The organism is Pseudomonas sp. Con_6 (assembly GCF_059379395.1).
Genome location: NZ_CM182011.1, coordinates 565,495 through 680,172 on the forward strand (window position 1 = coordinate 565,495; position 114,678 = coordinate 680,172).

At 64.3% G+C, this 114,678-nt stretch carries 96 protein-coding genes, 1 tRNA gene and 3 pseudogenes (2 of these 100 cut by a window edge); 43 read left to right on the forward strand and 57 right to left on the reverse strand.

The genetic code is table 11. The annotated features are described in order from the left end of the window. Both AC5QPF_RS02555 and AC5QPF_RS02560 read left to right on the forward strand, forming a co-directional pair. Positions 1-153, forward strand: partial view of an RHS repeat-associated core domain-containing protein gene (locus AC5QPF_RS02555; RefSeq protein ID WP_494961889.1) — the 3' portion only. The gene continues 693 nt to the left of window position 1, outside the view; the window shows 153 of its 846 coding nt (coding positions 694-846); the start codon falls outside the window, past its left edge; it ends in the stop codon at positions 151-153. 98 nt (positions 154-251) lie between these two features. Further along, on the forward strand, positions 252-1,001 hold the full coding sequence (locus AC5QPF_RS02560; protein ID WP_494961890.1) for an RHS repeat-associated core domain-containing protein: 750 nt from the start codon (positions 252-254) through the stop codon (positions 999-1,001). An 86-nt stretch (positions 1,002-1,087) separates the two neighbouring features. Here the strand turns inward: AC5QPF_RS02560 and gbca are convergent, their stop codons facing one another. Beyond that, positions 1,088-2,380, reverse strand: coding sequence for a glycine betaine monooxygenase oxygenase subunit (gene gbca, locus AC5QPF_RS02565; RefSeq protein WP_494961891.1), 1,293 nt, complete (start codon positions 2,378-2,380; stop codon positions 1,088-1,090). Positions 2,381-2,662: 282 nt separating this feature from the next. Between gbca and gbcB the strand changes: the two genes are divergently transcribed. Continuing rightward, a complete protein-coding gene (gene gbcB, locus AC5QPF_RS02570; protein ID WP_494961892.1) occupies positions 2,663-3,766 on the forward strand; it encodes a glycine betaine monooxygenase reductase subunit in 1,104 nt (367 codons plus the stop codon). Between the two features lie 3 nt (positions 3,767-3,769). On the opposite strand, the gene AC5QPF_RS02575 is transcribed toward gbcB, so the two are convergent. The 3 genes and pseudogenes from AC5QPF_RS02575 to AC5QPF_RS02585 form a co-directional block, all read right to left on the reverse strand. After that, complete coding sequence (locus tag AC5QPF_RS02575; RefSeq protein WP_494961893.1) at positions 3,770-4,609, reverse strand: purine-cytosine permease family protein; 840 nt, start codon at positions 4,607-4,609, stop codon at positions 3,770-3,772. Positions 4,610-4,927: 318 nt separating this feature from the next. Further along, positions 4,928-5,800, reverse strand: coding sequence for a methyl-accepting chemotaxis protein (locus tag AC5QPF_RS02580; RefSeq protein ID WP_494964116.1), 873 nt, complete (start codon positions 5,798-5,800; stop codon positions 4,928-4,930). Between the two features lie 30 nt (positions 5,801-5,830). Further along, positions 5,831-6,553 (reverse strand): annotated as a pseudogene (locus tag AC5QPF_RS02585) (MCP four helix bundle domain-containing protein); the annotation flags it as partial. A gap of 270 nt (positions 6,554-6,823) precedes the next feature. Here AC5QPF_RS02585 and AC5QPF_RS02590 point away from each other — a divergent pair. The 4 genes and pseudogenes from AC5QPF_RS02590 to AC5QPF_RS02605 all read left to right on the forward strand — a co-directional run bounded on the left by AC5QPF_RS02590 (position 6,824) and on the right by AC5QPF_RS02605 (position 9,467). Beyond that, positions 6,824-7,051 (forward strand): hypothetical protein, encoded by a 228-nt coding sequence (locus AC5QPF_RS02590; RefSeq protein ID WP_494961894.1) that lies wholly within the window; start codon positions 6,824-6,826, stop codon positions 7,049-7,051. After that, positions 7,048-7,350: a cell division protein ZapA gene (locus tag AC5QPF_RS02595; RefSeq protein ID WP_494961895.1), complete on the forward strand. Its 303-nt coding sequence runs from the start codon at positions 7,048-7,050 to the stop codon at positions 7,348-7,350. Before AC5QPF_RS02590 ends, AC5QPF_RS02595 begins: the two co-directional genes overlap by 4 nt. A gap of 362 nt (positions 7,351-7,712) precedes the next feature. Then, positions 7,713-8,555: pseudogene (locus AC5QPF_RS02600) on the forward strand (cache domain-containing protein); the annotation flags it as partial. A gap of 207 nt (positions 8,556-8,762) precedes the next feature. Then, positions 8,763-9,467 (forward strand): methyl-accepting chemotaxis protein, encoded by a 705-nt coding sequence (locus tag AC5QPF_RS02605; protein ID WP_494964117.1) that lies wholly within the window; start codon positions 8,763-8,765, stop codon positions 9,465-9,467. A gap of 98 nt (positions 9,468-9,565) precedes the next feature. Here the strand turns inward: AC5QPF_RS02605 and AC5QPF_RS02610 are convergent, their stop codons facing one another. Continuing rightward, positions 9,566-10,606, reverse strand: a complete 1,041-nt coding sequence (locus AC5QPF_RS02610) for a beta-eliminating lyase-related protein (protein ID WP_494961896.1) — start codon at positions 10,604-10,606, stop codon at positions 9,566-9,568. A gap of 339 nt (positions 10,607-10,945) precedes the next feature. Between AC5QPF_RS02610 and AC5QPF_RS02615 the strand changes: the two genes are divergently transcribed. The 7 genes from AC5QPF_RS02615 (at position 10,946) to fdhA (ending at position 19,968) form a co-directional block, all read left to right on the forward strand. Continuing rightward, on the forward strand, positions 10,946-12,199 hold the full coding sequence (locus AC5QPF_RS02615) for a serine hydroxymethyltransferase (protein ID WP_009404114.1): 1,254 nt from the start codon (positions 10,946-10,948) through the stop codon (positions 12,197-12,199). 15 nt (positions 12,200-12,214) lie between these two features. Beyond that, on the forward strand, positions 12,215-13,465 hold the full coding sequence (locus AC5QPF_RS02620) for a sarcosine oxidase subunit beta family protein (protein WP_009404115.1): 1,251 nt from the start codon (positions 12,215-12,217) through the stop codon (positions 13,463-13,465). A gap of 14 nt (positions 13,466-13,479) precedes the next feature. Beyond that, positions 13,480-13,809 carry a sarcosine oxidase subunit delta family protein gene (locus AC5QPF_RS02625; RefSeq protein ID WP_494961897.1) on the forward strand — a complete coding sequence of 110 codons (330 nt, stop codon included), beginning with the start codon at positions 13,480-13,482 and terminating at the stop codon, positions 13,807-13,809. Further along, on the forward strand, positions 13,806-16,823 hold the full coding sequence (locus tag AC5QPF_RS02630; protein WP_494961898.1) for a sarcosine oxidase subunit alpha family protein: 3,018 nt from the start codon (positions 13,806-13,808) through the stop codon (positions 16,821-16,823). The genes AC5QPF_RS02625 and AC5QPF_RS02630 overlap by 4 nt, the downstream gene beginning before the upstream one ends. Before the next feature lie 152 nt (positions 16,824-16,975). After that, positions 16,976-17,608, forward strand: a complete 633-nt coding sequence (locus AC5QPF_RS02635) for a sarcosine oxidase subunit gamma family protein (protein ID WP_494961899.1) — start codon at positions 16,976-16,978, stop codon at positions 17,606-17,608. 11 nt (positions 17,609-17,619) lie between these two features. Further along, the gene (gene purU, locus AC5QPF_RS02640) at positions 17,620-18,477 is read left to right on the forward strand and encodes a formyltetrahydrofolate deformylase (protein ID WP_494961900.1); all 858 of its coding nucleotides are present in this window, start codon (positions 17,620-17,622) and stop codon (positions 18,475-18,477) included. A 291-nt stretch (positions 18,478-18,768) separates the two neighbouring features. After that, complete coding sequence (gene fdhA / locus AC5QPF_RS02645) at positions 18,769-19,968, forward strand: formaldehyde dehydrogenase, glutathione-independent (protein ID WP_042124075.1); 1,200 nt, start codon at positions 18,769-18,771, stop codon at positions 19,966-19,968. A 58-nt stretch (positions 19,969-20,026) separates the two neighbouring features. Here fdhA and AC5QPF_RS02650 read toward each other — a convergent pair whose 3' ends face one another. From AC5QPF_RS02650 to glnE, 8 genes are all read right to left on the reverse strand, one after another. Next, positions 20,027-21,469, reverse strand: a complete 1,443-nt coding sequence (locus AC5QPF_RS02650; protein WP_494961901.1) for a lipopolysaccharide kinase InaA family protein — start codon at positions 21,467-21,469, stop codon at positions 20,027-20,029. Then, the gene (locus tag AC5QPF_RS02655) at positions 21,469-22,221 is read right to left on the reverse strand and encodes a lipopolysaccharide kinase InaA family protein (RefSeq protein ID WP_494961902.1); all 753 of its coding nucleotides are present in this window, start codon (positions 22,219-22,221) and stop codon (positions 21,469-21,471) included. The genes AC5QPF_RS02650 and AC5QPF_RS02655 overlap by 1 nt, the downstream gene beginning before the upstream one ends. Further along, positions 22,218-22,952, reverse strand: a complete 735-nt coding sequence (locus tag AC5QPF_RS02660) for a lipopolysaccharide kinase InaA family protein (RefSeq protein ID WP_494961903.1) — start codon at positions 22,950-22,952, stop codon at positions 22,218-22,220. The genes AC5QPF_RS02655 and AC5QPF_RS02660 overlap by 4 nt, the downstream gene beginning before the upstream one ends. Then, positions 22,952-23,758: a lipopolysaccharide core heptose(I) kinase RfaP gene (gene rfaP, locus AC5QPF_RS02665; RefSeq protein ID WP_494961904.1), complete on the reverse strand. Its 807-nt coding sequence runs from the start codon at positions 23,756-23,758 to the stop codon at positions 22,952-22,954. The genes AC5QPF_RS02660 and rfaP overlap by 1 nt, the downstream gene beginning before the upstream one ends. Then, positions 23,755-24,876 carry a glycosyltransferase gene (locus tag AC5QPF_RS02670; protein ID WP_494961905.1) on the reverse strand — a complete coding sequence of 374 codons (1,122 nt, stop codon included), beginning with the start codon at positions 24,874-24,876 and terminating at the stop codon, positions 23,755-23,757. Before AC5QPF_RS02670 ends, rfaP begins: the two co-directional genes overlap by 4 nt. Continuing rightward, positions 24,876-25,937: a lipopolysaccharide heptosyltransferase I gene (waaC, locus tag AC5QPF_RS02675; protein WP_494961906.1), complete on the reverse strand. Its 1,062-nt coding sequence runs from the start codon at positions 25,935-25,937 to the stop codon at positions 24,876-24,878. Before waaC ends, AC5QPF_RS02670 begins: the two co-directional genes overlap by 1 nt. Next, positions 25,938-26,987, reverse strand: coding sequence for a lipopolysaccharide heptosyltransferase II (gene waaF / locus AC5QPF_RS02680; RefSeq protein ID WP_494961907.1), 1,050 nt, complete (start codon positions 26,985-26,987; stop codon positions 25,938-25,940). A 164-nt stretch (positions 26,988-27,151) separates the two neighbouring features. Continuing rightward, positions 27,152-30,085, reverse strand: coding sequence for a bifunctional [glutamate--ammonia ligase]-adenylyl-L-tyrosine phosphorylase/[glutamate--ammonia-ligase] adenylyltransferase (glnE, locus tag AC5QPF_RS02685; protein WP_494961908.1), 2,934 nt, complete (start codon positions 30,083-30,085; stop codon positions 27,152-27,154). A 383-nt stretch (positions 30,086-30,468) separates the two neighbouring features. Here glnE and aceE point away from each other — a divergent pair, with 383 nt between their 5' ends. The 5 genes from aceE (at position 30,469) to AC5QPF_RS02710 (ending at position 39,236) form a co-directional block, all read left to right on the forward strand. Beyond that, a complete protein-coding gene (gene aceE, locus AC5QPF_RS02690) occupies positions 30,469-33,114 on the forward strand; it encodes a pyruvate dehydrogenase (acetyl-transferring), homodimeric type (RefSeq protein WP_494961909.1) in 2,646 nt (881 codons plus the stop codon). 13 nt (positions 33,115-33,127) lie between these two features. After that, positions 33,128-34,783, forward strand: coding sequence for a dihydrolipoyllysine-residue acetyltransferase (aceF, locus tag AC5QPF_RS02695; RefSeq protein ID WP_494961910.1), 1,656 nt, complete (start codon positions 33,128-33,130; stop codon positions 34,781-34,783). 370 nt (positions 34,784-35,153) lie between these two features. Further along, complete coding sequence (locus tag AC5QPF_RS02700) at positions 35,154-37,844, forward strand: EAL domain-containing protein (protein WP_494961911.1); 2,691 nt, start codon at positions 35,154-35,156, stop codon at positions 37,842-37,844. Positions 37,845-37,931: 87 nt separating this feature from the next. Next, positions 37,932-38,600 (forward strand): peptide-methionine (S)-S-oxide reductase MsrA, encoded by a 669-nt coding sequence (gene msrA / locus AC5QPF_RS02705; RefSeq protein WP_494961912.1) that lies wholly within the window; start codon positions 37,932-37,934, stop codon positions 38,598-38,600. A 9-nt stretch (positions 38,601-38,609) separates the two neighbouring features. After that, positions 38,610-39,236, forward strand: coding sequence for a glutathione S-transferase N-terminal domain-containing protein (locus AC5QPF_RS02710; protein WP_494961913.1), 627 nt, complete (start codon positions 38,610-38,612; stop codon positions 39,234-39,236). 199 nt (positions 39,237-39,435) lie between these two features. Here AC5QPF_RS02710 and creD read toward each other — a convergent pair whose 3' ends face one another. The 4 genes from creD to rloA2 form a co-directional block, all read right to left on the reverse strand. Next, a complete protein-coding gene (creD, locus tag AC5QPF_RS02715) occupies positions 39,436-40,767 on the reverse strand; it encodes a cell envelope integrity protein CreD (RefSeq protein ID WP_494961914.1) in 1,332 nt (443 codons plus the stop codon). A gap of 87 nt (positions 40,768-40,854) precedes the next feature. Continuing rightward, complete coding sequence (creC, locus tag AC5QPF_RS02720) at positions 40,855-42,288, reverse strand: two-component system sensor histidine kinase CreC (RefSeq protein WP_494961915.1); 1,434 nt, start codon at positions 42,286-42,288, stop codon at positions 40,855-40,857. Next, positions 42,288-42,971, reverse strand: a complete 684-nt coding sequence (creB, locus tag AC5QPF_RS02725; RefSeq protein ID WP_494961916.1) for a two-component system response regulator CreB — start codon at positions 42,969-42,971, stop codon at positions 42,288-42,290. Before creB ends, creC begins: the two co-directional genes overlap by 1 nt. Before the next feature lie 87 nt (positions 42,972-43,058). Further along, the gene (rloA2, locus tag AC5QPF_RS02730; RefSeq protein WP_494961917.1) at positions 43,059-43,556 is read right to left on the reverse strand and encodes a retropepsin-like aspartic peptidase RloA2; all 498 of its coding nucleotides are present in this window, start codon (positions 43,554-43,556) and stop codon (positions 43,059-43,061) included. Between the two features lie 178 nt (positions 43,557-43,734). Between rloA2 and yihG the strand changes: the two genes are divergently transcribed. After that, positions 43,735-44,622, forward strand: a complete 888-nt coding sequence (gene yihG, locus AC5QPF_RS02735; RefSeq protein ID WP_494961918.1) for a 1-acylglycerol-3-phosphate O-acyltransferase, YihG family — start codon at positions 43,735-43,737, stop codon at positions 44,620-44,622. Here yihG and AC5QPF_RS02740 read toward each other — a convergent pair. The 8 genes from AC5QPF_RS02740 to AC5QPF_RS02775 all read right to left on the reverse strand — a co-directional run bounded on the left by AC5QPF_RS02740 (position 44,614) and on the right by AC5QPF_RS02775 (position 53,441). Beyond that, positions 44,614-45,201, reverse strand: a complete 588-nt coding sequence (locus tag AC5QPF_RS02740; RefSeq protein WP_494961919.1) for a DUF2780 domain-containing protein — start codon at positions 45,199-45,201, stop codon at positions 44,614-44,616. The two genes, yihG and AC5QPF_RS02740, sit on opposite strands and share 9 nt — an antisense overlap. A 105-nt stretch (positions 45,202-45,306) precedes the next feature. Next, on the reverse strand, positions 45,307-45,462 hold the full coding sequence (locus AC5QPF_RS02745; RefSeq protein ID WP_494961920.1) for a hypothetical protein: 156 nt from the start codon (positions 45,460-45,462) through the stop codon (positions 45,307-45,309). Further along, positions 45,459-46,565: a PepSY domain-containing protein gene (locus AC5QPF_RS02750; RefSeq protein WP_494961921.1), complete on the reverse strand. Its 1,107-nt coding sequence runs from the start codon at positions 46,563-46,565 to the stop codon at positions 45,459-45,461. Before AC5QPF_RS02750 ends, AC5QPF_RS02745 begins: the two co-directional genes overlap by 4 nt. A gap of 6 nt (positions 46,566-46,571) precedes the next feature. Beyond that, on the reverse strand, positions 46,572-48,998 hold the full coding sequence (locus tag AC5QPF_RS02755) for a TonB-dependent siderophore receptor (RefSeq protein WP_494961922.1): 2,427 nt from the start codon (positions 48,996-48,998) through the stop codon (positions 46,572-46,574). Positions 48,999-49,184: 186 nt separating this feature from the next. After that, positions 49,185-50,162: a FecR domain-containing protein gene (locus AC5QPF_RS02760; RefSeq protein ID WP_494961923.1), complete on the reverse strand. Its 978-nt coding sequence runs from the start codon at positions 50,160-50,162 to the stop codon at positions 49,185-49,187. Continuing rightward, positions 50,159-50,677 carry an RNA polymerase sigma factor gene (locus tag AC5QPF_RS02765; RefSeq protein WP_494961924.1) on the reverse strand — a complete coding sequence of 173 codons (519 nt, stop codon included), beginning with the start codon at positions 50,675-50,677 and terminating at the stop codon, positions 50,159-50,161. The genes AC5QPF_RS02760 and AC5QPF_RS02765 overlap by 4 nt, the downstream gene beginning before the upstream one ends. A gap of 119 nt (positions 50,678-50,796) precedes the next feature. Then, the gene (locus AC5QPF_RS02770) at positions 50,797-51,507 is read right to left on the reverse strand and encodes an exonuclease domain-containing protein (RefSeq protein WP_494961925.1); all 711 of its coding nucleotides are present in this window, start codon (positions 51,505-51,507) and stop codon (positions 50,797-50,799) included. Next, a complete protein-coding gene (locus tag AC5QPF_RS02775) occupies positions 51,504-53,441 on the reverse strand; it encodes a putative nucleotidyltransferase substrate binding domain-containing protein (protein ID WP_494961926.1) in 1,938 nt (645 codons plus the stop codon). Before AC5QPF_RS02775 ends, AC5QPF_RS02770 begins: the two co-directional genes overlap by 4 nt. A gap of 192 nt (positions 53,442-53,633) precedes the next feature. Here AC5QPF_RS02775 and AC5QPF_RS02780 point away from each other — a divergent pair, with 192 nt between their 5' ends. Beyond that, the gene (locus AC5QPF_RS02780) at positions 53,634-54,074 is read left to right on the forward strand and encodes a response regulator (protein ID WP_494961927.1); all 441 of its coding nucleotides are present in this window, start codon (positions 53,634-53,636) and stop codon (positions 54,072-54,074) included. An 86-nt stretch (positions 54,075-54,160) separates the two neighbouring features. On the opposite strand, the gene AC5QPF_RS02785 is transcribed toward AC5QPF_RS02780, so the two are convergent. Beyond that, positions 54,161-56,338 (reverse strand): malate synthase G, encoded by a 2,178-nt coding sequence (locus AC5QPF_RS02785; protein WP_494961928.1) that lies wholly within the window; start codon positions 56,336-56,338, stop codon positions 54,161-54,163. A 439-nt stretch (positions 56,339-56,777) separates the two neighbouring features. On the opposite strand from AC5QPF_RS02785, the gene AC5QPF_RS02790 reads away from it, so the two are divergent. After that, a complete protein-coding gene (locus tag AC5QPF_RS02790) occupies positions 56,778-57,296 on the forward strand; it encodes a glycine cleavage system transcriptional repressor (protein ID WP_330074321.1) in 519 nt (172 codons plus the stop codon). 226 nt (positions 57,297-57,522) lie between these two features. On the opposite strand, the gene rarD is transcribed toward AC5QPF_RS02790, so the two are convergent. The 5 genes from rarD to AC5QPF_RS02815 form a co-directional block, all read right to left on the reverse strand. Further along, on the reverse strand, positions 57,523-58,410 hold the full coding sequence (gene rarD, locus AC5QPF_RS02795) for an EamA family transporter RarD (protein ID WP_494961929.1): 888 nt from the start codon (positions 58,408-58,410) through the stop codon (positions 57,523-57,525). A gap of 60 nt (positions 58,411-58,470) precedes the next feature. Then, positions 58,471-59,445, reverse strand: a complete 975-nt coding sequence (locus AC5QPF_RS02800) for a serine/threonine protein kinase (protein ID WP_494961930.1) — start codon at positions 59,443-59,445, stop codon at positions 58,471-58,473. Positions 59,446-59,564: 119 nt separating this feature from the next. Continuing rightward, positions 59,565-61,469, reverse strand: a complete 1,905-nt coding sequence (locus AC5QPF_RS02805) for an alkaline phosphatase PhoX (protein ID WP_494961931.1) — start codon at positions 61,467-61,469, stop codon at positions 59,565-59,567. A 65-nt stretch (positions 61,470-61,534) separates the two neighbouring features. Next, positions 61,535-62,299: a TOBE domain-containing protein gene (locus tag AC5QPF_RS02810; protein WP_494961932.1), complete on the reverse strand. Its 765-nt coding sequence runs from the start codon at positions 62,297-62,299 to the stop codon at positions 61,535-61,537. A 58-nt stretch (positions 62,300-62,357) separates the two neighbouring features. Continuing rightward, a complete protein-coding gene (locus AC5QPF_RS02815) occupies positions 62,358-63,095 on the reverse strand; it encodes a phosphoribosyltransferase family protein (protein ID WP_494961933.1) in 738 nt (245 codons plus the stop codon). An 88-nt stretch (positions 63,096-63,183) separates the two neighbouring features. Between AC5QPF_RS02815 and bioB the strand changes: the two genes are divergently transcribed. From bioB to AC5QPF_RS02860, 9 genes are all read left to right on the forward strand, one after another. Beyond that, positions 63,184-64,239 carry a biotin synthase BioB gene (gene bioB / locus AC5QPF_RS02820; RefSeq protein WP_330074327.1) on the forward strand — a complete coding sequence of 352 codons (1,056 nt, stop codon included), beginning with the start codon at positions 63,184-63,186 and terminating at the stop codon, positions 64,237-64,239. A 7-nt stretch (positions 64,240-64,246) separates the two neighbouring features. Next, positions 64,247-65,419, forward strand: a complete 1,173-nt coding sequence (gene bioF / locus AC5QPF_RS02825; protein WP_494961934.1) for an 8-amino-7-oxononanoate synthase — start codon at positions 64,247-64,249, stop codon at positions 65,417-65,419. Beyond that, the gene (locus AC5QPF_RS02830) at positions 65,412-66,143 is read left to right on the forward strand and encodes an alpha/beta fold hydrolase (RefSeq protein WP_494961935.1); all 732 of its coding nucleotides are present in this window, start codon (positions 65,412-65,414) and stop codon (positions 66,141-66,143) included. The genes bioF and AC5QPF_RS02830 overlap by 8 nt, the downstream gene beginning before the upstream one ends. Beyond that, complete coding sequence (gene bioC / locus AC5QPF_RS02835) at positions 66,136-66,960, forward strand: malonyl-ACP O-methyltransferase BioC (RefSeq protein ID WP_494961936.1); 825 nt, start codon at positions 66,136-66,138, stop codon at positions 66,958-66,960. The genes AC5QPF_RS02830 and bioC overlap by 8 nt, the downstream gene beginning before the upstream one ends. A gap of 1 nt (position 66,961) precedes the next feature. Continuing rightward, on the forward strand, positions 66,962-67,642 hold the full coding sequence (gene bioD, locus AC5QPF_RS02840; protein WP_494961937.1) for a dethiobiotin synthase: 681 nt from the start codon (positions 66,962-66,964) through the stop codon (positions 67,640-67,642). A gap of 143 nt (positions 67,643-67,785) precedes the next feature. Beyond that, positions 67,786-68,082, forward strand: coding sequence for a pyrroloquinoline quinone biosynthesis protein PqqE (locus AC5QPF_RS02845; protein WP_458980188.1), 297 nt, complete (start codon positions 67,786-67,788; stop codon positions 68,080-68,082). Between the two features lie 270 nt (positions 68,083-68,352). Then, on the forward strand, positions 68,353-70,158 hold the full coding sequence (locus AC5QPF_RS02850; RefSeq protein ID WP_494961938.1) for a phenylacyl-CoA dehydrogenase: 1,806 nt from the start codon (positions 68,353-68,355) through the stop codon (positions 70,156-70,158). Positions 70,159-70,974: 816 nt separating this feature from the next. Further along, positions 70,975-72,258, forward strand: coding sequence for a diguanylate cyclase (locus AC5QPF_RS02855; protein WP_494961939.1), 1,284 nt, complete (start codon positions 70,975-70,977; stop codon positions 72,256-72,258). A gap of 122 nt (positions 72,259-72,380) precedes the next feature. Continuing rightward, a complete protein-coding gene (locus AC5QPF_RS02860) occupies positions 72,381-74,159 on the forward strand; it encodes an acyl-CoA dehydrogenase C-terminal domain-containing protein (RefSeq protein WP_494961940.1) in 1,779 nt (592 codons plus the stop codon). A 230-nt stretch (positions 74,160-74,389) separates the two neighbouring features. Here AC5QPF_RS02860 and AC5QPF_RS02865 read toward each other — a convergent pair whose 3' ends face one another. Then, positions 74,390-75,310, reverse strand: coding sequence for a LysR substrate-binding domain-containing protein (locus tag AC5QPF_RS02865; RefSeq protein WP_494961941.1), 921 nt, complete (start codon positions 75,308-75,310; stop codon positions 74,390-74,392). 103 nt (positions 75,311-75,413) lie between these two features. Between AC5QPF_RS02865 and AC5QPF_RS02870 the strand changes: the two genes are divergently transcribed. The 3 genes from AC5QPF_RS02870 (at position 75,414) to AC5QPF_RS02880 (ending at position 77,684) form a co-directional block, all read left to right on the forward strand. Continuing rightward, complete coding sequence (locus tag AC5QPF_RS02870; protein WP_494961942.1) at positions 75,414-76,112, forward strand: MOSC domain-containing protein; 699 nt, start codon at positions 75,414-75,416, stop codon at positions 76,110-76,112. Then, a complete protein-coding gene (locus AC5QPF_RS02875) occupies positions 76,109-77,377 on the forward strand; it encodes an aminotransferase class III-fold pyridoxal phosphate-dependent enzyme (protein WP_494961943.1) in 1,269 nt (422 codons plus the stop codon). Before AC5QPF_RS02870 ends, AC5QPF_RS02875 begins: the two co-directional genes overlap by 4 nt. Positions 77,378-77,525: 148 nt before the next feature. Beyond that, a complete protein-coding gene (locus AC5QPF_RS02880) occupies positions 77,526-77,684 on the forward strand; it encodes a YqaE/Pmp3 family membrane protein (RefSeq protein ID WP_042123980.1) in 159 nt (52 codons plus the stop codon). A 93-nt stretch (positions 77,685-77,777) separates the two neighbouring features. On the opposite strand, the gene AC5QPF_RS02885 is transcribed toward AC5QPF_RS02880, so the two are convergent. From AC5QPF_RS02885 to panB, 13 genes are all read right to left on the reverse strand, one after another. Continuing rightward, complete coding sequence (locus AC5QPF_RS02885) at positions 77,778-79,586, reverse strand: prolyl oligopeptidase family serine peptidase (protein ID WP_494961944.1); 1,809 nt, start codon at positions 79,584-79,586, stop codon at positions 77,778-77,780. Further along, complete coding sequence (pqqE, locus tag AC5QPF_RS02890) at positions 79,552-80,703, reverse strand: pyrroloquinoline quinone biosynthesis protein PqqE (RefSeq protein ID WP_494961945.1); 1,152 nt, start codon at positions 80,701-80,703, stop codon at positions 79,552-79,554. Before pqqE ends, AC5QPF_RS02885 begins: the two co-directional genes overlap by 35 nt. Next, complete coding sequence (gene pqqD / locus AC5QPF_RS02895) at positions 80,675-80,950, reverse strand: pyrroloquinoline quinone biosynthesis peptide chaperone PqqD (protein WP_494961946.1); 276 nt, start codon at positions 80,948-80,950, stop codon at positions 80,675-80,677. Before pqqD ends, pqqE begins: the two co-directional genes overlap by 29 nt. After that, the gene (gene pqqC, locus AC5QPF_RS02900) at positions 80,947-81,696 is read right to left on the reverse strand and encodes a pyrroloquinoline-quinone synthase PqqC (RefSeq protein WP_494961947.1); all 750 of its coding nucleotides are present in this window, start codon (positions 81,694-81,696) and stop codon (positions 80,947-80,949) included. The genes pqqD and pqqC overlap by 4 nt, the downstream gene beginning before the upstream one ends. 11 nt (positions 81,697-81,707) lie before the next feature. Then, positions 81,708-82,619, reverse strand: a complete 912-nt coding sequence (gene pqqB / locus AC5QPF_RS02905; protein ID WP_494961948.1) for a pyrroloquinoline quinone biosynthesis protein PqqB — start codon at positions 82,617-82,619, stop codon at positions 81,708-81,710. Positions 82,620-82,687: 68 nt separating this feature from the next. Beyond that, positions 82,688-82,759, reverse strand: coding sequence for a pyrroloquinoline quinone precursor peptide PqqA (pqqA, locus tag AC5QPF_RS02910; RefSeq protein ID WP_003243383.1), 72 nt, complete (start codon positions 82,757-82,759; stop codon positions 82,688-82,690). A 160-nt stretch (positions 82,760-82,919) separates the two neighbouring features. Continuing rightward, complete coding sequence (gene pqqF / locus AC5QPF_RS02915) at positions 82,920-85,049, reverse strand: pyrroloquinoline quinone biosynthesis protein PqqF (RefSeq protein WP_494961949.1); 2,130 nt, start codon at positions 85,047-85,049, stop codon at positions 82,920-82,922. Between the two features lie 42 nt (positions 85,050-85,091). Further along, positions 85,092-85,889 carry a nitrilase-related carbon-nitrogen hydrolase gene (locus AC5QPF_RS02920; RefSeq protein WP_494961950.1) on the reverse strand — a complete coding sequence of 266 codons (798 nt, stop codon included), beginning with the start codon at positions 85,887-85,889 and terminating at the stop codon, positions 85,092-85,094. A gap of 13 nt (positions 85,890-85,902) precedes the next feature. Beyond that, on the reverse strand, positions 85,903-87,585 hold the full coding sequence (locus AC5QPF_RS02925) for an FAD-dependent oxidoreductase (RefSeq protein ID WP_494961951.1): 1,683 nt from the start codon (positions 87,583-87,585) through the stop codon (positions 85,903-85,905). Between the two features lie 187 nt (positions 87,586-87,772). Further along, complete coding sequence (locus tag AC5QPF_RS02930) at positions 87,773-88,234, reverse strand: Lrp/AsnC ligand binding domain-containing protein (protein ID WP_494961952.1); 462 nt, start codon at positions 88,232-88,234, stop codon at positions 87,773-87,775. A gap of 58 nt (positions 88,235-88,292) precedes the next feature. After that, positions 88,293-88,913 carry a PM0109 family protein gene (locus AC5QPF_RS02935; protein ID WP_494961953.1) on the reverse strand — a complete coding sequence of 207 codons (621 nt, stop codon included), beginning with the start codon at positions 88,911-88,913 and terminating at the stop codon, positions 88,293-88,295. Further along, positions 88,910-89,608, reverse strand: coding sequence for an F-box domain-containing protein (locus tag AC5QPF_RS02940; RefSeq protein WP_494961954.1), 699 nt, complete (start codon positions 89,606-89,608; stop codon positions 88,910-88,912). Before AC5QPF_RS02940 ends, AC5QPF_RS02935 begins: the two co-directional genes overlap by 4 nt. A 36-nt stretch (positions 89,609-89,644) precedes the next feature. Next, positions 89,645-90,466: a 3-methyl-2-oxobutanoate hydroxymethyltransferase gene (panB, locus tag AC5QPF_RS02945; RefSeq protein WP_494961955.1), complete on the reverse strand. Its 822-nt coding sequence runs from the start codon at positions 90,464-90,466 to the stop codon at positions 89,645-89,647. Positions 90,467-90,547: 81 nt separating this feature from the next. Here panB and AC5QPF_RS02950 point away from each other — a divergent pair, with 81 nt between their 5' ends. After that, the gene (locus AC5QPF_RS02950; RefSeq protein WP_494961956.1) at positions 90,548-91,333 is read left to right on the forward strand and encodes a helix-turn-helix domain-containing protein; all 786 of its coding nucleotides are present in this window, start codon (positions 90,548-90,550) and stop codon (positions 91,331-91,333) included. Here AC5QPF_RS02950 and AC5QPF_RS02955 read toward each other — a convergent pair. The 4 genes and pseudogenes from AC5QPF_RS02955 to AC5QPF_RS02970 form a co-directional block, all read right to left on the reverse strand. Then, positions 91,330-92,301, reverse strand: coding sequence for a cyclase family protein (locus AC5QPF_RS02955; RefSeq protein WP_494961957.1), 972 nt, complete (start codon positions 92,299-92,301; stop codon positions 91,330-91,332). The two genes, AC5QPF_RS02950 and AC5QPF_RS02955, sit on opposite strands and share 4 nt — an antisense overlap. Before the next feature lie 176 nt (positions 92,302-92,477). Further along, positions 92,478-93,359 carry a LysR substrate-binding domain-containing protein gene (locus AC5QPF_RS02960; protein ID WP_494961958.1) on the reverse strand — a complete coding sequence of 294 codons (882 nt, stop codon included), beginning with the start codon at positions 93,357-93,359 and terminating at the stop codon, positions 92,478-92,480. A gap of 34 nt (positions 93,360-93,393) precedes the next feature. Next, entirely contained in the window at positions 93,394-94,257 is an 864-nt protein-coding gene (locus AC5QPF_RS02965) for a methyl-accepting chemotaxis protein (RefSeq protein ID WP_494964118.1), read from the reverse strand. A gap of 42 nt (positions 94,258-94,299) precedes the next feature. Further along, positions 94,300-95,019 (reverse strand): annotated as a pseudogene (locus tag AC5QPF_RS02970) (MCP four helix bundle domain-containing protein); the annotation flags it as partial. Between the two features lie 268 nt (positions 95,020-95,287). Here AC5QPF_RS02970 and kdgD point away from each other — a divergent pair. From kdgD to AC5QPF_RS02990, 4 genes are all read left to right on the forward strand, one after another. Then, a complete protein-coding gene (gene kdgD, locus AC5QPF_RS02975; protein WP_494961959.1) occupies positions 95,288-96,199 on the forward strand; it encodes a 5-dehydro-4-deoxyglucarate dehydratase in 912 nt (303 codons plus the stop codon). Between the two features lie 105 nt (positions 96,200-96,304). Continuing rightward, positions 96,305-97,672 carry a D-galactonate transporter gene (locus tag AC5QPF_RS02980; RefSeq protein ID WP_494961960.1) on the forward strand — a complete coding sequence of 456 codons (1,368 nt, stop codon included), beginning with the start codon at positions 96,305-96,307 and terminating at the stop codon, positions 97,670-97,672. An 81-nt stretch (positions 97,673-97,753) separates the two neighbouring features. Continuing rightward, positions 97,754-99,307: a galactarate dehydratase gene (gene garD, locus AC5QPF_RS02985; RefSeq protein ID WP_494961961.1), complete on the forward strand. Its 1,554-nt coding sequence runs from the start codon at positions 97,754-97,756 to the stop codon at positions 99,305-99,307. 121 nt (positions 99,308-99,428) lie between these two features. Beyond that, positions 99,429-101,012 carry an aldehyde dehydrogenase family protein gene (locus AC5QPF_RS02990; protein WP_494961962.1) on the forward strand — a complete coding sequence of 528 codons (1,584 nt, stop codon included), beginning with the start codon at positions 99,429-99,431 and terminating at the stop codon, positions 101,010-101,012. 45 nt (positions 101,013-101,057) lie between these two features. Here AC5QPF_RS02990 and AC5QPF_RS02995 read toward each other — a convergent pair whose 3' ends face one another. Further along, positions 101,058-101,816 carry a FadR/GntR family transcriptional regulator gene (locus AC5QPF_RS02995; RefSeq protein WP_458980213.1) on the reverse strand — a complete coding sequence of 253 codons (759 nt, stop codon included), beginning with the start codon at positions 101,814-101,816 and terminating at the stop codon, positions 101,058-101,060. 279 nt (positions 101,817-102,095) lie between these two features. Here AC5QPF_RS02995 and AC5QPF_RS03000 point away from each other — a divergent pair, with 279 nt between their 5' ends. After that, on the forward strand, positions 102,096-102,500 hold the full coding sequence (locus AC5QPF_RS03000) for a type II toxin-antitoxin system HicB family antitoxin (protein WP_494961963.1): 405 nt from the start codon (positions 102,096-102,098) through the stop codon (positions 102,498-102,500). Positions 102,501-102,593: 93 nt separating this feature from the next. Here the strand turns inward: AC5QPF_RS03000 and AC5QPF_RS03005 are convergent. The 5 genes from AC5QPF_RS03005 to rpsU form a co-directional block, all read right to left on the reverse strand. Next, positions 102,594-102,670 (reverse strand) — tRNA-Ile (locus AC5QPF_RS03005). Between the two features lie 13 nt (positions 102,671-102,683). Continuing rightward, a complete protein-coding gene (locus tag AC5QPF_RS03010; protein ID WP_494961964.1) occupies positions 102,684-106,427 on the reverse strand; it encodes an EAL domain-containing protein in 3,744 nt (1,247 codons plus the stop codon). 127 nt (positions 106,428-106,554) lie between these two features. Continuing rightward, complete coding sequence (gene rpoD, locus AC5QPF_RS03015; RefSeq protein ID WP_494961965.1) at positions 106,555-108,405, reverse strand: RNA polymerase sigma factor RpoD; 1,851 nt, start codon at positions 108,403-108,405, stop codon at positions 106,555-106,557. A gap of 67 nt (positions 108,406-108,472) precedes the next feature. Continuing rightward, positions 108,473-110,461, reverse strand: a complete 1,989-nt coding sequence (gene dnaG / locus AC5QPF_RS03020) for a DNA primase (protein WP_494961966.1) — start codon at positions 110,459-110,461, stop codon at positions 108,473-108,475. A gap of 324 nt (positions 110,462-110,785) precedes the next feature. Beyond that, positions 110,786-111,001: a 30S ribosomal protein S21 gene (gene rpsU, locus AC5QPF_RS03025; protein WP_002551877.1), complete on the reverse strand. Its 216-nt coding sequence runs from the start codon at positions 110,999-111,001 to the stop codon at positions 110,786-110,788. A 200-nt stretch (positions 111,002-111,201) separates the two neighbouring features. Between rpsU and tsaD the strand changes: the two genes are divergently transcribed. After that, positions 111,202-112,227, forward strand: a complete 1,026-nt coding sequence (gene tsaD, locus AC5QPF_RS03030) for a tRNA (adenosine(37)-N6)-threonylcarbamoyltransferase complex transferase subunit TsaD (RefSeq protein ID WP_494961967.1) — start codon at positions 111,202-111,204, stop codon at positions 112,225-112,227. Between the two features lie 4 nt (positions 112,228-112,231). Here the strand turns inward: tsaD and plsY are convergent, their stop codons facing one another. Further along, on the reverse strand, positions 112,232-112,801 hold the full coding sequence (gene plsY, locus AC5QPF_RS03035) for a glycerol-3-phosphate 1-O-acyltransferase PlsY (protein ID WP_494961968.1): 570 nt from the start codon (positions 112,799-112,801) through the stop codon (positions 112,232-112,234). A gap of 75 nt (positions 112,802-112,876) precedes the next feature. On the opposite strand from plsY, the gene folB reads away from it, so the two are divergent. Continuing rightward, positions 112,877-113,233, forward strand: a complete 357-nt coding sequence (gene folB / locus AC5QPF_RS03040) for a dihydroneopterin aldolase (RefSeq protein WP_494961969.1) — start codon at positions 112,877-112,879, stop codon at positions 113,231-113,233. Further along, the gene (gene folK / locus AC5QPF_RS03045) at positions 113,224-113,730 is read left to right on the forward strand and encodes a 2-amino-4-hydroxy-6-hydroxymethyldihydropteridine diphosphokinase (protein WP_494961970.1); all 507 of its coding nucleotides are present in this window, start codon (positions 113,224-113,226) and stop codon (positions 113,728-113,730) included. Before folB ends, folK begins: the two co-directional genes overlap by 10 nt. Before the next feature lie 18 nt (positions 113,731-113,748). Here the strand turns inward: folK and AC5QPF_RS03050 are convergent, their stop codons facing one another. Continuing rightward, on the reverse strand, positions 113,749-114,678 hold the 3' portion of the coding sequence (locus AC5QPF_RS03050; RefSeq protein ID WP_494961971.1) for a multifunctional CCA addition/repair protein. It continues 300 nt past the right edge of the window; 930 of the gene's 1,230 nt are visible here — the last part of the coding sequence; its start codon lies off the right edge, out of view; its stop codon occupies positions 113,749-113,751.

The following is a 114,678-nucleotide window of genomic DNA, read 5'->3' on the forward strand; positions in this document are numbered from 1 at the left end:
GGGTGGGAACTGATGCCGCAGCAGCAGATGCAGGAGATTCGTTCCCCAGCGAGTCCCGCCCGGGACAACCCGCCGTCTTCGCCGCCAGGGGCTTCCACGGCAATGCCCTTGTCGCGCCGAATCACACGGGGTCCTCTGGAGCGCCTGATTTGACGACGATACCTTGGTCAACCTGGGGATTCTGCCAGTGTCGCCTGGCCCCTCCAGACGTTAGCGTGATGACCGTGAACGGATGACAGGGAGACAACAGCATGAGCGCAACCCGCATTGCCAATCACCTGGCGCGATCAAGCCTGGCCTTCAACGGCGAGCGTCTTGAGCCGTTGTTGGGGAATTACGCCCTGGGGGCCGGGCACCGGCTTTATAGCCCGGTGTTGCAGTGTTTTCACAGTGCAGACCGGTTGAGTCCGTTCGATGAGGGGGGGATCAATGGGTATGCGTATTGTTTGGGTGACCCGTTAAATCAGCTGGATCCAAGTGGCAAAGCCCCCGTTTTCGTTTTATCTCTGAGAAGTTTATTGCAGAAATCACAGGAGCTATGGCGTAACTCGGGAGGCACAGTATTCAGGATGCTGGCGAGCCAGAGTTCTTTGAGAGTGGTGAATCAGCCTGTAATGATGCCCAGAGCGATCTCCAGCGCTCAATCAATACAGGGAATCCTGCCTTCACCCATCCTGCGGAAACTGACCCGGACAGCGCCACCCTCCGGACTTTCTCAAGCCCCCTCGCCTCGTCTGGCTAACCTCATGAGTCGCGCAAAAGGGTGGAGTGATCCACCGGCAGCACCACCATTCCCCCATGCGACGAAAAGCAGGTTGTGGACCAGCGCTGGAAAAATAAAAGAACCGGAGGTTTCCTCGATCCGCGAAACGGAGGCCTTTCTCGAGATGCGCTATACATCACTGCGTAAGCCGCTGAAACATGCAGTCATCCTGAACGCTACGGATAGGAGACTGCGCCAGCACCGTGATGAGATGTTCGGGCCTTGGTGGCAGGCTTAGAGGCGAGCGAGCAGTTTCTGCAACAACGTTGCTGGAAATACCGGAACCCGGCGTCAAAGCCGGGTTCCGGTAAGCAAGGGTATCTGTTACTGCGCCGAAACATCCTTCAGATAAGGCGCCGGCTCCGCCCCCAGGTTGTTCAGCACCCGCTGGCTGTACCAGTCGATGAAGTTGACCACGCCGAACTCGTAGGTCTTGGAGTACGGCCCCGGCTGGTAGGCAGTGGAGTTGATGCCGCGCTGGTTCTCTTCGGCCAGGCGACGGTCCTGGTCGTTGGTGGCGTCCCACACCTCACGCATGCGCTGCGGGTCGTAGTCGACGCCTTCGACGGCGTCCTTGCGCACCAGCCACTTGGTGGTGACCTTGGTTTCCTGGGCGCTGATCGGCCACACGGTGAAGACGATCATGTGGTCGCCCATGCAGTGGTTCCACGAGTGCGGCAGGTGCAGGATGCGCATCGAGCCGAGGTCGGGGTTCTGGATGCGACCCATGAGCTTGGAGCAGGCCTGCTTGCCGTCCATGGTCATGGACACGGTGCCCTTGAGCAGCGGCATGCGCACGATGCGGTTACGCAGGCCATGGCTCTTGTGCAGGTACGGGATCTTCTCGGCTTCCCAGGCGGCGGCGGAGGCGGCCACGTGGTCCTTGAACGACTGGGTGGCACGCGGGTCGTTGGTGTCGTCCCACTCCAGCAAGGTGTTGAGCAGTTCCGGGTGAGAACCGCTGCAGTGGTAGCACTCGCGGTTGTTCTCCAGGACCAGCTTCCAGTTGGCCTTTTCCATCAGGGTGGTCTGCACCGCGACCTTGGTGTTCTCCATGTCGTACGGTTCCATGTAGTGCGCCAGGGTGGCGAGGAACTCGTCGATGGCCGGCGGGTTCTGCGCCAGGCTGATGAAAATGTAGCCGCCGGCGACCTTGCAGTGCACCGGCTTGAGGCCGTACTCCTTCATGTCGAAGTCGGCGCCCATCTCGGTGCCGGCGAAGAGCAGGCGACCGTCCAGCTCATAGGTCCACTGGTGGTACGGACAAACCAGCTTGGCCACCTTGCCCTTGTCGCTGGTGCACAGGCGCGAGCCGCGGTGACGGCAGACGTTGTGAAAGGCATGCACCTGGCCTTCGGCACCGCGCACCACCATGATCGGGTTCTTGCCGATCTCCAGGGTGAGGAAGTTGCCCTTGGCCGGGATCTCGCAGGTCATGCCGGCGATCAGCCATTCCTTGTGGAAGATTTCTTCCATGTCGATCTGGAACACGCGTTCATCGGTATAGAAGGGCTGCGGCAGGGAGAAGGTGCGCTCGCGGTTCTGCAGCATCTCGGCGGTAGCCTTGCGTGCGGGTTCCAGCGGGTCGCCCAGGCTCAGGGTGGTGGTGACGTCCATCGTGTGTGTCCTCATGGCCTTTGGCGGCCGGCGAAAGTGGCTAATCGTTGTTATGCGACGCAAGGCATTTCTGCAGGATCATTTGCGACGGAGTGTGCGATTGCCGGCGACGCGAACCATATCCATGGGCGACATGATCGAATCCGTTTCCGACGCGCCAGCCCTTGCCGTCAGGGGCTGGTCGCGATAAGCACGCCGATGTCGTGAATGGGTAAGTGAGGCGCTCGTTCCCCGAGCATTATCGTGACCATCAAGCCGTCGTTGGCCGTGGAGCGAATAACAATGTCCAATCCCTTTCTGAATCCGGTAACCACCCAGACCTGGGCCAACGGTCGCCACATCGTGCGCTGCGTCAAGGTCATCCAGGAAACCTGGGACGTGCGCACCTTCTGCTTCATGGCCGACCAGCCGATCATGTTCTTCTTCAAGCCGGGCCAGTTCGTCACCCTGGAACTGGAGATCGAAGGCCAGCCGGTGATGCGTTCGTACACCATCTCCAGCTCGCCGTCGGTGCCCTACAGCTTCTCCGTCACCATCAAGCGCGTACCGGGCGGCAAGGTCTCCAACTACCTGCACGACACCCTGCACGAAGGCCAGGAACTGGCGGTGCACGGGCCGGTCGGGCTGTTCAACGCCATGGACTTCCCCAGCTCGAAAGTGCTGTACCTCAGCGGCGGCGTCGGCATCACCCCGGTGATGTCCATGGCGCGCTGGTTCTACGACACCAACGGCAACGTGGACATGGTCTTCGTGCATAGCGCGCGCTCGCCGAAGGACATCATCTACCACCGCGAGCTGGAACACATGGCCTCGCGGATTCCCAACTTCAGCCTGCACATCATTTGCGAGAAGCATGGCCTGGGCGAGCCTTGGGCCGGCTATCGCGGCTACCTGAACCACAAGCTGCTGGAACTGATGGCGCCGGATTTCATGGAGCGCGAGATTTTCTGCTGCGGTCCGACGCCCTACATGACTGCGGTCAAGCGCCTGCTGGAAGGCGCCGGCTACGACATGAGCCGCTACCACGAAGAATCGTTCGGCGCGACGCCGCCGGAAGCCAAGGCCGATGCGGTGGAGCATGCCGAGCAGGCGGCGGAAGCGGCCGAGGAAATCACCGTCAGCGACATGCACCTGGTGGAGTTCACCGCCACCGGCAAGAGCAGCCGCATCGCTCCCGGCGAGACGGTGCATGCAGCGGCGGCGAAGGTCGGCCTGATGATTCCCAAGGCCTGCGGCATGGGGATCTGCGGTACCTGCAAGGTGCTCAAGCTGGGCGGCGAAGTGGAGATGGAGCACAACGGCGGGATCACCGACGAGGACGTGGCCGAGGGCTACATCCTGTCGTGCTGCAGCGTGCCGAAGGGGGATGTGCGCATCGAGTACTGAGGCTCAGTACAGCGAGAACTGCAGGGGATTCCACAGCACCAGCAACGACAGAAAGCCCGCGAGCAGCAGCACGCGGGCTTTCGTTTTCCAGGGGTTCGCGGAAAAGGCCACGAACTGCGCATGGCCGTGCACCGCCATGGCACCGACCATGGCCAGCGCCAGGAGCAGCACCGCCACGCTGCCCAGCCCCGGCAGCGTGCGCTCACCGACCAGGCGCAGGCTCACCACACTGTCCACCGCCGGGATGGCCGAGGCCATCAGCGCCCCCAGTGACATCAGCCAGAGTGCCGGCAGGGCCAGGCCGAGGTAATGCGGCGTGCCCTTGCTGGCCATGGGCGTCAGGCTGATCTGCCAGAGCGCCGCCATGCTTGCCAGCAGGCCGAACGCTGACCAGCTGAAGCCGGGTTGACGCTGCGCGGTATCCACTTCCAGCATCAGCAGCGCGCCGAGGGTGAGCAGGGCGAAGGCCAGGATCAGTGGCAGCGCCAGCCAGGCCTGGGCGCGATAGAGCAGGCGCGGGCCGATGAATGCCAGCAGCGCGGCGAGCATCAGGGCCAGGAGTTGCCAGTTCAGCGCCTGTCCCGGCAGCAAGTGGTGGGTGATACGCGAGAGGATCTCCAGGTGTAGCGCGTGCAGGACCAGGGCGACCGGGAGCAACAGGATGCCGCTGGTGGTGCGGCGGTAGGGAACGAGGCTGCCCAGCAGCACGGCCGGGATGATCGCCAGCAGCGATTGCCCCAGGGTCAGGCCTTGCAGCGGACCGAGGAAGCCGATGGCCAGGGGCGCGGGGAGGAAGGTGCTGGTGAACCAGAAGGCGGCGCTTTGACGGGGCGGGGCGGACATGGCGGCCTCAAGGGGATTTCGAGGGCGCGAGGGTAGGGGATGCCGGGGCGCTTTACTGGAGGGAAATGATTCAAAACGTGCAGGGGGAAAGGAGGAGGATTACCGGGGAATCAGGGGATTCCTGGGATTTTTGGCAGGATTTGTAGGAATTGGTTTTGTGGGGGTGTAGGTGGGGCTTTAGGGATGCCGGATTGTGTGGTGAATTCCTGATATCACTGTCGATATTTATGGCCCTATCGCTGGCAAGCCAGCTCCCACAGGTCCGGCGATGTGGGAGCTGGCTTGCCAGCGATGAGGCCGTGACAGGCAAAGCGAATATCAGACCTTGAACCGCCCCACCAGGCTATTCAGGTCCACCGCCAGCCGCGACAGCTCGGCACTCGCCGCGCTGGTCTGGTGCGCACCGGTCGCCGACTGCACCGACAGGTCGTTGATGTTCACCAGGTTGCGGTCCACTTCCCGCGCCACCTGGGCCTGTTCCTCGGCGGCGCTGGCGATCACCAGGTTGCGCTCGTTGATCTGCGCCACCGCGCCGGTGATGGTATCCAGCGCGCTGCCGGCGCCACGGGCGATGCTCAGGGTCGACTCGGCACGCTCGGTGCTGTTGCGCATCGAGCTGACCGCCTGCTCGGTACCGCCCTGGATGCTGCTGACCATGCGCTCGATTTCCGAAGTGGATTGCTGGGTTCGGTGCGCCAGCGCCCGCACTTCGTCAGCGACCACGGCGAACCCGCGACCGGCCTCACCGGCACGGGCCGCCTCGATGGCCGCGTTGAGGGCCAGCAGGTTGGTCTGGTCGGCCAGGCCGCGGATCACGTCCAGCACCTTGCCGATATCGCGGGATTGCTCGGCCAGGTTGCCGACCAGTACCGAGGTGCTCTGCACGTCATTGCTCATGCGTTCGATGGCGCTGACGGTCTCCATGACCAGGTCGCGACCGTCGGTGGCAGAGCGGGTGGCCTCGGCCGAGGCCTCGGAGGTGCTGACCGCGTTGCGGGCCACTTCCTCGACGGCGCTGGTCATTTCGGTGACGGCGGTTGCTGCCTGCTCGATTTCGTTGTTCTGCTGCTGCAGGCCGCGGGCGCTCTCCTCGGTGACGCTGTTCAGTTCCTCGGCAGCCGAAGCCAGCTGGGTGGCGGAACCGGAGATCTGCTGCAGGGTGTCACGCAACTGCTCCTGCATCTTGGCCATGGCCTGTTGCAGGCGCGCGGCTTCGTCGCGGCCCTCGGGGCGGAGGCTGTGGGTCAGGTTGCCTACGGCAATCTGTTCGGCCACGCTCAGCACTTCGTCGATTGGCTTGACGATGCTGCGGGTCAGCACGATGGCGCAGAGGAAGGTCAGGAGGGTGGCGGCGACCAGCAGGACGATGACCAGGGTGAAGGCGGTGGAGTACTGGCCGGCAGCGGCCAGGTTGATGTCACGGGTCTGCTCGGTGTTGATCTTCACCAGCTTGTCCAGGGTTGTCGTGACCTGCTCCATGCTTTGCAGCAGCTCACGGTTGATCATGTCGCGGATTGCCGGCAGGTCATTGGCCTGGGAGAGCTGGACCAGGCGCGTTTCCAGTTGGCGGTACTGACCGAGGAACTGCACGTACTGGTTGTAGACGGCGTGCTCCTCGTCGCTGGCAATCAGTGGCTCGTAGATCTTGCGGGCGGCATCGATCTGCGCGTTGCGATCGCTGAACTGGGTCATGGTGTTCTGCATCAGGTCCGCCTCGCGGTTGATCATCAACCGGTAGGACAGGGTGCGCAGGCGCAAAGTGAGAAGGTTGAGCTGGTCGAGAGCCTTGATACTCGGCACGGTGACCTGCTCGATGTCTTCGCCGGCCTGGCGAATCTTGCTCATCTGGGTCAGGGCGAAGACGCCCAGAGCCAGCATCAGCGCGCCGATCAGCGCAAACCCCAGCAGCGCACGCGGGGCGATATTCATATTGCGTAGGGACATGGGTCGGATCCAAATCTTAGGGGACGCGATCCATGCGCCTGGAGAGAGTCTGCTCTCATGACTATCGGTATTGGCCGACCGGACTTGAGGGTTTGTCCGACAAAATTCATCACCGTTGCAGCGTCTCTCCGACCGGAGGCAGGAACCGGATGACCCAGATCAGGTCAATGTGCACCAACGCGGGGCTCTGGCCCCGATATCTCTGGCGGCTGCGCTGCGTTTTCTTTATCGTGTGCGCCCCCGTAACGTCCCCCTCCGAGAGAAGTCATCATGCTCGACAACACCCTGAATCAACTGGAACAACTGGTCGGCGAACTGCTGGAGAAAAACCAGCACCTGGCCGAACGCAATGCACAACTGGACGCCGAGCTGGCCCAGGCCAAGGACGAGAACGAAAGCCTGCAACTGAGCCTGATGGAACAGGAAGAAAAATACGGCGCTACCAACGCGCGCATTCAGGCCCTGATTGAACGCGCCAGCGGCACCGTCAGCGCATGAGCCAGACCGCGCAGACGATCAACGTCGTCTCGATCCTGGGCAACGACTACTCGATCAAGGCCCCGGCGGGCCAGGAGCCGGTACTTGCCGAAGCCGTGCGGATGCTCAAGGCGTCCCTGGCCGATACCAAGCGCAACTACCCTTCGCTGATCGGTGACAAGTTGCTGGTCCTCGCGGCACTCAACCTGTGCTCGCGGCAGATCGAACAGCAGCAGCTGCACCAGCAGGCCCTCGACCGTTATCAAGAGCAAGTCAGCGCCACGGTCGACGCCATTTCAAAGGCCATCGACAACAGTTGATCCGCCCTCTGTGGGAGCCGACTTTCCGACTCCCCCAGACCCGTCCCTTCCTTGAAATTCGCTTTTTCCCTGCTGTTACTGGGGATATTGTCGCGCGCCTCTGGAAATATCGTATACCTGTGTTGTATACAATTGGCCTGTCATTTGCAGTACAGGTCTTATTTCTCCGAGGGAACCCCATGCACTTCTGGCGGCGCAGTATCCAGTGGCAATTGATCGCAAGCATGGGCGCTGCCCTGTTGGCGAGCATTCTGATCGTGGTGGTCATCTACACCGTGGCGGTCAACCGCCTGACCGAACGTTACCTGGTCAAGACGGCCTTGCCGGCAAGCATTGAGGCGATTCGTAACGACATCGAGCGCATGCTCGGCCGGCCGCTTACTGCGGCCGCCGACATCGCCCACAACACCTTGCTGCGCGACTGGCTGGCGGCCGGCGAGAATCCGGAGCAGGCGCCGGCGTTCGTCGAGTACTTGCAGGTGCTGAAGGAGCAGAACAAAGCGTTCACCGCGTTGTTCGCTTCCACCGTGAGCAACCATTACTACAACGAGAAGGGCCTGGACCGGACCCTGAGCCGGAGCAATCCGAAGGACAAATGGTTCTACGGTTTCATCGATAGTGGCGACAATCGCATGCTCAACATCGATATCGACGGCAGCACCGGCGAGTTGGCGCTGTTCATCGATTACCGAGTGGAGAAGGATGGCAAGCTGGTGGGTATCGCCGGTCTGGGCCTGCGCATGACCGAGATGTCCGAGTTGATCCACAACTTCAGCTTCGGCGAGCGTGGGCGGGTGATGCTGGTGCGTGGTGATGGCCTGATCCAGGTGCATCCGCAGAATGAATTCGGCGGCAAGCGGCAGTTGGCCGAGCAGATAGGCGATACGGCGGCGCAGGCGGTGCTGGCCGACCATGATGGCCTGAGCAGCAGCCGCTTCGAGCGCGAGGGTGAATCCTACCTCGCCCTTAGCCTGCCGTTGCGCGGTCTGAACTGGCACCTGGTGGCTGAGGTGCCGGAGTCGCAGATCTATGCCGAGGTGCGCGAGACGGTGTGGCTGACCAGCCTGATCGGCGGCGCGGTGGCCCTGGTCTCGCTGTTGCTGGTAGTGCTGCTGGCGCGGGGCATCGTGCGGCCGATCCGCCAGGTGACTGCTGCGCTGGTGGCCATCGGCGACGGTGGTGGTGACCTCAGTCACCGTTTGGACGACACCCGCCGCGACGAGTTGGGCGATCTGGCCAAGGGCTTCAACCGCTTCCTCGACAGCCAGCGCAAGCTGATCGGTGAGGTGCTGAGCACCAGTGAGCAACTGCGCACGGCCGTGGGGCAGGTGATCCATGTCGTGGTGAGTACCGCCGAGCGTTCGGGCAAGCAGCAGGAAATGACCGAGATGGTCGCCACGGCGGTGCACGAAATGGGCCTGACCGTGCAGGACATCGCACGCAATGCCGGCGAAGCGGCGCAGGCCTCGCAGAGCGCGCGGGACGAGGCGCTGGAGGCGCGCCAGGTGGTACAGCGCTCGATTGCGCATATCGAAGGCATGTCCGGCGAGATAGGGACGGCGGCGGAGGCTGTCAGCCAACTGGCTGAGGAAGTCGCGTCGATTGACCAGGTGCTGGCGGTGATCCGCAGTATTTCCGAGCAGACCAACTTGCTGGCGCTGAACGCTGCAATCGAGGCGGCGCGGGCCGGAGAGATGGGGCGTGGCTTTGCCGTTGTGGCGGATGAGGTAAGGACCCTGGCGCAGCGCACGCAGGTATCGACGGGCGAGATCCAGCAGATGATCCAGCGTCTGAAGCAGGGCACCGGGACGGCGGTGGAGTCGATGCATGCCGGCCAGGTAGCGACCGGGACCGGGGTTGAGTCGAGCCAGCGTACCGGGGATTCGCTGGGCACCATCACCGGTCAGGTGGAACGCATCAGCGACATGAACCTGCAGGTGGCGACGGCGACGGAGGAACAGTCGGCGGTGACCGAGGAGATCAACCGCAATGTCCAGGGGATTTCCGACCTGGCGCGGGCGACGGCGGCCGAGGTGCAGGGGTGTCGGGCGGATTGTGAGGCGTTGCAGCGCCTGGCTGATGACCTGGCGCGGCAGATGGGTGGGTTCCGGCTCTAGATCGCTATCGCAGGCTTCGCCAGCTCCCACAGGTTCTGCACTGATCGCAAGAGCGGCGCGGTACCTGTGGGAGCTGGCGTTAGCCTGCGATGAGGCCCTCAGGCGCCCATTACGGCCCGGATATCCGCCGCCAGCTCCCGTACCCGAGCCTCCTCGGTATCCCACGAGCACATGAACCGCGCCCCACCGCTGCCAATGAAGGTATAGAACCGCCAGCCTTTATTGCGCAGTTTCTCCAGCGCCGCTTCCGGCATCTGCAGGAACACGCCATTGGCCTCCACCGGGAACATCAGTTCCACCCCCGGCACATCTGCCACCAGTCCGCTCAACAGCTGCGCGCAATGGTTGGCATGGGCGCCATGCCGCAGCCAGGCGCCGCTTTCCAGCAGCCCCACCCACGGCGCCGACAGGAAGCGCATCTTCGAGGCCAGTTGCCCGGCCTGCTTGCAGCGGTAGTCGAAGTCCTCCGCCAGCTTGCGGTTGAAGAACAGGATCGCTTCACCCACGGCCATGCCGTTCTTGGTGCCGCCGAAGCACAGCACGTCGATCCCGGCCTTCCAGGTCAGTTCTGCGGGTGAGCAGCCAAGGAAGGCGCAGGCGTTGGTGAAACGCGCGCCGTCCATGTGCAGGTTCAGGCCCAGTTCCTTGCAGGTGGCGCTGATCGCCTTGAGCTCGTCGGGGCGGTAGACGCTGCCGACCTCGGTGGCCTGGGTGATGGTCACCACCCGCGGCTTGGGGTAGTGGATGTCCTGGCGCTTGAGCGCCACTTCGCGGATCGAGTCCGGGGTCAGCTTGCCGTTCTCGCTGCGCGCGGTCAGCAGTTTCGAGCCGTTGGAGAAGAACTCCGGGGCGCCGCATTCGTCCGTCTCGACGTGGGCGGTCTCCGAACAGATCACGCTGTGGTAGCTCTGGCACAGGGAGGACAGGGCCAGGGAGTTGGCCGCGGTGCCGTTGAAGGCGAAGAACACTTCGCAGTCGGTCTCGAACAACCGGCGGAAATGGTCGGCGGCGCGGGCTGTCCACTGGTCGTCGCCGTAGGCGCGCTCGTGGCCCTGGTTGGCCTTTTCCATGGCGGCCCAGGCTTCCGGGCAGATACCGGAATAGTTGTCGCTGGCAAATTGCTGGCTTTGTTCTGTCATGGCTCGGGTCCTGTTAGCAAGGCAGGAGAGCACTCTAATGCATGGCTTGCGAGGTTGCCTATACAACCTGTTTTTTGTGTCGTTTTCAGCGGCCTCATCGCGGGTGAGCCCGCTCCCACAGGGATTTGTGTGGGAGCGGGTTCACCCGCGATGAGGCCCGGAAGGCCAGCACCCCCCCGACTATCGCAAACAAGACAAAACAATGTCGTAAACGCACCTTTGCGTGGCGTGCGCAGGCATCTGAGCGCACACGCCCGGCCATACCATCGCTGCAAAGGACACCCGTCAATGTCACGGGTTCCACTCAATAAGAGACTCACCGCTGCCGGGAGAAATGCGATGTTCAGCAAGCAAGACCAGATCCAGGGTTATGACGATGCACTGCTGGCGGCCATGAATGCCGAAGAGCAACGTCAGGAAGATCACATCGAACTGATCGCCTCGGAAAACTACACCAGCAAGCGCGTCATGCAGGCCCAGGGCAGCGGCCTCACCAACAAGTACGCCGAAGGCTATCCGGGCAAGCGCTACTACGGCGGTTGCGAGCACGTCGACAAGGTCGAGGCACTGGCCATCGAGCGTGCCAAGCAACTGTTCGGTGCCGACTACGCCAACGTCCAGCCGCACTCCGGCTCCTCGGCCAACGGCGCGGTCTACCTGGCTCTGCTGCAAGCCGGCGACACGATCCTGGGCATGAGTCTGGCCCACGGCGGCCACCTGACCCACGGCGCCAAGGTGTCGTCCTCGGGCAAGCTGTACAACGCCGTGCAGTACGGCATCGACACCAATACCGGCCTGATCGACTACGACGAAGTCGAGCGCCTGGCCGTCGAGCACAAGCCGAAGATGATCGTCGCCGGCTTCTCCGCCTACTCCAAGACCCTGGACTTCCCGCGCTTCCGCCAGATCGCCGACAAGGTCGGTGCCCTGCTGTTCGTCGACATGGCCCACGTTGCCGGCCTGGTCGCCGCCGGCCTGTACCCCAATCCGCTGCCGTACGCCGACGTGGTCACCACCACCACCCACAAGACCCTGCGCGGTCCCCGTGGCGGCCTGATCCTGGCCAAGGCCAACGAAGAGATCGAAAAGAAACTCAACGCCGCCGTCTTCCCCGGCGCCCAGGGCGGCCCGTTGATGCACGTGATCGCGGCCAAGGCCGTGTGCTTCAAGGAAGCCCTGGAACCTGGCTTCAAGGCTTATCAGCAGCAAGTCATCGAGAACGCCCAGGCCATGGCTGGCGTGTTCATCGATCGTGGCTACGATGTAGTGTCCGGCGGTACCGACAACCACCTGTTCCTGGTCAGCCTGATCCGTCAGGGCCTGACCGGCAAGGACGCTGATGCCGCCCTGGGCCGCGCCCATATCACCGTCAACAAGAACGCCGTACCGAACGACCCGCAGTCGCCATTCGTGACCTCGGGCCTGCGCATCGGCACCCCGGCCGTCACCACCCGTGGCTTCAAGGTCGCCCAGTGCGTGGCACTGGCTGGCTGGATCTGCGACATCCTCGACAACCTCGGCGACGCCGATGTGGAAGCCGATGTGGCGCGCAACGTGTCGGCACTGTGTGCGGACTTCCCGGTTTACCGCTGAGTGGAGCAATAGACCATGCAACGTTATTCGGGCTTCGGCCTTTTCAAGCACTCCCTCAGCCACCACGAGAACTGGCAGCGCATGTGGCGCACGCCGACGCCGAAGAAGGTCTACGACGTCGTCATCGTCGGCGGTGGCGGCCACGGCCTGGCAACCGCCTACTACCTGGCCAAAGAGCACGGCATCACCAACGTCGCCGTGATCGAGAAAGGCTGGCTGGGCGGCGGCAACACCGCTCGCAACACCACCATCGTGCGTTCCAATTACCTGTGGGATGAGTCGGCGCACCTCTACGAGCACGCCATGAAACTCTGGGAAGGCCTGTCCCAGGACATCAACTACAACGTGATGTTCTCCCAGCGTGGGGTCTACAACCTGTGCCACACCCTGCAGGACATGCGTGACTCCGAGCGCCGGGTCAATGCCAACCGCCTCAACGGCGTGGACGGCGAGCTGCTCAATGCCAAGCAGGTGGCCGAGGAGATCCCGTACCTGGACTGCTCGAAGAACACCCGCTATCCGATCATCGGCGCCACCGTGCAGCGCCGTGGCGGCGTCGCCCGTCACGATGCCGTGGCCTGGGGCTTTGCCCGTGCCGCCGATGCCCTGGGCGTCGACCTGATCCAGCAGACCGAGGTGATCGGCTTCCGCAAGGAAAACAACACCGTGATCGGCGTGGAAACCAACAAGGGCTTCATCGGCGCCAAGCGCGTCGGTGTGGTCACCGCCGGTAACTCCGGGCACATGGCGCGCCTCGCCGGCTTCCGCCTGCCGCTCGAATCCCACCCGCTGCAGGCGCTGGTGTCCGAACCGATCAAGCCGATCATCGACAGCGTGATCATGTCCAACGCCGTGCACGGCTACATCAGCCAGTCCGACAAGGGCGACCTGGTGATCGGCGCCGGTATCGACGGCTGGGTCGGCTACGGCCAGCGCGGCTCGTACCCGGTGATCGAGCACACCCTGCAGGCCATCGTGGAAATGTTCCCGATCCTCTCCCGCGTGCGTATGAACCGCCAGTGGGGCGGCATCGTCGACACCAGCCCGGATGCCTGCCCGATCATCTCCAAGACCCCGGTGAAGAACATGTTCTTCAACTGCGGCTGGGGTACCGGCGGCTTCAAGGCCACCCCGGGCTCGGGCAACGTCTTCGCCGCCAGCCTGGCCAAAGGCGAGATGCACCCGCTGGCCAAACCGTTTTCCATCGACCGTTTCCACAACGGCGCCCTGATCGACGAACACGGCGCAGCCGCCGTCGCCCACTAACAGGAGAAACCATCATGTTGCACATCTTCTGTCCACACTGCGGCGAACTGCGGTCCGAGGAAGAATTCCATTCGTCCGGCCAGGCCCACATCCCGCGGCCGCTGGACCCCAACGCCTGCACCGACGAGGAGTGGGGCGACTACATGTTCTTCCGCGACAACCCGCGCGGCCTGCACCACGAGCTGTGGATCCACGCCGCTGGCTGCCGCCAGTACTTCAACGCGACCCGTGACACCGTGACCTACGAGATCCTGGAAACCTACAAGATCGGCAGCAAGCCACAAGTCACCGGCAAGAGCAGCGCCCCGCAGTTGGTCGCCAACGGCCAGGGAGAAAAGGTATGAGCCAGGTTTATCGCCTCTCCAGCGGCGGTCGCATCGACCGCAGCAAAGTCTTGAACTTCACCTTCAACGGCCAGACCTACCAGGGCTACGCCGGTGACACCCTGGCCGCCGCGCTGCTGGCCAACGGCGTCGACATCATCGGTCGCAGCTTCAAGTACTCGCGTCCTCGCGGGATCATCGCCGCCGGTGCCGAAGAGCCGAACGCGATCCTGCAGATCGGTGCCAGCGAAGCCACCCAGATCCCCAACGTGCGGGCTACCCAGCAGGCGCTGTACTCCGGCCTGGTCGCCACCAGCACCAACGGCTGGCCGAGCGTGAACAACGACGTCATGGGCATCATCGGCAAGGTCGGCGGCAAGATGATGCCGCCGGGCTTCTACTACAAGACGTTCATGTACCCGCAGTCGTTCTGGATGACCTACGAGAAGTACATCCGCAAGGCTGCTGGCCTGGGCCGTGCGCCGCTGCAGAACGATCCGGACACCTACGACTACATGAACCAGCACTGCGACGTGCTGGTGGTCGGCGGCGGCCCTGCCGGTCTCGCCGCTGCCCTCGCTGCTGCCCGTAGCGGCGCGCGGGTGATCCTCGCCGACGAACAGGAAGAGTTCGGCGGCAGCCTGCTGGACAGCCGTGAAAGCCTCGACGGCAAGCCGGCCACCGAGTGGGTTTCGGCAACCCTGGCCGAACTGCGCGGCCTGCCGGAAGTGACCCTGCTGCCACGCTCCACGGTCAACGGCTATCACGACCACAACTTCCTGACCATCCACGAGCGCCTCACCGACCACCTTGGCGACCGCGCGCCGATGGGCCAGGTGCGCCAGCGCATGCACCGCGTCCGCGCCAAGCGCGTGGTCCTGGCCACCGGCGCCCACGAGCGTCCGCTGGTCTACGCCAACAACGACGTGCCGGGCAACATGCTGGCCGGTGCCATCTCCGTGTACATCCGCCGCTACGGCGTGGCCCCGGGCCGCAAGCTGGTGCTGGCGACCAACAACGACCACGCCTACCGCGTCGCCCTCGACTGGCACGACGCCGGCCTGCAGGTCGTGGCCATCGCCGACGCCCGCCACAACCCTCGTGGTTCGCTGGTGGAAGAAGCCCGCGCCAAGGGCATCCGCATCCTGACTTCCAGCTCGGTGGTCGAGGCCCGTGGCAGCAAGCGCGTCACCGGCGCCCGTGTCGCCGCGATCGACGTCAAGGCACACAAGGTCACCAGCCCTGGCGAGTGGCTGGAATGCGACCTGATCGGGAGCTCCGGTGGCTACAGCCCGGTGGTCCACCTGGCTTCGCACCTGGGCGGCAAGCCGGTCTGGCGCGAAGACATCCTCGGCTTCGTACCGGGCGATGCACCGCAGAAACGCGTGTGCGTCGGTGGCATCAACGGTGTGTTCGGCCTGGCCGAGAGCCTGGCCGACGGCGTTGAAGGCGGCGCCCGCGCAGCCACCGAAGCCGGCTTCAAGGCGGGCTCGGTCAGCCTGCCAAAAGCCCTGGCACGCCAGGAAGAAGCCACTCTGGCGCTGTTCCAGGTCCCGCATGACAAGAGCACTGCCCGTGCGCCGAAGCAATTCGTCGACCAGCAGAACGACGTCACTGCCGCTGCCATCGAACTGGCAACCCGCGAAGGCTTCGAGTCGGTCGAGCACGTCAAGCGCTACACCGCGCTGGGCTTCGGTACCGACCAGGGCAAGCTGGGCAACATCAACGGCCTGGCCATCGCTGCCCGCTCCATGGGTATCACCATCCCGGAAATGGGCACCACCATGTTCCGCCCGAACTACACGCCGATCACCTTCGGCGCGGTCGCCGGGCGTCACTGCGGCCACCTGTTCGAGCCAGTGCGCTTCACCGCGCTGCATGCCTGGCACGTGAAGAACGGTGCCGAATTCGAAGACGTCGGCCAGTGGAAACGGCCGTGGTACTTCCCCCGCGCCGGTGAGGACATCCACGCCGCCGTGGCCCGTGAATGCAAGGCCGTGCGCGACAGCGTGGGCCTGCTCGACGCTTCGACCCTGGGCAAGATCGACATCCAGGGCCCGGATGCCCGCGAGTTCCTCAACCGCATCTACACCAACGCCTGGACCAAGCTTGACGTGGGCAAGGCCCGCTACGGCCTGATGTGCAAGGAAGACGGCATGGTCTTCGACGACGGCGTGACCGCCTGCATCGGCGACAACCACTTCATCATGACCACCACTACCGGCGGCGCGGCCCGTGTGCTGCAGTGGCTGGAGATCTACCAGCAGACCGAATGGCCGGACCTGAAGGTGTACTTCACCTCGGTCACCGACCATTACGCGACGCTGACCCTGTCCGGCCCGAACAGCCGCAAGCTGCTCAGCGAAGTCAGCGACATCGACCTGGACAAGGACGCCTTCCCGTTCATGAGCTGGAAGGAAGGTCTGGTGGGCGGCGTGCCGGCCCGAGTGTTCCGGATTTCCTTCACCGGCGAGCTGTCCTACGAGGTCAACATCCAGGCCAACTACGCCATGGGTGTGCTGGAGAAGATCGTCGAGGCCGGCAAGAAGTACAACCTGACCCCGTATGGCACCGAGACCATGCACGTGCTGCGGGCCGAGAAGGGCTTCATCATCGTCGGCCAGGACACCGACGGCTCGATGACCCCGGACGACTTGAACATGAGCTGGTGCGTCGGCCGCAACAAACCGTACTCCTGGATCGGCCTGCGTGGCATGAACCGCGAGGACTGCGTGCGTGAGAACCGCAAGCAACTGGTGGGCCTGAAGCCGGTCGACCCGACCAAATGGCTGCCGGAAGGTGCGCAGTTGGTGTTCGATCCGAAGCAGCCGATCCCGATGGACATGGTCGGCCACGTCACCTCCAGCTACGCGGCCAACTCGCTGGGTTATTCCTTCGCCATGGGTGTGGTCAAGGGTGGCCTGAAACGCATGGGCGAGCGTGTCTACTCGCCACAGGCCGACGGCAGCGTGATCGAGGCGGAGATCTGTTCTTCGGTGTTCTTCGATCCGAAAGGTGAGCGGCAGAACGTTTGACGGGCGACCTGTGGGGGCTGTGACGGCCTCATCGCTGGCAAGCCAGCCCCCACAGGATCCGGTGCATGCAGTACCTGTGGGAGCTGGCTTGCCAGCGATGAGGCCCTCGAGAGCGACACAGGTCCAACAGAATTCAAGGCAGGTATAAAAAGATGAGCGCCATCAACGTCTACGAACAACGCCCGAGCGGCAACGCCAAGGCCGAATCGCCGCTGCACCACGCCGACCTGCCCAGCCTGGTCGGCAAGGGGCGCAAGAACGCCGGGGTGACCCTGCGCGAGAAGAAATTCCTCGGTCACCTGACCATCCGCGGCGACGCCCATGACCCGGCCTTCGCCGGCGGCGTGTTCAAGGCCATCGGCCTGGAACTGCCAGTGGCCCTGACCGTGGTTGCCAACGGCGACATGTCGCTGCAATGGCTCGGCCCCGATGAGTGGCTGCTGATCGTTCCAGGTGGCCAGGAACTGGCCGTGGAAAACGCCCTGCGCGATGCGCTGCAAGGCCAGCACATCCAGATCGTCAACGTCAGCGGCGGCCAGACCCTGCTGGAATTGAGCGGTCCGAAAGTGCGCGAAGTGCTGATGAAGTCCACCAGCTACGACGTGCACCCCAACAACTTCCCGGTGGGCAAGGCGGTCGGTACCGTATTCGCCAAGTCGCAACTGGTGATCCGCCGCACCGGCGAGGAAACCTGGGAACTGCTGATCCGCCGCAGCTTCTCCGACTACTGGTGGCTGTGGCTGCAGGACGCTTCCGCCGAATACGGCCTGGCCATCGAAGCCTGAGGAGTATTGCCATGAGTCGTGCCCCGGACACCTGGATCCTCACCGCCGACTGCCCGAGCATGCTCGGCACCGTGGACGTGGTCACCCGCTTCCTCTACGAGCAGCGCTGCTACGTCACCGAACACCATTCGTTCGATGACCGGCTGTCCGGGCGCTTCTTCATCCGCGTCGAGTTCCGCCAGCCGGATGGCTTCGACGAAAGCGCCTTTCGCGCCGGTCTCGCCGAGCGCGGCGAGGCGTTCGGCATGCTCTTCGAGCTGGTGGCGCCGAACCATCGGCCGAAGGTGGTGATCATGGTCTCCAAGGCCGATCACTGCCTCAACGACCTGCTCTACCGCCAGCGCATCGGCCAGCTTGGCATGGATGTGGTGGCGGTGGTCTCCAACCACCCGGACCTGCGTCCCCTGGCCGAGTGGCACCATATTCCGTATCACCACTTCCCGCTGGATCCCCACGACAAGCCCGGGCAGGAGCGCAAGGTTCTGCAGGTGATCGAGGAGTCCGGCGCCGAGCTGGTGATCCTTGCCCGCTACATGCAGGTGCTGTCGCCGGAGCTGTGCCGACGCCTGGATGGCTGGGCGATCAACATCCACCACTCGCTGCTGCCTGGGTTCAAGGGCGCCAAGCCGTATCACCAGGCCTACAACAAGGGCGTGAAGATGGTGGGTGCCACCGCGCACTACATCAACAACGACCTGGATGAAGGCCCGATCATTGCCCAGGGCGTCGAGGTGGTGGATCACAGCCACTATCCCGAGGATTTGATTGCCAAGGGGCGGGATATCGAGTGCCTGACCCTGGCGCGGGCTGTGGGTTATCACATCGAGCGACGGGTTTTCCTCAACGCCAATCGCACCGTCGTTCTCTAAGTCCTCCTGGGACCGCTTCGCGGTCCTTCGCGAGCAAGCTCGCTCCCACAAGGTTTCTTTGCCGGGCCCGTTTTTGTGGCCTGGCAGGTAACCCTGTGGGAGCGAGCTTGCTCGCGAATGCATTCTGGATACCTCCACGGGACTGCCGCCGATAGATAAACCACTGTCGCAACCAGTGCCTGCATTCACGCCCGACCGGCCCACAATTCCCCCATCCAGTAACACTGGCCGCCCATGGACGGCGGCGCTTCAACCAACGCTGCATAACTACAAGTCAAGCGAGGTAAGAGCATGTCTGGCAATCGTGGAGTGGTGTATCTCGGCGCCGGAAAAGTCGAGGTGCAGAAGATCGACTATCCGAAGATGCAGGACCCGCGCGGTCGCAAGATCGAGCATGGCGTCATCCTCAAGGTGGTCTCCACCAACATCTGCGGCTCCGACCAGCACATGGTCCGCGGCCGCACCACCGCCCAGACCGGGCTGGTCCTGGGCCATGAAATCACCGGCGAGGTGATCGAGAAGGGCAGTGACGTCGAGAACCTGAAGATCGGCGACCTGGTTTCCGTACCGTTCAACGTCGCCTGTGGCCGCTGCCGCTCCTGCAAGGAAATGCACACCGGCGTCTGCCTGACCGTCAACCCGGCCCGTGCCGGTGGTGCCTACGGCTATGTCGACATGGGCGACTGGACCGGCGGCCAGGCCGAGTACGTGCTGGTGCCGTACGCCGATTTCAACCTGCTGAAACTGCCGGACCGCGACAAGGCCATGGAGAAGATCCGCGACCTGACCTGCCTGTCCGACATCCTGCCGACCGGCTACCACGGCGCGGTGACTGCCGGCGTTGGTCCGGGCAGCACCGTGTATGTCGCCGGTGCAGGCCCTGTCGGCCTGGCTGCTGCCGCTTCGGCCCGCCTGCTGGGCGCCGCCTGCGTGATCGTCGGCGACCTCAATCCGCTGCGTCTGGCTCATGCCAAGGCCCAGGGCTTCGAAGTGGTCGATCTGTCCAAGGACGCCCCGCTGCATGAGCAGATCATCGACATCCTCGGCGAGCCGGAAGTGGATTGCGCAGTGGATGCCGTCGGCTTCGAGGCTCGTGGCCATGGTCATGAAGGCGCCAAGCACGAGGCTCCGGCCACCGTGCTCAACTCGCTGATGCAGGTGACCCGTGTCGCCGGCAAGATCGGTATTCCGGGCCTGTACGTGACCGAAGATCCGGGGGCGGTGGATGCTGCGGCGAAGATCGGTGCCCTGAGCATCCGCTTCGGCCTGGGCTGGGCCAAGTCCCACAGCTTCCACACCGGCCAGACCCCGGTGATGAAATACAACCGCGCGCTGATGCAGGCGATCATGTGGGACCGCATCAACATCGCCGAGATCGTCGGGGTGCAGGTGATCAGCCTCGACCAGGCGCCGGAAGGCTACGGCGAGTTCGATGCCGGTGTGCCGAAGAAATTCGTGATCGACCCGCACAAGACGTTCAGTGCGGCGTAAGCGGAAATGAATAAGGGGCCGGTTTCGGCCCCTTATTCTTTGGTGGTCTGGTCTGGCCTCAATCCGAGAGCTTTGGCAGGCACTCATCCAGCCGCTTGTACAACGCACTCTCCACCGGCCAGTTCCGGAGCAACCGCGCCCGGTCCTTGGCGAATGCCGCAGCGAAGCTTAACTGCGTCGCGTGCTGGCTCATGGCATCCAGATCGATCAACGCCCATTGCCCGTCCTGCCAGAACAGGTTGTAGGCCTTCAGATCACCGTGGCTGATGCGCTCGCGGATCAACTGCGCCAGCAGTTGCTGCAACGCCGTCAGTTGTTCTTCAGGCACCTCGCCGCTTTCCACATAGGGCGTAAACGCAGCCATCAGGTCCGGCCCGTCGAGCAGCTCGGTCACCAGGTACGCTTTACCGCGCAACCCCAGCCAGCGCGTCTCCAGTACCGCCAGCGGCTTGGGCGTGGCGAAGCCGAGAAACGCCAGGCGATGCCCTTCGATCCACGAATGCCAGGCCCGGCTCGGGCGCCAGAAGCGCTTGAACCAGTGGGCAGTGTCCTTGATGTTGTAGCGCTTGATCACCAGCGGCCGGCCCTGGAACTCGACCCGCGCCACGCTGGCGGCACCGCCGGTCTTGTACAGGTGGCCGGCATCGATCAGCGCGTCAGCGTTGTCCAGCACCGGCTGCATCGCCGCCACTTCGCTGCGGGGGATCGCCTTCAGGCCTGAGGCTCCGCGCTCGACGCTGAACAGCGTGCAGTCACGGCCGGCCTTGTCCAGATAGTCCTTCATACGCCAGTGGCGGACCTTGTCGATCTGCTTCTGCAAGGCTTCCAGCGGCAGCGCGTGCTCGCTGTTGGCCAGCAGGTAGTGCACCAACAGTTCCTCGATGAATGGCTCCAGGCGCTTGGGCAACTGGGCGAAGAGCACGCCGAGGTTCTGCAGCACCTGCTGGCGCGACAGTGGCTGGCCCGGGGTTTCAGCCTTGATCCCGCCACCGTCGATGACGAACAGCCGACCGTCGTGGCGCAGCAGGTTGTCCAGGTGCAGGTCGTCCTGCCACAGGCCCTTGGCGTGCAACTGGGCCACTGCCGCGAGGGCTTCGCCGAGCACCAGGCTCTGCTCGTCGCTTAGCGGCGCGTGGCCTTCGACTTCGGCCCAGGCATCGCCCAGGCTGGTGGAGCCTTCGAGGAATTCGAACAGCAGCCAGCCGCCTTCACCTTCTTTCAGGCCATCGGCCAGCAATTGCGGCGTGGTCACGCCGCTGTCGGCCAGCAGGCGCACGCCGGCCAGCTCGCGCTGGAAGTGCCGCGCGGCGCTGCTGCCGACCAGCAATTTGGCCAGCACCGGCTTGCCGCGCCAGACCCCGGCACCCACATAGCGTTGCCCAGGCAGCACCCGCAGCAGGCTGAGCAGTTGCAGGTCGGCGCTGCCGGCGGCATCGGCGAGGGTGACGCTCAATGGCAGCGCCGGGGTACGCCCGGCATCCTTGAGTTCGGACAAACGCATCAGCGGGTTTCCTTGTGGCGGCGGCGGTTCAGCAGGCGCTGGAGCCAGGCATTGACCAGCGTGCTGTCCGCCGGCTGGTCAAGGTAGGTGGCGAGCAGCAGGCGAACTTCCGCCTCGGTCCAGTTCGGCGCACGGCGCAGCAAGGGTTCGAGGTCCTTGACCCGGTCGCGTTGGCCGAACAGCAGCGGGCGGGTCTTTTCCAGATCGATCAGTTGCGCCTGCCAACCGTCGCCGCGCTCGCGAAGGAAGATGTGCTTGGGATAGAAGCAGCCATGCACCTGACCGGCGCCGTGCAGGGTCCGCGCGAGTTGCCCGCAGGCGCGCAGGATGCCCTGGCGTTGCGCCAGCGGCAGTTGTGGCCATTGCCCGAGCAGGCTGTCCAGGTCACTCCAGTCGTCCAGGGCACGGGTCATCAGAATCGCCCGACGCTGGCCGTCGACCTTGCGCTCGCCGTAGTACACGGCTTGCAGCGCCGGGATACGCAGCTTCTGGTAGCGGCTGATATTGCGGAACTCGCGGGCGAAGGTCGGCTCGCCGAACGGCCGGTGCAGGGTGTGGGTCAGGTAATTGCTCTGGCGCTTGAGGTAGTAGCCCTTGCCTTCGAGCTCCAGGCGGAACACGCTGCTCCAGCCGCCACGGCCGGTATTGGGCTCGTCCACCGCGTCCAGTTGCAGTGCCCAGAGCTGCTCGAAGCCGTTCAGCCCATGGCGTTCGAGCAGCGCCGTGTCGGCACTGGCCACAAAATCACTCATTCACGTCCCTCGAAAAACTTCACGATATGGCGGATGCGCTTCTTGTCCGCGGCATTCAGGCGGACCCGATTGCGGTATTGCAGGTAGAAGCGCAGGCGCTGGGTGGCTGACAGGTGATACTTGGCCACTTTGTCCAGGCACGCCAGATCTTTGGTGATGCGATAGCGCAGCATGAAACCCCACCAGAAGTCGCCGGTGGGGCAGTCGATGAAGAATAGCGTGCCGGCGTCGTCCACCAGCAGGTTGCGCCACTTCAGGTCGTTATGGGTGAAGTGGTGGTCATGCATGATCCGCGTGTGGCGAGCCAGTTGACGGCTGAGGTGATCGACCCACTGGCGATCCTTGAGGCGCGGATCGTTGCGCTCGGCCAGTACCGACAGGTCTTCGGTGCGCGGCAGCTCGCGGGTGATCATGGCGCCGCGACCGAAGCTCAGGCCGTTGCGTTCCAGGCCGCAGGCCACCACCTCGGCAGTAGGAATCTGCCATTTGGCGAACTGCTTGAGGTTCTGCCATTCGGCCTTGATCCGCGGCCGACCCAGGTAGCGGCGCAAGTGCTTGCCGGCACCGGTGTAGCGCTTTACGTAGTAGTTGATGCCGTCACGTTCGACGCGTACCACCTCGCTCAGCGGGTCGCGGGTCAGTCGCTCGCCCTGCAGGGCGAATACCGCGTCGATACTACCGAAATCCTTTGCCAGGGCCGCGTACTTCGGCTCCAGTGTCCATCCCGCCATCAGAGCGCGTCCCCGTACCGTTGCTTGCGCTCGTAGAGCTTTTGCGCCTTGCCGTCCAGCCAGTGCAGCAGGCTGGCGTGTTCCGCGAGGACCTGACGCAGCGGCTGCTGGAAGTAGCCGCGCAGGAAGCGCAGCTTGTCGCGCCGGGTCAGGCCGATGTCCAGGGCCGAGAAATACAGGGCGGCCAGGTCCTTGTCGCGCCAGCGCCGGGAGATCTTGTCACGGGTCTGGGCGCGGTGCAGGTCAATGACCGACAGGCGGAAATCATCCGCCGTCACTGGCTTGTCGGTGTGCAGCAGGAAGTGGCAAATGTAGCAGTCGCGGTGGTTGACCCCGGCGCGGTGCATGCCGCCGGTCATCTTCGCCACCTCGGCGATCAGCGCGCGTTTGAGCCGTGGCTCCGGCGGCTGGCGGACCCAGTCGATGCTGAAGTCTTCCAGGCTGATGGTGGGCGCCAGTTCCTCGGTGACGATGAACGAATGCTGGGTCGCCGGGTTGCTGCCGCGCTCGCCGAAGGCCACCGCGGTCATGGTCGGCACGCCGACTTCGTGCAGGCGCTGGATGGCCGTCCATTCCTGGCCGGCGCCAAGCACCGGCAGCTTGGCGCTGAACAGGTTCTTGAAGATCTCGCCCCAGCCGATGCCGCGGTGGATCTTGACGAAGAAGCCTTCGCCGTCGACTTCGGTGCGCAGGGTGCGACGGCCTTCCAGTTCACGGTAGACCTCGCCTTGCAGGGCCTCGACCGCATCGAACGGGTCGCGGCCGGCCCACAGGCGCTTGAAGGGTTCTGCCAGGATCAGCTTCATGGGCGCTCCCCGAGAATCACGTCAGCGGCATGCTCGGGCATGCTGTACAGGTCGGCGGTCTCGGCGAAGGCCAGGCCGTTCTGGCCCCAGCTGGCGCGGGCTGCCGGGTCTTCGAGCATGCGTTGCAGGTAGCTGTTGAGCTGGTCCTGTTCGAACGGCTCGTCGAGTACCAGGCCACTGTCGGCCTCGGCGATGTAGTGGGCGTATCCGCACACCGCAGTGACCAGCACCGGCAGGCCGGCGACCAGCGCCTCCAGCAGGACGGTGCCGGTGTTCTCGTTGTAGGCCGGGTGGATCAGCACGTCGGCGCCGAGCAGGAAACGCGGGATATCGCTGCGACCCTTGAGGAACTGCACCTGGTCACCCAGGCCCAGCGCAGTGCTCTGCAACTGGAATACCTTGGGGTCGTCCTGGCCGATGACCATCAGTCGTGTGCGCTTGCGCAGTGCCGCGGGCAGGGCGGCGAGGGCCTTGAGGCTGCGATCGGTGCCCTTGGTCTTGAATCCGGAACCGATCTGCACCAGCAACAGGTCGTCGTCGCCCAGGTTGAATTCGCGACGGAAATCGGCGCGGATCTCGGCGGAGTTGGCCGGGGCCCGGCGGTCTTGGGAAATGCCCGGCGGCAGCAGGTGGAAGCGTTCTTCCTGGGTGCCGTAGTGCTTGATGAACAGCGGTTGCTGCACCTCGGAAATCATCAGGATCTCGGTACGCGCATCGCGGGCGAACACCGCGCGCTCGTACTCGGCGAAGTGCCGGTAGCGGCCCCAGCGTCGGTACAGGCCGCCGCGCAGGGTCTGTGCCTTGTCTTCGAAGCAGCCGTCGGCAGCGTAGTAGACGTCCAGGCCGGGCATCTTGTTGAAGCCGATCAGGCGGTCCACCGGACGCTTGGCCAGGTCCGCCTCCATCCAGGCGCTGAGTTTCTCGTTGCGCCGATGGTTGAACAGCGCCTTGACCGGCGCCACCAACACCTCGAAGCCGGGCGGCACGTCGCCTTCCCAGATCAGGGTGTAGACGCGGATCTGGTGCCCACGGCGCTGGCACTCCAGGGCGATGCGCATGAAGTCACGCTGCAGGCCACCGAAGGGGAAATACTTGTAGAGCACGAAAGCCAGTTGCATCAACGAACATCCTCGGCCCGCAGCAGCTCGCCCAACTGGCGTGCCACACGTTCGGGATTCAGGCGAGTGAAGCACAGCGGCCACTCACGTTTGAGATCGAACCGGCGCAGTTCCTCGACGCTCGGCTTGTAGGTGCACTTCTTGCGCAGGCAGGGCGCGCAAGGGAAGTCGCTGGCCACATGGACCTGGGACTTGCCGTAGGCACCGGTGAGGCCCGGGTTGGTCGGCCCGTACAGTGAGAGGGTCGGCACGTCCAGTGCCGCCGCCAGGTGGCCGAGGCCGGTATCCACCGCCACGCAGGCCTTGGCCGACGCCAGCACCTTGGCGACCCCGGCCAGGTTCAATTTGGGTAGTACCTTGGCGTTCTTCAAGCCCTGGGCGATGCGTTCGGCGCGGGCCTTCTCCACCGGGTTGCCCCAGGGCAGGCAGACATGCAGACCGGCGCGGCCGAGGCGCTCGGCCAGTTGGCGCCAGTACAGCTCGGGCCAGTGCTTGGTGTCCCAGGTGGTGCCATGCAGGAACACCACGTAGGGCGCCACGCCGATCTGCTCCAGGCGGCTGCGGTCAAGGCCGTAGTCGCCGATGCCCTCGGGAATGTCATAGCCCAGGGCCAGGGCGAACAACTGGCGGATGCGTTCCACCGCGTGCTGGCCCTTGGCGACCGACAGGCGGCGGTCATAGAAGCGGCTGGAGAAGCCTTCGCGGGCCGAGTAACGGTCCAGGCCGGCCACTGGCGTGTTTTTCACATAGCGGGTCAGCCAGGCACTCTTGACCAGGCCCTGGGCATCGATCACCAGGTCGTACTTGCGCTCGCGCACGCGCTTCTTGAACTGGCGCCATTCGCCATTCTTGAAGGTCTGCCAGAGGTTCTTGCGCCAGCGCCGGATCGCCACGGGAATGACCTGGTCCACCGCCGGGTGCCAGGTGGGAATCTCGGCGAAACCTTCTTCCACCACCCAGTCGAACGTGATGCCTGGAATGGCGTGGGCGGCATCGGTCAGCGCCGGCAGGGCGTGGATCACGTCGCCCAGGGACGTCGTCTTGATCAGCAGGACCCGCACTTAGTCGACCTCTGCACTGATGTCGACCAGCGACGGGCCGTTGAGCCGCTGCAGCGCCGCCGCGACGGCGTCGGGCTCCAGCTGGCGCAGGCAGTTGTAGTGGCCGAAACGGCAGGTGCGGTCGAAGCAGGGGCTGCAGTCCAGGCCCAGGCGCACCACTTCGACCTGGTCGGCCAGCGGTGGGGTGAAGCCCGGCGAGGTAGAGCCGTAGACCGCCACCAGCGGGCGGTTCAGCGCTGCGGCGACGTGCATCAGGCCGGAGTCGTTGGACACCACGGCATCGGCGCAGGACAGCAGGTCGATGGCCTCGGCCAGGGAGGTTTCCCCGGCCAGGTTGTACGATTCTTCACGGAAGCCCGGGATCAGACGGTCACGGATCTGCTCGCCAACCGGATGGTCGTTCTTCGAGCCGAACAGCCACACCTGCCAGCCTTCGCGGACCTTCAGCTCGGCGATTTTCGCGTAGTGCTCCGACGGCCATTTCTTCGCCTCGCCGAACTCGGCACCCGGGCACAGGGCCAGGACCGGACGGTCCAGCTCCAGGCCGAACCTGGCCAGGGCGGCGGCACGGCTGGCATCCTCGATGCGCAAGCTCGGGCGCGGGTAGGGCTGCGGCAGGTCGGCGTCGGCGGGATAGGCGAGGGCCATGAAGCGCTCGATCATCAGCGGGTAGCGCGCCTTGTCCAGGCGCCGCACGTCGTTGAGCAGGCCGTAGCGGAACTCGCCACGCCAACCGGTGCGCTTGGGAATCCCGGCGAAGAACGGCACCAGCGCCGACTTCAGCGAGTTGGGCAGGAGGATCGCCTGGTCATACTGGCCGGCCAGGGACTTGCCGATGCGCCGGCGCGTGGCCAGGTCGAGCACGCCGTGGCCGAGCGGGAAGCTCAAGGCCTGACGCACTTCGGGCATGCGTTCGAGGATCGGCCGGCTCCACTCGGGGGCCAGCACGTCGATCACGCAGTCGGCGTGACGCTGCTTCAGGACCTGGAACAGCGTCTGCGCCATCACCATGTCGCCCACCCAACTGGGCCCGATTATCAAAATTCTCATGCTTTATCCAGAAACGATCAGGGAGGCTGCAGGCTGTTTTCCAACAGTCCTGGCCTCCCCTCTTTATATTCAGGCTCGGTTACAACCGCCTACGCCCGCTTGAGTGTAGGCGGTTGCCGGCTGGCTTCCTGCCGCCCGGATCCGCACGTGTTTCAGTTCCGCGTTCAGCTCAGTCCCAGTTCACCCCAGATGCGCCGTACTTCGCGGCGTTCCGTGGCGAATTGCGCCGCATCGATCACCCCGGCCTGTTTCTGCAAGGCTTGGCGGTGCGCGGCGGAGCGGAACGCCTTGTACACCTCGCGCAGCAGCACGGCATCGCTGGCGGGCATCAGCCCGGCTTCCTCGAGACCTTCGAGGATGCGGATGTTGTCGGTGTAGCGCAGCAGCGCCGGATGGGTGTGGGACCAGGCGAGCGCGGCGTATTGCACCATAAATTCAATATCGACGATACCACCGGCATCCTGCTTGATATCGAAGGGAACGCCGGCGTCATAGGCATTGCTCGCAGTGCCGGCGGCGGTGGATTTGCTGCCCAGGTTGTCGCGCATCTTGGCCCGCATGTCGCTGACTTCGACGCGCAGGGCGTCCAGGTCGCGCTGTTTGCCGAGGACCCGCGCACGCACGTCCTCGAAGGCCGCGCCGACCTGTTCGCAGCCCACCAGCACCCGGGCGCGGACCAGTGCCTGGTGTTCCCAGGTCCAGGCTTCGTTCTGCTGGTAGCGCTCGAACGCGCCCACTGAGCTGACCAGCAGCCCCGAGGCGCCGGACGGGCGCAGGCGCATGTCGACGTCGTAGAGCTGACCGGAGTTGGTCTGGGTGGTCAGCAGGTGGATGATGCGCTGGCCCAGGCGGGTGAAGAACTGCGCGCTGTCGATCGGCTTGGCGCCGTCGGTCTCGGCCTGCGGGTCGCCGTCGTGGATGAAGACCAGGTCCAGGTCGGAGCCGTGGCCCAGTTCGAGGCCACCGACCTTGCCGTAGCCGACGATGATGAAGCCCGGATCGCAGGGGCTGCCGTCGCTGCGCTGCGGGCGGCCGTGGCGGGCCACGGTCTGGCGCCAGGCCAGGGCCAGGACCTGGTTGAGGATGGCTTCAGCGAGCCAGGTCAGGTAGTCGCTGACCTTCATCAGTGGCAGGCTGCCGGCGATTTCCGAGGCGGCGACGCGCAGGCTGTGGGCCAGCTTGAAGTGACGCAGGGCCTCCATCTGCTGTTCCAGGTCGTCCTCGGGGATGCGGGTCAGGCGCTCGCGCAGCTCGGCGGCCAGTTCCGGTGCCTTCGGCGGGCTGAACAGGCGACTTTCATTAAGGAGTTCGTCGAGCAGCAGCGGGAAGCGGGCGATCTGCTCGGCGATCCACGGGCTGGCGGCGCACAGGGTGAGCAGGCGGCGCAGGGCGCCGGGGTTTTCGGTGAGCAGCACCAGGTAGGCGGAGCGGCGGGCTACGGCTTCCACTAGCGGCAGCACCCGCTCCAGCACCAGGTCCGGATCGTCGTGCTCCACGGCCTGGGCCAGCAGGCGCGGAATAAAGGCATCGAGGCGTTCGCGGCCGAGGCGCTGCATGGCCCGCAGCTGAGGGCTGGAACGCAGGCCGGCAAGCAGCTTCAAGGCCCGCGCGGCGTCGCGGAAACCGGCGTCTTCCAGCTGGCGGCAGGCGGCTTCTTCGTCCTGGGCTTCTTCCCAGAGCGGCAGCCATTCGCCGCCGACCACCACTTCGCCTTCGCCTTCTTCTTCATCCGGGTCGGCGATGACCTGGCGGAAGTGCCAGTCGATACGCCCGCGCCAGTGCATCAGTTGGGCGTGGAAGGCATCCCAGTCGGGGAAGCCGAGCATGAAGGCGATGCGCGCGCGGTCCAGGTCGCCATCCGGCAGCATCTGGGTCTGGCGGTCGCCGATGGCCTGGATCGCGTGTTCGGTGTAGCGCAGGAATTCGTAGCCTTCGCGCAGCTCGGCGATCACCGCAGCGGGCAGGTAGCCCTGGCCTTCCAGGGTCGCCAGCACTTTAAGGAGGGGGCGCTGTTGCAGGCTCAGGTCGCGGCCACCGTGGATCAGTTGGAAGGCCTGGGCGATGAACTCCACCTCGCGGATGCCGCCGGCGCCGAGCTTGATGTTCTCGGACATGCCCTTGCGCCGCACTTCCTGCTGGATCAGCTGCTTCATGGTGCGCAGCGCCTCGATGGCAGAGAAGTCCAGGTAGCGGCGGTAGACGAACGGTCGCAGCATCTCCTGCAGTTGCGCGCCGGCCGCCTGGTCGCCGGCCACCACGCGGGCCTTGATCATGGCGTAGCGTTCCCAGTCGCGGCCCTGGTCCTGGTAGTACTGCTCCAGGGCGTTGAAGCTCAGGACCAGAGCACCGGACGAACCGTAGGGGCGCAGGCGCATGTCGACGCGGAAGACGAAACCGTCGACGGTGATCGGGTCCAGCGCCTTGATCAGCCGTTGGCCGAGGCGGGTGAAGAATTCCTGGTTCTCCAGTGGACGCTTGACCCCGACGGTCTCGCCGCCTTCGGGGAAGGCGAAGATGAGGTCGATGTCCGAGGACAGGTTGAGTTCCACCGCGCCGAGCTTGCCCATGCCCAGCACCACCATGTGCTGCGGCAGGCCGCTGCGGTGACCGGTGGGCGTGCCGAATTGCTCGCAAAGGCGCGGGTACAGCCATTGGTAGGCCTGGTCGATGGCCGCGTCGGCCATGTCGGAGAGGTCGCGGCAGGTTTCGACCAGATCGGCCTGGCGGGTCACGTCACGCCAGATGATGCGCACCTGGTGGCGGTTGCGCTGGCGGCGCAGGTTGCGCGCCAGTTCGTCCTCGGTGCTGGCGGCGGTTGCCGCAGCAGCCAGTTGTGCGCACAGCTCGCCGGGGGCGAAGCGCCGGTCAAGGTCGCCGCTGGCGGCCAGGTCGAGGAGCATCGCCGGGTCGCGCAGGCTCTGTTCGACGACGAACACGCTGGCCGCCGAGACCCGGGCGAAAGCGCTCCAGCGCTCGCTGTCCCAGTCGTCCAGGGTGAGGCCGTCGAAGGCCGCCACGGCATCGCGCAGGGCCTGTTCATTATTGAGGGCAGTGGCTTTCAGGGTTTCTGGCAGTTGGACCAGCGAAGGCAGGCTCATGGTCTATCCTTGATCCGCGGGAAAAGGCAGGCGGTGACGAGGCGGGCGGAACGCGACCCGGGTTGGACTGTCGTACAAAAGTTGGAAATAGCTGCAAATCCGGTTTTTTTGGCAGGAAACATCACAGCAGACCTTTTCGTAACCGGTTTTTCATCGCCGGTATCGTTTTATCTCACAAGCCAATGGATGGCCGGACGTCGTTCCGATGTAGTTTTACTACTGCTTTTTTCAGTCGAAGGCATGTAATGACGAACGATTTGTAGTAAAACTACACGCCGCCGGGACTACCTCCGGTAATCCAAGAATTCATGTCGTCTGCCCAAAAGGCCAGTCGCAAACTTCAGGCAACCGATTCTGGAAGCCTTTCCGCCCTGGAGCAAGCCATGCAAGACCTCGATCCCGTCGAAACCCAGGAATGGCTGGACGCCCTGGAGTCGGTCCTCGACAAAGAAGGCGAAGACCGCGCTCACTACCTGATGACCCGTATGGGCGAGCTGGCCACCCGCAGTGGTTCGCAGCTGCCGTACGCAATCACCACGCCATACCGCAACACCATTCCAGTCACCCACGAAGCACGCATGCCTGGCGACCTGTTCATGGAACGCCGCATTCGCTCCCTGGTGCGCTGGAACGCGCTGGCCATGGTAATGCGCACCAACCTGAAGGACTCGGACCTGGGCGGCCACATTTCTTCGTTCGCCTCTAGCGCCACCTTGTATGACATCGGCTTCAACTACTTCTTCCAGGCTCCGACCGAAGAGCACGGCGGCGACCTGATCTTCTTCCAGGGCCACGCCTCGCCAGGCGTCTACGCCCGCGCCTTCATGGAAGGTCGCATCAGCGAAGACCAGATGAACAACTTCCGTCAGGAAGTCGATGGCAACGGCCTGTCGTCCTACCCGCACCCATGGCTGATGCCTGACTTCTGGCAGTTCCCGACCGTTTCCATGGGCCTGGGTCCGATCCAGGCGATCTACCAGGCGCGCTTCATGAAGTACCTGGAAGCCCGCGGCTACATCCCTGCCGGCAAGCAGAAAGTCTGGTGCTTCATGGGCGACGGCGAGTGCGACGAGCCGGAATCCCTGGGCGCGATCGCCCTGGCCGGCCGCGAGAAGCTGGACAACCTGATCTTCGTCATCAACTGCAACCTGCAGCGCCTCGACGGCCCGGTTCGCGGTAACGGCAAGATCATCCAGGAACTCGAAGGCGTGTTCCGTGGTGGTGGCTGGAACGTCAACAAGGTGGTCTGGGGCCGCTTCTGGGACCCACTGCTGGCCAAGGACACCGACGGTATCCTGCAGCGCCGCATGGACGAAGTCATCGACGGCGAGTACCAGAACTACAAGGCCAAGGACGGCGCGTTCGTCCGTGAGCATTTCTTCAACACTCCAGAGCTCAAGGCCATGGTCGCCGACCTGTCCGACGACGAGATCTGGAAGCTCAACCGTGGCGGCCACGACCCGTACAAGGTCTATGCGGCCTACCACCAGGCGGTCAACCACAAAGAGCAGCCGACCGTCATCCTGGCCAAGACCATCAAGGGCTACGGCACCGGTGCTGGCGAAGCCAAGAACACCGCGCACAACACCAAGAAGGTCGACGTCGACAGCCTGCGCCACTTCCGTGACCGCTTCGACATCCCGGTCAAGGACGAAGAGCTGGAAAACCTGCCGTTCTTCAAGCCTGAAGAAGGCAGCGCCGAAGCTCGCTACCTGGCCGAGCGCCGCGCGGCACTGGGCGGTTTCGTCCCGCAGCGCCGCAGCAAGTCGATCAGCATCCCGACGCCGCCACTGGAAACCCTGAAGGCGATCCTGGACGGCTCGGGCGACCGCGAAATCTCCACCACCATGGCCTTCGTGCGCATCCTGGCGCAGCTGGTCAAGGACAAGGAAATCGGCCAGCGCATCGTTCCGATCATCCCGGACGAAGCCCGTACCTTCGGTATGGAAGGCATGTTCCGCCAGTTGGGCATCTACTCGTCCGTCGGCCAGCTCTACGAGCCAGTCGATAAAGACCAGGTGATGTTCTACCGCGAAGACAAGAAGGGCCAGATCCTCGAGGAAGGCATCAACGAAGCGGGCGCCATGTCCTCCTTCATCGCTGCCGGTACTTCGTACTCGAACCACAACCAGCCGATGCTGCCGTTCTATATCTTCTACTCGATGTTCGGCTTCCAGCGTATCGGCGACCTGGCCTGGGCTGCCGGCGACAGCCGTACCCGCGGCTTCCTGATCGGCGGTACCGCCGGCCGTACCACCCTGAACGGTGAAGGCCTGCAGCACGAAGACGGTCACAGCCACATGCTGGCGGCGACCATCCCGAACTGCCGCACCTATGATCCGACCTACGGCTACGAGCTGGCGGTGATCATCCAGGACGGCATGAAGAAGATGACCGAAGAGCAACAGGACGTCTTCTACTACATCACCGTGATGAACGAAGCCTACACCCAGCCAGCCATTCCGGCCGGTGCCGAGGAAGGCATCATCAAGGGCATGTACCTGCTCGAAGAAGACACCCGCGACGCCGCACACCACGTCCAACTGCTGGGCTCGGGCACCATCCTGCGCGAAGTCCGCGAAGCGGCGAAGATCCTGCGCGACGAGTTCAACATCGGTGCCGACGTCTGGTCCGTCACCAGCTTCAACGAACTGCGCCGCGACGGCCTGGCCGTGGAGCGCAGCAACCGCCTGAAGCCGGGTCAGAAACCACAGGTCACCTACGTCGAAGAGTGCCTGGCTGGCCGTAAGGGCCCGGTCATCGCCTCCACCGACTACATGAAGCTGTTCGCCGAACAGATTCGCCAGTGGGTACCGAGCAAAGAGTTCAAGGTCCTGGGTACCGATGGCTTCGGTCGCAGCGACAGCCGCAAGAAGCTGCGTCACTTCTTCGAAGTCGACCGTCACTTCGTCGTGCTGGCTGCCCTGGAAGCCCTGGCTGACCGTGGCGAAATCGAACCGAAGGTGGTGGCTGATGCCATCGTCAAGTTCGGCATCGACCCGGACAAGCGCAACCCACTGGACTGCTGAGGAGTATTTTTAAGTGAGCGAACTCATTCGCGTACCTGACATCGGCAGCGGTGAAGGTGAAATCATCGAGCTGTTCGTCAAGGTCGGTGACCGTATCGAAGCAGACCAGAGCCTGCTGACCCTGGAGTCCGACAAGGCCTCCATGGAGATCCCGGCCCCCAAGGCCGGTGTGATCAAGTCGCTGAAGGTCAAGCTGGGCGACCGCCTGAAAGAAGGCGACGAACTGCTGGAACTGGAAGTCGAGGGTGCCGCTGCCGCGGCGCCTGAGGCACCTGCCGCCGCTCCTGCCGCTGCCGCGCCTGCCGCCGCACCGGCAGCAGCTGCCCCGGCTCCTGCTGCTGCGCCAGCCGCACCGGCTGCCGCCAGCGTCCAGGACATCCACGTGCCGGACATCGGTTCGTCGGGCAAGGCCAAGATCATCGAAGTGCTGGTCAAGGCCGGCGACACCGTCGAAGCCGACCAGTCGCTGATCACCCTGGAGTCCGACAAGGCCTCCATGGAGATCCCGTCGCCTGCTGCTGGCGTGGTCGAAGCCGTGATCGCGAAACTGGACGACGAAGTCGGCACCGGTGACCTGATCCTGAAACTGAAAGTGGCGGGTGCTGCACCTGCTGCACCTGCTGCACCTGCTGCTCCGGCGCCTGCCGCGGCTGCACCGGCTGCTGCACCTGCTGCCGCTGCTCCGGCCCCTGCTGCTGCCGCGCCGGCTCCAGCCGCTGCTGCTCCGGCTGCGGCGCCTGCACCTAGCGGTGCCAAGGTTCACGCAGGTCCCGCTGTTCGCCAACTGGCCCGCGAGTTCGGCGTCGAGCTGAGTGCTGTGTCGCCGACCGGTCCTCACGGCCGCGTGCTGAAGGAAGACGTGCAGGTCTACGTCAAGGCCATGATGCAGAAGGCCAAGGAAGCACCTGCCGCTGGCGGCGCTACCGGTGGCGCAGGCATCCCGCCGATCCCGGCTGTCGACTTCAGCAAGTTCGGTGAAGTGGAAGAAGTGGCCCTGACCCGCCTGATGCAGGTCGGTGCCGCCAACCTGCACCGCAGCTGGCTGAACGTGCCGCACGTGACCCAGTTCGACTCCGCCGACATCACCGAGCTGGAAGCCTTCCGCGTTGCGCAGAAAGCCGTGGCCGAGAAGGCTGGCGTCAAGCTGACCGTGCTGCCACTGCTGCTGAAAGCCTGCGCCTTCCTGCTCAAGGAACTGCCGGACTTCAACAGCTCGCTGGCGCCAAGCGGCAAGGCGATCATTCGCAAGAAATACGTGCACATCGGCTTCGCCGTGGACACCCCGGATGGTCTGCTGGTCCCTGTGATCAAGAACGTCGACCAGAAGAGCCTGCTGCAACTGGCGGCGGAAGCGGCTGCCCTGGCTGAAAAAGCCCGGACCAAGAAGCTCTCCGCAGACGACATGCAGGGTGCCTGCTTCACCATCTCCAGTCTCGGCCACATTGGCGGCACCGGCTTTACGCCGATCGTCAACGCGCCGGAAGTGGCGATCCTTGGTGTCTCCAAGGCCACCATGCAGCCAGTCTGGGATGGCAAGGCCTTCCAGCCGAAGCTGATGCTGCCGCTGTCGCTGTCCTACGATCACCGCGTGATCAACGGCGCCGCCGCCGCCCGCTTCACCAAGCGTCTGGGCGACGTGCTGGGCGACATCCGCACCATGCTGCTGTAATTGCTGTCCAGCCAGTCTCGCCCTGCCGGGCGGGGCTGGCGCACCCTTTTCGAGCTGCCACGCTCGTACCTCAACCCCGTCATCTGGCGGGGCTTTTTTTTGCCTGGAAAAAGGACGCTGCAGACCCTGTGGGAGCGGGTTCACCCGCGATTGCGATGGTGAATCCACTGCCGCCATCGCGGGTGAACCCGCTCCCACAGGGGCCGCGGCGTCGGCTAGATCGTTGAAGAAAAGCAGCGCCAGGCCGACATAGATCAAACCAGCATCAAACCATTTGCTTGTCAGCCTCCGGCGCATGATGCAACCTTGCCCGAACGTGCATAGCAAAGTGCCAAGCCCGTGCCATCAGTCTTATTCGAGCGAGCTTCCCATGAAGAGCCAAACCGATGCTGCCAGCCGTCCGGCGGCCGAGGTAGTGACGCAGTTACCGGTGCCATCACGGCTCGGCATGCTGCGTTTCGAGCGGCTGAACGAAGCGAGCTGGGCGATGCTCTTTCTCGATCCAGGCTGCGAACGCCAGTTCGGCCTGCCGGCCGTGGAACTCTGTGCCCTGGTGGGTTCGCCCTACGCCAGCCTCATGGAGCCGGAGGCCCGCTACAAGCTGCATGACGCCATCCAGGCGCAACTGGCAGTGGGCAATCACTACGTCAGTCGCTACACCCTGCACACCAGCAACGGCCCCCTGAACTTGCTTGAGCTGGGCGAAGCCTACAAGCAACACAACCGTCAGTTGCTGCGCGGCTACCTGCTGGTGCTGGACGAGCAGGAAGGCATCAGCCCCGAGCTCAGCGCCGAAGACCTGGAAACCCGCAACAGCCGTCTGCAGATCGCCCTCAAGCTGAACCAGCAGGCGCAGCAGGAGCAACTCGAACATCTGGAGCGCGTGCGCGCCCAGCAGGACCTGATCCTGCATCTCGCGCGGCACCGCTACAGCGTCAGCAACTCGCTGCAGGAAGCCGCCGAGCTGATCACCCGCAGCGCTTGCGAAATCTACAAGATCGAATGCGCCAGCCTGTGGTACCTCGAAGGACAGCGCCTGGAGCCGATCTCCGCGTTCTATCGCGAGACCCGCGAATACCGGATGCCCAAGCCCATCGACGCGAGCCTGTTCCCGGACTATCTCGAAGCCCTGCACAGCAGCCGCGCCATCGACGCGCACAACGCCAGCCACGACCCGCGCACCCGTGACATCACCGAGAGCCTGCGCCCGCGCGACGTGATCGCCATGCTCGACGCCAGCATCCGCGTCGACGGTCAGGTGATTGGCGTGCTCTGCCTCGAACACGGCGGCAGCCCGCGGGCGTGGCAGGCCGATGAGATCGCTTTCGCCGGCGAACTGGCCGACCAGTTCGCCCAGGTCATCAACAATCACAACCGTCGCGCTGCCACCAGCGCCCTGCACCTGTTCCAGCGTGCAGTGGAGCAGAGCGCCAACGCCTTCCTGCTGGTCAACCGCGACGGCGTGGTGGAGTACGTCAACCCGAGCTTCACCGCGATCACCCAGTACAGCTCCGAGGAAGTGCAGGGCCATCGCCTGTCCGAGCTGTCGGCCCTGGAGAACCTCAGCGAACTGCTGTTCGACGAGTCCAGCCTCGCCATGGGCAACAGTTGGCAGGGCGAGTTCAAGAGCCGGCGCAAGAACCTCGAACCCTACTGGGGCCAGCTGTCGATTTCCAAGGTGTATGGCGACAACCGAGAGTTGACCCACTACATCGGCATCTACGAAGACATCACCCAGACCAAGCTGGCCCAGCAGCGCATCGAGCGCCTGGCGTACACCGACAACCTGACCGGCCTGGGCAACCGCCCGGCATTCATCCGCAACCTTGATGAGCGCTTCGCTCGCGACAGCGACACGCCGATCTGTCTGCTGTTGGTGGACATCGACAATTTCAAGCGAATCAACGACAGCCTCGGCCATCAGACCGGCGACAAGCTCCTGGTCAGCCTGGCCCGGCGCCTGCGCAACAGCCTCAGTCCCGGCGGCAGCCTGGCGCGCTTCGCCAGTAACGAATTCGCCGTGCTGCTGGACAACACCGATCTGGAAAGCGGCCAGCAGATCGCTCTGCAGTTGCTCGCCACCCTCGACAAGCCGATGTTCGTCGACAACCAGTTGATCAACGTCACCGGCTCTGTCGGCCTGGCCTGCGCGCCGCTGCATGGCCGCGACCCGCAGACCCTGATGAAGAACGCAGGTCTCGCCCTGCACAAGGCAAAGGCCAACGGCAAGCACCAGGTCCAGGTGTTCACCGAGGCGCTCAACGCCGAGGCCAGCTACAAGCTGTTCGTCGAGAACAACCTGCGCCGCGCCCTGGCGCAGAACGAACTGCAGGTGTTCTACCAGCCCAAGCTGTGCCTGCGCACCGGGCGCCTGCTGGGCCTGGAAGCGCTGCTGCGCTGGAACCATCCTGAGAAGGGCATGATCCGCCCGGACCAATTCATCAGCGTCGCTGAAGAAACCGGCCTGATCATCCCCATCGGCAAGTGGGTGGCGCGCCAGGCGTGCCGCATGAGCCAGCAACTGGCGGAGGAGGGCATGGGCAACCTGCAGGTGGCGATCAACCTGTCGCCCAAGCAGTTCTCTGACCCGGACCTGGTCGCCTCGATCGCCAACATCCTCCAGGAAGAGGCGCTGCCGCCGCACCTGCTGGAACTGGAACTGACCGAAGGCCTGCTGCTGGAAGCCACCGAAGACACCCGGCGCCAGCTCGACCAGCTCAAGCAACTGGGCCTGACCCTGGCCATGGACGATTTCGGCACCGGCTATTCGTCGCTGAGCTACCTGAAGAAATTCCCGATCGACATCATCAAGATCGACCGCAGTTTCATCAACGAGATCCCGGACAACCAGGACGACATGGAGATCACCTCGGCGGTGGTGGCCATGGCCCACAACCTCAAGCTCAAGGTGGTCGCCGAAGGCATCGAGACCGCCGAGCAACTGGCGTTCCTGCGCCGGCACCGCTGCGACGTTGGCCAGGGCTACCTGTTCGACAAGCCGATCCCGGGCGACGAGCTGGTCGACAAGCTCAAGCGCTATCCGCGTTTCCCGACCGCCTGACAGCCACGCAACACTCGGGCACACTACCGGTCTATCCCAATGAAGGCATCGCGTGCGATGCCGCCTGCCTGACAAGAGGAATGGGTAATGGTCCTGCGTTCGGAGATTCTCGTGAATAAAAACGTCCTGCCTACCGCGGAACAGGCACTGCCTGGCCGCGAAACCCCGATGCCGCTGCCGGAAAAGCATTTCGTCTTCACCGAGACGCCGCTGCTCGGGCCTTTCTTCGAAAGCGCCGTGGACTTCGCCATCTTCGGCCTGGGTTGCTTCTGGGGCGCCGAGCGGCGCTTCTGGCAGCGTGAAGGCGTGATCAGCACCGTGGTCGGCTATGCCGGTGGCATCACCCCGAACCCGACCTACGAAGAAGTCTGCTCGGGCCTGACCGGCCACACCGAAGTCGTGCTGGTGGTGTTCGACAAGGACAAGGTCAGCTACCGCGAGCTGCTGGCGATGTTCTGGGAACTGCACAACCCGACCCAGGGCATGCGCCAGGGCAATGACATTGGCACCCAGTACCGTTCGGCGATCTACTGCACCTCGCCACAGCAGTTGCAGGAAGCCGAGGAAAGCCGAGACCAGTACCAGGCCGAGCTGGCCAAGTCCGGCTTTGGCGAGATCACCACCGAGATCGCCCAGGCACCGACCGTGTACTTCGCCGAGGCCTACCATCAGCAATACCTGGCGAAGAATCCCGATGGCTACTGCGGCATCGGCGGTACCGGCGTCTGCTTGCCGCCCAGCCTGCAAGGTAACTGAGGAGCTACCATGGCTACGCCGAGCATGATCCTGTTCTTTTCCCCGCTGTCGCCCTTCGTGCGCAAGGTGCGGGTTGCACTGCATGAGACTGGCCAGACCGACCGGGTCGCACTGCAAGCGGTCAATGTCAGCCCGGTCAGCCCGGACGCCGACCTCAACCAGGGCAACCCGGCAGGCAAGCTGCCGGCGTTGCGCCTGGAGGACGGCACCGTGCTGCACGATAGCCGTGTGATCGTCGACTTCCTCGATCACCAGCATGTCGGCAATCCGTTGATTCCCCGTGAAGGATCGGCGCGCTGGCGGCGCCTGACCCTGGCCTCGCAGGCCGACGCGATCATGGATGCGGCGGTACTGACTCGCTACGAGACCTTCCTGCGGCCGGAAGAGAAGCGCTGGGATGAGTGGACCGAGGCGCAGTCGGAGAAGATCCGCCGGGCGCTGGCGGATCTTGAGGACAACCACCTGGCCGAGATCGCCTCGGCCTTCGACGTCGCGGCGATTGGCGTCGCCTGTGCCCTGGGCTACATCGACCTGCGCATGCCCGACTTCGGCTGGCGCGAGCGGCAGCCGAAGCTGGCGGCATGGTATGCCGAGGTCAGTCAGCGGGAGTCGATGAAGGCGACCGCTCCGGTCTGACTTCAGGGGCTCATCGCTGGCAAGCCAGCTTCCACAAGGTTTTGTGGTGTTCTCGATGTCGGGGCACACTGTGGACCCTGTGGGAGCTGGCTTGCCAGCGATGACTGACTGACAGCCCCCACAAAAACCTCAGTCCTCCACAAGATCCTGATTCCCCTTACCAGCTCCTCTCCAAACTCGCGGTCCTCCCTCAGCCCGCTCATACCCGCACCTGCCCGGCCCGGTACCAGTCCAGCCGCCGCGTCAGCACCATGAACACCCCCAGCAGCGCGAACAGCAGCAACGCCCCCATCAGCAACGCATAGTCCTCGGCGCTCAACAGCCCGTAGAGCAGCGCATACAACACCGCCAACCCCACTGCGAAACCCAGTCCGCGTACAAAACTGTGCAGCACATGGCACAGGTAGAAACCAATCAACCCCACGCAGCCCCCCGCCGACACCAGGTACGCCAGCCCGAAGCCGATATGCTCCGACAACGACAGCAGCAACAGATAGAACAGCGCCAGCGCCGCGCCGACCAGGGCGTACTGGATCGGGTGCACGCTCAGATCACGCAGCACCTCGAAGAGGAAGAAACCGGCAAAGGTCAGAGCGATGAACAACAGCGCGTACTTGATCGCCCGCTCGCTCTTCAGGTACTGGTCCACCGGATCGACGAAGCTCACGCCGAAGGCCCGTGCGCGGTAGTCCTCGCAGGTGACGGTGTCGACGCAGCGGGCCAGGATCTCTTCCAGGTTGGTGGAGAAGAACGAGGTCTGCCAGTGGGCCTTGAAGCCCTTGTCGTCGATCTCGCGGTTGCTGGGCAGGGCGTTGCCGATGAAGCTCGGGTGTGGCCAGTTGGCGGCCAGGGTTACGCTGCTGTCGCGGCCTACCGGCAGGATGTAGAGCTGGCCGGTGCCTTGCAGGTTGAGGTCGTAGGCGTAGTCCAGGCGCAGCTCACTGCTGCGGTCGAGCTCGCCGAGCAGAGCGTGCACGCCGCCGCCTAGCCAGTCCAGCTTGCTGCCCGCGGCGAAATCCAGGGTGCGGCCGTTGACCTGCAGCTTCAGGCCGTTCTGGATACCGCGGATATCGCTGATGCCCACGGCGATGAATGGCGTGTCGAAGCGGTAGTCGTCGAGGTCATCCTTGATCCCCCAATGGGCCGGTATCTTGAACTGGCCGCTGACATGGCTGCTGGCATGGAACAGCCGCGCCTCGTAGATGCCCCGGGAGCGCAGCTCGGTGCTGGCCGTGCCGTCGAGAACGAAGGTCTCCGGGAGGAAGGTCAGGAAGCCATGCTTCATGCGGGTTTCCTGGAAGCTCTTGCCGTCCTGCACCTTCCACACCCGCTCGTACCTGCTGTACGGCACCACCAGCAGCGGCCCGCTGATCTGCTGGGCATTGGCGGAGCTCTGGGCGATGTCGTCGACCACGCTGTCGCGCAGGGATTGCCGCTCGTCGATCAGGCCGCCGATCATCAGCAGCGGTATCAGCAAGGCCACCACCAGCAGGGCGATGGTGCCGAGTTTGAGACTCAGGTTCTTGTTCATGGAAAGGGCTCCGCTTGAGAAGGAGCCCAGTCTGCCGAGGCTGTATGGAGCGCCTCGGGAGCGAATGTGGAGATTGTGTGGAGAAACTCAGCTCAACCGGCTAGCCGGCAACCACAGGCGCACGCGCACGCCGTCCTCGACATTGGCGATCTCCAGCGAACCGCCGTGCAGTTGCACCACTTCCTCGACGAAGTTCAGGCCCAGGCCGGTGCTCTTGCGCCCGCTGCCGGGGCGCGGCAGCGAGTAGAAGCGCTCGCTGAGACGGCCGAGGGCGTAGTCGGGAATCGCTTCGCCCTGGTTGTACAGGCTCAGGGCCACACGTTGCGCCTCGTGCTCCAGTTCGAACACCAGCAGACCGCCAGGCGGGGTGAAGTCGAGGGCGTTCTCCAACAGGTTGCCGATGGCCTGGCGCATCAGGAACGGCTCACAGTGCAGCCGCGCCAGGGCCGGCACGCGCTGGCGGACCTGCAGGGCGGCGCTCTCGATACGCACGCTGCGGGCCAGCAGCAACTCATCGATCATCGCCGCCAGCGCCACCTGTTGCTGCTCTTCCAGGCCCTGGCGCTGCTCGACCTGGGCCAGGCCCAGCAGGCGTTCGATCAATTGCTGCATGCGTGCGCTTTCGTTCTCGATATTGCCGGCGAAGCGCTGGCGCTGCTCGTCGCTCATCGGCCCCTGCAACAGCTCGCTGGCGCCGCGGATTGCCGCCAGCGGGCTTTTCAGTTCGTGGGTCAGGGTGTGCACGTAGCGTTCGACATAGTCCTTGCCTTCCAGGCGGCTGCGCATGCGCTCCACCGCCGCCGCCAGTACCGCCAGCTCGCCGCCGCGGTAATGCGGCAGGGCCACCCGCTCGCCGGCGCTGACCGCCTGGGCGTAGCGGGTCAGGCGCCGCAACGAGCGCGCCAGCCACCAGGACAACGCCGCACCCACCAGTAAACCCAGCACGATCAGGCCGATACCGAGGTTGATCAGGCGCTGTTCCGAACGGTCGACATAGGGCTGCAACGAGCGGTTGGGCTTGGCCACGGTGACTACGCCTATCACCTGTTGGCGATCGCGGATCGGCGCGGCCACGTGCATCACCGAGGAGTCCGGGTCGTTCTGGTCGCTGCGGGTCGAGCGCGCGCCGTACTGGCCGCGCAGGGTCAGGTAGACGTCGTTCCAGCGCGAGTAGTCCTGGCCCACGGCGTCGCCGGCGGAATCGAGGAGGACGATGCCCCTGGCGTCGGTGACGTAGATACGGTGGTTCACCTCGGTCTTGGCCAGGCCCCAGATATCCGCATTGGGCCGGCGCTGGCCGTAGGCCTTGAGCAGATCGGGCAGGTCGCTCTGGGCCAGGGTGCCGGCCTTGACTTGGTCGCGCAGGATCTCGGCCAGCAGGTTGGCGGTGTCCACCAGGGTTTCCTCGGTGGACTGGCGCACCGCCGGGCGCACCTGTTCGCGCACGGTGTTGAGGACGAACCAGGCGGTCAGCCCGACGAACAGGAAGTACACCAGGAAGATGCGGATGCCCAGGCGCATCAGCTGAGCGCCGGGTTGTAGCTGTAGCCCAGGCCGCGGTGGGTCTGGATCGGCTCGGCGTCGGCGGCGACCCCGCGCAGCTTGGCGCGCAGGCTCTTGATATGGCTGTCGATGGTGCGCTCGTAGCCGGCATCGGCGGACACGCCCACGGCATCCAGCAATTGCTCGCGGCTGAACACCCGCTCCGGCTGTTCCAGCAGGCATTGCAGCAGGCGGAATTCGTGACGGGTGAGGTTGAGCAGCTGTTCGCGGTAGTGGATCTGCATGCGCAGGGTGTCGAGATTGAACGGCGTGCCGGTGCTCACGCTGGCGGTAGCGTGCGGCGTCATGCGCTTGAGGATGGCACGCACCCGGGCCGCTACCTCGCGCGGGCTGAACGGCTTGACCACGTAGTCGTCGGCGCCGATCTCCAGGCCCACCACCCGGTCGATCTCGCCATCACGGGCGCTGAGGAACATCACCGGTACCTCGCTGAAGCGGCGCAGCTGGCGGCAGGTCTCGAAGCCGCTGATGTCCGGCAGGCCGATATCGAGGATCACCAGGTCCGCCGGCTGCTGGCGCTGGCGTTCCAGCGCGGCATGGCCGAGGGTCACCCACTCGGTGCTGTGACCTTCGCCCTGGAGGGCGAAGATCAGGGTGTCGGCGATGGCGGCTTCGTCTTCAACGATGAGGATATGCGGCATAAAGCAGCTACAAGCTATAAGTGGAAAGCTGCAAGTGTAAGCGATCCGCCTTTGCTTGCAGCTTATGGCTTGGAACTTGCCGCTGCCTTAGCAGCCCGGCTTTCCGGCGGTGAAGCGGCGGGCCGGGTTTACCGCGGCGCCGAATTCGCGCAGGGCCTTGGCGCCGATCAGCAGCGGGTAGTTGAAGTTACTGCGGTCGGTGAGGTTGACCTCGACAGTGCGTTTGACGTCGCCCAGGCACAGCTCCAGCTCGATCACCGGACGGTGCGTGGGGTCGAGGTTCTCTTCCTCGTCTTCGTCGGCACGGCTCTTGATCTTGCTGATGCGCGCCAGCTTGTGCTCATAGACCTTGTCGTCGGCGTCCTTGGTCGCCAGGCGGAAGCGCACCCAGTCCTCGCCGTTGCGGGTGAACTGTTCGATGTTCTTCGCCGACAGCGAGGCGGTGAGGGCGCCGGTGTCCATCTTGGCCTTGAAGGTCTCGCCGATGTCGGATACGGCAATGTATTCATAGCGACCGTAGAGGGTCGGTTCGGCGGCCATCACCGGCAGTGACAGCAGGCCGAGCAGGGCGATCAGTGGTTTCAAGGGAAGGCTTCCTGGGGAAAGACAGGGGATTAGACTGCCGTTCGGCTGTTGGTTCGGCAAGACAGGGTAGTGCACACAATGTGAAACATTTGTCTGTGACCGTATGCCCGTGGCGTTTGGTGTTCCGCACCCGGCTGCTTAAAATGGCCGACTGTTTTCCCACAATAAGAGTGGATTTATGCGTCGCCTGCTCACCGGCAGTTTTGTCACCCTGTTGCTGTTGCTCAACACGCTGGTCCTGATCGGGCCGCTGATGGTCTTCGCCCTGCTCAAGCTGGTCCTGCCTGGCCGCTACCGCGATTACGCATCGTGGGCGGTGATGTGGATCGCCGAGACCTGGGCCGAGATCGACAAGCTGATCTTCGCCCTGTGCATCCCCACGGTCTGGGACGTGCGCGGCAATGCCGGCCTGCGTCTGGACACGTCCTACCTGTGCGTCAGCAACCACCAGACCTGGGTGGACATCCCGGCGCTGATCCAGGTGCTCAACCGCAAGATCCCGTTCTTCAAGTTCTTCCTCAAGAAGGAACTGATCTGGGTGCCGCTGCTGGGCCTGGCCTGGTGGGCGCTGGATTATCCGTTCATGAAGCGCTACAGCAAGGCTTTCCTGGACAAGAACCCGCACCTCAAGGGCCAGGACCTGGCCATTACCAAGGCCGCCTGCGAGCTGTTCAAGCGCCAGCCGGTGACCGTGGTCAATTACCTGGAAGGCACCCGTTTCTCCCAGGCCAAGCGTCAGGCCCAGGGCTCGCCGTACCAGCACCTGCTCAAGCCCAAGGCCGGCGGCGTGGCCTTCGTGCTGGCGGCGCTGGGCGAGCAGCTGGATGCGCTGCTGGACGTGACCATCGTCTATCCGGGCAACAAGGCGCCGGGTTTCTGGGACCTGGTCAGCGGATCGATTCCGCGGGTAATCGTTGATATCGAAGTGCGCGATCTGGACCCGGCGCTGTGGGCCGGCGACTACGAGACCGACCCGGCGGTGCGCCAGGCCGTGCAGGCCTGGGTCAACCAGTTGTGGCAGGACAAGGACGCGCGGATCGAGCGACTGCGCGGCGAACTAAACTGACGAATGCGGCGTCGGGGCGAGAGGTGCGGTGACGCCATTGCCCCAGATGCCCGAAAGGTTCTGCAGCAACGACGCGGCCACGCCCTGCTGGCCGAGGTACTGGAGGATCAGCGGGGCGAAGCGGGCGATCATGCCGTCCTGCATGCCCAGCGCGCTGAAGGCGTTGCTCAGGTCCGCGCTGTTCTTCACATTGCCGCCCAGGGCATTGCTCAGGGCTGACGACTCACCGCTCTTGCCGAGCAGATCACCCAATCCCGCCAGCCCGCCCAGGGCGTTGTCGCCGGAAAGCATGTCCAGGCCCGGTACGGCCTTGCTCAGTTGCGCGTAGTCGCCGCTGCTCAACTGGTTGCGCGCCAGGCCGAGCAGGGCGCCGGTGCCGCCGATGGCCTGCTCTGGAGTGATGTTCAGGTCCTTGCCCAGGGTGTTGAGCAGGTTGGCCGAGGCGGCGGGAGCCTGCACCGGTGCTTTGTCCGACTGGCCTTGCATGGCGGAGACGGCGTTGGCGGCGTCGTTGAGGTTGAAAGCAAAGGCCGAACTGGCGGCCAGGGCCACCAGGGTGACCAGGGCAAAACGTTTCATGGGGAGGAACCTCGTCAGCCGTGAAAGGCAGGGAAAACGAGGTGTTGGAGTGGATTTCGGGGGGAATGTTCCCGGGGCCTACGCTCCCACAGGTTGAGCGTCGCTCTATCGGAAGAAACCGCGGATCCCATACCAGGCCGGCAATCCCAGCCCGACCCAGGACAGCGCATCCCACCAGCCATCCCCGAGGAGCGCAGCGAACAACCCCGCTGCGCCCAGCACCCCGATCAGCAGCGGCATGCCGAACACCTTCCAGTTCATCGGCTCGCCTCCGTCCGTCGGCGCACCCACCACAGATACAAGCCACTGCCGAGCACGACGATGGTCAGTACATCCAGCACCGCCCAGAGGATCTGCATCGGCCGCCCGCCGTAGTCGCCGAAGTGCAGCGGCCCCGACAGGCCCATGGCATCCATGTACCAGGGGCGCTCGCCCACGGCGGTGACCTGCAGGTTGCTGGCATCGATCAGCACCGGCGTCAGCAGGTGCGAGGTCAGGTGCGTGTTGCCCTTCATGAACACCGCATAGTGATGCTCGCTGGAGAAGCGCGTGCCGGGGAAGGCGATAAAGTCCGGCTGCATGCCCGGCGCCGCCCCGGCAGCGATATCCAGCACCCGGCTGACCGGGGCCAGCTCGGTCAGCGGTGGCGCATCGCGGTAGGGTGCGATCATCGCCGTGAGGCTCTCGTTGCGCCAGGCGGCAATGACCAGGTCGGACAGCGCACTGATCACCCCGGTCACCCCCACCACCAGCGCCCAGGTCAGGGTGACGATGCCGATCAGGTTGTGCAGATCGAGCCAGCGCAGGCGCCGCGACTTGTCATGGCGCACCGTGGCGAAGTCCAGCCGGCGCATGAACGGCGCGTACAGCACCACCCCTGAGATGATCGCCACGACGAACAGCACGCCCATGAAGGCCAACAGCAGCTTGCCCGGCAGGCCGGCGAACATGTCCACGTGCAGGCGCAGCATGACCATCATGAAGCCGCCGTTGGCCGACGGCATCTCCACCGCCTCGCCGGTGCGTGCGTCGAGCATGAAGGTGTGCGAAGAGTTGGGCTCGGTACCAGCGGTGGCGGCCATGATGGCCACCACGCCGTTGGCGTTATCCTCGTCCCAGCCGAAGTACTGCATCACCTCGCCCGGACGGTGGGCCTGAGCTTTCAGGACAAGCTGCTGAAGGTCCAGCTTCGGTGTGTCGGCGGGCATGACCTTGAGCTCGGGCGCGTCGCCCAGCAGATGGTCGATCTCGTGATGGAAGATCAGCGGCAGCCCTGTCACTGCCAGGAGCAGCAGGAACAGGGTGCAGATGAGGCTGGTCCAGGTGTGGATCGCGGACCAGCGGCGGATGGTCTTGCTCTTCATCCCGGCTTAGAACTTGTAGTTCACGCTGGCCACCACATTGCGCTCGTCACCGTAGTAGCAGTAGTAGCCGTCACAGGTGGACAGGTAGTCCTTGTTGAACAGGTTCTTCGCATCCACGGCGACGGTCACGCCTTTCAGACTGCTGTTCACGCGGCCCAGGTCGTAGTGCACCGAGGCATCGTAGACGGTGTAGGAACCGACATGGCCCCAATCGGTGTTGGTGGTGTTGCCGTAGGTGTCGCCTACGTAGCGCACGCCAGCACCGACGCCGAAGCCGTCGAGAGGACCACTGCGCAAGGTGTAGTCCGCCCAGGCGGTAGCCTGGTTGCGTGGCACCTGCTTGAGACGGTTGCCTTTCTCGCCGTCGTTACCCTTGATGATCTCGCTGTCGTTGTAGGTGTACGAGGCGACCAGCTTGAGGCTTTCGGTTACGTCGCTGGTGGCTTCCAGTTCCAGACCGCGGTTGCGTACCTCACCCACCTGGCGAGTGATGTTGGCTTCGGTCACCGAGAGGTTTTTCTGGGTAAGGTCGAACACGGCCGCGGTTAGCAGGGTCTTGCTGCCCGGCGGCTGGTACTTGATGCCCAGTTCGTACTGTTTGCCCTCGGTGGGTTTGAACGCGCTGGTGCTGGAGACCTGTGTACCGATCGCCGGCTGGAAGGACTCGGCATAGGAGATGTACGGGGTGATGCCGTTGTCGAACACATAGCTCAACGCTGCGTTACCGCTGAACTTCTTGTCACGCTGGGTGGTGGTGGCATCGCCCATGTTGTGGAAGGTGGTGCCGTTGTGCACCCAGTCCTCGCGACCGCCGAGGGTCAGTCGCCAGTTGTCCAGGGCCATCTGATCCTGCACGTAGAGACCGGTCTGCTGGATCTTCTGGTTGTAGTCATACATGTCGAAGTACTGGACGCTGGAGAAGTCCTGTCCGTAGATCGGCCGATGGATATTGCTGCTCGGCACGCCGGCCGAGCCCCAGCGCCAGCGCGCGTCGGCGGTGGAGCGCTGGTGGTCGAGGCCGAGCAGCAGGGTGTGGCTGACCACGCCGGTCTGGAAGTCGGCCTGGAAGTTGTTGTCCACGGCGAACTGGCTGATGTCTTCCTCGACGATCCCGGCGGTGCGGCTGACGGTGCCATCGGGCAGCACGGCCTCGTCAGGGCCTGCCGGCCAGATCATGCCGCCGGCGGTGATGCCCTTGAAGTCCAGCTCGTTACGGGTGTAACGCAGGTTCTGGCGGAACTGCCACATGTCGTTGAGGCGGGTCTCGAAGGCGTAGCCCAGTGCGTAGTAGGTGCGGTCGTAGGATTCCCAGTCCGGATCACCAAGGTTCTTGTGGTGGGAAATCTTGCCCGCCGCGCTGTCCAGCTTGGTGCCTTGCAGTGGCAGGAACTGACCGGTGATGCCGGTATCGTCGCGGGTGAACTGCGAGATGAAGGTCAGTTTGGTGTCGTCGTTGATGTTCCAGGTAACGCTCGGCGCCAGGTTGTAGCGCTTGTCTGGAACGTGATCGATCGGCGAGCCGCTGTCGCGGACGGTGCCGCTCAGGCGATAGAGGAACTGGCCCTGGTCGTCGATCTTGCCGGTGCTGTCGAAGTTGATCTGCTTGTGTTCGTTGCTGCCGACCTGCACTTCGATCTCATTGGCGCTTTCGGCCTGAGGGCGGCGGGTGACCATGTCCACCAGGCCGCCTGGTGGCGTCTGGCCATAGACGGAGGAGGCCGGGCCGCGCAGCACGGCGACGCGCTCGAGGTTCCAGGTTTCGATCTTCGGCGTGGCGTAGTTGCCGCGTGGCAGCGGCAGGCCGTCGAGGAACTGGGTCGGCTCGAAGCCGCGGACCAGCAGCCAGTCACTGCGCGAGTCGGAGCCGTAGCCGCTGCTCTGCACGCCGGCGGCGTAGCGCAGGGCGTCGTTGAGGTTGAGGACCGGGCGGTCTTCCATCTGCTGGCGGGTGACCACGGTCATCGAGCGAGGAATCTCGGCAATGGCGGTGTCGGTCTTGGTCCCGGCGGCGCTGCGGGTCGCGGTGTAGCCGTCCACGGCGCCCCAGGCGGTTTCATAGCTACCGGTGGCGTTGACGTTGGTTTCCGGCAGCGCAACGCTGTCGTTCGGAGCGGCGATCAGGCTGTAGGTGCCAGCACTGCTCTGCTGCAGTTGCAAACCGGTACCACGCAGTGCCTGCTGCAACGCACCGATCGCGTCGTACTGACCGTTCACCGGTGCCGAGGTGCGACCGTTGGCCAGGGCTGGATCGAGGGCCAGGGCGATGCCGGCCTGGCTGGCGATCTGGTTGAGGGTGCTGGCCAGGGGGGCGGCGGGCAGGTTGTAGCTGCGTGCTTCGGCGGCGATCAGTTGGGTGCTGGCCAAGGGGGCAGCGATGGCGATGGCCATAGCCAGCAGGCTTGGACGCAGGAAGCTTTCGATTGAGCGGGTCATGCGGGTCCTCGACGGGAATTTTGTGCTAACTAGCCTCCATGCCGAGCGAGAGTGGAAAAGTGATAGGGGTTAGTGAAAATATTTTTGATTTAGATTTCCGGTGATGGATTCCAAGGGCCTCATCGCGGGTGTACGCGCTCCTTGTGGGAGCGGGTTCACCCGCGATGAGGCCCTCAAGGGCAACACCTATTTCTCGGTGCGAGCCACCACGGTCACCCACCACGGCGTGCGCTGCTGCACCTGCACCGGCAAGGTCGGCAGCAGCGATTGCAACGCCAGGTCGGTGTCGTGCAGCGGGAAACTGCCGGTAATCCGCAGGTCGGAGACTTCTGGCGCCACCCCCAGGTAACCGCTGCGATAGCGACCCAGTTCCTCCACCAGGTCGCCCAGGCGAACGTTGTCCACCACCAGCATGCCGCGGGTCCAGGCATCGGCGCCGACCCCCAGCTTGTCGACGCGGCCGAGCCGGTCATGGCTCATCAGTACCTGCTGGCCTTCGTGCAGCACCTGTTCATCACCGCTTTCCTGTGGCTTGGCCGCCACCGCCGACTGCAGCACGCTCAGGCGCGTTCCTTCGTCTTCCAGGCGCACCAGGAAGCGCGTGCCCAGCGCTCGCATGCGGCCATCCCCGGTGGTGACGATGAACGGCCGGGCGTCGTTGTCCTTGTGACCGGTCTCGATGGAAATCTCGCCGTCATGCAGGACGATCAGGCGCTCCTTGGCGCTGTAGCGGATATCCACCGCGGAATGGGTGTTGAGGCTGATCAGCGTACCGTCGTCGAGGCGCAGGCTGCGGGTCTCGCCGGTGGCGGTGCGCTGGTCGGCGAACCAGTAGCCGAGGCTCTGGTGTGCATTCATCCAGCCGAACAGGCCAACCACAATGGCCAGGCTGGCCAGCCCGCCACCGAGCTTGCGCACCCGTTGGCGCAGGCCGACGCGGGATTGCTGCAAGGCCTTGCGTGCAGGACCGGCTGCCGTTGCAAAGCGTTGGTCGAGCATGCCCAGTTGTGACCAGGCGCGGGCGTGTTCTTCATTAGCGGCGTGCCAGCGTTCGAATTCGGCACGTTCCTGGGCGCTGCCACTGCCGCAATCGAGGCACAGTTGCCAGTTGATCGCGGCATCGAGGACCTGGGCGGACACCGGGCTGGAATTCATGGAACTCATGTCGGCTCGCCATACAGCGCGATGTAGCACTGGCGCATGCCCTGGGCCAGGTACTGGCGCACCCGCGGTACGGAAACGTCGAGTTTCTCGGCGATTTCCGCGTGGGTCATGCCGTCCAGGCGATTATGCAGGAACGCCGTGCGGGCCTTGCTCGACAGCTTGCCGAGCAGGCGGTCGATGGCCTTGAGGTCTTCGAGGATCAGGTGCAGGGCTTCCGGCGATGGCTGTTCGGCCTCCGGCACCAGCAGCAGTTCTTCCAGGTAGGCCTGTTCCAGCGCGGTGCGGCGGAAGTGGTCGAACAGCAGGCCTTTGGCCACGGCGAGAAGGAACGCCCGCGGCTGGCGCGGTGCCGGCAACTCGTCGCGACCGAGCAGGCGCACGAAGGTGTCCTGGCTCAGGTCTTCGGCGCGTTCGGCGCTGGCGAGGTTGCGGCGCAACCAGGTCAGCAGCCAGCCGCGGTGATCGCGATACAGCGCGCCAACCAGCTCGTTGTGAGGGCTTGGTACCGACGACAAGGCGTTCCCCGGAAAAAGAAAGTGTTAACTAACGAGAATTATTCGCGATTGTGTCAGAGCACGTGGCACTGTGCAATTAACGCTCATCGGATTACTCGTGGGTCTTTCCGGGAAAGGTATTACAAGCCGTGGCTCTGTTGGCGCTTGCGACGCCAACCTTGCAGGCGCTGCTCCAGCGCCCTGGGGCTGTCCAGCAACTGGCGCTGGGCCTGGCGGAACAGGATCAGCGCCAGTTCGGCGGTGACCTGGGCATCGGCGCTGGCGTTGTGACGTTCTTCCACCAACAGGCCGAAATGGTTGACCCAGTCGTCCAGGCCGGCATCGCGCATGACCACATCGGGGTTCAGCAGTGGTGCCAGTTCGGCCACATCCATGAACGGGTGCTGCAGCTTGTAGCCAAGGCTGTCCTTGAGTGCGCGGGCGAGCATGCGCTGGTCGAAGCCGGCGTGGAACGCCAGCAGCGGGCTGTCGCCGATGAAGTCCATCAGGTCCAGCAGCGCCTCCGCCGGGTCGCAACCGGCGGCGATGGCGCTGGGCGCGAGGCCGTGGATCAGCGTGCTGGGGGCGAGCTTGTGGTCATGGCGGTGCAGGGTACGCTCGAACTGCTGGCTGAAATCGAGGGCGCCGTCCTCGATCACCACTGCGCCAATGGACAGCACCTGGTCGCGGTTGAGGTTGAGGCCGCTGGTTTCCAGGTCCAGCACCACCCAGCGCTGCTGGCGCAACGGCAGATCGCTCCAGGTCGGTGCGGGGGCCAGCCCTTCCAGGCGCTGGCGCTGGTCTTCGGCAAGCTCGGGTTGGCTGGGACGCAGCCAGGCAAACAGACTCATAGTTGATACCGCAGGGCCAGGCTGCTTTGCAGGCGCTGGGCCTGACGCAGGGATTCACGCAGGATGCGTCGGTCGAGGTCGTTGAGGTTGTCCGGGTCGACGCGGTTTGAGTAGGGCAGGTTCTGCCGGGTCTGGATCTGGTGCTGCTGCATGCGGGTCTGCTGGATGAAATGGTAGGCCTCTTCGAAGGCACCACCGTCCAGCGGGTCGATGACTTCCTTTTCCACCAGTTGGCGCAGGCGCTCCAGGGTGTTGTTGGCGCTGATGCCATTGGCCAGGGCCAGCAGCCGCGCGCCGTCGACGAAGGGGGTCAGGCCCTGGACCTTGAGGTCGAGGGTAGCGGCCTTGTCGTTGCCGCTGCGGGTCAGCACGAACTCGCGGAAGCGTCCCACCGGCGGTTTCTGGCGTAGCGCGTTGTCCGCCATCATGCGCTGGAACAGGCGGTTGTCGGCGACCTGGTCGAGGATGCTCTGGCGCAGTTGCTCGCAGCCCTGATCGTCGCCCCAGACCACCCGCAGGTCGAAGTAGATGCTCGAGGCCAGCAGGTTCTCCGGCGTCGCCTCGCGGATGAAGGCGGCGAAGCGTCGCGCCCATTCGGCACGAGACAGGCACAGCTCCGGGTTGCCGGCCATGATGTTGCCCTTGCACAGGCTGAAGCCGCACTGCGCCAGGCCCTGGTTGATGTGCTGCGCCAGGGGTAGCAGGCGGCCGCGGATCTCGGCGGCTTCCGCCGCGTCCCTGGCCTCGAAGAGGATGCCGTTGTCCTGGTCGGTGTGCAGGGTCTGTTCGCGGCGGCCTTCGCTGCCGAAGCACAGCCAGGTAAAGGGCACGCCGGGGTCGCCTTTTTCCGCGATCGCCAGTTCGATCACCCGGCACACGGTGTGGTCGTTGAGCAGGGTGATGATATGGGTGATCTGAGTCGATGAGGCGCCATGGGCAAGCATGCGCTCGACCAGTTGGCCGATCTCGCCACGCATTGCTACCAGATTGTCCAGGCGCGGCGCGCTGCGGATGGTGCGGGCCAAGTGGACCAGGTTGACCCGTTGCAGGGAAAACAGGTCGCGTTCGGAGACTACGCCGCACAGGCGCCGGTCTTCCACCAGGCAGACGTGGGCAATATGCCGCTCGGTCATGGCGATGGCGGCGTCGAAGGCGCTGGCCTGTGGCGTCAGGTAGAACGGCGAGGCGGTCATGTGCCCGGATACGGCCGAGTCGAAGTCGGTCTCGGCGCGGGCCACCACCTGGCGCAGGTCGCGCAGGGTGAAGATACCCACCGGGAAGCGTTGTTCGTCGACGATGACGATGCTGCCGACCTGGCTTTCGTCCATCAGCCGTACCGCCTCGCGCAGACTGGTAGCGGGATCGCACACTACCGGATGGCGCATGGCCAGTTCGCCGAGGCGGGTGTTCAGCGAGTACTGGTTGCCGAGGGTTTCCACGGCGCGGCGTTGGACCTGCTGGTTGACCTGGTCGAGCAGGCTGCTGACCCCGCGTAGGGAAAAATCTCGAAACACGTCGGAAATGGCAAACAGACGGATGAACGCCGCTTTGTTCAACTGTAGGCAGAAGGTGTCTTCGCCAGCGATATGCTCGGTGCGGGTGGCCCGTTCGCCGAGCAGGGCAGCCAGCGGAAAGCATTCGCCGCGAGCGATCTCGAAGGTCGTCTCGGTACCGCCCTTGACCATATGGGTACGCTCGCCGACCACGCGACCTTGCTTGACGATGAAGAAGTGTTCCACCGGTCCGTCGGCGGGCTTGATGATGCTGTCCCCGGCGGCATAGAAGCGCAGCTGGCACTGTTCCACCAGGTACGCCAGGTGGGCGTTTTCCATCTGGCTGAACGGCGGGAAACGTTGCAGGAACTGCATGGTTCCCTGGATGTTCTGCATGACTGCGGTTTTACCGGCCTGGTCGAAAGCGTCCATTTTGCTCATCAGCGGCACCGTCTCTGGGTTTCGTGGAGCGAAACCGATTGTTGTTATTCCCGCCATGGTCGGCCGCGGACAACGGGGTGCCCATTGGACGTAAGTCTAGGACGCCGACGAAATGCAGGTTGCAAGGCCTTGGATTGCGGTCTGAACTTGATTGAGCGAGCCTTTTGCAGGCTCCGGAGCGATGGGATACCGATGTCTGACCACGACGAATTATTGAGTGATGCCGAGCGTGAGGCGCTTGCGCAGGTGACTGCGCCTCCCGTCCTGCCTCAGAAAGTGCTGATTGTCGATGACGACGAGGACGCCAGCGAACTGCTGGCCCAGTACCTTGAGGCCGAGGGCATCGAGAGTCTGGCGCTGACCGACGCACGCGAAGCGTTGCAGACCATCCTGCGGGACCGGCGCATCGGCTTGTTGATCACGGATCTGAGGATGGGACCGTTCGATGGGTTGGAGCTGATTGGCAAGGTGCGCGGGTCGGAGCGGGCGGAGTTGCCGATCATCATCATTTCCGGGGATGCGGAAGTGCAGGATGCGATCACGGCGATGCATTTGAGCGTGGTGGATTTCATGCTCAAGCCGATCGATGTGGAGAAGTTGATGCCGTTGGTGCGCAGGGAACTGGGGATTTGAGGTGACAGTGTTGAGGCTGCTTCGCAGCCCTTCGCGAGCTTGCTCGCGAAGGACCGCAAAGCGGTCCCAATTGCAGACGCCGAGTATTACAGGCCGTTACGCGCCTTGTACTCGCGACGACGACGATGCAGCACCGGCTCGGTGTAGCCGTTCGGCTGCTTCGCACCCTCGACCACCAGCTCGACCGCCGCCTGGAAGGCGATGTTGCTGTCGAAGTCTGGTGCCATCGGGCGGTACAGCGGGTCGTTGGCGTTCTGCTTGTCCACCACCGGCGCCATGCGCTTCAGGCTTTCCAGCACCTGGGCCTCGCTCACCACGCCATGACGCAGCCAGTTGGCCAGCAACTGGGCGGAGATACGCAGGGTGGCGCGGTCTTCCATCAGGCCGACATCGTTGATGTCCGGCACCTTCGAGCAACCCACGCCCTGGTCGATCCAGCGCACCACATAGCCAAGGATGCCCTGGGCGTTGTTGTCCAGCTCGTTGCGGATCTCGTCGGCGGACCAGTTGGTGTCCGGTGCCAGCGGGATGGTCAGGATGTCGTCGACCGAAGCCGGCGCGCGCTTGGCCAGCTCGGCCTGGCGCTCCTGGACGTTGACCTTGTGGTAGTGCAGCACGTGCAGCGCGGCAGCAGTCGGCGACGGTACCCAGGCGGTGTTGGCACCGGCCTGCGGGTGGGCGATCTTCTGTTCCAGCATCGCCGCCATCAGGTCAGGCATGGCCCACATGCCCTTGCCGATCTGCGCACGGCCCTGCAGGCCACAGGCCAGGCCGATGTCGACGTTGGAGTTCTCGTAGGCGCCGATCCATTTCTGGGTCTTCATGGTGCCCTTGCGCACCATGGCGCCGGCTTCCATGGAGGTGTGGATCTCGTCACCGGTACGGTCGAGGAAGCCGGTGTTGATGAACACCACGCGCTCGCTGGCTGCCTTGATGCAGGCCTTGAGGTTGACCGTGGTACGGCGCTCCTCGTCCATGATCCCGACTTTCAGGGTGTTGTGCGGCAGGCCCAGCATGTCTTCGATGCGGCCGAACAGCTCGTTGGTGAACGCCGCTTCTTCCGGGCCGTGCATCTTCGGCTTGACGATGTACACCGAGCCGGTACGGGTGTTCTTGCGGGTGGTGTTGCCGTTGAGGTTGTGCATCGCCGCGAGGTTGGTGACCAGGCCGTCGAGGATGCCTTCCGGCACTTCGTTGCCATCCTTGTCGAGGATTGCGTCGATGGTCATCAGGTGACCGACGTTGCGCACGAACAGCAGCGAACGACCGTGCAGGGTGACGGTGCCGCCGTTTGGTGCGGTGTACTCGCGGTCCGGGTTCATGGTGCGGGTGAAGGTCTGGCCGTTCTTGCTCACGCTTTCCGCCAGGTCGCCCTTCATCAGGCCCAGCCAGTTGCGGTAGACCACGACCTTGTCGTCAGCGTCCACGGCAGCGACGGAGTCTTCGCAGTCCATGATGGTGGTCAGCGCGGCTTCGACCAGGATGTCCTTCACGCCGGCGGCGTCGGTCTGGCCGACCGGGGTGGTAGCGTCGATCTGGATTTCGAAGTGCAGGCCGTTGTGCTTGAGCAGGATGCCGGTCGGCTCGGAAGCCTGGCCCTGGAAGCCGATCAGTTGCGCGTCGTCACGCAGGCCGCTGTTGCTGCCGCCCTTGAGGGCGACGACCAGCTTGCCGCCGTCGATGCTGTAGCGGGTGGCGTCGACATGGGAGCCGGCGGCCAGTGGCGCGGACTCGTCGAGGAAGGCGCGGGCGAAGGCGATGACCTTGTCGCCGCGGACCTTGTTGTAGCCCTTGCCCTTCTCGGCGCCGCCTTCTTCGCTGATGGCGTCGGTGCCGTACAGTGCGTCGTACAGCGAGCCCCAGCGGGCGTTCGAGGCGTTCAGGGCGAAGCGTGCGTTCATCACCGGGACCACCAGCTGCGGGCCGGCCACGCGGGCGATCTCGTCATCGACGTTCTGGGTGGACAGCTGGAAATCCGACGCTTCTGGCAGCAGATAACCAATTTCCTGGAGGAATGCCTTGTAGGCCACGGCATCGTGTGCCTGGCCCTTGCGCGCCTGGTGCCAGGCATCGATCTGCGCTTGCAGGGTGTCGCGTTTGCTCAGCAGGGCTTTGTTCTTTGGAGCGAGGTCGTTGATGATCTTTTCCGCGCCTGCCCAGAACTGTTCGACGCTGACGCCGGTTCCGGGAATGGCTTCGTTGTTCACGAAGTCGAACAGGACTTTGGCGACCTGAAGGCCACCGACTTGAACGTGTTCAGTCATTGCTTGCCTCACTCTGCTCAGCTATTTCGCTTTCTATTTACGCCTTACGCGCTTCTCTAAACACGGCACCAGTTCTTGTCCTGACGGACGGCTGGATGCGGCCCGTCAGACGGGCCGGCGGGCGGTGCGCGTTTTCACAGGCGCTTGGCAGACATCGGATCGGGACGTTTTGTAGTCCACGCCGCGGCATACTACATGATGCGCTGCGCATGTGAAAATCAGACTAAATACGTCGTTTCGCGACCGTTTGGTCGCATCAGGGTCACGCTGGGACGGCGTATGTTCGCAAAAAACAGGTGGATTGTTCCAGATAAATCTTAAAACAGTACACGATTTGATTTTCGAAGCGCCTGCGGCAGGTTGCCGCGCCTTGCCTATACTTTCCCGACGCCCCACTGCCATGGGGGTTCCACGGGTTTTCCAGCAGAGGGTCGTCCGCGTGAATCATCTTGTCCTCACCGTCATCGCCGCCGACAAGGCCGGCCAGGTCGAGCGTATCGCCCAGACCATCGCCAATCACAACGGCAACTGGCTGGAGAGCCGCATGTCGCGGATGGCCGGGCAGTTCGCCGGGATCCTGCGGGTCGCGGTGCCGGCCGAATCCCATGACGAACTGGTCGATGCGCTGCAGGCGCTGGGTGAGAGTGGCATCCGTGTGCTGATCGCGGAGAGCGGCATCGAGCCGTCCTGCACCTGGAAGCCGATCGCCATGAGCCTGGTGGGTAATGATCGTCCCGGGATCGTCCGCGATATTACCCGTCTGTTGGCCGAGCAGGGGGTCAACGTCGAGCGCTTGAGCACCGACGTGCGTCCGGCGCCAATGAGCAGCGAACCGCTGTTTCACGCCGATGCCTTGCTGGCGGTACCGTTGACCCTGTCGCTGGACACCCTGCAAGCCCGCCTCGAAGACCTCGCCGATGACCTGATGGTGGAGCTGGAACTGCGTCCGGAAGAGTAGTTATCCCCAATGCACTTATCCCGTTTTAACGGGGACCGCCCTGTGGACAAGCTGGGGAGATACCGCGCCAGGTCAGATAAACCGTGGCTTTCCGGCGATTGAGCAAAAAATCGCCAGAAATCAGGAGCTTGTGCACAAAGGGCGGGGATGAGGGTGTGGATAACCTTGGGAGAGGTCGCTGCAGGCCACGAAATACGTGGCCTGCAGAGGTTTGATCAATTATTGATCAGGCGCGTTTGCGCAGGCTGAGCCAGGCATCGACGCTGTAGAGGGCCAGGCCGGCCCAGATGAACATGAACGCCACCAGCGTGGCGCTCGACAGGTGCTCGCCGAATAGCAGCACTGCCTGCAGCAGCACCAGGGTCGGCGCCAGGTATTGCAGGAAGCCCAGGGTGGTATAGGGCAGGTGGCGCGCGGCGGCGTTGAAGCTCACCAGCGGGACCAGGGTCACCGGGCCTGCGGCTATCAGCCAGAGGGCCTGGCTGGTGGTGTAGAACTCCGGTTGGGCGCTGCTTGCAGCCGGGTTGAGCAACAGCCAGGCGAGGGCGATGGGCACCAGCATCCAGGTTTCCACGACCAGACCGGGCAGCGCCGCCACCGGTGCCTGTTTGCGGATCAATCCATAAAAGCCGAAGCTCAGGGCCAGGGCCAGCGAAACCCAGGGCAGGCTGCCCACTTGCCACACCTGCTGGGCCACGCCCAGTGCCGCCAGGCCCACGGCGATCCATTGCAGGCGACGCAGACGCTCGCCGAGCAGGAGCATGCCCAGCAGCACGTTGACCAGCGGGTTGATGTAGTAGCCGAGGCTGGCTTCGAGCATGCGGTCGTTGTTCACGGCCCAGACGTAGGTCAGCCAGTTGAAGGCGATCAGCAGGCCGCTGAGGGCGAGGACCGCCAGGCGCCGCGGGTTGTCACGCAGCTCGCGCCACCAGCCTGGGTGCTTCCATACCAGCAACAGCAGCGAGCCGAACAGCGCCGACCAGAGCACCCGGTGGACGATGATCTCCACCGCCGGCACGCTTTGCAGCATTTTGAAGTAGATGGGGAACAGGCCCCAGATGATGTAGGCGGTCAGGCCGAGAATGTACCCGCGGCGCGGGTTTGCGGCAGTCATTATGGATCCTTGCTTAGCTAGCTAAATGCGCGGCTATTGTAGACAGGCTGCCGCTTGCTTCTAGAACAATTTCAGGGGGGCTTCATCCAGTGCGGCGCATTGCTCGCGCAGGGCGAGGATCTGGTCGCCCCAATAGCGTTCCTGGCCGAACCAGGGGAAGCTGCGGGGGAATGCCGGGTCGTCCCAGCGCCGAGCCAGCCAGGCGCTGTAGTGCAGCAGGCGCAGGCCGCGCAGGGGCTCGATCAGGGCCAGCTGGCGCGGGTCGAAGTCGTGGAATTCGTTGTAGCCGTCCATCAGTTCCGCCAATTGGCCGAGGCGTTCCTCGCGGCTGCCGGCGAGCATCATCCACAGGTCTTGCACGGCAGGACCCATGCGGCAGTCGTCGAGGTCGACGAGATGGAACACTTCGTCGCGACACATCATGTTGCCGGGGTGGCAGTCGCCGTGCAGGCGGATGGTCTGGTGCGGGGTGCGGGCGTAGATCGCTTCGATGCGCTTGAGCAGGTCGCGGGCCACGGATTCGAAGGCGGGCAGCAGGCTTTTCGGGATGAAGTTGCCGTCGAGCAGGGTGGCCAGGGAGGCGTGGCCGAAGTTGTCCACAGCCAGGTGTTCGCGGTGTTCGAAGGGGCGGCTGGCACCCACCGCGTGCAGGCGGCCGAGGAGTTGGCCGAGACGGTAGAGCTGGTCGAGGTTGCCCGGCTCCGGAGCGCGGCCACCGCGACGGGGGAACAGTGCGAAGCGGAAGCCGGCATGTTCGAACAGGGTCTTGCCGTTGTGCAGCAGCGGGGCCACCACGGGGACTTCGCAGTCGGCGAGTTCGGCGGTGAAGGCGTGTTCTTCGAGGATCGCTGCGTCGGTCCAGCGGTCGGGGCGGTAGAACTTGGCGATCACCGGCTCGGCGCCTTCGATGCCGACCTGGTAGACGCGGTTCTCGTAGCTGTTGAGGGCAAGGACGCGGGCGTCGCTGAGCAGGTCCTGGCTTTCGATGGCATCGAGGACCAGGTCGGGGGTGAGGGAATCGAAGGGGTGGGACATGCTCGGGCTCCGGCTGTGCGGCGAGAGGGCCGCATCGTTCGGGCATGTTACCGCAGAGGTTGATAAAAACCTTGTGGGAGCGAGCAAGCTCGCTCCCACACGTTATTTCGCTTGCCAGCTCAGGCCGCGCCGATGATGCCGCCGTCCTCACGGGTGATCGCCATCACCGAAGAGCGTGGCTTGCCATTCGGCAGATGCTCGGGGAAGGTCGAGCCGCCGGTTTCACCCGGGTGCTGGATGCCCACGAACAGGGTCTTCTGGTCCGGCGCGAAAGCGATCCCGGTCACCTCGCAAGCTACCGGCCCGACCATGAAGCGGCGGATCTCACCGGTCGCCGGATCGGCGCAGAGCATCTGGTTGTTGCCCATACCGGCAAAGTCCCCGGCATTGCTGTAGTCGCCATCGGTCAGGATCCACAGCCGCCCGTCCGGGTCAAAGCCGAGGCCATCGGGGCTGTTGAACATGTTCTGTGCGGTGACGTTGTCCGAACCGCCTTTCGGCGCGCCCGGATGCACTTGCGGATTGCCTGCGACCACGAACAGGTCCCAGTCGAAACTCATCGACGCATGATCGTCCCCCGTCTCGCGCCAGCGCAGAATCTGCCCGTAGACGTTCTTCTCCCGCGGGTTCGGACCGCCCACCGGCTGGCCTTCCTCGCCACGCTTGACGTTGTTGGTCAGGGTGCAATAGATCTGGCCATCCTTCGGGCTGACCACGATCCACTCCGGCCGGTCCATGCGCGTGGCCTTGAGATGACTCGCTGCCAGACGCGCGTGGATCAGCACCTGCGCCTGATTGGCGAAGCCGGCGGCAGCATTGAGGCCGTTCTTGCCGTGGGTCAGTTCCAGCCACCGGCCCTTGCCCTTTGGATGGCCCGGGTTGCCGTCGCCCTCGTCGAAGCGCGCCACGTACAGGGTGCCATGGTCCAGCAGGCTGCGGTTGGCGGTGGGGTTCTTGTGGTCGATGCGATCGCGGCTGACGAACTTGTAGATGAACTCGCCACGCTCGTCATCGCCCATGTACACCACCGCGCGGCCGTCACGGGTTTCGCCGAGGGCGGCGTTCTCGTGCTTGAAGCGGCCGAGGGCGGTGCGCTTGATCGGCGTGGATTTCGGGTCGAACGGGTCGATCTCCACCACCCAGCCATGGCGGTTCAGTTCGTTGGGGTTCTTGGCCAGGTCGAAGCGTGGGTCGTGCTGGTGCCAGTTGACTTCCTTGCCGGCCACCGAAGCACCGTAGCGCTTCTGTCCGGCATCGAAGGCTTGCTGCGCATCGCTGCTGCCGAAGCAGTCGGTGAAGTTCTCTTCGCAGGTCAGGTAGGTGCCCCACGGGGTCTTGCCGTTGGCGCAGTTCTGGAAGGTGCCGAGAACCTTGCTGCCACTGCTGTCGGCGGCGGTGCGCAGCCAGGCGTCACCGGCGGCCGGGCCGCCGATGCGCATCGGCGTGTTGCCGTGGATGCGCCGGTTGTACTTCGAGCCCTGGACAAACTGCCACTGGCCATCCTTGCGCTGCACTTCGATCACCGACACGCCTTCGGCGGCCTGGGCCTTGTGCACGTCTTCGGCATTGGCCGGTGCGCCGCCGTGGTCGAACAGGTAGCGGTAATTCGTGTATTCGTTGTTGATCGCCATCAGCGCCCGGTTTTCATCGCCGGGGAAGGGGAACAGGCTCATGCCGTCGTTGTTGTCGCCGAACTGCACTTCCTGGGCTTTGGCCGTGCCCTTGCCGGACGGGTCGAAGGCCGGGGAGTCGGCATGCAACGGCTGGCCCCAGCTGATCAGCACCGAGGCCTTGTAGCCCGGCGGCAGGCTGATGCCGTCGGCGGTGGAGGAGGCAATACCGGTGAAGCCGAGCAGGCCACCGCTGGCCGCGCTCACGCTGTCGGCCAAGACACTGCGGCTGAGCAGGTTGCCACCCAGGAACAGCGCTGCACCACACAAGGCGCCGGCACCGATGAAGCGGCGACGGCTGAGGCCGACCATCTGCTCGAGATCGGTCGGCTGGTTTTCTTCTAATAGGTTCATGACAGGCTTCCGGCGGTTTTGCCCGTCACCTTAATTCAGCGCCTATGACAGTTTTGTGGCGAAAATCAGACGGGCGTTCCGAGAAGCACGTAGGTTGGCAGGAAGCGGACCTGTACCACATTTCCTACGCCAAGACCGTGGGTCTTCAGCCACTCCGGTTCGGCAAAGGCGCAGAGTATCTGTCCGCTGTGCAGGGTCAGGCGCAGTTCGCTGGGCCCCTCGGGATCGTCCTGCAATTCCTCGATTTCCGCATCCAGGCTGTTGGTGCCTGGCGGCACCGGCGAGCCGACGGTCGCCAGTTCCAGCCAGCCGGCCTTGATCAGCGCGACCACCGCTGTGCCCTGTTCCAGTTCCAGGCGATGGGTGCTGTCGTGGGTGATCTGCGCCTCGATGCGCAGGCCACCGGCCAGGGTCAGCTCGATGGTGTCGTTGCGCCCCTGTGGATGGATCGCGCTGACCCGCCCGTGCAGCTGGTTGCGTGCGCTGGTGCGCAGCATCAGGCGGCCGAGCAGATCGAGGTCGCTGCTGTCCTCGGCCTCTTCGAGGATCTGCGCCTGGAGGATCTGCAGGCGCTGATACAGGCGCAGCACCCGTCGCCCTTCATCCGACAGACGGGCACCACCACCGCCGCGACCACCGGTGCTGCGTTCCACCAGCGGACGCGCGGCCAGGTTGTTGAGTTCGTCGATGGCGTCCCACGCGGCTTTGTAGCTCATGCCGGCGGCTTTCGCGGCACGGGTGATGGAGCCTTGCTCATCAATGTGCTGCAACAGGGCGATGCGTTGCGGACGTCGGACGATGTGCTGGGTCAGGGGTGCGGGCAAGGGCATGGGGCGGTACGAAAGCTGACGATGATCGGCAGGAAAGTGCCCGCCCCTGCGCGCCAAGTCAAGCATTGCCGGGCCGCGGGGTGCGTGCCAGGCAGTAGACATCGACCTGCTCGGCACCGCTGTCGCGCAGCAGGCGGGCCAGGACCTGAGCGGTGGTGCCGGTGGTCAGGACGTCATCCACCAGTGCCACATGAAGGCCATTGATGGCGGCGGGATCGGCCAGGGCGAAGGCGTCCTTGAGGTTGCGTCGGCGGGCGCGGGCGTCCAGCTCCTGCTGCGCCGGGGTGTCTCGCAGGCGGCTGAGCAGGTTTGCGGCGCAGGGGATTGCGAGTTGCGTGGCGAGCCATTCAGCCAGCATCGCTGCCTGGTTGTAGCCGCGTTGGCGCAGGCGGCGCGTAGCCATGGGTACCGGCAAGAGCAAGGCCGGGCGCGGCAGGCCTTCGTTGAAGCGGTGCGCCAGCCAGTTGCCAAGCATTTGCGCCAGCAGCCGGCCCAGTGGCCACTGGCGCTGGTGCTTGAAGCGGGTGATCAGCACATCGACTGGAAAGCCATAGTGCCAGGGCGCTTCGACTTGCCGAAACGCGGGGCGCCGACGTGCGCACTGGCCACATAGCAAGCCGCTCATCGGCAAGGGCAGGGCGCACAGGCGGCAACCTTCGTCGAGCCAGGGCAATTCGCTTTCGCAGGGGACGCAAAGTGGATGGGCCTGTCCGGCGGGCTCATCACAGAGCAAGCAGGATTGGTTGTTATTTGAGCAGATGTCGACTGTTGGTTTGTTGTGAGGTTGACAGTGCATAAGGCTTCCTTAACTATGCGGACTATCCGTGAGGCGCTGCGGGCAATCCGATCCCGGCGCAAGTACAAGCCTAAACAAGGAAACGCCCATGAGCGCCAGCACAACTGCAACGCTTCGTCACGACTGGTCCCTCGCCGAAGTCAAAGCCCTGTTCCAGCAGCCCTTCAACGACCTGCTGTTTCAGGCGCAGCTGGTGCATCGCGCGCATTTCGACCCCAACCGCGTCCAGGTATCGACCCTGCTGTCGATCAAGACCGGCGCCTGCCCGGAAGACTGCAAGTACTGTCCGCAGTCCGGCCACTACAACACCGGCCTGGACAAGCAGAAGCTGATGGAAGTGCAGAAAGTGCTGGAGGAAGCCGCGCGGGCCAAGGCCATCGGTTCCACCCGTTTCTGCATGGGCGCAGCGTGGAAGCACCCGTCGGCCAAGGACATGCCCTACGTGCTGGAGATGGTCAAAGGGGTCAAGGCCATGGGCCTGGAAACCTGCATGACCCTCGGCCGTCTCGACCAGGAGCAGACCCAGGCCCTGGCCGAAGCGGGCCTGGACTACTACAACCACAACCTCGACACCTCGCCGGAGTTCTACGGCAGCATCATCACCACCCGCACCTACAGCGAGCGCCTGCAGACCTTGGCATATGTGCGTGACGCCGGAATGAAGATCTGCTCCGGCGGCATCCTCGGCATGGGCGAGTCGCTGGACGACCGCGCCGGCCTGCTGATCCAGCTGGCCAACCTGCCGGAGCACCCGGAGTCGGTGCCGATCAACATGCTGGTCAAGGTTGCCGGCACGCCGCTGGAAAACGCCGAGGACGTCGATCCGTTCGACTTCATCCGCATGCTCGCGGTGGCGCGGATCCTCATGCCGCAGTCCCATGTGCGCCTGTCCGCCGGTCGCGAGCAGATGAACGAGCAGATGCAGGCGCTGGCCTTCATGGCCGGGGCCAACTCGATCTTCTATGGCGAAAAGCTGCTGACCACTGCCAACCCGCAGGCCGACAAGGACATGCAACTGTTCGCCCGCCTCGGCATCAAGCCCGAGGCCCGCGAGGAGCATGCCGACGAAGTGCACCAGGCGGCCATCGAGCAGGCGCTGATCGAGCAGAAGAGCAGCGAGCTGTTCTACAACGCGTCGGCCTGAGGTTTCCATGAGCTTCGATCTTCGCGCGCGCCTCGACGAGAGGCGCGCCGCTGACCTGTATCGCCAGCGCCCGCTGCTGCAGAGCCCGCAGGGGCCCGAGGTGGTGGTGGACGGGGAGGCGCTGCTGGCGTTCTGCAGCAACGACTACCTGGGCCTGGCCAACCATCCCGAGGTGATCGCCGCCTGGCGCGCCGGTGCCGAGCGTTGGGGTGTCGGCGGTGGTGCATCGCACCTGGTAGTCGGTCACAGCACGCCGCATCACGAGCTTGAAGAGGCCCTGGCCGAATTCACCGGCCGTCCGCGGGCACTGCTGTTCACCACCGGCTACATGGCCAACCTCGGCGCCGTCACCGCGCTGGTGGGGCAGGGCGACACGGTGCTGCAGGACCGCCTCAACCACGCGTCGCTACTGGATGCTGGCCTGCTCAGCGGCGCGCGTTTCAACCGCTACCTGCACAACGACGCCGACAGCCTCGGCAAGCGCCTGGACAAGGCCGAGGGCAATACCCTGGTGGTCACCGATGGGGTGTTCAGCATGGACGGCGATATCGCCGACTTGCCACAACTGGTCGAGCGTGCCCGGGCCAGGGACGCCTGGGTGATGGTGGACGATGCCCATGGCTTCGGCACCCTGGGTCGCAATGGCGGCGGCGTGGCAGAGCACTTCGGTCTGGGCGTGGATGACGTGCCGGTGCTGGTCGGCACCCTGGGCAAGGCGTTTGGTACCGCAGGCGCCTTCGTCGCTGGCAGCGAAGAACTGATCGAAAGCCTGGTGCAGTTCGCCCGCCCTTACATCTACACCACCAGTCAGCCGCCGGCGCTCGCCTGCGCCACCCTGAAAAGCCTGCAACTGTTGCGCGACGAGCATTGGCGACGTGAACACCTGGCGGCCTTGATCGCCCAGTTCCGTACCGGCGCCGAGGCCATCGGACTGGAATTGATGGACAGCTTCACGCCGATCCAGCCGATCGTGATCGGGGATGCCGGGCGCGCGATGCAACTGTCGCGGATGTTGCGCGAGCGCGGGGTGCTGGTCACCGCAATTCGCCCGCCGACCGTACCTGCGGGTAGCGCGCGTCTGCGCGTGACACTGACCGCCGCCCACAGCGCGACGCAGGTCCAGCTATTGTTGAATGCATTGGCCGAGTGCTATCCGCTGTTGGAGCCTGTCGATGCGTAACCACCTGATTCTTCTGCCGGGCTGGGGCCTGGGCTGCGCGGCGCTGGAACCGCTGGCAGCAAGTCTGCGGGCACAGGATGCCGGACTGAAAGTCGAACTCGCGAGGCTGCCGGATCTGGTCAGCGATGATCCTCAGGCCTGGCTCGACGAGCTGGATCGGCGCCTGCCACGGGACACCTGGCTCGGTGGCTGGTCGCTGGGCGGCATGCTCGCCGCCGAGCTGGCAGCGCGACGTGGCGATCACTGCTGCGGCCTGCTGACCTTCGGCAGCAACCTCAGCTTCGTCGCTCGCGCCGACTGGCCGGACGGCATGCCCGCCGACACCTTCGAAACCTTCGTCGACGGCTGCCGCAGCCATACCGCGGTGACCCTCAAGCGCTTCAAGTCGCTGTGCAGCGAAGGCGCGCAGGAGCCGCGCAGCCTGATCCGGCAACTGGGTGTCGGCGTTCCCGATACCGATCCGGTGCTGCTGGTGAAAGGCCTGGAAGTGCTGGGCCGTCTCGACACCCGCGCGGCGCTGCAAGCCTACGGAGGCCCGCAGTTGCACCTGTTCGCCGGTGCCGACGAACTGGTCCCGGCCGAGGCGGCCCGGGCCCTGAGCGAATGGCTGCCGGATGTCGAGGTGGGGCTGGTCGAAGGTGCGTCCCACGCCTTCATCCTCGAGTACCCGCAAGAGCTGGCCGCCAGTATCAAGACCTTCCTGCATGAGAGTGGTGATGACTGATCTTTCCCAACCAGGCCTGCCTGGCGCCTTGCCTGACAAGCGCCAGGTGGCCGCGTCGTTCTCCCGCGCCGCTGCCAGCTACGACAGCGTCGCCGAGTTGCAACGGGCGGTGGGCAGCCATCTGCTGGCGCAATTGCCGCACGACCTTCAGCCGCGCTGCTGGGTCGACCTGGGCAGCGGCACCGGGCATTTCAGTCGTGCGTTGCAGGTGCGCTACGGGCAAGGCCTCGGCGTTGCGGTGGATATCGCCGAAGGCATGCTGCGCCATGCTCGCGAAGCCGGAGGCGCGAATCATCACGTGGCCGGCGATGCCGAACGCCTGCCGCTGCGTGAGGCCTGCGCCGACCTGGTGTTCTCCAGCCTCGCGGTGCAGTGGTGCGCGGATTTGCGCGCGGTACTGAGCGAAGCGCGGCGAGTTCTGCAGCCTGGCGGTGTATTGGCCTTTGCCAGCCTGTGCGTCGGCACCCTGCATGAACTGCGGGCGAGCTGGGAGGCGGTGGACGGTCTGGTGCATGTGAACCGTTTCCGGCGCTTCGAGGATTACCAGCGCCTGTGCGGCGAGAGTGGTCTGGATGTGCTGGGCCTGGAGGCACAACCCCATGTGTTGCACTACCCTGATGTGCGCAATCTGACCCATGAACTGAAAGCCCTGGGCGCGCACAACCTCAATCCCGGCCGACCCGCCGGGCTCACCGGGCGGGCGCGGATGCAGGGACTGCTGCAGGCTTACGAGCAATTCCGCCAGCCGCGGGGCCTGCCGGCCACCTATCAGGTGGTCTACGGGGTGTTGCGCAAGCCGCTGACAGAAGGGGAGTGACATGAGCGCGGCCTATTTCATCGCCGGAACCGACACTGACGTGGGCAAGACCACCATCGCCGCCGGCTTGCTGCATGCGGCGCAGCAGGCCGGTCTCAGTACCCTCGGCGCCAAGCCGGTGGCATCGGGTTGCGAGGTCACGCCCAAAGGCCTGCGCAATGCCGATGCGCTGGCGCTGATGGCGCAAAGTTCGCTGAAGCTGCCGTATGAGCGGATCAATCCCTATGCGTTCGAACCAGCGATCGCCCCGCATCTGGCGGCGCGGGAGGCGGGCGTCGATTTGAGCGTGCAGAGCCTGCTCGGGCCGATGCGCGACGTGCTGGCGCAAGGCGCCGATTTCACCCTGATCGAAGGGGCGGGCGGCTGGCGGGTGCCGCTGTCGCACCAGGCCAACCTGTCGGACCTGGCGATGGCCCTGAAACTACCGGTGATTCTGGTGGTGGGGGTGCGTCTGGGGTGCATCAATCACGCCTTGCTCAGTGCCGAGGCGATCGCCCGGGACGGCCTGCAACTGGCGGGCTGGGTGGCCAATATCGTCGATGCGCGGACCTCACGGCTGGAAGAGAACCTGGCCAGCCTGGCCGAGCGCCTGCCGGCGCCGTGCCTGGGGCGGGTGCCGAAGCTGAAGATCGCGTCGGCGGAGGCGGTGGCGGAGCATCTGCAGATCGATCTTCTAGATTAGCGCCTGACACGGCCCCTTGTGGGCGCGTCCTAGCCTCTCTCTATCGTGAAGCCATTTGCCATTAGTGTTTTTCAAGGGCATTTCCCGCCTACCTCTGCTTCAATAGGCCACTGTATTGCCACTCTCTACCTTGGAGTTTTGCCATGGAAATCTCGGGCAGTTCCGCCTTCTATGCAGGCCTCGGCGCCATTCAAGCCGGGCAGCAGCGGGTCGACCAGGCCGCCAGCCAGATTGCCAACAACACCGTAGAGCGCGCCGCCACCAGCCAGTCCAGCGACTTCCAGGCCGAGCGCCTGCGCTCCGTCGACCGCAGCCAGCAGATGGACATGGCCACCGCCACCGTCGAACAGGCCATGGGCAAGCACCAGGTCGAGCTCGGTGTCAAAGTGGCCAAAGCATCGGACGAAATGCTCGGCACCTTGATCGACACCTACGCCTGAGTCGCGACGCCTCAGGTTTCATTTTTTCCCGCTAGCCTTTATTCATCAGTGCCTTGGCCATTGGGCCGGGCATTCGGCTGCGCGTTTATCAGACTTTTCCTAGCTTTCTAACGCGTATGGACGATGGCAAAAGCGCCATCGGCAGGGTGCTTGACAAGTTTCGGGCTTAAACGTAAGTTTCAAACAACTGTTTGACCGAAAGCCGCCTAGAGCTGGTCGGTGTGTGGTCTCTCTAACCAAACCAGGATTCATCAGCAGAGGTTCATCGCTATGCCTGAATACAAAGCCCCCTTGCGTGATATTCGTTTCGTCCGTGATGAACTGCTCGGCTATGAAGCGCACTATCAGAGCCTGCCGGGTTGCCAGGACGCCACCCCGGACATGGTCGACGCCATCCTCGAAGAGGGCGCGAAATTCTGTGAACAGGTACTGGCCCCGCTGAACCGCGTTGGTGACCTGGAAGGCTGCACCTGGAGCGAGTCGGGCGTGAAGACGCCGACCGGTTTCAAGGAAGCCTACAAACAGTTCGTCGAAGGCGGCTGGCCGAGCCTGGCCCATGACGTCGACCATGGCGGCCAGGGCCTGCCGGAGTCGCTGGGCCTGGCCATCAGCGAGATGGTCGGCGAGTCCAACTGGTCCTGGGGCATGTACCCGGGCCTGTCCCACGGCGCGATGAACACCCTTTCCGCCCACGGCACTGCCGAACAGCAGCACACCTATCTGACCAAGCTGGTATCCGGCGAGTGGACCGGCACCATGTGCCTGACCGAGCCACACTGCGGTACTGACCTGGGCATGCTGCGCACCAAGGCCGAACCTCAGGCTGACGGTTCCTACAAAATCACCGGCACCAAGATCTTCATCTCCGCCGGTGAACACGACATGGCCGACAACATCGTCCATATCGTCCTGGCCCGCCTGCCCGACGCACCGGCTGGTACCAAGGGCATTTCCCTGTTCATCGTGCCGAAGTTCCACGTCAACGCCGAAGGCGGCGTGGGCGAGCGCAACGCGGTGACCTGTGGTTCCCTGGAACACAAGATGGGTATCCACGGCAACGCCACCTGCGTGATGAACTTCGACGCCGCCACCGGCTACCTGATCGGCCCGGCCAACAAAGGCCTGAACTGCATGTTCACCTTCATGAACACTGCTCGCTTGGGTACCGCGCTGCAAGGTCTGGCCCACGCCGAAGTGGCGTTCCAGGGCGGCCTGAAATACGCCCGTGACCGCCTGCAGATGCGCTCCCTGACCGGCCCGAAAGCACCGGACAAGGCCGCTGACCCGATCATCGTCCACCCGGACGTGCGTCGCATGCTGCTGACCATGAAGGCCTTCGCCGAAGGCAACCGTGCCATGGTCTACTTCACTGCCAAGCAGGTGGACATCGTCAAGTACAGCCAGGACGAGGAAGAGAAGAAGAAAGCCGACGCGCTGCTGGCCTTCATGACCCCGATCGCCAAGGCCTTCATGACCGAAGTCGGCTTCGAAGCCGCCAACCACGGCGTGCAGATCTACGGTGGCCACGGCTTCATCGCCGAGTGGGGCATGGAGCAGAACGTGCGCGACAGCCGTATCTCCATGCTGTACGAAGGCACCACCGGCATCCAGGCCCTCGACCTGCTGGGTCGCAAGGTGCTGATGACCCAGGGCGAGGCGCTGAAGGGCTTCACCAAGATCGTGCACAAGTTCTGCCAGGCTCAGGAAGGCAACGAAGCCGTCAAGGAATTCGTCGAGCCGCTGGCTGCGATCAACAAGGAATGGGGCGAACTGACCATGAAGGTCGGCATGGCCGCCATGAAGGACCGCGAGGAAGTCGGTGCCGCTTCGGTGGATTACCTGATGTACTCCGGCTACGCCTGCCTGGCCTACTTCTGGGCCGACATCGCCCGCCTGGCCGCCGAGAAACTGGCTGCCGGCACCAGCGAGGAAGCCTTCTACACCGCCAAGCTGCAGACCGCGCGCTTCTACTTCCAGCGCATCCTGCCGCGGACCCGCACCCATGTCGCGACCATGCTGTCCGGTGCGAACAACCTGATGGCGATGGACGAAGAGCATTTCGGCCTTTCCTACTGAGCTTCAAGCCACAAGTTTCAAGCTGCAAGATAAAAGCGTCATCAAGCCTGCCCTCACCGGCAGGCTTTTTTTTGGCTCCGGCGCCTGACGTCGCGAGTTACGGGTGACGACACGAAAGACCCATCTTCGAAAACAAGATCGGCATCGATAGCCCAACATAACAAGACGCCGCGCTCTTGCTTTTGCTCTTGGTGCGCGAAGGTTCAGACGCCGCAAATTGCGACCTCGGCCGGCCGAGTGGAGGTGTCTTGCGGGGGCAGGTGCGCAGCACCCTTCGGCGAAGCCGAAGCGCGAGGTGAAGACTTGCGAAGCAAGTCGTAGGCCGCGGGCCCACGCAAGGCGCCGGAAGGAGGGGACCCGGAGCGAAGCGCAGGGCCGGCTGTGGGAGCGGGCGGTTTTCGTCCATTTTGCCGCAACAAAATGGACCCGCCGTAAAGGCGGAAGGGGCCGGTGGCGTCACCGCCCGCAATGGATAAGCTCGCGACACCGACACCGACACCGACACCGACACCGACACCGACACCGACACCGACACCGACACCGACACCGACACCGACACCGACACCGACACCGAACATTCAACCCCCAAGTTTCCCGATATACCGTGAAGAACCTTTTTTTTGCCTTGTGAAACGTCCGGAGCCTCCGCGAACTGCCTCTACTTGGAGCTTGCAGCTTAAAGCTTGTCGCTAGGTTCAAGCTCCAGCCCTTTGGTGCCGCTAAATAAATTGGCGCCAGAAATTTATCTATTCATGTGCATTGCCGATACAGTGGAGGCACAATGCCATTGTCGATCTGCTGGATCGGAGAGCTCTCTTGTTTCGTTTTTCCGCTGTAAGACTGAGTCACTTCCTGCCGAGCCTGTTTCTCCTGCTTTCGGGGCTGGCTGCCGCGTACGTGCGTGATCTGTCGGTGTTCTTCACTTCGCTGTTCAATGTCCTGCCGACCCTGGTGCTGCTGCTGGGCGGTGCCTATTGCGCGGTGTATCGGCGACAGCGCGAGCTGTTCCTGATGATCACCGTGTACATCGCCTACTACCTGCTCGACACCCAGACCGATTACTTCCGCGATCACGGCCGCGTGCGCGAGGACGCCGCAGTGGTGTTCCACCTGGTTTGCCTGCTGCTGCCGATGCTGTTTGCGCTGTTTGGTGCCTGGCAGGAACGTACTCACCTGTTCCAGGACATGGTGGCGCGCTTCGCCGTGCTGCTGGCCGTGGGCAGCGTGGCCTTGGGCATGGAGCAGAGCTACCCGCAGGCCACGCTGGCCTGGCTGGTGGAGATTCGCTGGCCGGCGCTGCACGGCTCGTGGATGAGTCTGATCCAGATGTCCTACCCGGTGTTCTTCCTCGCCTTCGTGGTCGTCGTCGTGCAGTACCTGCGCGAGCCGCGACCGCTGCACGCGGCGCAGGTTACCGGCCTGATCGGCATCTTCTGGATGCTGCCGCAAACCTTCATCCTGCCCTTCACCCTGAACATCATGTGCAGCCAGGTGATGCTGATGATCGCGGCAGCGGTGTCCCACGAGGCCTACCAGATGGCCTTCCGCGACGAGCTCACCGGCCTGCCGGGGCGCCGCGCGCTGAACGAGCGCATGCAGCGCCTGGGACGCAACTACGTGCTGGCGATGACCGACGTCGACCACTTCAAGAAATTCAACGATACCCACGGCCACGATGTCGGCGACCAGGTCCTGCGCCTGGTGGCCAGCAAGCTGTCCAAGGTCACCGGCGGCGGGCGTGCCTATCGCTATGGTGGCGAGGAGTTCTGCCTGGTGTTCGCCGGCAAGACCCTGGAAGAGTGCATTCCGCACCTCGAAGCGGTGCGCGAGATGATTGCCAACTACGCTATCCAGCTGCGCAACCAGGAGAGCCGCCCGCAGGACGACCAGCAAGGTCGCCAGCGTCGCGGAACATCGGGGAACGGTAGCGTATCGGTGACCGTCAGTATTGGCGTCTGCGAGCGCCAGGTCGAACACCGGACCCCCGAGGAAGTGCTGAAAGCCGCGGACCAGGCGCTGTACGCGGCCAAGGGCGCGGGGCGTAACTGCGTGATGGCCCATGGGCAGAAGGAGCGGCGAGGCGCATTGCGCGTGGCGTGACCGAAAGTGACTTGACGGTCTCCAGATGACCCTATGTGTCGCAAAAGTTGTTCAGTTACACTCCGAGACCTTAGTACCGGTCCCGTCGGGACTGCCCACGACTCAAGGTGTGAGAGGTTGCCATGGCTGACTACAAAGCGCCGCTGCGCGATATGCGCTTCGTCCTCAACGAAGTCTTCGAAGTCTCGAAATTGTGGGCAGCCCTGCCCGGACTGGCCGAAGCGGTGGACGAAGACACCGCCATGGCGGTGCTGGAAGAAGCCGGCAAGGTCACCGGCAAGACCATCGCCCCGCTGAGCCGCGCCGCCGACGAGGAAGGCTGCCACTGGGACAACGGCGCCGTGCGCACCCCGGCCGGTTTCATCGAGGCCTACCAGACCTACGCCGAAGGCGGCTGGGTCGGTGTCGGCGGCGATCCGGTGTACGGCGGCATGGGCATGCCCAAGGTGATCTCGGCGCAGGTCGAGGAAATGGTCAACTCGTCGAGCCTGGCTTTCGGCCTGTACCCGATGCTGACCGCCGGTGCCTGCCTGTCGATCAACGCCCACGCCAGTGAAGAGCTCAAGGAAAAGTACCTGCCAAACATGTATGCCGGCATCTGGGCCGGTTCCATGTGCCTGACCGAGCCCCATGCCGGTACAGACCTGGGCATCATCCGCACCCGTGCCGAGCCACAGGCTGACGGCAGCTACAAGGTCAGCGGGACCAAGATCTTCATCACCGGCGGCGAACACGACCTCACCGAGAACATCATCCACCTGGTGCTGGCCAAGCTGCCGGACGCCCCGGCCGGGCCGAAGGGCATTTCGCTGTTCCTGGTGCCGAAGATTCTGGTCAACGCTGACGGCAGCCTGGGCGCGCGCAATCCGGCTACCTGCGGCTCGATCGAGCACAAGATGGGCATTCAGGCCTCTGCCACCTGCGTGATGAACTTCGACGAAGCCACCGGCTACCTGGTCGGCGAGGCGAACAAGGGCCTGGCGGCCATGTTCACCATGATGAACTACGAGCGCCTGGGTGTGGGTATCCAGGGCCTGGCCTCGGCCGAGCGCTCTTATCAGAACGCCATCGAGTACGCCCGTGACCGCCTGCAGAGCCGCTCGCCGACCGGCCCGCAGGCCAAGGACAAGGTCGCCGACCCGATCATCGTCCACCCGGACGTGCGTCGTATGCTGCTGACCATGAAGGCGCTGAACGAAGGTGGCCGCGCCTTCTCCACCTACGTGGCAATGCAGCTCGACACTGCCAAGTACAGCGAAGACGCCACCACCCGCAAGCGCGCGGAAGACCTGGTAGCGCTGCTGACTCCGGTAGCCAAGGCTTTCCTCACCGACCTCGGCCTGGAAACCGCCGTGCATGGCCAGCAAATCTTCGGTGGCCACGGCTACATCCGCGAATGGGGTCAGGAGCAGTTGGTGCGCGACGTGCGCATCACTCAGATCTACGAAGGCACCAACGGCATCCAGGCCCTGGACCTGATGGGACGCAAGATCGTCGGTAGCGGCGGCGCGTTCTACAAGCTGTTCGCCGACGAGATTCGCCATTTCACCGCCACCGCCGGCAGCGAGCTGGGTGAGTTCGTCAAGCCTTTGAACGCGGCCCTGGATGACCTGGACAGCCTGACCGCCTGGGTCCTGGATCGCGCCAAGGGCAACCCGAACGAGATTGGCGCCGCGTCGGTCGAGTACCTGCACGCCTTCGGCTATACCGCCTACGCCTACATGTGGGCGCTGATGGCGCGCAAGGCGCTGGACAAGCAGGGTGACGACAGCTTCTACGCCAGCAAGCTGGGCACCGCGCGTTTCTACTTCGCCCGTCTGCTGCCGCGTTTGCAGTCGCTGTGCGCGTCGGTGAAAGCCGGCAGCGAATCCCTCTATCTGCTGGATGCGGAGCAGTTCTGAGGTGATTGCGTCATGTAAGCATTTGCTTACATGACGTGGTGACTTTTAGCCTCTTTCCTCAGATTGGATCCACAGTTAATCTTTCTTACATGGACGAAGCGCAGGACGCGCAAAGTACATCACAAGGACGGAACGAAAGGAGACCTGCCCGGGACGGCGGGACGAAAGGGAAGTCAAAGGGAAACAGTCTGTAAAGCCCCGCTTCGGCGGGGTTTTCTTTTGCCCGCGTTTTATCCGAGCACGTCCAGCGGCGACACACCCATCTGCCGTGGATCGATCTCTTCCTCCAGCAACGTTCTCAGCAGCTCGATCGAGGCCTGCTGGCGCTGCGCATCGCGAAACACCAGGCCTACCTTCAGTGGCACCCGCGGTTCGCTCAGCGGTTTCCATAGCAGTTCGGGATCTTCCGAGGCCTCCTGCGCCCGGCCGGGCAGCACCGTGGCCAGCAAGGTGTGCGGCAGGCTGTCGAGAATCCCGCCCATATTGTTCATCTCTGCCTGTACCTGCGGCCGCCTGCCGAGGTTGGCCAGTTGCCCCTGCCAGATCTGCCGCACCTGGAACTCCTCGCCGAGCAGGATCATCGGCAACTCCGCTGCCTGTTTCAGCGAGACCTTCTTGAACTCCCGCAGCGGGTGGGTGTGGGGGATCACTACCTGCAGTTCGTCCTCGTACAGCAGCAAGCCGTGTAGCCCAGGTTGGCGTGGCGGCAGGTAGCTGATGCCGATGTCCAGGCTGCCGTTGAGCAGGCGACGCTCGATCTCCAGCCCCGACAGTTCGTAGATCTGCACCACGAGGTGCGGCTGCGCCTTGCGCACCCGGTCGAGCAATTGCGGCACCAGGCTCGGCCGTACCGTCTGCAGCACGCCGATGGCCAGGGTGCGCAGGGCCTGGCCCTTGAAGTTGCGCAGGGCCTCGCGGGCGCGCTGCATGCCGTCGAGCAGGGGCAGGGCGTGGTTGTACAGGGTGTGCGCGGCCAGGGTCGGCAGCAGGCGTTTGTTGCCCCGTTCGAACAGGCTGACGTCGAGGCTGTGCTCCAGCTGGCGGATCTGCTGCGACAGGGCCGGCTGGGACAGGGAGAGGCGTTCGGCGGCGCGGCCGACGTGGCCTTCTTCATACACCGCGACGAAATAACGCAGTTGGCGGAAATCCATAAGACTTACTTATCGAAAATGCTCGAAAAACGAAATGGCCCAAAGGGCTCGTCGCGCCTACTCTACGCCCGTATTCACAAGGTTTACAGGGCCCGAGGGCGCAATGAACACCGTACATGTGGATGGCGTTTACATAGGCAAGGCTAAAAATCTCGGTTATGGGCTCATGACCGATATCGACAAGGAAGAGGTTGCACAGCGGCTCTGGTTATGGCCGCAGGGGCTGGGAAGCGACGAACACGGCGACCCACGTTTCCATACCGGCCCTGAACGGGCCCTGCACCACTATCCGGCCGAACACTACGCCTGGTGGCGGAAACGTTATCCACAGGTGGCCTGGCAGGCCCCGGCCTTCGGCGAAAACCTGTCGACCCATGGCATCGATGAACACGATGTGTGCCTGGGCGACCTGTTCCGCTGGGGCGGCGCGCTGTTGCAGATCAGCCAGCCGCGTTCGCCGTGCTATCGCCTCAGCCATCGCTGGGGATTGCAGGACTTGCCGCAGGACGCCCAGGACAGTGGTCGTTGTGGCTGGTTCTACCGGGTCCTGAAACCGGGATTCGTCAGCGCCGACGAGCCATTCGAACTGATACAGCGCAGCTACCCGGGCCTCACCGTGGCTTGGGCGCTGCACGCTTTTTATCGTGAACCTCTGGAGCATGCGGGCTTGAAGAAACTGGTGGATTGTCCGGCCTTGGCGTCACGCTGGCGCGATATCGCGATCAAGCGCCTGCGCAGCGGCCGGATCGAGGACTGGAGCGCCCGCCTGCTCGGCCTGCCGCTGGAAGGACTGCGCGCATGAACCTGTTCAACCTGCGGCGCCAGGCAGCCCCGGTCATCGACGAGGCGCCGCTGGCGGCCGAGCCCGTCGATCCGCTTTCCCGGGAGCACCTGATGCCTGCCGTACAGCGTGCCGAGCAAGTCTTCGTGCGTGGCCAGGGTTCCTGGCTGTGGGACAGCGAAGGTCGTGCCTTCCTCGATTTCACCCAGGGCAACGCGGTCAACAGCCTCGGCCACAGCCCCAAGGCGCTGGTCGAGGCCCTGAGTGGCCAGGCCCAGGCGCTGATCAACTCGGGGGCGGGGTTTCATAACCGTGGTCACCTGAAGCTGGTCAACCTGCTGTGCCAGAGCACTGGCAGCGACCAGGCCTACCTGCTCAACAGCGGTGCCGAAGCCTGCGAGGGCGCGATCAAGCTGGCGCGCAAGTGGGGCCAACTGCATCGCAACGGCGCCTATCACATCATCACGGCCAGCCAGGGCAGCCATGGTCGCAGCCTGGGCGCCCTGTCGGCCTCCGATCCGCTGCCGTGCAACCGCTGCGAGCCGGGCCTGCCGGGCTTCAGCAAGGTGCCGTTCAACGATCTGGCGGCGCTGCACGCGGCGGTGGATTCGCGCACCGTGGCGATCATGCTGGAACCGATCCAGGGCGAAGCCGGGGTGATCCCGGCGACCCGGCACTACCTCAAGGGCGTCGAGCGCCTGTGCCGCGAGCTGGGCATCCTCCTGATCCTCGATGAAGTGCAGACCGGCGTGGGCCGTTGCGGCGCCTTGCTGGCCGAGGAAACCTATGGCGTGCGCGCCGACATCCTCACCCTCGGCAAGGGCCTGGGTGGCGGCGTGCCGATTGCTGCGCTACTGGCTCGTGGCACTGCCTGCTGCGCCGAAGTGGGCGAGCTGGAGGGCAGCCATCACGGCAATGCGCTGATGAGTGCTGCCGGTCTGGCAGTGCTGGAGAGCGTGTTGGAAAAAGGCTTTTTCGACCAGGTGCGCGATGCTGGCTGGCACCTGCGCGACGGGCTCAGTCGCCTTGCCGGGCGCTATGGTCTTGGCGAGGTGCGTGGCCAGGGCCTGTTATGGGGCCTGGAACTGCCCGAGCCGCTGGCAACTGACGTGCTCAAGGCCGCGCTGCAGGAAGGCTTGCTGCTCAATGCGCCACGGCCTGATGTGCTGCGCTTCTCGCCGGCGCTGACTGTCAGCCGCGGCAATATCGACGAAATGCTCCTGCGCCTGGCCCGGGCCTTTGCCCGGGTGCACACCGCGCAACTGAGTCGGTCGCGCCGCTCGTAACAGAATCAAACGAACCGTCTCGCGTGTCTGCGCGTCGCCCCGGGCCTGTTGTTTTTGGCCTGGGGCGTTTTTTTATGGGCGGGAAACAAGCGGAACCGTTGGAGTCGGGCCAGAGTCAGAAAGGGAACATCACTTTGGGAGTGTTTTCATGGACCTGATCCGCATCATCTTCGCAATCCTGCTGCCACCGCTGGGGGTGTTTCTTCAGGTCGGGTTTGGCGGGGCGTTCTGGCTGAATATCCTGTTGACCCTGCTGGGGTACATCCCGGGGATCGTGCATGCGGTGTATATCATCGCCAAGCGGTGATCTCTCGGGCCTCATCGCGGGCAACGCCCGCTCCCACAATGTCTGCGGTCACATCGGACATTGTGGGAGCGGGCGTTGCCCGCGATGAGGCCCTCAAGCCTGGTCGAGAATCCGGCGATAGAACTTCCATTCCTCTTCCAGCGCATGGGCCAGGTTCTCGGCTCTGCGGAAGCCATGCCGCTCGCCCGGATAGAAATGCCCCTCGGTCTCGACCCCGTTGGCCTTGAGCGCATCAAGCATCGAGCGAGTCTGTTCCGGTACCACCACCGCATCCAGCTCGCCCTGGAAGAAGATCACCGGCACGCGGATATTCCCCGCATGCAGCAGCGGTGTGCGCTCGCGATAGCGCTCGGCGTCTCGCTCGGGGTCGCCGATCAGCCAGTCCAGATAATCCCCTTCGAACTTGTGTGTGGTCCGTGTCAGCGCCAGCGGATCACTGACCCCGTACAGGCTGGCACCACCGCGGAACAAATCCTGGAAAGCCAGGGCACACAGCGTCGTGTAGCCGCCGGCACTGCCGCCACGAATGAACGCCTGGTACGGATCGATCAAGCCTTCGCCGGCCAGATACAGCACTGCCCCGCAGGCATCCTCCACATCGATTTCGCCCCAGCGCAGGTGCAGCGCTTGCCGGTACGCCCGGCCATAGCCGCTGCTGCCGCGGTAGTTGAGATCGGCCACGGCGAAGCCGCGCTGGGCCCAGTACTGGATGCGCGGATCGAGCACCGGGTAGCAGGCGGAGGTCGGCCCGCCATGGACGAAGACGACCAGCGGCGCCGGCTTGCGGCCGCCCATCGCCGGATAGAAGAACCCATGGGCCTCGCCATCGCCGCTGGGGTAGGTGAAGCCGCGCGGCCGGCTGACCTGTTCGGCGGGCAACGGCGTGACACCACCGGCCAGCACCTGCACCGTATGGTCGCTGCGGTCGATGGCGATCACCGCTGCCGGCAGCACCGGCGAGGCGGCGACGGCATAGATGAAATCGCGGTCCAGAGCCAGGCACCGGAAGCGGCTGTAGTCGCTGACAAACGCCTCAAGCTCGCCGTTGCCCTTGCGCAGGCCGAGGCGGGAGAAGCCCTGCTCGAACCAGGTCGCCAGGTAACCGCCGTCCACCGGCAGCCAGGTGCTGGCGCCCAGTTGCCAGGGCGCGGCGGCGTGGTCGGCGGCTTTGGCCGGCAATGGCTGCCAGCCCTGAGCGGTCTCGCCCCAGGGTTGCCAGTAGCCGTTCAGGTCGGACAGGCAATACAACCGGCCCTCGGCATCGAAGCGTGGCTGTTGCAGCGATTGCGCCGGGCCGCTATCACCCGCGACGCAGCGGATTTCGCCGCCGGCCTCTCGGACATACAGACGGGTTGCGGTCCAGGGTTGTTCCGGGCGGCTCCATTCGATCCAGGCCAGGCGCTGGCCATCGGCGCTCGGGGTCGGTGAGGCGTAGAAGTCGGCACCTTCGGCCAATACTTCGCGGGTGCGTTCGGTGATCGCGACCAGGCGGTGGGTGGTGCCGCTTTCCTCCACGGCGAGCACGCGGCCGTTGGCCCAGACCAGATCGCCATAGCGCCGCTCGCCCTCGGTCAGTGCCCGTGGCTGGCCGCCGTCCAGGCCCTGGCGGTACAGCTGTTGGTCCGCCTCGTTGACGAAGACCAGGGCGTCATCGGCCAGGCAGAACGAGCGCCCGCCATACTCGTACACCCGGCTGCGCACGCTGAAACCGTCCGGCGTCAGGCAGCGCGCCTGGCCGTCGTGCCATTGCCAGATCCGGCAGGCACCGTCGCGGGGGCGGAATTCGTTCCAGAACAGGCCGTGGCGACCGGCTTCGAGTTCGGCGAAGTCGGTACCGGCCGCGACGGCCTGCTGCGCGCTGAAGTGTTCAGCCGCGGGCGATAAGTCGTGAGGTGCGCTCATTGCGGAAAGTCATCTCCTTGATGGTCAGGGCGGCGGTCTCGGCCTCCTCCCGTGCCTTGAGGATGACGCCGTGGTCCGCCGACTTGGAGCATACCGGGTCTGCCTTGCTGGCGTCGCCGGTGAGCATGAACGCCTGACAGCGGCAGCCGCCGAAATCCCGTTCCTTCTCGTCGCAGGAGCGGCACGGTTCGGGCATCCAGTCGTAACCACGATAGCGGTTGAAGCCGAACGAGTCGTACCAGATGTGCTGCATGCTGTGCTCGCGCACGTTGGGGAACTGCACTGGCAACTGCCGCGCGCCATGGCAGGGCAGGGCGGTGCCGTCCGGGGTGACCGTGAGGAACACGCTGCCCCAGCCGTTCATGCAGGCCTTGGGGCGTTCTTCATAGTAGTCCGGGGTGACGAAGATCAGCTTGCACGGATTGCCCTCGGCCTTGAGCCGCTCCCGGTATTCGTTGGTGATGCGCTCGGCGCGCTCCAGTTGCGCCTTGGTCGGCAGCAGGCCCACACGGTTGAGGTGCGCCCAGCCGTAGAACTGACAGGTGGCGAGTTCGACGAAGTCCGCTTCGAGGGCGATGCACAGCTCGATGATGCGGTCGATGCGATCGATGTTGTGCCGATGGGTTACGAAGTTGAGCACCATCGGATAGCCCTGGGCCTTGACCGCCCGGGCCATTTCCAGTTTTTGGGCGAAGGCCTTCTTCGAGCCGGCCAGCAGATTGTTCACCTGCTCGTCGCTGGCCTGGAAGCTGATCTGGATATGGTCCAGGCCGGCTTTCTTGAAGCTGGCGATCTTCTCTTCGGTAAGGCCGATGCCGGAGGTGATCAGGTTGGTGTAGTAGCCCAGGCGACGGCCTTCGCCGATCAGCTCGGCGAGGTCCTGGCGCACCAGCGGCTCGCCGCCGGAAAAGCCCAGCTGCGCCGCGCCCATTTCCCGCGCCTCGGCCATCACCTTGAACCACTGCTCGGTGGTGAGTTCCTTGCCCTGCTCGGCGAAGTCCAGCGGGTTGGAGCAGTACGGGCATTGCAGCGGGCAGCGGTAGGTCAGTTCGGCCAGCAGCCACAGCGGCAGGCCCACCTCGGGCTTGTCACTCAAGGGTGATCCAGTGTTCGGCACGGGCCACCTCCATGAATTGCTCGATGTCTTCAGGCAGTTCGGGGACGCCGGGGAATTTATCGTCGAGCAGGGCGATGATCGCGTTCACATCGCGCTCGCCGTCGATCAGCTCGCCGATCAGCGCCGCGCTCTCGTTGAGCTTGATCATGCCCTCGGGGTAGAGCAGCACGTGGGCCTTCTGCGCCGGTTCGTACTGGAAGCGGTAGCCGGGACGCCAGCGCGGAGTCAGGTGACGGTCGAAGCTCATAGCGCGATCCCCTTGTGCCACACCCGCTCGCTGGTGACGCTGTGGTAGGGCGGGCGATTGAGTTCGTAGGCCATGCTCATGGCGTCGAGCATGCTCCACAGGATGTCCAGCTTGAACTGCAGGATCTCCAGCATACGCTGCTGGCCTTCCACGGTCGTGTAGTGCTGCAGGGTGATGCTCAGGCCGTGCTCGACATCGCGCCGCGCCTGGCTCAGGCGGGTGCGGAAGTAGGTGTAGCCGGCCGGGTCGATCCAGGGGTAGTGCTGCGGCCAGGTGTCGAGGCGCGACTGGTGGATCTGCGGGGCGAACAGTTCGGTCAGCGAACTGCTGGCCGCTTCCTGCCAGCAGGCGCGGCGGGCGAAGTTGACATAGGCATCGACGGCGAAACGCACGCCGGGCAGCACCAGCTCCTGGCTGCGCAACTGGTCCGGGTCCAGGCCCACCGCCTGGCCGAGGCGTAGCCAGGCTTCGATGCCGCCATCCTCGCCGGGGGCGCCGTCGTGGTCGAGCAGACGCTGGATCCACTCGCGGCGCACTTCCCGGTCCGGGCAGTTGGCGAGGATCGCCGCGTCCTTCATCGGGATGTTGACCTGGTAGTAGAAGCGGTTGGCGACCCAGCCCTGGATCTGCTCGCGGGTTGCGCGGCCTTCGTACATCGCCACGTGGTAAGGGTGGTGGATGTGGTAGTAGGCGCCCTTGGCGCGCAGGGCCTGTTCGAATTCGGCGGGGGACATCGGCTTGCTCATGGCGGCGGTTCCTAGAGAGTGATGCTCATGCCGTCGAAGGCGACTTCCACGCCACGGCGGTCCAGCTCGGCACGCTCGGCCGAGTCCTCGTCGAGAATCGGGTTGGTGTTGTTGATGTGGATAAGCACCTTGCGCTGGTTCGGGAAGCCGGCGAGCACTTCCAGCATGCCGCCAGGGCCGTTCTGCGGCAGGTGGCCCATCTCGCTGCCGGTGCGGGTACCGACGCCGCGGCGCTGCATCTCGTCGTCGTCCCACAGGGTGCCGTCCACCAGCAGCACGTCGGCGTCGTGCATGCGTTGCAGCAGACTGGCGTCGACCTTGCCCAGGCCCGGGGCGTAGAAGAGTTTGCCGCCGGTGCGCAGGTCCTCGACCATCAGCCCGAGGTTGTCGCCGGGGTGCGGGTCGAAGCGGTGCGGCGAATAGGGCGGCGCGGCACTGCGCAGCGGGAAGGGGCTGAAGCGCAGGTTGGGGCAGGCGTCGATGACGAAGCTGGCGTCCAGTTCGATGCGGTTCCAGGCCAGGCCGCCGTTCCAGTGCTGGAGCATGTTGAACAGGGGGAAGCCGGTGGTCAGGTCCTGGTGGACCATGTCGGTGCACCAGACCTGGTGCGGGCAGCCTTCGCGCAGGCTGAGCAGGCCGGTGGTGTGGTCGATCTGGCTGTCGAGCAGGATGATCGCGTCGATGCCGCTGTCGCGCAGGGCGCGGGCCGGCTGCATCGGGGCGAAGGATTGCAGCTGCGCGCGGATGTCCGGCGAGGCGTTGCACAGGATCCAGTGCACGCCGTCATCGGACAGGGCGATGGACGATTGCGTGCGGGCCGTGGCGCGCAGGCTGCCGTCACGGAAACCCTTGCAGTTGGCGCAGTTGCAGTTCCACTGCGGGAATCCGCCACCGGCGGCGGAACCCAGGATCTGGATGTACATGATTGGCTCCCGCCTTCTGCGAAAATGAAAACGCCCCGGCTGGCCGAGGCGTCGTACTGCGAAAAGACTCAGCGATTCGCGAAGTACATGGTCACTTCAAAGCCGATACGCAGGTCAGTGTATGCAGGTTTGGTCCACATGGGATTACTCCTTCCGGATAGGTGGGGTGGGGGGCAGCTACTCATTTAGTCCACCCTCGGGGGCGAAGGTTTCAGGTAGCCGGGATTGCGCAATCTTACAAGAATTTTTGAACCGGATGGTTAATCAAGAATGAAAGGTCTTTTACCTGGGTGGTAACGATCAGCCGGGCGCGGGACCGTTGGCGAGAATCAGCCAGTGCTTCTCGCTGCCGAGGTCGGCCCAGGTGTGATCGATGTCGGGCTGCTGCAGTTGCTGGATCCGGGCGGCGAGGGTTTCCGGATCGGCGTGGTCATTACCCGCCAGGTGTGCCTGCCAGAGCCACTCGGCAACCTCTGCGTTGGGCATGAGCGGCTCGTGGAATTGCGCAGCCAGGGTTTCCCGGCTGGTGTCGAGCAACGGAGCGGGGCGGGCGAAGAAATCGCGCAGGTGACCGAGGATTTCCAAGTGGCTGGCGCCGGGTGACTGCACGCCGAACATCAGCCCGTTGTGGCCCTGGATCTGACGAAAGGTACTGAACACCGCATAGCCCAGTTGCAGCTCGCTGCGCAGGCGTTGGTAGAACGGACCCTGGATCAGTTGGGCGAGCAGGCGACCGGCAGCTTCGTCGGCGACAGGTGAGAACAGCAGCAGGGCCTGTTCGTCCCCGGCATCGCCGAAGGCTTGCCACCGGGTCTGAAGGCGCGGCAGAACGGGCTTTTGCGGCGCGTCGCCGAGGCGACCCAGCAGATGGTTGAGGGCGTTCTGCGCCTGGGTATCAAAGCCTGTCGCCAGCGCGGTCCAGCCGGGTTCGCTGGCGGGTGCCAGCAGGTGTGGCAGTTGCTGCATCAGCTGGCGGATCGGAATCAGCCGTGGTTCATGAGGTTCGTGGGCCGGTGCCGGGTTCTCCAGTATCGCCAGCGCTTGCCCGATCACGGCCAGGACCGGCGCGGCGGCGCCGCTGCAACGCAATTGCCAGGCATTGGCGCTGCGGGTCCATTGCAGCTCCACGCCGGCGCGGCTCGCGCGTTCGGCCAGGGGCTTGAGTACATCGCCCAGGTGTTCGGCCTGCCAGCGCAGATACAGCACGGCGAAGTTGCGGGAGGCCGGGAGGATCGGGCTGACGATCAGGCCCGCCGGCACGGGCGTGGGTTCGACTGGGAGAATGAGCGCTGTCAACAGCGGCTCCGGTTCCGGTAGTTGCCAGTGATGCCGGGATGCCCCGGGGTGCTTCGGCACCGTCGACACGCCCTCGTCGCGCCTCGCCAATTCCAGGGTGCCGGGTGCGCGACAGGCTTGCAGGCGCTCATGTTCCAGCAGCAGGTCGTGGTGATCGGCCGCGCTGAAGAACGCCAGCCAGTCGTGGATCAGGCTTTCGACCTCCGTCCGGTCTGCCGCCGCACTCAGCTTCGCTTTTACATGCAGCAGCGCCTGTCCTTCGAACTGGTACAGCGAAGTGCACTTGAAGTCCTCCAGCCAGTCACGTTCGCGCAGTTCATGCACCAACCCGCCGGGGCGGCTGTCGGCGATCCCGGCGAGGTAGTAATCGAGATTGGCATTGGCGGGCAGATCCTCATGGGCGATGAGCAGGTCCAGTTGGCCGGCGATCTGCTCGGGCTGCAGCGGTCCGTCGAGCAAGGGCGGCGGGGCGATCTGCGGCACCGTCGAGCCCGTGGCGAACAGCCCGCCGAACTGCTGCGCCAGGGGCGCCAGTTCTTGCGGCCCGCTCAGGCTCAGGACCATCTGCCCGGCCTGGTAGAAGCGTCGATGGAAGTCGACCAGCGCTGCCTGGAACGCCGGCTCATCGATGGGCAGCGACTCCCGGTTCCCGGCATGAAATCCACTGAGGGGATGCCGTGCCGACACACTGCGCAGCAGGGCGTACTCGCGTTGGGCCTCGACATTACCCGACCAGGCGACCCATTCGGCGTGGATCACTTCGCGTTCGGCGCGCTGCCGTTCCAGCGTCAGCAGCGGGTTGGCGAGCATGTCGCACAGGCGTTCCAGCGCGCCGGCCATTGCGGGCAGCGGGACTTCGAAGAAGAACTCGGTATGGCGTTCGCGGGTGCTGGCGTTGAGTTGCCCGCCCTGGCGCTGGACGAAGCGCATCAGCCCGTCTTCCACGGGAAACCGCTCGGTACCGAGAAAGAACAGGTGTTCGAGGAAATGGGCCAGTCCGGGATAGGCCACCGGCGCATCATGACTGCCGGCCTGCACCCGCACCACCGCCGCGCAGCGCTTCAGATGCGGCGCATGGCACAACCTGACCCGCAGGCCGTTGCTCAAGGTGAGGTGCTGGAAGGGGCTGGACATGACGGCTCCGAAAACACGCGAACCGTCATGCTAGCGGATAACTCAGTCCCGTGGCGCGTGGTGCAGCTCGGCGCGCAGGTCCTGTAGGTAGGGTGTGCTGGCGCGGCCTTCGAGGACCCGTTGCAGATCGATGTCCGCCGAGAGCAGCGCCTCGTCGCGGCCTGCCATCGCCAGGATACTGCCGTCCGGGCCGACGATGCTGCTCTGTCCGCAATAGCGGATCTCGCCTTCGGCACCGCAGTAGTTGGCGTACACCAGGTAGCATTGGTTCTCGTGGGCGCGGCTGCGCACGGTGACCTGGCAGATGAAGTCGTAAGGCTCCATGTTCGCCGTCGGCACCAGGATCAGCTCGGCGCCGTCGCGGGCCAGGCGCCGGGCATTCTCCGGGAACTCGATGTCGTAGCAGATCAGCATGCCGACCTTCCAGCCATTCAGCTCCACCACCGGGAAGTGGTTGGCGCCGGGGCTGAACATGGCCCGGTCGAGCCCGCCGAACAGATGGGTCTTGCGGTAGTTGGACAGGCTGCGACCGTGGCCGTCGATCAGCTGCACGCTGTTGTACACCCGGCCATCGTCAGCGGCTTCGGGATAGCCGTAGACGATGGCGAGTCGGTTGGCCTGGGCGATCTCCACCACGCGCATCGCTGACGGCCCATCCGCGGCCTCGGCCAGGCGTGCGGCGGCTTCGCTGCCGATGTTGTAGCCGCTGAGGAACATCTCCGGACACACCAGCAGCTCGGCGCCGCGGGCGGCGGCGAGGCGGGCCTGGTGCTCCAGGCGCTCCAGGTTGCCGGGCACGTCCAGCGGCTGCGGCGAGCCCTGGTAGAGGGCGATACGCATGGTGATTCTCCTGTCAGTCGGCCAGGGCGATGGGGCCGATCTCGTCGAACACATCGCCCGGGCCCGGGTTGTCGGGGTGGGTGCGACCACCGAAGTGGTTCATGATGCCCCAAACCGCGTTCAAGGAGGTCTGCACCGCGCCCTCGACCCAGGCCGGTGTCCAGGACACGTCGTCCCCGGCGATGAAGATGCCGCGCTGCTCGGCCGGCATGTCGTGCTGCATGAAGTGCGCGTACATGCGCTGGTTGTAGCGGTAGTGGCCGGGCAGGGCGCCCTTGAAGGCACCGAGGAAATAGGGGTCGGCTTCCCACGACACGGTGATCGGGTCGCCGATGATATGCCCGGCGATATCCACTTTCGGGTAGATCTTCTTCAGTGCGTCGAGGGCCAGCTTCACGCGCTTTTCCACCGGGTGCGGGAGCATCTTCAGGGCGTCGCTCATCCACGAGTAGGACAGGCAGATCACCCCCGGCTTGTCATCGCCGTTGTCAAACAGGTAGGTGCCGCGGGTGAGGCGGTCGGTGAGGGTCATGCTCATCAGGTCGCGGCCGGTTTCCGGGTCCTTGTCCTTCCAGAACGGCCGGTCGACCATGACGAAGGTCTTCGACGACTGCATGTAGCGAGTGCGGTCCAGGGCCATCCACATCTTCTGCGAGAACAGCGATTCTTCGCATTCGATCTGGGTGGTCAGCAGCCAGCTCTGGCAGGTGGTCAGTACCGCGGCGTAGTGGCGGGTGTCGCCCCAGTTGTCGGTGACCGCCAGGCTGCCGTCTTCGTTGCGGGCGATGCGCTTCACCCCGGGACGCGGCGCGCCACGGTGCAGCGAGGCCAGGCTGGTGCCTTCCGGCCAGTGCGCGCAGCGTTGCGGCACGTGCTTCCAGATGCCCAGCGGCACCTGCTCGACACCACCGACTACAAGGTGCTGGTGGTCATCGCAGTTGGTCATCACCACGCGGAAGATTTCCAGCATCGAGTTGGGGAAGTCCGAGTCCCAGCCGCCGGTGCCGAAGCCGACCTGGCCGAACACCTCGCGGTGCAGGAAGCTCAGCTTGGCGAAGGCTTTCGAGGTGGCGACGAAGTCATAGAAGGTGCGGTCGTCCCACAGTGGCACCAGGGTGTTCCACAGTTCCTTGAGGCGCGGCACGTCGCGGTCGCGGATGGCCTGCTGGATATCACCGAAGCGCGCGCCGTCCTCCAGGGCATCGGCCCAGGCGTCGGCGACTTCCTGGAACAGCTTGGGCAGGTCGCTGATCTTTTCCGCGTAGTAGGTGTTGCCTTCCAGGTCGATCACCGTGCTGCCCGAAGCCGGGGTTAGCGGGTTGGGGAAGGGTTTGGTCTCCAGGCCGAGCTTGTCGACGTAGTGATAGAAGGCCGTGGACGACACCGGGAAGCGCATCCCGCCCAGCTCGGCGACGATCCCTTCGGTGCCGGCGAAGGCTTGCGAACGCAGGCGCCCGCCCATCTTCGAGGCCTCGTAGACCACAGGCTTGAGGCCCAGCTTCATCAGCTCGTAGGCCGCCACCAGTCCGGCGATCCCGGCACCGACGATCGCCACTTCCTCGCCGTGGCGTTCGGCCGGAATGCTGCCCAGGCCGGCGGGGTGCTCGATCCAGTCGTCGAAGGCGAAGGGGAAGTCGGGGCCGAAGATGGTGACGGGCTTCTTGCCGTCGGCGGGGTGGCGGTTGTTCTTGTTCATGATTGACCTTGCCAGGGGCTGCGCGGGGTGCGGAGCCTGAGTATAGGAAATGCCTGGGGTCAATTTTAGGGAGGGAGTAGTTCGTTATTAAGACGCAGAGTGTTGTCGTTTTGTGGTTGTTTTGGTCATTGTGACAAGATCTTGATTCATTTTGACCTTTGAGGCCTCATCGCTGGCAAGCCACCGATCAGGTAGGCTGCCCGCGATCCACCTTGCTGCTGAGGATGATCGAGGTGGTGGTCTTCTCCACCCCCTCCAGGCTGCCGATCTGGTCCAGCAACTGGTCCAGTTGCTCCGGCGACTCGCTGCGCAGCCAGGCCACATAGTCGAACTCGCCACTCACCGCGCACAGCTGCTGCACCTGCCCCATTGCACTCAAGCGCCGCACCACCTCGCGCCCGGAGCGCGGCTGCACAGTGATCCCCACATAGGCCTGCAACCCACCATCGATCACCCGCTGCCCCAGGCGCACGCCATAGCCACTGATGACCTTGGTCTTTTCCAGCCGGGCGATTCGCGCCGTTACCGTGGTGCGGGCGATGCCCAGTTGCCGGGCGAGGGTGGCGACGCTTTCGCGGGCATTGATCTGCAAGGCGGCGATCAACTGGCGGTCGATTTCGTCGAGGGCGTGGGTGCGGCTGTCGGACATGGGCTTCTCGGGCGGCTGGGTGCGCCGATTAAGTCAGCTAATCGGTGCACTGTCCACTTCACACGGGGTGGCCAAGAGCTGCGCTGGCCTTGCTTCTCCAGGCGTCCAGGGCTGTGTCGACAGCTTCCTGCGAGCCGAGGTCGGCAAGGTCGATCGCTGCGGTCCAGGCGCGGTAACCCGGTGCCGCCTCGCTGCTGACGACCTGCTCCATCAGCGATGAGTAACGCGGCAACGAATGCCAGACCCCATGGAACCAGTTCAGCTCGACAGGCGAGGGCTGGTCGCACAGTACGGCACTGATGATCAGCTTGCTGCGGCTTTCCTCCACCGGTCGACGGTAGCTGAAGGTGTCGCTGTGGTAGCCGTCGTCGCTTTGAATCCACACGGCAAACAGCAGATCACCCGCGCGGTGCTTGTCCCAGAACTCGGCCTGGCCCTTGTGCCGCAACCAGAAAGCGCTGAGGTCGAACATCGGCAGGTAGCGCATGCCGGAATTCGCGTCGTTCTCCAGGGCGCCGAGCGCGCCGGGGCGGGGCAGGATGTACTCTTGATGGTAGGGCGTTGCCCGCAGTTGCTCGCGGATGTATGCCAGCAGTTCGAACATCCGGCGCTGATAATCCTCCAGCAGTCGATAGGCCTTGCGTACCTCCAGCAGGGCGGCGTCGAGGTCCGTGCTCATGTCATTCTCCAGTGGTCGAAGCAGCCGGCAGCCGTGTGCAGGCGGGTTGGCGGCAGCTGGTCGAGCCAGCGCGGCGGGTGGGTGCGCAGTCCATGCCAGGCATAGGTGTTGCTGATATCGGCGAGCAATCGGCGCAAGCCCGGCTGCTTGAGTGGCATCAGGTGCCGTTCGAGCACTTCGAACAGCGTGCGCCAGGACAGGCAGACCAGCCGGAACGGCGGATGCCCCGGCTCCAGCAGCGCCTCGACTTCCGCCAGCAAGGCCAGGCGGGTGGCTTCGTCATGCCGTTCCATGCCGCCGAGGGTGATCAGCACGGTGTTGCCCAGTAACTCGTCGTTATGCCAGCCGGCCTGCAGTTCACCGGCCAGTTGCCAGGCCGTCTGCTGGCGGAAGGTGTCATGGCGCTTGGCTTCGACCAGCAGGGTGGTGGTGCCATCGTCCAGCACCACGTCCGGCTCGACGGTACGCTCGGGCAGTTCCCAGTTCGGCCAGAAGTCCAGGCGACCCAGCGGGCCGAAAGATTCTTCCAGCAACTCGCTGAATACCGCGCTGAACAACTCGTCCGGCAGATAGGCCAGGCGCTCGAACACGCTGGCAGTGATCACATCCTCGGCACCTTTCGCTTCGCCCAGTTCAAGGCGCAGCCCTTCGATCCCGCTGCCGGTCTTCTTGCCGGACAATACAGCGTTGAGCATGGTGGAGTCCTTTCATCGTGCAGTGGCCGCGCGAGTCTAGCCGATCGCCTTGAAGCAGTGCTCGGGTGCGGGAAAACGATTTTCCCGTACGTCCCGCGCGTAATCGGACAACGCCTGCTCGATCGGCCCGGCCAACTCGGCATACCGCTTGACGAAGCGCGGCTGGTATTCGCCGAACAGCCCCAGCAGGTCCTCGGTCACCAGCACCTGGCCATCGCAGGCCGGCGAGGCGCCGATTCCGATGGTGGGGATCTGCAGTTCTTCGCTCAGCGCCCGGGCCAGCGGTTCGGCGATGCCTTCCAGCACCACCGAGAAGGCTCCGGCGGCCTGCATCGCCAAGGCATCGCGGTGCACCTTCGCGGCACTTTCGGTATCCCGGCCCTGAGCCCGGAAACCACCTTGGGCGTTGACCTGCTGTGGCATCAGGCCGATATGCGCCATCACCGGGATGCCGCGCTGGCACAGGTAGGCCACGGTCTCGGCCATCTCTTCGCCACCCTCCAGCTTGATGCCCTGGGCGCCCGTGTCGCGCAGCACTTTCGCGGCATTGAGGAAGGCTTGTTCCAGCGAGGCCTGGTAGGTGCCGAAGGGCATGTCCACCACCACGCAGGCGCGCTGCGCACCGCGCATCACCGCCTGGCCGTGGGCGATCATCATGTCCAGGGTCACGCCCAGGGTGCTGGGCATGCCGTACAGGACCATGCCCACCGAGTCGCCGACGATGATGATATCGGCGTGGGCATCCACCCAGCGCGCCATCGGCAGGCTGTAGGCGGTCAGCGCCACCAGGCTGCCGGCGCCCTTGCGCTGGCGGATGGCGGGGATACTCAGGCGGCTTTCGCGGATCTGCGTGCTCATGACAAGGCTCCTGTTGGTCAACGACACGCGCCGCAGGCTAACATCGGCGTTTCTGGCTCACTTGAGCAAAGGGGACGACTAATGCCGCAAAGTGGCCAAGACCTCGTTCCGCCAGTTCCCGAGCAGATCGGGCGACCGGTGCACGGGCGCATGTTCGACATTCCGCCGGGCTACCGGGTGGAGATGCACACCCATGAATGGGTGCAGTTCACCTACGCCAGCGCCGGGATCATGCAGGTGCTCACCGACGACCACAGCTACCTGCTGCCGCCGCAATGCGGCATGTGGATTCCTGCGGGCGTGCGCCACACCGTCTACAGCGAGCAGGCCCTGGCTTTTCGCAGCCTGTACCTCACCGACGCGATCCTCCAGGGCTACCGCCGCGACTGCGCGGTGGTGCAGGTGACGCCGCTGGTGCGTGAGCTGATCGGCAAGGCCAGCGGCTTCGCTAACGACTATCCCGAGGAAGGCCCGCAGGCGCGCTTGCTGCAGGTGTTGGTGGATGAGCTGCGCGAGCTGGCGGATGCGCCCTTCAGCCTGCCGCTGCCCAGCGACCCACGCCTGCGGCGGATCACCGACGCCCTGCAGGCGACGCCGGAGGACGGCCGCACCATCGAGGAATGGGCCAGCCAGGTGGGCGCCTCGCGGCGCACCCTGGCGCGGCTGTTCCAGGCGCAGACGCAGTTGTCCTTCCAGACCTGGCGCCAGCGCTTGCGCCTGCTCACCGCCTTGCCGCTACTGGCCCAGGGCAGCAGCGTCACGGCGGTGGCCAACGAGCTGGGTTACGACTCGGTCTCGGCGTTCATCGCCCTGTTCCAGCGCCACTACGGCACGACCCCCGGCGCCTGGGCCGCGCAGGTGGTTTAGCGCAGCGGCATGGCGATCGGTCGCAGCGGCGCCGAGTCGCCACCGCGGATCTTTAGCGGGCCGCCAATGAAAGCGAACTCGTAGACCTTGTCCCGGGACAGCTCGTCCAGTGCCACCAGTTCCATGATCGGCACGCCTTTCTGCGCTAGCAGGTAGCTGTGCAGCGGCACGTAGTCATTGGCGACCTCCGACGGGAAGGCCTCGAAGCTCAGGTTGTCGGCACCGAGGATCATCGCCTTGCCGCCCTCCACCAGGAAGCGCGCCGCATCCAGGCCCATGCCGGGCGACTGGCGCATGTAGGCCTGCGGCTGTTCGTAGAGCTTCATGCGCCCGGTGCGGATCAGCACGATATCGCCGCGTTCCAGTTGGGTGCCTTGGCTCTTCAGGGCGTCTTCGAGGTCCTGGCGGGTGATGCGGTAGTCGTCCGCCAGCATGTCCACGCCCTTGGCCGCCGCCACGTCGATCAGCACGCCACGGGCCACCAGCGGCGGGAATTTTTCCACGCCGGTCTTCTTCCAGCCGCGGTCGCCGAGGTGCTCGTCGGCGCTGAAGTTGTTCCAGATCTTGCCGTCGATGCCGAAGTGGTTGAGCGCGTCGATATGGGTGCCGGTGTGGCCGTACATGGAGAAGGCCGTGCCGGTGTAGCTGCGCAGGGCGTTCATTTCGTGGCCGACGTCCAGCGGGTCGTCGACCACGGTGCCGCGCGGGGTGTGGGTCATCCAGAACTGGTAGTGCGGATCGCCGGCGGCCTGCCAGCTGGGCATGCCGATGTAGTACTCGGTGGCGAGGTCGTAGACCCGGCTCGCGTCGACCCGCGACATCACGGCGGCGCGGGACTTGTCGGTGATCAGGTTGAGGCGGCCGATCTCGTCGTCCGGGCCCCAGGGGCTGGTTCCGACCTTCGGGGGTTCGCCGGCGTGGACGCTGGCGCTCAGGGCCAGCAAGGCGGCAAGCAGTGGGGTTTTCATCAAGCAGTCGCTCCTGTTTCGAATGCCCGGGCGCAACGGCTCGCTGGCGTGCACAAGGCGGCCACGGCGATGGGCGAGGGCGGGAAAGTGAGGCTGCGTCGGGCCCGACGAAACGAGGCCAGTGTAGGCGCAAGGCGCGGCGGGATTAAGGCCGCCGCGGTGCAGGGATATTTAGCTCAGGGTTGATGATCGCCGCCCATGGCGGCTGGCAGGTGCTCGGCCAGGTAATCGACGAAGGCGCGCACCCGGGGCAGCAGGTGACGGCTGGTGGGATACACGGCATAGACCTGGCGCGGGGTGTCGGCCTGCTCCGGCAGCACCTGGAGCAGCCGGCCATCGGCCAGCGCAGCGTCGGCGAGGAAGGACGGCAGCCAGCCGATACCCAGGCCGGCGATCAACAATTCCCGCAGCATCAGGCTGTTGTTCACCGTCACCCGCGCGTCCTGCGAATGGCCGGCGGGCGCCTGCTGGCTCAGGCTGTATTCGAGTTGTGCATGGCTTTGCAAATCAGCGAGCGAGGCGGGATGGCCGTGCTGTTGCAGATAGGCGGGAGCGGCGCACAGCACCTGGCGCAACGACGCCAGTTGCCGGGCGATCAACGATGAATCCGGCAGCGCGGGAGCCAGTCGAATCGACACGTCGAAGCCCTGGCCGACCGCTTCCACCAGGCGGTCCTCCATCACCAGGTCCAGTTCCACCCCGGGATGCTCGCGCAGGAAGCCGGCGAGCAGCGGCGCGAGGGTGCTCAGGGCGAACGACAGCGGCGCGTTCACCCGCAGCTTGCCGCTGACCTGCTGCGACTCCTCGTGTACCGAGCGCTCCAGCTCGTCCAGTTGGTCGAGCAAGCGACAGCAACGCTGGTAATAGGCCTCGCCGGTGGCGGTCAGGCTCATGCGCCGGGTGGTGCGTTGCAGCAGCACCGTGCCAAGGTGGGCTTCCAGGGCCCGCAACTGCTTGCTCAGCCCGGCGGCGGAGAGGTTGAGGTCATCGGCGGCCTTGCCCAGTCCGCCGAGTTCGACGATGCGCCGGAACGAGCGCATCAGGGTAAAGGTGTCCATGCCCGCCTTCCTTGCTTCAAGGCGGGCTATTTCATCAGATCCGGAAGCGCGCGACGACCTGGGCGAGATCTTCCGCCAGCCGCGACAGTTCGTTGCTCGATGCGCTGATCTGGTTGGCGCCCTGGGTCGACTCGCCGGACAGGTCACGGATATTGACGATATTGCGATCTACCTCCCGCGCCACCTGGGCCTGCTCCTCGGCGGCGCTGGCGATCACCAGGTTACGCTCGGAAATCTGGCTCACCGAGTCGGTGATCTGCACCAGCGACTCGCCGGCATCACGGGCCATGTCCAGGGTCGAGGCGGCACGCTGGCAACTGCCGAGCATGGCTTCCAGCGCCTGTGCCGAGCCGCCGCGGATGGCAACGACCATGCCGTCGATTTCCAGGGTCGATTGCTGGGTGCGATGGGCGAGGGCCCGTACTTCGTCGGCGACCACCGCGAAGCCGCGTCCGGACTCGCCGGCCCGGGCCGCTTCGATGGCGGCGTTGAGGGCGAGCAGGTTGGTCTGTTCGGCGATGGCACGGATCACGTCGAGCACCTTGCCGATGTCCTGGGACTGGTCCACCAGTGTGCGGACCAGCGCCGCAGTGCCCTGCACGTCGTCGCTGAGGGTCTGGATGGATTGCACCGTAGCCTGTACCCGCGACTGCCCGGCGCTGGCGGAGGCACTGGACTGATGCGAGGCATCGCTGGTGGACGCGGCATTGCGTGCCACCTCTTCCACCGCCGAGGTCATCTCGTTGACGGCGGTGGCCGCCTGTTCGATCTCGGCGTTCTGCTGGTGCAGGCTGCGGTAACTGTCTTCGGTGACCGAGTGCAACTGGGTCGCCGCAGAGGCCAGTTGGGTGGCGGATTCGCTGATATGGCGCATGGCCCCGCGCAGGTTGACCTGCATCTGTTGCAGGGCGCGCTGCAGGCGCGTGACCTCGTCATTGCCCTCGACTTCGATCTGCTGGCTTAGGTCGCCGGCGGCGACTTGTTCGGCGGCGCGTACGGCGTGCTCCAGAGGCCGCACGATGCCACGGGTCAGCCACAAGGCCAGGGCGATGGTGGCCAGGGCGGCGATTACCACGAAGGCGATGATGATCTGCAGCGAACGCTGGTACTGCTGCTCGGCGGCCTTGCCTTCGCTATCGATCTGCTGGCCATACAGCTCGCCGAAGTCGGCCAGGGCCTTGCCCGAGCCGTCGACCACTTGCTTCATGTCGACCAGCAGCAGCTTGTTGAGGCCGGCGAGGTCTTTCTGCCGGGCGAGCGCGAAGGAGCGGTCAAGGCCGTTGCGGTACTCCGCCAGGCTGGTGCGGAAGTTCTGGGCCAGGGCCTTTTCTTCCGGGGTATCGATAAAGCTGTCGAGCACCGCCAGCTTGTTGTCCAGGTCTTTCAGGCGCGTGTCCATCTGGCCCTGGTAGGTGGCCGTGTTAGCCGGATCCGGGTCCAGCGCCATGCGCAGGGAGATGGTGCGAATGCGCAACATGATCTCGCGGACATCGCCGATCACTCGCAGGCTCGGTACCCAGTTGGTCTCGACGGCGACCTCGCTCTGGCGGATGGCCTGCATCTGCACCACGGCGAACCCACCGAGCAACGCGACCAGCAGGGCAATGAGGGTGAAGCCCAGGCCGGCACGGCGGGCAATGGAAATATGGCGCAGGTTCATGGGCAGTGATCCGTCGTGGGGGCAGGTCTTTATAGTTGTACGATAACAGTCTCAATCTATCGGCCATGAAATGCCCTTCTTGAGGTCAGTCGGCGTCTTGCGATCCTTGATATGCCTATAAAAAGAGGATGAACGGTCGATGGAGATCGGATGACTGGCGCATTTATGTGATTTTCGGGGCTAGTCATCGTACAACTTGTACGATAACCTACATCCAGATCGAAACATTCACTTCTCCACCCCCGAGCGCCACAGGATGCCTACAACAATGACTCCACAAGAACTGCGCACTGTCCTCTCTCATGGCTTGCTGTCTTTCCCTGTCACCGACTTCAATGCCCAGGGCGATTTCCATCAGGCCGGCTACATCAAGCGTCTGGAATGGCTCGCCCCTTACGGCGCTACTGCCCTGTTCGCCGCCGGTGGTACCGGTGAGTTCTTCTCCCTGGCCGCCAGCGAATACAGCCAGGTGATCAAGACCGCCGTCGACACCTGCGCTGGTACCGTACCGATCCTCGCCGGTGTCGGCGGTGCCACCCGCCAGGCCATCGAATATGCCCAGGAGGCCGAGCGCCTGGGCGCCAAGGGCCTGCTGCTGCTGCCGCACTACCTGACCGAAGCGAGCCAGGACGGCGTCGCCGCCCACGTCGAAGCCGTGTGCAAATCGGTGAAGATCGGCGTGGTCGTCTACAACCGCAATGTCTGCCGCCTGAATGCCGTGCAACTGGAGCGCCTGGCCGAGCGTTGCCCGAACCTGATCGGTTACAAGGACGGTCTGGGCGACATCGAGCTGATGGTTTCCATCCGTCGCCGCCTGGGTGATCGTTTCAGCTACCTGGGTGGCCTGCCGACCGCCGAGGTTTATGCTGCTGCCTACAAGGCGCTGGGCGTACCGGTCTACTCGTCCGCCGTGTTCAACTTCGTGCCGAAGACTGCGATGGACTTCTACAACGCCATCGCCCGTGACGACCACGCCACCGTCGGCAAGCTGATCGACGATTTCTTCCTGCCGTACCTGGAACTGCGCAACCGCAAAGCCGGCTACGCCGTCAGCATCGTCAAGGCGGGTGCGAAGATCGCTGGCTACGACGCAGGTCCGGTACGTACTCCGCTGACCGACCTGACCGAGGAAGAAGTCGGCATGCTCGCTGCCCTGATGGACAAGATGGGCCCGCAATAAGCGACGACCCCGCGGCCTGCCACATGCCGCACACCGGAGCGGGAACACCGCTCCGGCTTACAACTCAAGAGCCCGCACAAGAATAATTAGTGGGAGTAACTTCAGATGCACGCGACTAAAAAGACGCATGTCCGCTATCTGATCCTGTTCATGCTGTTCCTGGTGACCACGATCAACTATGCCGACCGCGCAACCATCTCCATCGCCGGCTCGAGCCTGCAGAAGGATCTCGGCATCGATGCTGTCACCCTCGGTTATATCTTCTCCGCCTTCGGCTGGGCCTATGTGCTCGGGCAGATTCCTGGCGGCTGGCTGCTTGACCGGTTCGGTTCGAAGAAGGTCTATGCCTTCAGCATTTTTACCTGGTCATTGTTCACCGTGTTGCAAGGCTTCGTCGGCTACATGCCGGTGGCCAACGCGATCATCGCCCTGTTCATGCTGCGCTTCCTGGTCGGCTTTGCCGAAGCCCCGTCGTTCCCCGGCAACGCGCGGATCGTAGCGGCCTGGTTCCCCACCGCCGAACGCGGCACCGCCTCGGCGATCTTCAACTCCGCGCAATACTTCGCCACCGTGCTGTTCGCCCCGCTGATGGGCTGGATCGTCCACGCCTGGGGCTGGGAGCATGTGTTCATCGTCATGGGCGTCATGGGCATCCTCTTCGCCGGTGTGTGGCTGAAGCTGGTGTACAACCCCAAGGAACACCCGATGATCGGTGCCCAGGAACTGGAGCACATCGAGAAGAACGGTGGCCTGGTGGACATGGACAAGCCCAAGGCGGCCGGTGCCAGCGGTCCGAAATGGGGCTACATCAAGCAGCTGCTGTCCAGCCGCATGATGCTCGGCGTCTACCTTGGCCAGTACTGCATCAACGCCATCACCTACTTCTTCCTCACCTGGTTCCCGGTGTACCTGGTGCAGGAGCGCGGCATGTCGATCCTGAAGGCGGGCTTCATTGCCTCGCTGCCGGCGATCTGCGGTTTCATCGGTGGCGTGCTCGGCGGGATCATCTCCGATCACCTGCTGCGTCGCGGCAACTCGCTGACCTTCGCCCGCAAGGCGCCGATCGTGATCGGCCTGCTGCTGTCCACCTCGATGGTGATCTGCAACTACGTCGATGCGGAGTGGATGGTGGTCGGCATCATGGCCCTGGCGTTCTTCGGCAAAGGCCTGGGCGCGCTGGGCTGGGCGGTGGTCTCGGACACCTCGCCGAAGCAGATCGCCGGTCTGTCGGGCGGTATGTTCAACACCTTCGGCAACATCGCCTCGATCACCACGCCGATCATCATCGGCTACATCATCAGCGCCACCGGTTCGTTCAAATGGGCCCTGGTGTACGTGGGCGCCAACGCCCTGGTGGCGGTGTTCAGCTACCTGGTGATCGTCGGTCCGATCAAGCGCATCGAGCTGCGTGATGCGCCGCAGGATGAAGCGACAACGGCGTCATCGGGCAAGCTGGCCGAGTCGTCGAACTAAGAAGAACACGCAACGCCCGGTCATCTTGACCGGGCGTTCGCGGATGAATAAAGCCTGGGAAACAACAAGAAGGGCCCCATCATGCAGTTGATCGAAACTTCCGACTCGCCTCGCTATGTACGCCTGCACGACGACGATAACGTCGTGGTGGTGGTCAATGACGGCGGTCTGGGCGAAGGTGCCTGCTTCGCCGACGGCCTGACCCTGGTCGAAGGCGTGCCGCAGAGCCACAAAGTGGCGGTCACCGCTATCGCCAAGGGCGAGCCGGTGCGGCGCTATGGACAGATCATCGGCTATGCCCTGGAAGACCTGCGCCAGGGCAGTTGGGTCAAGGAAACCCAACTGGCCATGCCGGCCGCACCGGAGCTGGACAGCCTGCCGCGTTGCGACGCGGTGCCGGATGCCTTGCCGCCGCTGGAAGGTTTCACCTTCGAGGGTTACCGCAATGCCGACGGCACTGTCGGCACGCGCAACATCCTCGGTATCACGACCACCGTGCAGTGTGTCACCGGTGTGCTCGATCATGCGGTCAAGCGCATTCGCGAAGAGCTGCTGCCCAAGTATCCCAACGTCGACGACGTGGTGGCCCTGACCCACAGCTACGGCTGCGGCGTGGCGATCAACGCGCGCGACGCCTATATCCCGATCCGCACCGTGCGCAACCTGGCGCGCAACCCCAACCTCGGTGGCGAGGCACTGGTGATCAGCCTGGGCTGTGAAAAGCTCCAGGCCGGCCAGGTGATGCACGACAACGATCCCTCCGTCGATCTCAGCGAGCCGTGGCTGTACCGTCTACAGGACGCCAGCTTCGGCTTCGTCGAGATGATCGAGCAGATCATGGCCCTGGCCGAAGCGCGGCTGATCAAGCTTGACCAGCGCCGCCGCGAGACCGTGCCGGCCAGCGAGCTGATCCTCGGCATGCAGTGCGGCGGCAGCGATGCCTTCTCCGGCATCACCGCCAATCCGGCGCTGGGCTATGCCTCCGATCTGCTGGTGCGGGCTGGCGCCACGGTGTTGTTCTCCGAAGTCACTGAAGTGCGTGACGCCATCTACATGCTCACCTCCCGCGCGCAGAACGAGGAAGTCGCCCAAGCCCTGGTACGCGAGATGGACTGGTACGACCGCTACCTGGAGCGCGGCGCCGCCGACCGCAGCGCCAACACCACGCCGGGCAACAAGAAGGGCGGTTTGTCGAACATCGTCGAGAAGTCCCTCGGCTCCATCGTCAAGTCCGGCAGCGGCGCCATCCAGGGCGTGGTCGGTCCTGGCGAGCGGGTCGCCAGCAAGGGCCTGATCTTCTGCGCTACCCCGGCCAGCGACTTCGTCTGCGGCACCTTGCAACTGGCGGCGGGAATGAACCTGCATGTGTTCACTACCGGTCGCGGCACGCCTTACGGGCTGGCCATGGCGCCGGTGGTCAAGGTCTGCACCCGTACCGAACTGGCCCAGCGCTGGCCCGACCTGATCGATATCGACGCCGGGCGCATCGCCACCGGCCGCGCCACCATCGAGGAACTGGGTTGGGAGCTGTTCCACTACTACCTGGACGTCGCCAGTGGTCGCAAGCAGACCTGGGCCGAGCAGCACAAGCTGCACAACGACATCACCCTGTTCAACCCGGCGCCCATTACCTGATGCATTTGCTCATGTGGGAGCGGGTTCACCCGCGATGACGGTGGTGAATTCACCGACGCTATCGCGGGTAAACCCGCTCCCACAGGGTCCGCGTTCCAACCTTGTCCACAGGAGTCCCGAAATGCCTGAGATCCTCGGCCACAACTTCATCGCTGGCCAGCGCAGCGCCGCTGGTTCGCAACGCCTGCAAAGCCTCGACGCCACTACCGGCGAAGCACTGCCGTACAGCTTCGTCCAGGCCACCGAAGGCGAAGTCGACCAGGCCGCCAAGGCTGCCGCCGCCGCTTTCGCCGAGTTCCGCCAGCTGGCCCCGGCCCGTCGCGCCGAATTCCTCGACGCCATCGCCGCCGAACTGGATGAACTGGACGACGCCTTCGTCGCCATCGTCTGCCGCGAAACTGCACTGCCTGCTGGCCGTATCCAGGGTGAGCGCGGTCGTACCAGCGGTCAGATGCGCCTGTTCGCCCAGGTCCTGCGCCGTGGTGACTTCCTCGGCGCGCGCATCGACCTGGCCCTGCCGGACCGTCAGCCGCTGCCTCGTGTGGATCTCCGCCAGATGCGCATCGGCGTTGGCCCGGTTGCGGTGTTCGGTGCCAGCAACTTCCCGCTGGCCTTCTCCACCGCAGGGGGTGACACCGCCGCTGCCCTGGCCGCCGGCTGCCCGGTGGTGTTCAAGGCCCACAGCGGCCATATGGCCACCGCCGACCTGGTCGGCTGCGCCATCCAGCGCGCCGCCGAGCGCACCGGCATGCCCAAGGGCGTGTTCAACATGGTCTTTGGTGGCGGGGTTGGCGAGTGGCTGGTCAAGCACCCGGCGATCCAGGCCGTGGGCTTCACCGGCTCGCTGAAAGGCGGCGACGCCCTGTGCCGCATGGCGGCCGAGCGTCCGCAACCGATTCCGGTGTTCGCCGAGATGTCCAGCATCAACCCGGTGATCATCCTGCCGGGCGCGCTGGCCAAGCGTGGCGAGGCCATCGCCCGTGAGCTGGCAGGTTCCGTGACCCTGGGCTGCGGTCAGTTCTGCACCAACCCGGGCCTGGTGATCGGCCTGCAATCGCCTGAATTCAGCAAGCTGCTGAGCGAGCTGGGCGGTCATCTGGACCAGCAGGCCGGGCAGACCATGCTCAATGCCGGCGGCCTGCGCAGCTATGCCGGTGGCCTGGAGCACCTGCAGGCGCACGCAGGTATCAAGCACCTGGCAGGTCAGCCGCAGGAAGGCAGCCAGGCACGTGCCCAGCTGTTCAAGGCCGATGCCAGCCTGCTGGTGGAGTCCGATCCGCTGCTGCAGGAAGAAGTCTTCGGTCCTGCCACCGTCGCTGTCGAAGTCGCCGGTGACGAGCAACTGCGCAGTGCGCTGCTGGGCCTGCGTGGCCAACTGACGGCCACCCTGATTGGTGAGCCGGAAGACTTCGAAGCGTTCGCCTGGCTGGTGCCACTGCTGGAAGAGAAGGTCGGTCGTATTCTGATCAACGGCTACCCGACCGGCGTGGAAGTCTGCGACGCCATGGTCCATGGCGGCCCGTACCCGGCGACTTCCGATGCCCGTGGCACTTCGGTAGGCACCCTGGCGATCGACCGCTTCCTGCGGCCGGTGTGCTACCAGAACTACCCGCAGTCGCTGCTGCCCGAGGCACTGCGCGACAGCAACCCGCTGGGGCTGCGTCGCCTGGTCAATGGCCAGTGGAATGACGGTGTGATCGCGTGAACCATCGATAACGAAGAAGCCCCGCATTGGCGGGGCTTCTTCGTTTCAGGCGGTCTGGTTTTGCTGCTGCTCGGCGTCTTCATGGGCCTGGCGCAGCCGTTCGCGGCTGTTGCTCAGGTGCATGCGCATGGCCATTTTCGCGCCTTCGCTGTCGCGGCGGGCGATGGCCTCGTAGATCGCTTCGTGCTCGTGGCTCAACCGGCTCATGTAATGCGGCTGGTCATCGTGGGCCAGCCGCGCCGAATTCAGCCGCGTGCGCGGGATGATGCTGGTGCCCAGGTGATTGATGATGTCGGCGAAATAGTGATTGCCGCTGGCCTGGGCGATCTGCAGATGGAACTGGAAGTCTGCGGACACCGCGTCGGAGGCATGGGACACGCCCTCGTTCAGCTCATCCAGGGCGGCACGCATTCCACTCAGGGCCTCATCGCTGCGCCGTTGCGCCGCCAGGCCGGCCGACTCGACCTCAAGGGCGATACGCAGCTCCAGGACAGCCAGCACCTCGCGCAGGGTGACGATGGTCGCCGGGTCGATCCGGAACCCGCCGCCGCTCGGCTGATCGAGGACAAAGGTGCCGATGCCGTGGCGGGTTTCCACCTGGCCGGCAGCTTGCAATCGTGAAATCGCCTCGCGCACGACGGTGCGGCTCACGCCTTCCTCGGCCATGATCTGCGATTCGGTGGGAAGCTTGTCGCCGCGCTTCAACTGGCCGCTGCGGATGCGCTCGGTCAGTACCGCGACCAGCTCCTGCGCCAGGCTACGCGGCTTGCGCCGGGGGGGGACCTGTACCTGCTGCTCTGTCATGCCCTGTTCATTCACGTGGAGAAAACAGCGGTCATGATAGCTGATGCGGTTGTACGATCACATGGGCGGAGTGGGGATTAGCGGAAAAGAAAATAGCTGTGACAACCCACAGTCCTGGTGGGGCAGGCCGTGGTGATTCGCTAAGAAATAAATTGTGTGTATTGTGGGTATAAATCTGTTGTGCGTTCGAGTTTAGGCGTGTATTGCACGCACACGTCAACAGCGCAGCGGAGGGCCGATCCACCGGGGGAACGGCTCTACAGCTGGCAGGAGAGTGCAATGAAATTTCCAGTAGTGATCCACAAGGATCCCGACTCTGATTACGGTGTGACGGTCCCTGACGCGCCTGGATGCTTCAGTGGTGGCGAGAGCGTTGAGGAGGCCCTGGACAACGTACTTGAAGCTCTGGCGTTGTATTGCGAAGGATCTGTTGCCGATGGTGACCCGCTGCCGAAAAGTCAGCCGATCGATGTGCACCTGGGCAATCCCGACTTTGCTGGAGGCATTTGGGCAGTAGTTGATTTCGACGTCACCCCTTACCTTGGCAAGTCGGTTCGCTTCAACGCTACCCTGCCGGAGCATCTACTGCAGCGCATCGATGACTATGTGGCTAATCACCCCGAGCATAAAAGCCGCTCTGGCTTTCTAGCGTCGGCCGCGCTCCGGGTCTTGGCAGGCGCGTGAAGTTTCTAATTCTGTCATCGCATTTCGAGAGGACTTCACCGGCGCTCACCGATGCCAGATACGCAAAAGCCGCGCAGTGCGCGGCTTTCAACCTGGTGGGCCCACACGGACTCGAACCGTGGACCAAAGGATTATGAGTCCTCTGCTCTAACCAACTGAGCTATAGGCCCCAGTGGTCGCGGATTATATCGAGGGATTCCAGGCAGTGCCATCCGAAAGATCGGAAAGTACTATGCGCAGGAACGACTCGGCGAAGGCGTCCGCCGGCAGTGGCAGGCTGACGATGTAGCCCTGGATCTGTTCGCAACCCTCGGCGGCGAGGAATTGTTGCTGGGCTTCAGTCTCCACGCCTTCGGCGATGATGGTCAGTTGCATGCTTCGGCCCAAGGCGATGATGGCGCGGGCGATGGCGGCGTCGTTGGGGTCGTCGGGGAGGCCGCGGATAAAGGACTGGTCGATCTTGAGGATGTCCAGCGGCAGGCGCTTGAGGTAGCTGAGGGACGAATAACCTGTGCCGAAATCGTCGATCGCCAGTTGCACGCCAAGACGCTTGAGCTGGTGCAGGATCGCCAGACCTTCCTCGGCCTGGCTCATGATGAAGTTCTCGGTAATCTCAAGTTGCAAATCACCGGCCCTGAGCTGCCAGGTCTTGAGCAACTGCTCGATGCGCCGCACCAGCCCAGGCTGGCGCAGCTGTGCGCCGGCAAGGTTGACCGAGAGCGGTCCGAAGGCCTGGTACTGGCGCTTCCATGCCTGCATCTGCCGGCAGGCCTGCTCCAGCACCCAGTCGCCCAGTTGCAGGATCATGCCGTTCTCTTCCGCCAGCGGGATGAAGTGCTCGGGTGGCACCTCGCCGAAGGTCGGGTTGCTCCAGCGGATCAACGCTTCGGCGCCCACCAGTTGTCGGGTCTTGAGGCTCAGTTTGGGCTGGAAGTACAGGCTCAGTTCGTTGCGCTCGATGGCCCGGCGCAGCTCATGTTCGAGGGCGATGCGCTCGCTGGCCTGCGCGGTGAGGTCACGGGTATAGGCTTCGACCCGGTTGCGGCCCTTGGCCTTGGAGCGGTACATGGCCGCGTCGGCGTTGCGGATCAGCGAGGCGACGTCGCTGCCATCCTGCGGATACAGGCTGATGCCGATGCTGGCGCTGGAGAAAAACTCGTGATCGCCGGCCTGGAATGGCGCGTTGAAGCAGGTCAGGACTTTCTGTGCGATGTGTTCGGCGTCACTGGCCTGGTGCAAGCCGGGCAGGAGGATGATGAATTCGTCGCCGCCCAGGCGAGCCACGGTATCGATGTCGCGGACCTGTTCCTTGAGGCGGTGAGCGATGGCCTTGAGCAGCAGGTCGCCCACCGGGTGGCCGAGGCTGTCGTTGATGTGCTTGAAGCGATCCAGGTCGAGGAACAGCACCGCGCCCTGGCGACTGGAGGCTTGTGGACAACTCAATGCCGCCTGCAGCCGGTTCTCGAACAGGGTGCGGTTGGGCAGGCCGGTAAGCGGGTCGTGATGCGCCTGGTAGTCGAGCTTGGCCTGGGCGTGCTTGAGGCTGGATATGTCGGCGAACACTGCAACGAAGTGGGTGGTGCCGAGCTCCGGGTTGCGCACGGCGCTGATGGTCAGCCAGGCGGGGTAGAGCTCGCCGTTCTTGCGCCGGTTGAGAATTTCGCCTTGCCAGTGGCCCTCGGCACTCAACTGGTGCCACATGGCGGCGTAGAAGGCACTGTCGTGTTGGCCGGAGGCGAGCAGGCGCGGCGTACGCCCGAGGGATTCGCCTTCGCTGTAGCCAGTGATTTCGCTGAAGGCGCGGTTGACTGCGCTGATGCGTTGGTCGGTGTCGGTGATCAGCACGCCTTCTGCTGTGTTTTCAAAGACGGTGGCGGCCAGTTGCAGTTTTTCCTGCATCTGGTGGCGGTCGGTGATGTCGCGGGCGATGGTCAGCATGCAGTCGGTGCCACCGATCGGCAGTGGTCGGGCCGACAGCTCACACAGACGGATCTGACCGTCGGCGCGGCGCAGGTTGCAACTGAAGTCGCGGACGAAACCGTCCCGTTTCAACAGCTCTAGCATCTGCCGGCGTTCATTGAGGTCGACCCAGATACCCAGGTCGATCGCGGTGTGATCCAGCGACCTGCTGGCATCGAAGCCGGTCAGGCGGCAGAACCCTTCATTCACTTCCAGCAGCAGGCCGTCGCTCTGGCGCGACAGCAGCATGCCGTCGGGCGAGGCGTGGAAAGCCTTGGCGAACTTCTCTTCGGAAATCTGCAGCTGTTCCTGGGTTTCCTTGAGCTGGCTGATATCGCGTACCGCTACCACCAGCGCCGGAGTGCTTTCCAGGTCGAAGGACTCGGCGGAGATCAGGCCGGTGAACAACTGGCCGTTGCTGCGTCGGAAGGTCATTTCCAGGTTGCGCACGCTGCCCCGCTGCAGGCGCTCCAGCAGGCTCGGGCCGATGCCTTCGACGCCCCAGATGTTCAGCTCGGTGGCGGTACGTCCGACCACCTGCGAGGGACCGAGGCCGATCTGTTCCTCGAAGGTCTCGTTGACCTCCAGCAGGCAACCGTCGCTGAGGCGGGCGATCACCAGGATGTCCGGGCACTGGTGGAAGACCGAGGCGAACTTCTCTTCCGACAGGCGCAGCGCCTGTTCGGTGTGCTTGGCTTCGCTGATATCGATCATCAAGCCGCGCATCACCGGTTTGTGGCCATGTTCGATCAGGCTGACGATATCGCGGATCCACAGGGTCCGGCCGTCGGCGCGGATCACCCGGTAGTCCAGGCTGTGGTCACGCCCCGCGGCGCTTTCCGCGTCGCAGTAGGCCTGGGCCCACAGGGCATCGTCGGGGTGCAGGATCGAGCGCCAGAAGCCGGGCTTGAGCCAGTCGCTGAGTGGATAGCCGAGCAGGTCCTCAGCGTGGGGCGAGACGTAGTTGTAGGTGAAATCATTGGCGTCGGCTTCCCAGGCGATCGCCGACAGGCTTTCGACCAGGCCCCGGTAATGGTACTCGCTGCTGCGCAGTTCCTGTTCCAGGGCGATGCGCCGGGAAATCTCCGAGCTGAGGCGACGGTTGACGCGGATCACCGCCCCCAGCAGCGCTACCAGGAACAGCATGCCGGGCAGGCCATAGATCAACAGGTCGCGCCAGAGGCTGCGATGGTCGAGGACATTGCCGACCCAGCGCGACTGAATCGTATTGGTTTCCTCGGGCGTCATGTCGGCCAGGACCTTGTCGATGATGCCGATGAGCAGCTTGTTCTTCTGCGGTGAAGCCATTGCCAACTGGTAGCGGTAGGGGGTTTCGCCGCTGACATACAGCCCCTCCAGCTTGAGCTCGCGCAGGGCCCAGACGCTGGACGCCAGGTCGCCGACCACTGCGTCCACCTCGTCAGTGGCCAGGGCCTGCAGCGCCGAGCTCACGTTCGGCATGGGTACCAGGTTCAGGTCCGGATACTGGCTTCGCAGCAGTTCGTGAGGAGCGTAGTTTTCCACCACGGCAACCTTCAGGCTGTAAAGGTCTTTGATGGCGTCGGGTTGTGGTCCGCCTTCATGGGCCAGGATAACAATGGGGAAGTCGAGGTAGGGGCGGGTGAACGACAGGTAAGCCTGGCGCTCCGGCGTGGACATGATTCCTGGCAGCAGGTCGACCTGCTGATTGCGCGCCTGTTCCAGCACCTGTGTCCAGCTGTCGGGCTGGCCGAGCTGGAAGGTGATACCCAGGCGTTCCTGGATCACGGCGATATAGTCGGCGGCCAGTCCCTGGTAGCGGCCTTCCTGGTCCCGGTATTCGAAGGGTAGCCATGAAGCGTCAATGCCGAGACGCAGGTTGGGGTGGCTGTCGAGCCAGGCCTGCTCTTCATCGGTCAGGGTCAAGGCGCCGGCCGCGCCGCTCCAGATCAGCAGGAGCGGCAGCAGAAGGGCCGGCAATCTCGGCATAGCGGCCTCGTCGAACAAATGGATAGGTTCGAGTGTAGACGGCCAATCTGCTATCAGCGCCGTGGGCGACAGGCTGTTTTCCTGCCACCTGAAAAGAAAAACCCCGGCGGCTGCCGGGGTTCGTCTGTTACTCGTCGAGGAAGGAGCGCAGATGCTCGCTTCGCGTCGGGTGACGCAGCTTGCGCAGCGCCTTGGCTTCGATCTGACGGATCCGCTCGCGGGTCACGTCGAACTGCTTGCCGACTTCTTCGAGGGTGTGATCGGTGTTCATGTCGATACCGAAACGCATGCGCAGCACCTTGGCTTCACGTGCGGTCAGGCCCGAGAGCACGTCACGGGTGGCTTCCTTGAGGCTTTCGACAGTGGCCACATCGATTGGCGACTGCATGGTCGAGTCCTCGATGAAGTCGCCCAGATGCGAATCTTCGTCGTCACCGATCGGAGTTTCCATGGAGATCGGCTCTTTGGCGATCTTCAGGACCTTGCGGATCTTGTCCTCAGGCATCTCCATGCGCTCACCCAGCTCTTCCGGGGTCGGTTCGCGACCCATTTCCTGCAGCATCTGCCGGGAAATGCGGTTGAGCTTGTTGATCGTCTCGATCATGTGCACCGGAATACGGATGGTGCGCGCCTGGTCGGCGATCGAACGGGTGATCGCCTGGCGAATCCACCAGGTGGCGTAGGTCGAGAACTTGTAGCCGCGACGGTATTCGAACTTGTCCACCGCCTTCATCAGGCCGATGTTGCCTTCCTGGATCAGATCGAGGAACTGCAGGCCACGGTTGGTGTACTTCTTCGCGATCGAGATCACCAGACGCAGGTTGGCCTCGACCATTTCCTTCTTGGCACGACGAGCCTTGGCTTCACCGATCGACATGCGACGGTTGATGTCCTTGATCTCGGCGATGGTCAGGCCGGTCTCGGCCTCGAGGTCGACCAGCTTCTGCTGGCAACGCACGATGTCGGCGTCCAGGCGACCCAGGGCCTCGGCCCACTTGGTGCTGCGCTTGGCGAGGTCGCCGCTCCAGGTCAGGTCGACTTCGTTGCTCGGGAACAGACGCAGGAAGTCGGCGCGTGGCATGCGGGCGTCACGGACGCACAGTTGCATGATGGCGCGTTCCTGGGCACGCAGGCGGTCCAGGGAGTCACGAACGCGTTCGACCAGGACTTCGAACTGCTTCGGCACCAGCTTGATCGGCATGAACAGCTCGGCCAGGGCCAACAGTTCGGCAACGCTCTGCTTGTTGCCGCGGCCGTGCTTCTTGAGAACCTTGTTGGTGACTTCCAGCTGTTCGGCAACCGCGCCGAAACGCTGACGGGCGACTTCCGGGTCGGGACCGCTTTCGGTCTCTTCCTCTTCGTCTCCGTTTTCGTCCTTTTCCTCGTCCTCGTCGTCGCTTTCCTCGGCCGCTGCGGCCTTGGCGTCGACGGGCGGTGGCATCTCGGTCGGGGCCGCGATGCTGTCATCCGGGTCGATGTAGCCGCTCAGGACGTCCGACAGGCGGCCGCCTTCGGCGACGACGCGATCGTATTCACCGAGGATGTATTCGACGGTACCGGGGAAGTGGGCGATGGCGCTCATCACTTCGCGGATACCTTCCTCGATCCGCTTGGCGATTTCGATTTCGCCTTCACGGGTCAGGAGCTCGACGGTACCCATTTCGCGCATGTACATGCGCACCGGGTCGGTGGTGCGACCGATGTCGGTTTCCACGGCCGCCAGCGCAGCAGCGGCTTCTTCGGCCGCGGCTTCGTCGGTGTCGGCTTCGGCCAACAAAAGGGCATCCGCATCCGGAGCACTCTCGAATACGTTGATCCCCATGTCGTTGATCATGCGGATGATGTCTTCCACCTGTTCCGGATCTGAAATATCCTCCGGCAGGTGGTCGTTGACCTCCGCGTAAGTCAGGTAGCCCTGCTCACGACCGCGGGTGATCAACTCTTTGATGCGAGACTGCTGTTGCGCTTTTCCGGACATAACACCCTATCCACTGAAGGTCTTGGCGGGCAAAAAACAAGCCGAGGATTATACCCGAGCATGGACCTCACGCGCCAGTTGAGGTCGGGGTTTGTGCGGGAACATTGCGACTGAGCAGGTCGCGCAGCTGATTTTTTTCCTCTGCGCTCAATTCGCTTTGACGTGCTTTGCGCAGCAGATGTTCCAGGCTGCGCTCGCGTTGGCGAGCGGACAAGCTAGTTATAGTGTCGAAAAACTGTTGTTCAAGGTTATCGGCATCGATCAGCCATTCCTTTTCCGCCAGCGCCCGCAGCAGGCGGCCCTGCTCGGTGCCGTGCCAGCGCGCGATCAACTGTAGTGAGCGTAGCTCAGGATTCTTTTGCAGCGCCTCCAGCAGTGCTACGAGGAGTTGCGCATAGACGTGCTCTTCGTCGGCAAAATGACTGGCATCCTCGACCTTGCGGGCGAGGGCGGGGTGATGCAGCAGCGTGCGCAGGGCGCTGAGGGTCGGCGGCTCGACCGAGGTCGGTACCCGCGGCGGGTGATTCTGTTGCTTGCCGTTACGATCCCAGGGCTTGCCGCCTTTCTTGTCCCACGGCTTGCCGTCCCATTTCTTCTTCTGCCCGCCACCCTGGTTCGGCGTCCACTGCTGTTGGGGCTGCGGCTGGAAGTGTTCCGCGTGGTGGAAGTCGCTGTAGTCCGGGCTGTAGTCCGGAATGGCGTCGTAGTCGATGCCCGGGTCGTAGGCCGGCGGCGGGGTTTCCCGTGGTGCGCTCTGGGCCAGTTGCTCGACCTGCTGGTTGTCCAGCCCGGTGATTTCCTTCAGGCGATTGCGCATCAGCGCACGCAGGTTGGCGCCCGGCACCTTGTCGATCAACGGTGCGGCGAGGGTGGCCATGTGCGCCTTGCCTTCCAGCGAGCGCGGGTCGGCTTCCTCGGTCAACTGCTGGAAGAAGTAGTCGGCCAGCGGCTGCGCGTGCTGGTTGATCCGCGCGCGGAAGGCGTCGGTGCCCTCGGCGCGGACCAGGGTATCCGGGTCCTCGCCCTCGGGGAGGAACAGGAAGCGCGCCTTGCGTCCGTCTTGCAGGCTCGACAGCGTGGCCTCCAGTGCGCGCCAGGCGGCGTTGCGGCCAGCCTGGTCGCCGTCGAAGCAGAACAACACGCTGGGCACCACGCGGAACAGGCGCTTGAGGTGCTCCTCGCTGGTCGCCGTGCCCAGGGTCGCAACTGCGTTGCGAAGGCCCTGCTGGGCCAGGGCGATGACGTCCATGTAGCCCTCGACCACGATGATCTCGTCGAGGTTTCGGTTGAACTTGCGCGCCTCGTACAGCCCGTACAACTCCTGGCCCTTGTGGAACACCGGGGTTTCCGGGGAGTTGAGGTACTTGGGCTTGTCGTCGCCCAGGACCCGGCCGCCGAAGGCGATGACCCGGCCGCGGCTGTCGCGGATCGGGAACATCACCCGGTCGCGGAAGCGGTCGTAGCGCTTGCCGGTCTCGGCGTTCTCGATCAGCAGGCCGGCGTCGATCATGGCTTTCTGCTGCAGGGTGTCGCTGCTCAGGTGCTTGAACAGGTTGTCCCAGCCCGGTGGAGCGAAACCCAGCCCGAAGTCGCGGGCGATCTCCCCGGACAGGCCGCGGCCCTTGAGGTATTCCACCGCGGCCCTGCGGGTCGGGTGGCTCTTCAGTGCCTGGCGATAGAACTCTGCAGCAGCGGTGAGCAGCGGGTACAGCGGCGAATCGGTGGGCTGGCGCGGCTTGTGCCCGCGTCCGCCTTCTTCGCGGGGCACTTCCATGCCTGCGGCCTTGGCCAGTTCCTCGACGGCCTGGGGAAAGTCCAGGTTGTCGTGGTCCATGATGAAACCGAGGGCGTTGCCGCCGGCGCCGCAGCCGAAGCAGTAGTAGAACTGCTTGTCCGGGCTGACGCTGAAGGAGGGCGTCTTTTCCTTGTGGAACGGGCAGCAGGCGGTAAGGTTCTTGCCGGCCTTTTTCAGCTGGACGCGAGAACTCACCACATCGACGATGTCGGTGCGGTTGAGAAGGTCGTCAATGAAGCTTTGGGGTATCAGCCCGGCCATGGCTCTCTCGTCATCAGGCGATCAAGGAAAGTCTATCGCTAATGCTGCGGGAACGACGGTGCATTCGAAGCGAGGTCGAATGGCAAACGCAAGAAACGGAAGAAGATGTGCTCGTCGATAACCCGTAAGGGCTCGTCAGGAGTGACGTGCACGGCTGGCGGTTGAGGCCAGTTCTGACGATTGGGGCAGGCTGCCCGGGCTGGGAACCAGTCTGGGCGTCTCCGGCGATACGGCAGGTGCCGTGGCTGGAGTGAACAGCTCGATCAACTGCCGGCAGCCCGGCTTTGGGCCGGGCGAGGCAGAAGCTTGCGACGAACGTCTGTATTAGTACAGACGAACGGCGCGGCGCTGTTCGCGCTGAACTTTCTTGGCGTGACGCTTAACAGCTGCTGCTGCTTTGCGCTTACGCTCGGAAGTCGGCTTCTCGTAAAATTCGCGGCTACGAACTTCAGCCAGTACACCGGCTTTTTCGCAGGAGCGCTTGAAACGACGCAGAGCTACGTCGAAGGGTTCGTTCTCTTTAACTTTGACGGCTGGCATCCAGAGCTACCTTCATTCATTACCGGGGTCAACGAACTCGTGGCAGGAATGTGCACTGGAGTACGTCGGTTTTAAGGGTTGCGGATGGTAACTCTTAGCCGGGAGGAATGCAAAGCCTCTGATCGAAAACCGCTGGTCGGCACCGGGAGCGGGGACTAGAATGCGCGCCTTCGAATTCAGCCTCGACAAGGCCATGACCCATGCTAGTACTGGGATTGGAAACATCCTGCGATGAAACCGGCGTCGCCCTTTATGACAGCGAGCGCGGCCTGCTGGCCGATGCGCTGTTCAGCCAGATCGACCTGCACCGCGTCTACGGCGGGGTGGTGCCGGAGCTCGCCTCCCGTGACCACGTCAAGCGCATGCTGCCGCTGATCCGCCAGGTATTGGCCGAGGCCGACTGCGTGGCCACCGACATCGATGCCATCGCCTACACCGCCGGTCCTGGCCTGGTCGGCGCGTTGCTGGTCGGTGCGTCCTGCGCTCAGGCCCTGGCCTTCGCCTGGGGCATCCCGGCGCTGGGCGTGCATCATATGGAAGGTCACCTGCTGGCGCCAATGCTTGAAGAGCAGCCACCGGAATTTCCGTTCGTCGCCTTGCTGGTCTCCGGCGGCCACACCCAGCTTGTGCGGGTCGACGGCATCGGGCGCTACGAACTGCTCGGCGAGTCGCTGGACGACGCCGCCGGTGAGGCCTTCGACAAGACCGCCAAACTGATCGGGCTGCCGTATCCCGGCGGTCCGGAGATCGCCCGCCTGGCTGCCCAGGGCGTGCCGGGGCGTTTCGTCTTCCCGCGGCCGATGACCGATCGCCCAGGCCTGCAGTTCAGCTTCAGCGGCCTCAAGACCTTCGCCCTCAACACCTGGCAGCAATGCCGCGATGCCGGGGACGACAGCGAGCAAACCCGTTGCGACATCTCCCTGGCCTTCCAGCAGGCGGTGGTCGAGACTCTGACCATCAAGTGCCGTCGCGCCCTCCAGCAGACCGGGCTCAAGCGCTTGGTGATCGCCGGTGGCGTGAGCGCCAACAAGGCGTTGCGTGCAGCGCTGGAGGACATGACTGCCGGGCTCAAGGGCAATGTGTTCTACGCCCGGCCGAAATTCTGCACCGACAACGGCGCGATGATCGCCTATGCCGGTTGCCAGCGCCTTGTCGCCGGTCAGCAGGAAAGCCTGGCGATCAGCGTGCAGGCACGTTGGCCGATGGAGACGTTGCAGGCGATCTGATCGCCTAGAAGTGCCTTTCCCTCCCGGCAAAGAGATCGCGTAGATTGCCGCGGTGCCGCCAGACGATCAGCAAGGTCAGGATGGTCATCGGCAACAGCGCCTCCGGCTCGCGCCAGGCCAGTAGCGGCAGGGTCAGGGGCGTGGCGATCAGGGCCGCCAGCGAGCTGGTGCGGGTCAGGTAGAAGGTCAGCAGCCAAGCGCTGATGGCCAATAGGGCGGCCGGCGGATAAAGGCCAAACAGCACGCCGGCAGCGGTGGCGACACCCTTGCCGCCGCGAAAGCGGAAATACAGCGGAAACAGGTGGCCCAGTACGGCGTAGAGCCCGATCCAGGCTTGCTCGCGCTGGTCAAGACCAGCCACCACGGCGAGCAGGATCGGCACGAGCCCCTTGCACAGGTCGCCGAGCAGGGTCAGGATCGCCAGTTTCCGCCCTGCCAGCCGCAACATGTTGGTGGCACCGGCATTGCCCGAGCCGCTCAGGCGCGGGTCGGGACTGCCGCTCAGGCGGCTGAGGACGATGGCGAAGGACAGAGAGCCAAGCAGGTAGGCGAAGACCGCCAGCAACCAAAACATGCTAACTATTCCGGGCAAGGACGCCCCAGATTCTAACGGCGCAAGGCGCCCTTGTCGTGCTGTGGAGAGAAGTGCTTGGACAGAGTGTTCATCGAAGGGCTGGAAGTCGATACCGTGATCGGGGCCTACGACTGGGAGCGCGGCATTCGCCAGTGCTTGCGGCTGGACCTGCGGTTCGCCTGGGATAATCGCCCGGCGGCGGCGGGAGACGACCTGACCCTCGCCCTGGACTATGCCAGCGTGTCGGCGCGTATCCAGGCGTTCGCCGAGCAGGCGCAGTTCCAGTTGGTGGAAACCTTCGCCGAGCGCCTGGCTCAGGTGCTGATGGAGGAGTTCGACATTCCCTGGCTGCAACTGAAGCTGACCAAGCCTGGCGCGGTGCCTGCGGCCACCGGTGGCGTCGGCGTGGAGATCGAGCGCGGATGCCTCTGATACGGGTTTACCTGGGCCTGGGCAGCAATGTCGAGCGCGAGCGGCACCTGACCGCCGGCCTCGATGCGCTGGCTGGTTTCCTTCAGGACATGCAGTGTTCGCCGGTGTTCGAAAGCCAGGCGGTGGGGATCAAGAGCGGGCCGTTCTTCAACCTGGTGGTGACCGGCCTGACCGAGCTGCCGTTGATCGAACTGGATCGCCGGCTCAAGTTCATCGAGGCCGACAATGGCCGCTACGCCCCGGAGCGCAAGGGCCTGCCTCTGGACATCGACGTGCTGATGTACGGCGACCTGCATGGCAACTTCGACGGCCTGGTACTGCCCCGTGCCGAGATCTTGAAGAACGCCTTCGTGCTCTGGCCGCTGGCGCTGATCGCGCCGGAGCTGATGCACCCGGGCGAGGGCAAGTCGATGGGGCAGTTGTGGAACGATGCGCAGATCGACCAGGAGCTCGCTCCTGTACCGTTTCTTTGGCATGACCGGCAATTGACGCCGTAGCTCGCCCCGACGCCTCCCTTACGTGGAGGCGTTTTCCTTGTAGGCCTTCAAGGCATTCAGTCGTGCCTTCCTCAGCGCTTCCCCCAGCTCCTGCCCGGCATAGCCTTGCTCCACCAGTGGCTTCACCGCCACCTGGCGTGCCGCCTCGGCAGCCCCGCGCAGGTAGTTGGCTTGTGGGTATTCCCGGTTCTCCAGCCCCAGTCGTCCACGGGCATCCATCTCGCAGGCGACGATGAATTCCTCGAAACGCTGCGGACGTCGATACACATCGAAGCGCTGCAGCAACTCCAGCAACGTCGAGGGCTTCAATTCCAGCGCCCGGTGTCCATGGGTATGGTATTCACCCACCAGCATCGCCAGCTCCTGGCAATCGCGAGGCGCCTTGAAACGCTGGTTCACCGCTTCGATCAGTTTCAACCCGCGGTGCTCATGGGCGATATGCCGTGGCCAGTCCCTTGCCGGCGTGGTGCCCTTGCCCAGGTCGTGCAGCAGGCAGGCCCAGCGTACGGTCAGCGGCTGACCATGCCTGGCAGCCTGCTCCAGCACGGCCAGGGTATGGACGCCGGTGTCGATCTCCGGGTGATGGGCCGGCGGTTGTGGCACGCCGAACAGGACGTCCACCTCCGGCATCAGCTCCTTCAGCGCACCGCAGTCACGCAGGACCTGGATGAACACCTGCGGATGATCTTCCATCAGCGCGCGGGAAATTTCCTTCCAGTTGCGCTCAGGTGTCAGCGCCTGGAGTTCGCCGGAACCGCTGAGCTGGCGCATCAGTTCCAGGGTTTCCGGCGCGACCTGGAAACCAAGCCCTGCAAAGCGCGCGGCGAAACGGGCCACACGCAGTACACGTAGGGGATCTTCGGCGAACGCCGGGGATACATGGCGCAACAGGCGGTTATTCAGGTCCTGTTGGCCGCTGTAAGGATCTGTGAGGTTGCCGTGATCGTC

Coding starts and splice junctions, on each gene's coding strand:
- AC5QPF_RS02560 (WP_494961890.1), top strand. CDS start 252: ATGAGCGCAACCCGCATTGCCAATCACCTGGCGCGATCAAGCCTGGCC.
- gbca (WP_494961891.1), bottom strand. CDS start 2,380: ATGGACGTCACCACCACCCTGAGCCTGGGCGACCCGCTGGAACCCGCA.
- gbcB (WP_494961892.1), top strand. CDS start 2,663: ATGTCCAATCCCTTTCTGAATCCGGTAACCACCCAGACCTGGGCCAAC.
- AC5QPF_RS02575 (WP_494961893.1), bottom strand. CDS start 4,609: ATGTCCGCCCCGCCCCGTCAAAGCGCCGCCTTCTGGTTCACCAGCACC.
- AC5QPF_RS02580 (WP_494964116.1), bottom strand. CDS start 5,800: ATGGCCAAGATGCAGGAGCAGTTGCGTGACACCCTGCAGCAGATCTCC.
- AC5QPF_RS02590 (WP_494961894.1), top strand. CDS start 6,824: ATGCTCGACAACACCCTGAATCAACTGGAACAACTGGTCGGCGAACTG.
- AC5QPF_RS02595 (WP_494961895.1), top strand. CDS start 7,048: ATGAGCCAGACCGCGCAGACGATCAACGTCGTCTCGATCCTGGGCAAC.
- AC5QPF_RS02605 (WP_494964117.1), top strand. CDS start 8,763: ATGGGCCTGACCGTGCAGGACATCGCACGCAATGCCGGCGAAGCGGCG.
- AC5QPF_RS02610 (WP_494961896.1), bottom strand. CDS start 10,606: ATGACAGAACAAAGCCAGCAATTTGCCAGCGACAACTATTCCGGTATC.
- AC5QPF_RS02615 (WP_009404114.1), top strand. CDS start 10,946: ATGTTCAGCAAGCAAGACCAGATCCAGGGTTATGACGATGCACTGCTG.
- AC5QPF_RS02620 (WP_009404115.1), top strand. CDS start 12,215: ATGCAACGTTATTCGGGCTTCGGCCTTTTCAAGCACTCCCTCAGCCAC.
- AC5QPF_RS02625 (WP_494961897.1), top strand. CDS start 13,480: ATGTTGCACATCTTCTGTCCACACTGCGGCGAACTGCGGTCCGAGGAA.
- AC5QPF_RS02630 (WP_494961898.1), top strand. CDS start 13,806: ATGAGCCAGGTTTATCGCCTCTCCAGCGGCGGTCGCATCGACCGCAGC.
- AC5QPF_RS02635 (WP_494961899.1), top strand. CDS start 16,976: ATGAGCGCCATCAACGTCTACGAACAACGCCCGAGCGGCAACGCCAAG.
- purU (WP_494961900.1), top strand. CDS start 17,620: ATGAGTCGTGCCCCGGACACCTGGATCCTCACCGCCGACTGCCCGAGC.
- fdhA (WP_042124075.1), top strand. CDS start 18,769: ATGTCTGGCAATCGTGGAGTGGTGTATCTCGGCGCCGGAAAAGTCGAG.
- AC5QPF_RS02650 (WP_494961901.1), bottom strand. CDS start 21,469: ATGCGTTTGTCCGAACTCAAGGATGCCGGGCGTACCCCGGCGCTGCCA.
- AC5QPF_RS02655 (WP_494961902.1), bottom strand. CDS start 22,221: ATGAGTGATTTTGTGGCCAGTGCCGACACGGCGCTGCTCGAACGCCAT.
- AC5QPF_RS02660 (WP_494961903.1), bottom strand. CDS start 22,952: ATGGCGGGATGGACACTGGAGCCGAAGTACGCGGCCCTGGCAAAGGAT.
- rfaP (WP_494961904.1), bottom strand. CDS start 23,758: ATGAAGCTGATCCTGGCAGAACCCTTCAAGCGCCTGTGGGCCGGCCGC.
- AC5QPF_RS02670 (WP_494961905.1), bottom strand. CDS start 24,876: ATGCAACTGGCTTTCGTGCTCTACAAGTATTTCCCCTTCGGTGGCCTG.
- waaF (WP_494961907.1), bottom strand. CDS start 26,987: ATGAGAATTTTGATAATCGGGCCCAGTTGGGTGGGCGACATGGTGATG.
- glnE (WP_494961908.1), bottom strand. CDS start 30,085: ATGAGCCTGCCTTCGCTGGTCCAACTGCCAGAAACCCTGAAAGCCACT.
- aceE (WP_494961909.1), top strand. CDS start 30,469: ATGCAAGACCTCGATCCCGTCGAAACCCAGGAATGGCTGGACGCCCTG.
- AC5QPF_RS02700 (WP_494961911.1), top strand. CDS start 35,154: ATGAAGAGCCAAACCGATGCTGCCAGCCGTCCGGCGGCCGAGGTAGTG.
- msrA (WP_494961912.1), top strand. CDS start 37,932: ATGGTCCTGCGTTCGGAGATTCTCGTGAATAAAAACGTCCTGCCTACC.
- AC5QPF_RS02710 (WP_494961913.1), top strand. CDS start 38,610: ATGGCTACGCCGAGCATGATCCTGTTCTTTTCCCCGCTGTCGCCCTTC.
- creD (WP_494961914.1), bottom strand. CDS start 40,767: ATGAACAAGAACCTGAGTCTCAAACTCGGCACCATCGCCCTGCTGGTG.
- creC (WP_494961915.1), bottom strand. CDS start 42,288: ATGCGCCTGGGCATCCGCATCTTCCTGGTGTACTTCCTGTTCGTCGGG.
- creB (WP_494961916.1), bottom strand. CDS start 42,971: ATGCCGCATATCCTCATCGTTGAAGACGAAGCCGCCATCGCCGACACC.
- yihG (WP_494961918.1), top strand. CDS start 43,735: ATGCGTCGCCTGCTCACCGGCAGTTTTGTCACCCTGTTGCTGTTGCTC.
- AC5QPF_RS02740 (WP_494961919.1), bottom strand. CDS start 45,201: ATGAAACGTTTTGCCCTGGTCACCCTGGTGGCCCTGGCCGCCAGTTCG.
- AC5QPF_RS02745 (WP_494961920.1), bottom strand. CDS start 45,462: ATGAACTGGAAGGTGTTCGGCATGCCGCTGCTGATCGGGGTGCTGGGC.
- AC5QPF_RS02750 (WP_494961921.1), bottom strand. CDS start 46,565: ATGAAGAGCAAGACCATCCGCCGCTGGTCCGCGATCCACACCTGGACC.
- AC5QPF_RS02755 (WP_494961922.1), bottom strand. CDS start 48,998: ATGACCCGCTCAATCGAAAGCTTCCTGCGTCCAAGCCTGCTGGCTATG.
- AC5QPF_RS02760 (WP_494961923.1), bottom strand. CDS start 50,162: ATGAGTTCCATGAATTCCAGCCCGGTGTCCGCCCAGGTCCTCGATGCC.
- AC5QPF_RS02770 (WP_494961925.1), bottom strand. CDS start 51,507: ATGAGTCTGTTTGCCTGGCTGCGTCCCAGCCAACCCGAGCTTGCCGAA.
- AC5QPF_RS02775 (WP_494961926.1), bottom strand. CDS start 53,441: ATGAGCAAAATGGACGCTTTCGACCAGGCCGGTAAAACCGCAGTCATG.
- AC5QPF_RS02780 (WP_494961927.1), top strand. CDS start 53,634: ATGTCTGACCACGACGAATTATTGAGTGATGCCGAGCGTGAGGCGCTT.
- AC5QPF_RS02785 (WP_494961928.1), bottom strand. CDS start 56,338: ATGACTGAACACGTTCAAGTCGGTGGCCTTCAGGTCGCCAAAGTCCTG.
- rarD (WP_494961929.1), bottom strand. CDS start 58,410: ATGACTGCCGCAAACCCGCGCCGCGGGTACATTCTCGGCCTGACCGCC.
- AC5QPF_RS02800 (WP_494961930.1), bottom strand. CDS start 59,445: ATGTCCCACCCCTTCGATTCCCTCACCCCCGACCTGGTCCTCGATGCC.
- AC5QPF_RS02805 (WP_494961931.1), bottom strand. CDS start 61,469: ATGAACCTATTAGAAGAAAACCAGCCGACCGATCTCGAGCAGATGGTC.
- AC5QPF_RS02810 (WP_494961932.1), bottom strand. CDS start 62,299: ATGCCCTTGCCCGCACCCCTGACCCAGCACATCGTCCGACGTCCGCAA.
- AC5QPF_RS02815 (WP_494961933.1), bottom strand. CDS start 63,095: ATGCACTGTCAACCTCACAACAAACCAACAGTCGACATCTGCTCAAAT.
- bioB (WP_330074327.1), top strand. CDS start 63,184: ATGAGCGCCAGCACAACTGCAACGCTTCGTCACGACTGGTCCCTCGCC.
- bioF (WP_494961934.1), top strand. CDS start 64,247: ATGAGCTTCGATCTTCGCGCGCGCCTCGACGAGAGGCGCGCCGCTGAC.
- AC5QPF_RS02830 (WP_494961935.1), top strand. CDS start 65,412: ATGCGTAACCACCTGATTCTTCTGCCGGGCTGGGGCCTGGGCTGCGCG.
- bioC (WP_494961936.1), top strand. CDS start 66,136: ATGACTGATCTTTCCCAACCAGGCCTGCCTGGCGCCTTGCCTGACAAG.
- bioD (WP_494961937.1), top strand. CDS start 66,962: ATGAGCGCGGCCTATTTCATCGCCGGAACCGACACTGACGTGGGCAAG.
- AC5QPF_RS02845 (WP_458980188.1), top strand. CDS start 67,786: ATGGAAATCTCGGGCAGTTCCGCCTTCTATGCAGGCCTCGGCGCCATT.
- AC5QPF_RS02850 (WP_494961938.1), top strand. CDS start 68,353: ATGCCTGAATACAAAGCCCCCTTGCGTGATATTCGTTTCGTCCGTGAT.
- AC5QPF_RS02860 (WP_494961940.1), top strand. CDS start 72,381: ATGGCTGACTACAAAGCGCCGCTGCGCGATATGCGCTTCGTCCTCAAC.
- AC5QPF_RS02865 (WP_494961941.1), bottom strand. CDS start 75,310: ATGGATTTCCGCCAACTGCGTTATTTCGTCGCGGTGTATGAAGAAGGC.
- AC5QPF_RS02870 (WP_494961942.1), top strand. CDS start 75,414: ATGAACACCGTACATGTGGATGGCGTTTACATAGGCAAGGCTAAAAAT.
- AC5QPF_RS02875 (WP_494961943.1), top strand. CDS start 76,109: ATGAACCTGTTCAACCTGCGGCGCCAGGCAGCCCCGGTCATCGACGAG.
- AC5QPF_RS02880 (WP_042123980.1), top strand. CDS start 77,526: ATGGACCTGATCCGCATCATCTTCGCAATCCTGCTGCCACCGCTGGGG.
- AC5QPF_RS02885 (WP_494961944.1), bottom strand. CDS start 79,586: ATGAGCGCACCTCACGACTTATCGCCCGCGGCTGAACACTTCAGCGCG.
- pqqD (WP_494961946.1), bottom strand. CDS start 80,950: ATGAGCTTCGACCGTCACCTGACTCCGCGCTGGCGTCCCGGCTACCGC.
- pqqC (WP_494961947.1), bottom strand. CDS start 81,696: ATGAGCAAGCCGATGTCCCCCGCCGAATTCGAACAGGCCCTGCGCGCC.
- pqqB (WP_494961948.1), bottom strand. CDS start 82,619: ATGTACATCCAGATCCTGGGTTCCGCCGCCGGTGGCGGATTCCCGCAG.
- pqqF (WP_494961949.1), bottom strand. CDS start 85,049: ATGTCCAGCCCCTTCCAGCACCTCACCTTGAGCAACGGCCTGCGGGTC.
- AC5QPF_RS02920 (WP_494961950.1), bottom strand. CDS start 85,889: ATGCGTATCGCCCTCTACCAGGGCTCGCCGCAGCCGCTGGACGTGCCC.
- AC5QPF_RS02925 (WP_494961951.1), bottom strand. CDS start 87,585: ATGAACAAGAACAACCGCCACCCCGCCGACGGCAAGAAGCCCGTCACC.
- AC5QPF_RS02930 (WP_494961952.1), bottom strand. CDS start 88,234: ATGTCCGACAGCCGCACCCACGCCCTCGACGAAATCGACCGCCAGTTG.
- AC5QPF_RS02935 (WP_494961953.1), bottom strand. CDS start 88,913: ATGAGCACGGACCTCGACGCCGCCCTGCTGGAGGTACGCAAGGCCTAT.
- AC5QPF_RS02940 (WP_494961954.1), bottom strand. CDS start 89,608: ATGCTCAACGCTGTATTGTCCGGCAAGAAGACCGGCAGCGGGATCGAA.
- panB (WP_494961955.1), bottom strand. CDS start 90,466: ATGAGCACGCAGATCCGCGAAAGCCGCCTGAGTATCCCCGCCATCCGC.
- AC5QPF_RS02950 (WP_494961956.1), top strand. CDS start 90,548: ATGCCGCAAAGTGGCCAAGACCTCGTTCCGCCAGTTCCCGAGCAGATC.
- AC5QPF_RS02955 (WP_494961957.1), bottom strand. CDS start 92,301: ATGAAAACCCCACTGCTTGCCGCCTTGCTGGCCCTGAGCGCCAGCGTC.
- AC5QPF_RS02960 (WP_494961958.1), bottom strand. CDS start 93,359: ATGGACACCTTTACCCTGATGCGCTCGTTCCGGCGCATCGTCGAACTC.
- AC5QPF_RS02965 (WP_494964118.1), bottom strand. CDS start 94,257: ATGCAGGTCAACCTGCGCGGGGCCATGCGCCATATCAGCGAATCCGCC.
- kdgD (WP_494961959.1), top strand. CDS start 95,288: ATGACTCCACAAGAACTGCGCACTGTCCTCTCTCATGGCTTGCTGTCT.
- AC5QPF_RS02980 (WP_494961960.1), top strand. CDS start 96,305: ATGCACGCGACTAAAAAGACGCATGTCCGCTATCTGATCCTGTTCATG.
- garD (WP_494961961.1), top strand. CDS start 97,754: ATGCAGTTGATCGAAACTTCCGACTCGCCTCGCTATGTACGCCTGCAC.
- AC5QPF_RS02990 (WP_494961962.1), top strand. CDS start 99,429: ATGCCTGAGATCCTCGGCCACAACTTCATCGCTGGCCAGCGCAGCGCC.
- AC5QPF_RS02995 (WP_458980213.1), bottom strand. CDS start 101,816: ATGACAGAGCAGCAGGTACAGGTCCCCCCCCGGCGCAAGCCGCGTAGC.
- AC5QPF_RS03000 (WP_494961963.1), top strand. CDS start 102,096: ATGAAATTTCCAGTAGTGATCCACAAGGATCCCGACTCTGATTACGGT.
- AC5QPF_RS03010 (WP_494961964.1), bottom strand. CDS start 106,427: ATGCCGAGATTGCCGGCCCTTCTGCTGCCGCTCCTGCTGATCTGGAGC.
- rpoD (WP_494961965.1), bottom strand. CDS start 108,405: ATGTCCGGAAAAGCGCAACAGCAGTCTCGCATCAAAGAGTTGATCACC.
- dnaG (WP_494961966.1), bottom strand. CDS start 110,461: ATGGCCGGGCTGATACCCCAAAGCTTCATTGACGACCTTCTCAACCGC.
- rpsU (WP_002551877.1), bottom strand. CDS start 111,001: ATGCCAGCCGTCAAAGTTAAAGAGAACGAACCCTTCGACGTAGCTCTG.
- tsaD (WP_494961967.1), top strand. CDS start 111,202: ATGCTAGTACTGGGATTGGAAACATCCTGCGATGAAACCGGCGTCGCC.
- plsY (WP_494961968.1), bottom strand. CDS start 112,801: ATGTTTTGGTTGCTGGCGGTCTTCGCCTACCTGCTTGGCTCTCTGTCC.
- folK (WP_494961970.1), top strand. CDS start 113,224: ATGCCTCTGATACGGGTTTACCTGGGCCTGGGCAGCAATGTCGAGCGC.